This window comes from Modestobacter marinus (assembly GCF_011758655.1).
Classification (GTDB): domain Bacteria; phylum Actinomycetota; class Actinomycetes; order Mycobacteriales; family Geodermatophilaceae; genus Modestobacter; species Modestobacter marinus.
The window spans coordinates 2,789,717-2,903,319 of record NZ_JAAMPA010000001.1 but is presented as its reverse complement, the minus strand read 5'-3'; the positions used below and the strand labels follow the sequence as shown (position 1 = coordinate 2,903,319).

At 73.2% G+C, this 113,603-nt stretch carries 105 protein-coding genes (2 of these 105 running past the window's edge); 51 read left to right on the top strand and 54 right to left on the bottom strand.

The features are described 5' to 3' along the window. Together FB380_RS13710 and FB380_RS13705 are read right to left on the bottom strand one after the other, a co-directional pair. Positions 1-460 (bottom strand): IS3 family transposase gene (locus FB380_RS13710; RefSeq protein WP_249523877.1). Its coding sequence is split into 2 segments (ribosomal slippage): positions 1-173 and positions 176-460, totalling 1,176 coding nucleotides; it reaches 718 nt to the left of the window's first position; the frame shifts between segments, so codons are not numbered across the junction. 421 nt (positions 461-881) lie between these two features. Then, entirely contained in the window at positions 882-1,511 is a 630-nt protein-coding gene (locus FB380_RS13705) for a DUF4352 domain-containing protein (protein ID WP_166755510.1), read from the bottom strand. 290 nt (positions 1,512-1,801) lie between these two features. On the opposite strand from FB380_RS13705, the gene FB380_RS13700 reads away from it, so the two are divergent. Further along, the gene (locus tag FB380_RS13700) at positions 1,802-2,677 is read left to right on the top strand and encodes a phosphorothioated DNA-binding restriction endonuclease (protein WP_341800206.1); all 876 of its coding nucleotides are present in this window, start codon (positions 1,802-1,804) and stop codon (positions 2,675-2,677) included. Between the two features lie 240 nt (positions 2,678-2,917). Here FB380_RS13700 and FB380_RS13695 read toward each other — a convergent pair whose 3' ends face one another. The 3 genes from FB380_RS13695 to FB380_RS13685 form a co-directional block, all read right to left on the bottom strand. Then, positions 2,918-3,196, bottom strand: a complete 279-nt coding sequence (locus tag FB380_RS13695) for a hypothetical protein (RefSeq protein ID WP_166755508.1) — start codon at positions 3,194-3,196, stop codon at positions 2,918-2,920. Between the two features lie 104 nt (positions 3,197-3,300). Next, on the bottom strand, positions 3,301-3,561 hold the full coding sequence (locus FB380_RS13690) for a type II toxin-antitoxin system CcdA family antitoxin (RefSeq protein ID WP_166755507.1): 261 nt from the start codon (positions 3,559-3,561) through the stop codon (positions 3,301-3,303). A gap of 106 nt (positions 3,562-3,667) precedes the next feature. Further along, positions 3,668-6,283, bottom strand: coding sequence for an MGH1-like glycoside hydrolase domain-containing protein (locus FB380_RS13685; RefSeq protein WP_208382849.1), 2,616 nt, complete (start codon positions 6,281-6,283; stop codon positions 3,668-3,670). 560 nt (positions 6,284-6,843) lie between these two features. On the opposite strand from FB380_RS13685, the gene FB380_RS26005 reads away from it, so the two are divergent. After that, positions 6,844-8,451, top strand: coding sequence for a histidine kinase (locus tag FB380_RS26005; RefSeq protein ID WP_166755505.1), 1,608 nt, complete (start codon positions 6,844-6,846; stop codon positions 8,449-8,451). A gap of 12 nt (positions 8,452-8,463) precedes the next feature. On the opposite strand, the gene FB380_RS13675 is transcribed toward FB380_RS26005, so the two are convergent. Beyond that, the gene (locus tag FB380_RS13675) at positions 8,464-9,138 is read right to left on the bottom strand and encodes a response regulator transcription factor (RefSeq protein ID WP_208382848.1); all 675 of its coding nucleotides are present in this window, start codon (positions 9,136-9,138) and stop codon (positions 8,464-8,466) included. A gap of 184 nt (positions 9,139-9,322) precedes the next feature. Between FB380_RS13675 and FB380_RS13670 the strand changes: the two genes are divergently transcribed. Further along, positions 9,323-9,670, top strand: coding sequence for a superinfection immunity protein (locus FB380_RS13670; RefSeq protein ID WP_166756310.1), 348 nt, complete (start codon positions 9,323-9,325; stop codon positions 9,668-9,670). A 51-nt stretch (positions 9,671-9,721) separates the two neighbouring features. Here FB380_RS13670 and FB380_RS13665 read toward each other — a convergent pair whose 3' ends face one another. From FB380_RS13665 to FB380_RS13650, 4 genes are all read right to left on the bottom strand, one after another. Beyond that, positions 9,722-11,551 (bottom strand): putative bifunctional diguanylate cyclase/phosphodiesterase, encoded by a 1,830-nt coding sequence (locus FB380_RS13665; protein WP_166755504.1) that lies wholly within the window; start codon positions 11,549-11,551, stop codon positions 9,722-9,724. Beyond that, positions 11,544-13,310, bottom strand: a complete 1,767-nt coding sequence (locus FB380_RS13660; RefSeq protein ID WP_166755503.1) for a putative bifunctional diguanylate cyclase/phosphodiesterase — start codon at positions 13,308-13,310, stop codon at positions 11,544-11,546. The genes FB380_RS13665 and FB380_RS13660 overlap by 8 nt, the downstream gene beginning before the upstream one ends. 241 nt (positions 13,311-13,551) lie before the next feature. After that, positions 13,552-13,752, bottom strand: coding sequence for a ribbon-helix-helix domain-containing protein (locus FB380_RS13655; RefSeq protein ID WP_243850169.1), 201 nt, complete (start codon positions 13,750-13,752; stop codon positions 13,552-13,554). A gap of 94 nt (positions 13,753-13,846) precedes the next feature. Beyond that, entirely contained in the window at positions 13,847-13,993 is a 147-nt protein-coding gene (locus tag FB380_RS13650; RefSeq protein WP_166755501.1) for a hypothetical protein, read from the bottom strand. 264 nt (positions 13,994-14,257) lie between these two features. On the opposite strand from FB380_RS13650, the gene FB380_RS13645 reads away from it, so the two are divergent. The 6 genes from FB380_RS13645 (at position 14,258) to FB380_RS13620 (ending at position 19,267) form a co-directional block, all read left to right on the top strand. Next, on the top strand, positions 14,258-15,361 hold the full coding sequence (locus FB380_RS13645; RefSeq protein WP_166755500.1) for a serine/threonine-protein kinase: 1,104 nt from the start codon (positions 14,258-14,260) through the stop codon (positions 15,359-15,361). Positions 15,362-15,376: 15 nt separating this feature from the next. Next, positions 15,377-15,514, top strand: a complete 138-nt coding sequence (locus FB380_RS13640) for a hypothetical protein (protein WP_166755499.1) — start codon at positions 15,377-15,379, stop codon at positions 15,512-15,514. Position 15,515: 1 nt separating this feature from the next. Beyond that, entirely contained in the window at positions 15,516-16,700 is a 1,185-nt protein-coding gene (locus tag FB380_RS13635) for a TRAFAC clade GTPase domain-containing protein (protein ID WP_166755498.1), read from the top strand. Then, positions 16,697-18,382 (top strand): GAP1-N2 domain-containing protein, encoded by a 1,686-nt coding sequence (locus FB380_RS13630; protein ID WP_166755497.1) that lies wholly within the window; start codon positions 16,697-16,699, stop codon positions 18,380-18,382. Before FB380_RS13635 ends, FB380_RS13630 begins: the two co-directional genes overlap by 4 nt. A gap of 307 nt (positions 18,383-18,689) precedes the next feature. Next, positions 18,690-18,893: a ribbon-helix-helix protein, CopG family gene (locus FB380_RS13625; protein WP_188959666.1), complete on the top strand. Its 204-nt coding sequence runs from the start codon at positions 18,690-18,692 to the stop codon at positions 18,891-18,893. After that, complete coding sequence (locus FB380_RS13620) at positions 18,890-19,267, top strand: type II toxin-antitoxin system death-on-curing family toxin (RefSeq protein ID WP_166755496.1); 378 nt, start codon at positions 18,890-18,892, stop codon at positions 19,265-19,267. Before FB380_RS13625 ends, FB380_RS13620 begins: the two co-directional genes overlap by 4 nt. 73 nt (positions 19,268-19,340) lie before the next feature. On the opposite strand, the gene FB380_RS13615 is transcribed toward FB380_RS13620, so the two are convergent. Then, a complete protein-coding gene (locus FB380_RS13615) occupies positions 19,341-20,366 on the bottom strand; it encodes an aldo/keto reductase (RefSeq protein ID WP_166755495.1) in 1,026 nt (341 codons plus the stop codon). Positions 20,367-20,671: 305 nt separating this feature from the next. Between FB380_RS13615 and FB380_RS13610 the strand changes: the two genes are divergently transcribed. After that, positions 20,672-21,766: a DUF5925 domain-containing protein gene (locus FB380_RS13610; protein ID WP_229682248.1), complete on the top strand. Its 1,095-nt coding sequence runs from the start codon at positions 20,672-20,674 to the stop codon at positions 21,764-21,766. An 87-nt stretch (positions 21,767-21,853) separates the two neighbouring features. Here FB380_RS13610 and FB380_RS13605 read toward each other — a convergent pair whose 3' ends face one another. The 5 genes from FB380_RS13605 to FB380_RS13585 form a co-directional block, all read right to left on the bottom strand. Then, positions 21,854-22,294, bottom strand: coding sequence for a hypothetical protein (locus tag FB380_RS13605; RefSeq protein ID WP_166755494.1), 441 nt, complete (start codon positions 22,292-22,294; stop codon positions 21,854-21,856). Positions 22,295-22,555: 261 nt separating this feature from the next. Continuing rightward, complete coding sequence (locus tag FB380_RS26000) at positions 22,556-24,196, bottom strand: NERD domain-containing protein (protein ID WP_166755493.1); 1,641 nt, start codon at positions 24,194-24,196, stop codon at positions 22,556-22,558. Between the two features lie 13 nt (positions 24,197-24,209). After that, positions 24,210-25,505, bottom strand: a complete 1,296-nt coding sequence (locus FB380_RS13595) for an exonuclease domain-containing protein (RefSeq protein ID WP_166755492.1) — start codon at positions 25,503-25,505, stop codon at positions 24,210-24,212. Continuing rightward, positions 25,502-26,041: a hypothetical protein gene (locus FB380_RS13590; protein WP_166755491.1), complete on the bottom strand. Its 540-nt coding sequence runs from the start codon at positions 26,039-26,041 to the stop codon at positions 25,502-25,504. Before FB380_RS13590 ends, FB380_RS13595 begins: the two co-directional genes overlap by 4 nt. A gap of 247 nt (positions 26,042-26,288) precedes the next feature. Beyond that, positions 26,289-27,419, bottom strand: coding sequence for a thermonuclease family protein (locus FB380_RS13585; RefSeq protein WP_166755490.1), 1,131 nt, complete (start codon positions 27,417-27,419; stop codon positions 26,289-26,291). 228 nt (positions 27,420-27,647) lie between these two features. Between FB380_RS13585 and FB380_RS13580 the strand changes: the two genes are divergently transcribed. The 4 genes from FB380_RS13580 (at position 27,648) to FB380_RS13565 (ending at position 35,066) form a co-directional block, all read left to right on the top strand. After that, positions 27,648-28,118, top strand: a complete 471-nt coding sequence (locus FB380_RS13580; protein WP_166755489.1) for a hypothetical protein — start codon at positions 27,648-27,650, stop codon at positions 28,116-28,118. Continuing rightward, positions 28,115-28,900 (top strand): hypothetical protein, encoded by a 786-nt coding sequence (locus FB380_RS13575; RefSeq protein WP_166755488.1) that lies wholly within the window; start codon positions 28,115-28,117, stop codon positions 28,898-28,900. The genes FB380_RS13580 and FB380_RS13575 overlap by 4 nt, the downstream gene beginning before the upstream one ends. 28 nt (positions 28,901-28,928) lie before the next feature. Then, positions 28,929-29,093, top strand: a complete 165-nt coding sequence (locus FB380_RS13570) for a hypothetical protein (RefSeq protein ID WP_166755487.1) — start codon at positions 28,929-28,931, stop codon at positions 29,091-29,093. A gap of 141 nt (positions 29,094-29,234) precedes the next feature. After that, the gene (locus FB380_RS13565) at positions 29,235-35,066 is read left to right on the top strand and encodes a DUF4011 domain-containing protein (protein ID WP_166755486.1); all 5,832 of its coding nucleotides are present in this window, start codon (positions 29,235-29,237) and stop codon (positions 35,064-35,066) included. A 48-nt stretch (positions 35,067-35,114) separates the two neighbouring features. Here FB380_RS13565 and FB380_RS25495 read toward each other — a convergent pair whose 3' ends face one another. Both FB380_RS25495 and FB380_RS13560 read right to left on the bottom strand, forming a co-directional pair. Continuing rightward, on the bottom strand, positions 35,115-35,243 hold the full coding sequence (locus FB380_RS25495) for a hypothetical protein (protein ID WP_268237770.1): 129 nt from the start codon (positions 35,241-35,243) through the stop codon (positions 35,115-35,117). A 349-nt stretch (positions 35,244-35,592) separates the two neighbouring features. Continuing rightward, positions 35,593-35,904, bottom strand: a complete 312-nt coding sequence (locus FB380_RS13560) for a DUF2510 domain-containing protein (protein ID WP_166755485.1) — start codon at positions 35,902-35,904, stop codon at positions 35,593-35,595. Between FB380_RS13560 and FB380_RS13555 the strand changes: the two genes are divergently transcribed. Both FB380_RS13555 and FB380_RS13550 read left to right on the top strand, forming a co-directional pair. After that, complete coding sequence (locus tag FB380_RS13555; protein WP_166755484.1) at positions 35,891-36,100, top strand: hypothetical protein; 210 nt, start codon at positions 35,891-35,893, stop codon at positions 36,098-36,100. The two genes, FB380_RS13560 and FB380_RS13555, sit on opposite strands and share 14 nt — an antisense overlap. Positions 36,101-36,136: 36 nt before the next feature. Next, entirely contained in the window at positions 36,137-39,223 is a 3,087-nt protein-coding gene (locus FB380_RS13550) for a DEAD/DEAH box helicase (protein ID WP_166755483.1), read from the top strand. Positions 39,224-39,278: 55 nt separating this feature from the next. Here the strand turns inward: FB380_RS13550 and FB380_RS13545 are convergent, their stop codons facing one another. The 8 genes from FB380_RS13545 to FB380_RS13505 all read right to left on the bottom strand — a co-directional run bounded on the left by FB380_RS13545 (position 39,279) and on the right by FB380_RS13505 (position 48,925). Next, positions 39,279-40,769 (bottom strand): class I SAM-dependent DNA methyltransferase, encoded by a 1,491-nt coding sequence (locus tag FB380_RS13545; protein ID WP_166755482.1) that lies wholly within the window; start codon positions 40,767-40,769, stop codon positions 39,279-39,281. Between the two features lie 117 nt (positions 40,770-40,886). Next, positions 40,887-41,333: a PIN domain-containing protein gene (locus tag FB380_RS13540; RefSeq protein WP_166755481.1), complete on the bottom strand. Its 447-nt coding sequence runs from the start codon at positions 41,331-41,333 to the stop codon at positions 40,887-40,889. Then, entirely contained in the window at positions 41,330-42,241 is a 912-nt protein-coding gene (locus FB380_RS13535) for a hypothetical protein (protein ID WP_166755480.1), read from the bottom strand. The genes FB380_RS13540 and FB380_RS13535 overlap by 4 nt, the downstream gene beginning before the upstream one ends. 769 nt (positions 42,242-43,010) lie before the next feature. Beyond that, the gene (locus tag FB380_RS26235; RefSeq protein ID WP_424991932.1) at positions 43,011-43,187 is read right to left on the bottom strand and encodes a winged helix-turn-helix domain-containing protein; all 177 of its coding nucleotides are present in this window, start codon (positions 43,185-43,187) and stop codon (positions 43,011-43,013) included. A 20-nt stretch (positions 43,188-43,207) separates the two neighbouring features. After that, positions 43,208-44,500 carry a restriction endonuclease subunit S gene (locus FB380_RS13525; RefSeq protein ID WP_166755479.1) on the bottom strand — a complete coding sequence of 431 codons (1,293 nt, stop codon included), beginning with the start codon at positions 44,498-44,500 and terminating at the stop codon, positions 43,208-43,210. Beyond that, a complete protein-coding gene (locus tag FB380_RS13515; RefSeq protein WP_188959668.1) occupies positions 44,497-47,268 on the bottom strand; it encodes a type I restriction endonuclease subunit R in 2,772 nt (923 codons plus the stop codon). Before FB380_RS13515 ends, FB380_RS13525 begins: the two co-directional genes overlap by 4 nt. Before the next feature lie 73 nt (positions 47,269-47,341). Further along, positions 47,342-48,433 (bottom strand): endonuclease NucS domain-containing protein, encoded by a 1,092-nt coding sequence (locus FB380_RS13510; protein ID WP_166755478.1) that lies wholly within the window; start codon positions 48,431-48,433, stop codon positions 47,342-47,344. A gap of 57 nt (positions 48,434-48,490) precedes the next feature. Continuing rightward, positions 48,491-48,925, bottom strand: a complete 435-nt coding sequence (locus FB380_RS13505) for a DUF898 family protein (protein ID WP_229682249.1) — start codon at positions 48,923-48,925, stop codon at positions 48,491-48,493. 193 nt (positions 48,926-49,118) lie between these two features. Here FB380_RS13505 and FB380_RS13500 point away from each other — a divergent pair, with 193 nt between their 5' ends. Beyond that, positions 49,119-49,283 carry a hypothetical protein gene (locus FB380_RS13500; protein ID WP_166755477.1) on the top strand — a complete coding sequence of 55 codons (165 nt, stop codon included), beginning with the start codon at positions 49,119-49,121 and terminating at the stop codon, positions 49,281-49,283. Positions 49,284-49,295: 12 nt separating this feature from the next. Here FB380_RS13500 and FB380_RS13495 read toward each other — a convergent pair whose 3' ends face one another. Further along, the gene (locus FB380_RS13495) at positions 49,296-49,967 is read right to left on the bottom strand and encodes a TetR/AcrR family transcriptional regulator C-terminal domain-containing protein (protein WP_166755476.1); all 672 of its coding nucleotides are present in this window, start codon (positions 49,965-49,967) and stop codon (positions 49,296-49,298) included. 63 nt (positions 49,968-50,030) lie between these two features. On the opposite strand from FB380_RS13495, the gene FB380_RS13490 reads away from it, so the two are divergent. From FB380_RS13490 to FB380_RS13480, 3 genes are read left to right on the top strand one after another with little or no spacing between them, the layout of a single operon-like run. Continuing rightward, positions 50,031-51,050 (top strand): SDR family NAD(P)-dependent oxidoreductase, encoded by a 1,020-nt coding sequence (locus FB380_RS13490; protein WP_166755475.1) that lies wholly within the window; start codon positions 50,031-50,033, stop codon positions 51,048-51,050. A 2-nt stretch (positions 51,051-51,052) separates the two neighbouring features. Next, the gene (locus FB380_RS13485; protein WP_166755474.1) at positions 51,053-51,988 is read left to right on the top strand and encodes an alpha/beta hydrolase; all 936 of its coding nucleotides are present in this window, start codon (positions 51,053-51,055) and stop codon (positions 51,986-51,988) included. After that, complete coding sequence (locus tag FB380_RS13480; protein ID WP_208382845.1) at positions 51,988-52,896, top strand: alpha/beta hydrolase; 909 nt, start codon at positions 51,988-51,990, stop codon at positions 52,894-52,896. The genes FB380_RS13485 and FB380_RS13480 overlap by 1 nt, the downstream gene beginning before the upstream one ends. Here FB380_RS13480 and FB380_RS13475 read toward each other — a convergent pair. The 4 genes from FB380_RS13475 to FB380_RS13460 form a co-directional block, all read right to left on the bottom strand. Beyond that, positions 52,893-53,453: a GIY-YIG nuclease family protein gene (locus FB380_RS13475; RefSeq protein ID WP_166755473.1), complete on the bottom strand. Its 561-nt coding sequence runs from the start codon at positions 53,451-53,453 to the stop codon at positions 52,893-52,895. The two genes, FB380_RS13480 and FB380_RS13475, sit on opposite strands and share 4 nt — an antisense overlap. A gap of 71 nt (positions 53,454-53,524) precedes the next feature. Continuing rightward, positions 53,525-53,755: a ribbon-helix-helix domain-containing protein gene (locus FB380_RS13470; protein ID WP_166755472.1), complete on the bottom strand. Its 231-nt coding sequence runs from the start codon at positions 53,753-53,755 to the stop codon at positions 53,525-53,527. Positions 53,756-53,807: 52 nt separating this feature from the next. Continuing rightward, entirely contained in the window at positions 53,808-54,536 is a 729-nt protein-coding gene (locus FB380_RS13465) for an IclR family transcriptional regulator (RefSeq protein WP_166755471.1), read from the bottom strand. Beyond that, positions 54,536-55,960, bottom strand: a complete 1,425-nt coding sequence (locus FB380_RS13460) for an APC family permease (RefSeq protein WP_208382843.1) — start codon at positions 55,958-55,960, stop codon at positions 54,536-54,538. The genes FB380_RS13465 and FB380_RS13460 overlap by 1 nt, the downstream gene beginning before the upstream one ends. Before the next feature lie 227 nt (positions 55,961-56,187). Here FB380_RS13460 and FB380_RS13455 point away from each other — a divergent pair, with 227 nt between their 5' ends. From FB380_RS13455 to FB380_RS13445, 3 genes are read left to right on the top strand one after another with little or no spacing between them, the layout of a single operon-like run. Beyond that, positions 56,188-57,660, top strand: a complete 1,473-nt coding sequence (locus FB380_RS13455) for an APC family permease (protein ID WP_208382842.1) — start codon at positions 56,188-56,190, stop codon at positions 57,658-57,660. Between the two features lie 39 nt (positions 57,661-57,699). Beyond that, positions 57,700-59,613, top strand: coding sequence for a primary-amine oxidase (locus FB380_RS13450; RefSeq protein WP_166755470.1), 1,914 nt, complete (start codon positions 57,700-57,702; stop codon positions 59,611-59,613). Then, positions 59,610-59,996: a hypothetical protein gene (locus FB380_RS13445; RefSeq protein ID WP_166755469.1), complete on the top strand. Its 387-nt coding sequence runs from the start codon at positions 59,610-59,612 to the stop codon at positions 59,994-59,996. The genes FB380_RS13450 and FB380_RS13445 overlap by 4 nt, the downstream gene beginning before the upstream one ends. Before the next feature lie 71 nt (positions 59,997-60,067). Here FB380_RS13445 and FB380_RS13440 read toward each other — a convergent pair whose 3' ends face one another. Then, positions 60,068-61,825, bottom strand: a complete 1,758-nt coding sequence (locus FB380_RS13440) for a putative bifunctional diguanylate cyclase/phosphodiesterase (protein ID WP_229682269.1) — start codon at positions 61,823-61,825, stop codon at positions 60,068-60,070. A gap of 235 nt (positions 61,826-62,060) precedes the next feature. Between FB380_RS13440 and FB380_RS13435 the strand changes: the two genes are divergently transcribed. Together FB380_RS13435 and FB380_RS13430 are read left to right on the top strand one after the other, a co-directional pair. Beyond that, on the top strand, positions 62,061-63,308 hold the full coding sequence (locus tag FB380_RS13435) for an MFS transporter (RefSeq protein WP_166755467.1): 1,248 nt from the start codon (positions 62,061-62,063) through the stop codon (positions 63,306-63,308). 123 nt (positions 63,309-63,431) lie between these two features. After that, positions 63,432-64,382: an intradiol ring-cleavage dioxygenase gene (locus FB380_RS13430; RefSeq protein WP_166755466.1), complete on the top strand. Its 951-nt coding sequence runs from the start codon at positions 63,432-63,434 to the stop codon at positions 64,380-64,382. Between the two features lie 72 nt (positions 64,383-64,454). Here FB380_RS13430 and FB380_RS13425 read toward each other — a convergent pair whose 3' ends face one another. Further along, positions 64,455-64,862 carry a hypothetical protein gene (locus FB380_RS13425; protein WP_166755465.1) on the bottom strand — a complete coding sequence of 136 codons (408 nt, stop codon included), beginning with the start codon at positions 64,860-64,862 and terminating at the stop codon, positions 64,455-64,457. 182 nt (positions 64,863-65,044) lie between these two features. On the opposite strand from FB380_RS13425, the gene FB380_RS13420 reads away from it, so the two are divergent. Further along, on the top strand, positions 65,045-65,818 hold the full coding sequence (locus tag FB380_RS13420) for a thioesterase family protein (protein WP_166755464.1): 774 nt from the start codon (positions 65,045-65,047) through the stop codon (positions 65,816-65,818). Between the two features lie 57 nt (positions 65,819-65,875). Here the strand turns inward: FB380_RS13420 and FB380_RS13415 are convergent, their stop codons facing one another. Next, on the bottom strand, positions 65,876-66,409 hold the full coding sequence (locus FB380_RS13415; protein WP_166755463.1) for an NUDIX hydrolase family protein: 534 nt from the start codon (positions 66,407-66,409) through the stop codon (positions 65,876-65,878). Between the two features lie 190 nt (positions 66,410-66,599). Between FB380_RS13415 and FB380_RS13410 the strand changes: the two genes are divergently transcribed. Then, complete coding sequence (locus FB380_RS13410; RefSeq protein ID WP_166755462.1) at positions 66,600-67,811, top strand: oxidoreductase; 1,212 nt, start codon at positions 66,600-66,602, stop codon at positions 67,809-67,811. 90 nt (positions 67,812-67,901) lie between these two features. Further along, entirely contained in the window at positions 67,902-68,096 is a 195-nt protein-coding gene (locus FB380_RS13405) for a hypothetical protein (RefSeq protein ID WP_166755461.1), read from the top strand. 6 nt (positions 68,097-68,102) lie between these two features. Here the strand turns inward: FB380_RS13405 and FB380_RS13400 are convergent, their stop codons facing one another. From FB380_RS13400 to FB380_RS13390, 3 genes are all read right to left on the bottom strand, one after another. After that, positions 68,103-68,732: a TetR/AcrR family transcriptional regulator gene (locus FB380_RS13400; RefSeq protein ID WP_208382840.1), complete on the bottom strand. Its 630-nt coding sequence runs from the start codon at positions 68,730-68,732 to the stop codon at positions 68,103-68,105. Beyond that, on the bottom strand, positions 68,729-69,616 hold the full coding sequence (locus tag FB380_RS13395; protein ID WP_166755459.1) for an NmrA family NAD(P)-binding protein: 888 nt from the start codon (positions 69,614-69,616) through the stop codon (positions 68,729-68,731). Before FB380_RS13395 ends, FB380_RS13400 begins: the two co-directional genes overlap by 4 nt. Before the next feature lie 70 nt (positions 69,617-69,686). Next, the gene (locus FB380_RS13390) at positions 69,687-70,700 is read right to left on the bottom strand and encodes an LLM class flavin-dependent oxidoreductase (RefSeq protein ID WP_166755458.1); all 1,014 of its coding nucleotides are present in this window, start codon (positions 70,698-70,700) and stop codon (positions 69,687-69,689) included. Between the two features lie 223 nt (positions 70,701-70,923). On the opposite strand from FB380_RS13390, the gene FB380_RS13385 reads away from it, so the two are divergent. Further along, entirely contained in the window at positions 70,924-72,630 is a 1,707-nt protein-coding gene (locus tag FB380_RS13385) for a hypothetical protein (RefSeq protein WP_166755457.1), read from the top strand. A 137-nt stretch (positions 72,631-72,767) separates the two neighbouring features. Here the strand turns inward: FB380_RS13385 and FB380_RS13380 are convergent, their stop codons facing one another. Further along, complete coding sequence (locus tag FB380_RS13380; protein WP_229682270.1) at positions 72,768-74,255, bottom strand: DUF4407 domain-containing protein; 1,488 nt, start codon at positions 74,253-74,255, stop codon at positions 72,768-72,770. A 281-nt stretch (positions 74,256-74,536) separates the two neighbouring features. Between FB380_RS13380 and FB380_RS13375 the strand changes: the two genes are divergently transcribed. From FB380_RS13375 to FB380_RS13335, 9 genes are all read left to right on the top strand, one after another. Next, positions 74,537-75,508: an ABC transporter substrate-binding protein gene (locus tag FB380_RS13375; RefSeq protein ID WP_166755455.1), complete on the top strand. Its 972-nt coding sequence runs from the start codon at positions 74,537-74,539 to the stop codon at positions 75,506-75,508. 65 nt (positions 75,509-75,573) lie between these two features. Further along, positions 75,574-76,449, top strand: coding sequence for an ABC transporter permease (locus FB380_RS13370; protein ID WP_188959669.1), 876 nt, complete (start codon positions 75,574-75,576; stop codon positions 76,447-76,449). Between the two features lie 9 nt (positions 76,450-76,458). Further along, positions 76,459-77,244 carry an ABC transporter ATP-binding protein gene (locus FB380_RS13365; RefSeq protein ID WP_166755454.1) on the top strand — a complete coding sequence of 262 codons (786 nt, stop codon included), beginning with the start codon at positions 76,459-76,461 and terminating at the stop codon, positions 77,242-77,244. A 131-nt stretch (positions 77,245-77,375) separates the two neighbouring features. After that, entirely contained in the window at positions 77,376-78,137 is a 762-nt protein-coding gene (locus FB380_RS13360) for an Hpt domain-containing response regulator (RefSeq protein WP_166755453.1), read from the top strand. 97 nt (positions 78,138-78,234) lie between these two features. Then, the gene (locus FB380_RS13355) at positions 78,235-79,836 is read left to right on the top strand and encodes a protein kinase domain-containing protein (RefSeq protein ID WP_166755452.1); all 1,602 of its coding nucleotides are present in this window, start codon (positions 78,235-78,237) and stop codon (positions 79,834-79,836) included. Positions 79,837-79,944: 108 nt separating this feature from the next. Then, the gene (locus tag FB380_RS13350) at positions 79,945-81,477 is read left to right on the top strand and encodes a protein kinase domain-containing protein (protein WP_166755451.1); all 1,533 of its coding nucleotides are present in this window, start codon (positions 79,945-79,947) and stop codon (positions 81,475-81,477) included. Positions 81,478-81,518: 41 nt separating this feature from the next. Further along, positions 81,519-82,412: an SDR family oxidoreductase gene (locus tag FB380_RS13345; RefSeq protein ID WP_166755450.1), complete on the top strand. Its 894-nt coding sequence runs from the start codon at positions 81,519-81,521 to the stop codon at positions 82,410-82,412. Continuing rightward, on the top strand, positions 82,409-84,286 hold the full coding sequence (locus tag FB380_RS13340; protein ID WP_229682250.1) for a glycoside hydrolase family 15 protein: 1,878 nt from the start codon (positions 82,409-82,411) through the stop codon (positions 84,284-84,286). The genes FB380_RS13345 and FB380_RS13340 overlap by 4 nt, the downstream gene beginning before the upstream one ends. Before the next feature lie 149 nt (positions 84,287-84,435). Next, entirely contained in the window at positions 84,436-85,059 is a 624-nt protein-coding gene (locus tag FB380_RS13335; RefSeq protein WP_166755449.1) for a hypothetical protein, read from the top strand. 5 nt (positions 85,060-85,064) lie between these two features. Here the strand turns inward: FB380_RS13335 and FB380_RS13330 are convergent, their stop codons facing one another. Further along, positions 85,065-85,688: a class I SAM-dependent methyltransferase gene (locus tag FB380_RS13330; RefSeq protein ID WP_166755448.1), complete on the bottom strand. Its 624-nt coding sequence runs from the start codon at positions 85,686-85,688 to the stop codon at positions 85,065-85,067. 66 nt (positions 85,689-85,754) lie between these two features. Here FB380_RS13330 and FB380_RS13325 point away from each other — a divergent pair, with 66 nt between their 5' ends. Both FB380_RS13325 and FB380_RS13320 read left to right on the top strand, forming a co-directional pair. Continuing rightward, complete coding sequence (locus FB380_RS13325) at positions 85,755-86,345, top strand: helix-turn-helix domain-containing protein (RefSeq protein ID WP_166755447.1); 591 nt, start codon at positions 85,755-85,757, stop codon at positions 86,343-86,345. Between the two features lie 91 nt (positions 86,346-86,436). Next, entirely contained in the window at positions 86,437-87,294 is an 858-nt protein-coding gene (locus FB380_RS13320) for a formate/nitrite transporter family protein (RefSeq protein ID WP_166755446.1), read from the top strand. An 82-nt stretch (positions 87,295-87,376) separates the two neighbouring features. On the opposite strand, the gene FB380_RS13315 is transcribed toward FB380_RS13320, so the two are convergent. Both FB380_RS13315 and FB380_RS13310 read right to left on the bottom strand, forming a co-directional pair. Further along, positions 87,377-90,025 carry an ExeM/NucH family extracellular endonuclease gene (locus tag FB380_RS13315; protein ID WP_229682251.1) on the bottom strand — a complete coding sequence of 883 codons (2,649 nt, stop codon included), beginning with the start codon at positions 90,023-90,025 and terminating at the stop codon, positions 87,377-87,379. Between the two features lie 235 nt (positions 90,026-90,260). Further along, positions 90,261-90,494: a hypothetical protein gene (locus tag FB380_RS13310; RefSeq protein ID WP_166755444.1), complete on the bottom strand. Its 234-nt coding sequence runs from the start codon at positions 90,492-90,494 to the stop codon at positions 90,261-90,263. A gap of 89 nt (positions 90,495-90,583) precedes the next feature. Here FB380_RS13310 and FB380_RS13305 point away from each other — a divergent pair, with 89 nt between their 5' ends. The 4 genes from FB380_RS13305 (at position 90,584) to FB380_RS13290 (ending at position 93,603) form a co-directional block, all read left to right on the top strand. Continuing rightward, positions 90,584-91,624 carry a glutathione S-transferase family protein gene (locus FB380_RS13305; protein ID WP_166755443.1) on the top strand — a complete coding sequence of 347 codons (1,041 nt, stop codon included), beginning with the start codon at positions 90,584-90,586 and terminating at the stop codon, positions 91,622-91,624. An 82-nt stretch (positions 91,625-91,706) separates the two neighbouring features. Further along, a complete protein-coding gene (locus FB380_RS13300) occupies positions 91,707-92,027 on the top strand; it encodes an EthD family reductase (RefSeq protein WP_188959670.1) in 321 nt (106 codons plus the stop codon). Positions 92,028-92,037: 10 nt separating this feature from the next. Beyond that, complete coding sequence (locus FB380_RS13295; RefSeq protein WP_166755442.1) at positions 92,038-92,802, top strand: hypothetical protein; 765 nt, start codon at positions 92,038-92,040, stop codon at positions 92,800-92,802. Between the two features lie 177 nt (positions 92,803-92,979). Continuing rightward, entirely contained in the window at positions 92,980-93,603 is a 624-nt protein-coding gene (locus FB380_RS13290) for a hypothetical protein (RefSeq protein WP_166755441.1), read from the top strand. Here FB380_RS13290 and FB380_RS13285 read toward each other — a convergent pair. Genes FB380_RS13285 through FB380_RS13275 form a run of 3 tightly spaced genes read right to left on the bottom strand, consistent with a single transcriptional unit; the run spans position 93,600 to position 96,462 of the window. Then, positions 93,600-94,253 carry a GNAT family N-acetyltransferase gene (locus tag FB380_RS13285; protein WP_229682252.1) on the bottom strand — a complete coding sequence of 218 codons (654 nt, stop codon included), beginning with the start codon at positions 94,251-94,253 and terminating at the stop codon, positions 93,600-93,602. The two genes, FB380_RS13290 and FB380_RS13285, sit on opposite strands and share 4 nt — an antisense overlap. Beyond that, the gene (locus FB380_RS13280) at positions 94,250-95,311 is read right to left on the bottom strand and encodes an acyl-CoA dehydrogenase family protein (protein WP_166755440.1); all 1,062 of its coding nucleotides are present in this window, start codon (positions 95,309-95,311) and stop codon (positions 94,250-94,252) included. Before FB380_RS13280 ends, FB380_RS13285 begins: the two co-directional genes overlap by 4 nt. Then, the gene (locus FB380_RS13275) at positions 95,308-96,462 is read right to left on the bottom strand and encodes an acyl-CoA dehydrogenase family protein (RefSeq protein ID WP_166755439.1); all 1,155 of its coding nucleotides are present in this window, start codon (positions 96,460-96,462) and stop codon (positions 95,308-95,310) included. The genes FB380_RS13280 and FB380_RS13275 overlap by 4 nt, the downstream gene beginning before the upstream one ends. 118 nt (positions 96,463-96,580) lie before the next feature. On the opposite strand from FB380_RS13275, the gene FB380_RS13270 reads away from it, so the two are divergent. Continuing rightward, complete coding sequence (locus FB380_RS13270) at positions 96,581-97,006, top strand: DUF1810 domain-containing protein (protein ID WP_341800174.1); 426 nt, start codon at positions 96,581-96,583, stop codon at positions 97,004-97,006. Between the two features lie 38 nt (positions 97,007-97,044). Then, positions 97,045-97,617 (top strand): mycothiol transferase, encoded by a 573-nt coding sequence (locus FB380_RS13265; RefSeq protein ID WP_166755437.1) that lies wholly within the window; start codon positions 97,045-97,047, stop codon positions 97,615-97,617. A gap of 43 nt (positions 97,618-97,660) precedes the next feature. On the opposite strand, the gene FB380_RS13260 is transcribed toward FB380_RS13265, so the two are convergent. Then, positions 97,661-98,395 (bottom strand): alanyl-tRNA editing protein, encoded by a 735-nt coding sequence (locus tag FB380_RS13260; protein WP_166755436.1) that lies wholly within the window; start codon positions 98,393-98,395, stop codon positions 97,661-97,663. Between the two features lie 154 nt (positions 98,396-98,549). On the opposite strand from FB380_RS13260, the gene FB380_RS13255 reads away from it, so the two are divergent. Then, positions 98,550-100,895, top strand: a complete 2,346-nt coding sequence (locus tag FB380_RS13255; protein WP_208382838.1) for a HelD family protein — start codon at positions 98,550-98,552, stop codon at positions 100,893-100,895. 15 nt (positions 100,896-100,910) lie between these two features. Here FB380_RS13255 and FB380_RS13250 read toward each other — a convergent pair whose 3' ends face one another. From FB380_RS13250 to FB380_RS13230, 5 genes are all read right to left on the bottom strand, one after another. Further along, complete coding sequence (locus FB380_RS13250; RefSeq protein ID WP_166755435.1) at positions 100,911-101,897, bottom strand: Acg family FMN-binding oxidoreductase; 987 nt, start codon at positions 101,895-101,897, stop codon at positions 100,911-100,913. 80 nt (positions 101,898-101,977) lie between these two features. Then, the gene (locus tag FB380_RS13245) at positions 101,978-104,269 is read right to left on the bottom strand and encodes a SpoIIE family protein phosphatase (RefSeq protein ID WP_166755434.1); all 2,292 of its coding nucleotides are present in this window, start codon (positions 104,267-104,269) and stop codon (positions 101,978-101,980) included. Further along, entirely contained in the window at positions 104,266-105,057 is a 792-nt protein-coding gene (locus FB380_RS13240) for an alpha/beta fold hydrolase (RefSeq protein ID WP_166755433.1), read from the bottom strand. The genes FB380_RS13245 and FB380_RS13240 overlap by 4 nt, the downstream gene beginning before the upstream one ends. 52 nt (positions 105,058-105,109) lie before the next feature. Further along, complete coding sequence (locus FB380_RS13235) at positions 105,110-106,369, bottom strand: cytochrome P450 (protein ID WP_243850162.1); 1,260 nt, start codon at positions 106,367-106,369, stop codon at positions 105,110-105,112. A gap of 385 nt (positions 106,370-106,754) precedes the next feature. Beyond that, positions 106,755-107,390 carry a hypothetical protein gene (locus FB380_RS13230; protein WP_166755432.1) on the bottom strand — a complete coding sequence of 212 codons (636 nt, stop codon included), beginning with the start codon at positions 107,388-107,390 and terminating at the stop codon, positions 106,755-106,757. Between the two features lie 170 nt (positions 107,391-107,560). Between FB380_RS13230 and FB380_RS13225 the strand changes: the two genes are divergently transcribed. Together FB380_RS13225 and FB380_RS13220 are read left to right on the top strand one after the other, a co-directional pair. Further along, positions 107,561-108,397: a DUF1206 domain-containing protein gene (locus tag FB380_RS13225; RefSeq protein WP_166755431.1), complete on the top strand. Its 837-nt coding sequence runs from the start codon at positions 107,561-107,563 to the stop codon at positions 108,395-108,397. A 27-nt stretch (positions 108,398-108,424) separates the two neighbouring features. Further along, on the top strand, positions 108,425-109,288 hold the full coding sequence (locus tag FB380_RS13220) for a DUF1206 domain-containing protein (protein ID WP_166755430.1): 864 nt from the start codon (positions 108,425-108,427) through the stop codon (positions 109,286-109,288). A gap of 51 nt (positions 109,289-109,339) precedes the next feature. Here the strand turns inward: FB380_RS13220 and FB380_RS13215 are convergent, their stop codons facing one another. The 3 genes from FB380_RS13215 to FB380_RS13205 form a co-directional block, all read right to left on the bottom strand. Then, positions 109,340-109,744: a GNAT family N-acetyltransferase gene (locus FB380_RS13215; RefSeq protein ID WP_166755429.1), complete on the bottom strand. Its 405-nt coding sequence runs from the start codon at positions 109,742-109,744 to the stop codon at positions 109,340-109,342. Between the two features lie 13 nt (positions 109,745-109,757). Then, the gene (locus FB380_RS13210; RefSeq protein ID WP_166755428.1) at positions 109,758-110,105 is read right to left on the bottom strand and encodes an STAS domain-containing protein; all 348 of its coding nucleotides are present in this window, start codon (positions 110,103-110,105) and stop codon (positions 109,758-109,760) included. Between the two features lie 191 nt (positions 110,106-110,296). Continuing rightward, the gene (locus tag FB380_RS13205) at positions 110,297-111,418 is read right to left on the bottom strand and encodes a 5-methyltetrahydropteroyltriglutamate--homocysteine S-methyltransferase (RefSeq protein ID WP_166755427.1); all 1,122 of its coding nucleotides are present in this window, start codon (positions 111,416-111,418) and stop codon (positions 110,297-110,299) included. Positions 111,419-111,517: 99 nt separating this feature from the next. Here FB380_RS13205 and FB380_RS13200 point away from each other — a divergent pair, with 99 nt between their 5' ends. Then, positions 111,518-111,841, top strand: a complete 324-nt coding sequence (locus tag FB380_RS13200) for a hypothetical protein (RefSeq protein ID WP_166755426.1) — start codon at positions 111,518-111,520, stop codon at positions 111,839-111,841. Positions 111,842-112,061: 220 nt separating this feature from the next. Continuing rightward, positions 112,062-112,442: a hypothetical protein gene (locus FB380_RS13195; protein WP_166755425.1), complete on the top strand. Its 381-nt coding sequence runs from the start codon at positions 112,062-112,064 to the stop codon at positions 112,440-112,442. Between the two features lie 76 nt (positions 112,443-112,518). On the opposite strand, the gene FB380_RS13190 is transcribed toward FB380_RS13195, so the two are convergent. After that, on the bottom strand, positions 112,519-113,603 hold the 3' end of the coding sequence (locus FB380_RS13190) for a sacsin N-terminal ATP-binding-like domain-containing protein (RefSeq protein WP_166755424.1). It continues 1,864 nt past the right edge of the window; the window shows 1,085 of its 2,949 coding nt (coding positions 1,865-2,949); the start codon falls outside the window, past its right edge — the gene reads right to left on this strand; it ends in the stop codon at positions 112,519-112,521.

Genomic DNA, 113,603 nt, shown 5'->3' with positions numbered 1-113,603 from the left:
CGGTGGGCGTCGAACAGCGCATTGGCCCGGTGCGCCTGGGTGAGGTCGCTGGTGGTGACCGGGTCGGCCAGCCACCGGTAGTAGGGCTGGCGGGCGATCTTGAGAACCCGGCACGTCACCGTCACGGCGATCCCGTCGACGGCGAGCTCACGGACGAGCGGGTAGATCATTTTCCCGGCAGATTCGCCTGCGACAGGTAGGCCGCCGCGCGGCGCAGGACCTCGTTCTCCTGCTCGAGCAACCGGATCCGCTTGCGGGCCTCGCGCAGGTCCGCGTTCTCCGCCGCCGTGGTCCCGGGCTTGACGCCGTCTTCGACGTCAGCGGCCTTCATCCAGTTCGTCAGACAGGACTCGCTGATCCCGAAGTCGGCAGCGATCTGCTTCAGGTGCTGGCCCGGCTCACGGTTGCGGGCGACGTTCACGACGTCGTCGCGGAACTCCTTGGGGTAGGGCTTGGGCACGGTGAACATCCTTCCAGCGGCACCTCTCGGCACCACAGATCAGATGTCACCTACTCGTGCAGCAGTCCCCGCCGTGGGCGAAGTTGGCCGTGGTCGCAGGTTCGTGGCTCAGGGCGACGACCAGCCCTCCCACACGGGGGAAGCGATCCCGGATCCGTTCCTCTCGGGCCGCGCGCCGGTGTGCATACGTCCGCAGCAGTGAGCCGCCTGGAGTGCCGCGATCGATGGCGTCGTAGTCCACCGCATCAGTCCACCGAGATTCCAGGCAACGCGCTTCCCCCTGAAGGGTGCCGCCGAACCTCCACTGCCGTCGTTGCCTTGGTCGGCCCCTGGGTGGGCGGCATCTCGCAGCCCTCACCGGACAGGGAACAGGCGCAGGGCCCCTCACCGAGCGCGGTGAGAGGCCCTGTCGGCTGTCAGTTCACTGCAGGTCGACGGTGACCCCACCGGAGAACGCCGAGTCGTGCAGTTCGATCGCGGTCGGCACGGTGCCGGCGGGCACGTCGAAGATGACCTTGCTGTTCAGGCTGTTGCCCGGGTTGATCTCCTCGTACAGGGACCCGGAGTCCTCCAGGTAGATCGCGGCCTCGCTGTCCGCCGAGAACTCCTGGCCCTCCGCGTTGAAGAGCTTGGCGTTGTCACCGAAGAAGCTCTGCGCCTCGTCCCCGATGTTCGAGATGGTCACGTCGACCACGCAGAACTGCCCCTGGGCCGTCGTGCCGAGGTACTCGTTCCCGATCTCCGTGGCAGAGCAGTCGACACCGTTGACGACGAAGTTGAACTTGCCGTCAGCAGCCGGCTCACCGATGCCCGGGTTGCTCGGCTCCTCCTCCGCGACCGGCTCGGCCACGGGAGCCACGACATCCGGAGCGGCGTCCGTGCCACTGGCCGTCGCCTCGTTGTCCGTGTCACCGCCGCCCATGTTCGCGGCAACACCGAAGACCACGATCACGGCCAGGATGATGAACCACGCGCGCTTGTACAGCGGCTTCTTGGCCTTGGCCTGCGGCGGCTGCTCGGGCCGCTCCTCGAGCGTGGGCGGATGCGTCATGTCGGTCTCCCCGTTTCGGTTCAGAACGTTCTGTTCCGAAACTAGGCGGCCAAGAACCCGGAACCGGGGACCACAGTCGACCAACCGCGGTCACACTCCCTGTCAGGTGACGCCCGCCGATGTCACCACAGGCACATGCGCCACCTCCGTCGCCTGGAGCACGAGATGCGAGACACCTGCATCGGGTCTGCCTCACCTCGCTGAGGTGAGCGCTGATGCCGTGCGACAGTCCCTCTGTGCCACGGCTGAGCGACGAGGACGAGCTTTCAACCGCGACAGGCGCACGGGACGTGCTCGCCGTCTTCTCCTCACTGCGCCAGCACCAGCAGAACGGCCAGCGCTCGCCGCACAAGCCGTTGCTCGCGTTGCTGGCGCTCGGTCGGCTGGCCGCCAACGGCCGGAGCGACGTCCCCTGGTCGGTGGCGGAGGTCGAGCTGGCCGACCTGATCGCCGAGTTCGGGCCGGCGTCGAGGACCGGGCGTGCGCAGAGCGCGGCGTATCCCTTCACCCGGTTGCGCGCCGACGGCATCTGGACCCTGGACCGGGACGTCGTGATGGACAACGTCAGCCCGCTCCGGGCAGGCGTGACCGGCAGATTCGAGCAGGCACTCGAAGCCAGGCTGCGCAGTGAACCTGCGTTGATCGAAACAGTCGCCCGCGTTCTCGTCGACAGCCACTTCCCGTCCACGGTCGCCGGAGACGTCCTCTCCGCCGTCGGCTTCGATCCGGAGGCGGCCGCTGTCGGCGAGCACCCCGGTGCGTCCCGGAGCCGTCGGCGCAGCTCCGCCTGGCGGACCGCCGTACTGGAGGCATGGGACAGGCAGTGCGCCTTCTGCGGGTTCGACGGACAGGCTGGTGGGATGACGATCGGCCTGGATGCCGCGCACGTGCGGTGGTTCGCGCTCGACGGTCCGGACGAGCTGAACAACGGCCTGGCCCTGTGCACGCTGCACCACAAGCTGTTCGACCGCGGGGTCCTCGGCCTGGACGACGACGCAGCGGTCGTCGTCTCCCAGCGCTTCTCGGCCAGGACGGCAACCGGCCGGGCGGTCTACGAGCTGCACGGACTCCGGCTGCGGCCCCGGCCGGGCACTCCGTTGCCCGCCGCGCCGCACATGGTCTGGCACCGAGAGCAGGTGTTCCAGGGAGCTCCCCTGGCCAGCTGAGCACTGGCGACGCCAGCTCAGGACCGTGTCAGGACGCCCTTGAGGGGCCCAAGTCGCGACTCCAGCCCCTCAGGGGGTCGGGACCAGCGGAGGTCGGCGGGGAGGCGGGGTGAGCAGTGGGCGACCAGCGGCGTCCAGCCGGACCTACGAGGTCCGCCTCACCGAGCGCATCACCACGGCCCACCCGGTCGGTTCCCGGCCTCAGGCGACGAGCAGCTGATCAGCCGGTCCGACGACGGCTCAGACCGGGACGACGGTGACCCGACGCTCGGCGTGCTGGACGAGTGCGCCGATGTCACCCGGATCGCTGGTCAGGACGATCGGTTCAGGGCGACCGGCGGCGTGGGCAGCGACGATCGCATCGGTCGCGCTGATCGTGGCGGCGCGCCCGGTCGCGGTGCGGAGCCGGGCCGCCGACCGTGCCGTCACCTCGTCCGCCGGACGGACCAGGCAGGCGCGGAGCAGGCGGTTGACGTGGAAGTCTCGCCGATGGTCCCCGGTCAGAGCTTCGGTCAACACGGGTGCTGGGACCTCTGCCGGCCACAGCCCGCGATCCCGGAGCGCGATGAGTCGGGCGCGCTGCCCGGCGAGGCCGCTCAGACCACCGGCATCGAGGACGAGGGTCACGCCGACCGGACCGAGCTGGATCCGGCGTCCCGCGGTGCGACCTCGTCAACCCACGCCCGGGCCGCGGCCATCTCCTCCTCCGGAACCGGGCCGTGGGCCTGCTGCAGGTCCGCCAGGTAGGCATCGAGCGCAGCGATCTTGGCCCGCCGGTCCAGCTCCTCGGCCAGCGCAGCCGTCGTGAGCGCCGAGACGTTCAGGTCAGCAGCGCGCGCCCGGCCCAGCAGTTCATCCGGGACGGTGATGTTGACGCGAGCCATGCGCACAAGATACGCACGATCGGGCTGTTTGCCGGTCGTCGTCCACAGCTCCGTCGGGCGCGCAGCCCCTCAGGGGCCGAAGTCGCGACTTCGGCCCCTGAGGGGGTCAGGACCAGCGGGGGTCGGCGGGGAGGCGGGGGTTGAGCAGGTGGGCGACCAACGCCGTCCAGCCGGTCTGGTGGGTGGCACCCAGGCCCTCGCCGGTGTCGCCGTCGAAGAACTCGCTGAAGCTCGGGTGGTCCCGCCACAGCGGTGAGTCGCTGGCCTCGATGCGCTTGCCGTCGGCCGGCCGCTTCCCGTCGACCGGGCGGAACAGCCCGGTCAGCGAGTTGTCGATCAGGTCGGCGGCCTCCACCAGCGTGCGGCGGTTGCCCGAACCGGTCGGGATCTCGATGGTGAACGAGTCGCCGTAGTGCCGGCCCAGCGTCCGCAGCTTGTCCGCCAGCAGCACGTTCACCGGGAACCACACCGGCCCGCGCCAGTTGGAGTTGCCGCCGAACAGCCTGGTGCGCGACTCCCCCGGCTCGTACTCGATCGACACGTCCCGCCCGCCGACGTTGGCGAACACCTGCCCGGTCGACTTCGACAGCGACCGGATGCCGAACGGCGAGAGGAACTCCTCGCTGTCGAACATCCGCTGCAGGATGCGCTGCAGCCGCTCCTTGCCGACCAGCGACAGGATCATCTTCCGGCCCTCGGGCGTCGACCGGCTGCGCAGCGGGCCCATCAGCTCCGGACGGCGCTTCTGCAACCACCGCACCCGCGCCGCGACGTCCGGCAGCTGGCTGACCCACTGCGGGATCTCCGTGGCCGCCAGGATCGGCAGCAGCCCGACCATCGAGCGCACCCGCAGCGGCTCCGACGTCCCGTCCGGGGCGACCAGGACGTCGTAGAAGAACCCGTCGTCCTCGTGCCAGAGCTTCACCTCGTGCGAGCCGAAGGCGTTCATCGCCTGCGAGATCGCCAGGAAGTGCTCGAAGAACTTGGTCGCGACGCCGTCCCACGCCTGGTCGTGCCGGGACAGCTCCAGGGCGATCTTCAGCATCTGCTGGCAGTAGAACGCCATCCAGCTGGTCGCATCCGACTGCTCCAGCCGGTAGCCCGGGGGCAGCGGCGCGGACCGGTCGAACAGCGCGATGTTGTCCATCCCGAGGAAGCCGCCCTCGAACACGTTCGAGCCGTCGGCGTCCTTGCGGTTGACCCACCAGCTGAAGTTCAGCAGCAGCTTGGTGAACACCCGGATGAGGAACTCGCGGTCCCGGCCGCCGTCGAGGCGGTAGACGTGCCAGGCCGCCCAGGCGTGCACCGGCGGGTTGACGTCGCCGAACGCCCACTCGTAGGCGGGCAGCTGGCCGTTCGGGTGCATCGCCCACTCGCGGCACATGAGCAGCAGCTGTTCCTTGGCGAACGCCGGGTCGACGTGCGCCAGCGGCAGGCAGTGGAAGGCGGTGTCCCACGCGGCGAACCACGGGTACTCCCACTCGTCGGGCATGGAGATGACGTCGGCCAGCGCGAGGTGCCGCCAGCTGGTGTTCCGACCACCCCGCCGCTTGCGTTCCTCCGGTGCCGGTTCGTCGGGGCTGCCGTCGAGCCACTGGGCGACGTCGTAGCGGTACAGCTGCTTGGTCCACAGCAGGCCGGCGTAGGCGCGGCGGGCGACGTGCCGGTCGTCGGCGGGCAGGCTGGGGTGGATGACGTCGGCGTAGAACTCGTCCGCGTCGGCCTTGCGGGCGTCCAGGACGGCGTCGAACTGGTCGCCGAAGGTCTCCTCGTCCGGGTCGTGCTGGCTCAGCCGCAGCTTGACGGTGACGGTCTCCCCCGGCTCGACGGCGTCCCAGCGGTACCAGAACGCGGCCTTGGTACCGGTGTCGGCGGGGTTGACCGCCGCACGGTCACCGTGGACGACGCGGCGGTTGATGCCGTCCTTCGGGTACCGGCTGGCGTTGCGCTCGGCACCGAACAGGCCGACGGCGTTGGTCTCGTTGTCGCAGCAGAGCACCTCGGGGGCGCCCTCCGCGGCGAGGACGTACCGGCCGAGGTAGCCGTGTTCGGCCTCGACCGCCTCCAGCCCGTTGACCGCCAGCGTCGGGGCGAGCATCTGGCTGAGCACGCCCTGACGCTTGTCGCCGCCCCACGACCAGGTGTTGCGGAACCACACCTGCGGCAGCAGGTGCAGCGGCGCGGCCTCGGGCCCGTGGTTGGTGGCGGTGACGACGATGCAGACGTCGTCCGGGGCGTCCTTGGCGTAGGTGACCTGGACGTCGAAGAACCGGTCGCCGTCCAGGACGCCGGTGTCGGCGAGCTCGTACTCCCGCTCGTCGCGGCTGCGGCGGGCGTTCTCCTCACGCAGCTCGGCGTAGGGGAACTCCGCCTGCGGGTAGCGGTAGAGCCACTGCATCCAGGAGTGCGTGGGCGTGCCGTCGACGGCCCACCAGTACTCCTTGGCGTCCTCGCCGTGGTTGCCCTCGGCGTTGGTCAGCCCGAACAGCCGCTCCTTGAGGACCGGGTCCTTGCCGTTCCACATCGCCACGGAGAAGTTGAGGAACCCGTAGCGGTCGCAGAGACCACCGAGGCCGTCCTCGCCCCAGCGGTAGGCGCGGGCGACGGCGTGGTCGAACGGGAAGGACGCCCAGGCGTCGGAGTCGGCGGAGTAGTCCTCGCGGACCGTCCCCCACTGCCGGCCGGCGAGGTAGGGGCCCCACATCCGCCAGGGGGCGGACATGTCCGCGGACTCGGCCAGCCGGGCGTGCTCGGCGCTGCGGGGTCGGTCAGTGTCTCGGGGAGCGGGCGCCGGGTCCGGGTCTCGGAGCGGGGCGCCGGGATCAGCGGCAGACACGACCTCCACAGTGCCACGACGAGGTTGCGCGCAAGTGAAGTGCGCGGGTCTCCGAGACCAGGCTCACCGCCGGACGTACCGCCCGTCGCTCCCGTCCCCGCCGTCGCCGGTCCGGCGGAGGACCACGGGAACTGCACGAGGGCAGGTGTCGTGGTCGCGCAGTCGTCGTCCCCCGGACCGAAACGGCGTCCAGCACGCTCCTGCGGCAGTGCACCGGGGGCGACCTGCCGGTCGCGGACTGCCCACCTCGGCTTGGCGTCGCGCGCCTCGGCCGCCACCCTGTGCAGATGGCGGGGGCCCGGGACCGGACGCGCGGTGACGCCGGTCCGGTCCCCCAGGAGCGCGATGTCCGCTGGGCAGTGCTGGGCTGGACCGGTCTCGTCGCATCCACTGCGGCGTCGGCGCCGTCGACCTGGCGCGACTGGCCGACGACGACTACGCTGACCGTGCTCGTCGCCGTCGCGCTGACCGCCACCGGGCAGTTCCTCCTGGGGCGCTCCCGGGCCCGCCGAACGGGCGCCCCGCTGGTCGCGGTCGGTGTGGTCTGGCCGACCAGCGTGTGGGGGGTGGTCGACCACGGCGCCGGGCCGTTCCTCAGCTGGACGCTCAGCGGGGCCGCCTGGGCGTTGCTGGGGATCGCGATGCTCAGCTATCCCTCGGACCTGCCGTGGACCAGAGGGGTGCGCATCTACGTCGCCGTCCTGGTGACCGTCCTCGTCCCGGTCAACGTGGCCCAGGCGCTGGTCTCCCAGCCCGAGTGGAACGGATTCGCCGCCGGGGCCTGGTGGCCGGCCCTGCTGCCCTCGCGCAGCTGGCACGTCACGACGATCGTCATCTACTCGACGGGTTGCCTCGCGCTCGCCGCCGGCGCGATCAGTCTCTTCGTCCAGCGGATGCGGGCCGCTTCCGGGATCGACCGGGCGGCGCTGCTGCCCGCCTTGCTCGGGGTGAGCACCGGGGCGGTCATCGGCGCTGTGACGACCAGCGGGCAGGTCCTGGTGGCATCGGAGCAGGCGTGGGCGGCCATGGTGGCCACACAGAGCATTGCGCTGCTCGCACTGCCGATCAGCGTGGCGCTGACCGCGGTGCGCACCCGGCTGGCCGACGTCGAGATGACGAAGACGGTGGGTCAACTGGTCCGGCCGGCGACGCCGGATGCGGTGGAGCGCGCGGTCCGCACCCTGCTGCACGACCCGTCGGCGACGGTGCAGTTCTGGTCGCCGGAACGGTCCGGCTACATCGACGGGGACGGCCAGCCCGCCGTCTCGGGAGCCGATCGGCACCGGATGACCGTGGAGGTGCACGCCGCGTCCGGTGACCGACTGGCCCAAGTGGTGCTGGACCCACGGCTCGGACACCACGCGAGTCTCGTGGACTGGACGGTGACCTCGATCGGGCTGGCCCTGGAGAACGCCTGGTTGCAGGCCCAGCTCCGGGCCCAGCTGGGCGAGGTCCGAGCGTCACGCACCCGCATCCTCGACGCGCAGCTGAGCGAGCGACGGCGGCTCGGCCGCAACCTGCACGACGGGGCCCAGCAGAAGCTGCTCGCCCTGTCGATGCGGCTGGAGGCGGCGCGCACACGTACCTCGGACGAGACGACGCAGCGAGAGCTGACCGAGATCAAGGACCAGCTGCGCACAGCGCTGGCCGACATCCGGGATCTGGCCCGCGGTCTGCATCCTGCCGTGCTCACCCAGGCCGGGCTGGGCGCGGCGGTCGCCGAGATGGTGGGGCGCAGGTCGGTGCCTGTGCTGGTCGACCTGCCCGCCCAACGCCTGGACGAGCTGGTGGAGTCGGCCGCCTACTTCGTCATATCCGAAGCGATCGCCAATGCGGACAAGCACGCGGGCGCCGGGACCGTGTCGATCCGGGGCCGGCTGCTGGACGGCGACTTCGTCCTGCGCATCAGTGACGACGGCCACGGCGGCGCGGACGCCGACGGCGCCGGCCTGCGGGGACTGGCCGACCGGGTGAGCGCGCTCGGCGGGAGCTTCGTCGTCGTCAGCCCGCCGGACGGGGGCACGCGGGTCGACGTGCGGATCCCCGCACCGTGACGACGTCCTCCTTCATGGCTCCGTTGCCGCCACCGAGTGGCCGCGCAACCAGGTCAGCACTGCGCGGACCCGGCGGTTGTCACCACCCTCCGCGGAGATGCCGAGCTTGTCGAAGATGCTCGCCGTGTGCGCCTCGATGGTCCGCTCGCTGAGGTGCAGGGTGCCGGCGATGCTCCGGTTGGACCGGCCTTCGGCCATGGACCTGAGGACGTCGCGCTCACGGGCACTGAGCCGATCCAGCTCACCGGTGCCGCGCTGCTGGGAGATGAGGTCCGCGACCACGTCCTGGTCGAGCACCAGACCACCGGTGGTCAGCCGGGTCAGGGCGTCGAGCAGGGTGCCGAGGTCGTCGACCTTGTCCTTCGACAGCAGTCCGCGGCCGCGGGTGCCGCCGGCGAGCAGGCGGGTGGCGTAGGACGGCTGCACGTGGGCGGAGAGCAACAGCACCGGTAGGTCGGGCCACACGAGGTGCAGCTGCTCGGCGGCGACGAGTCCTTCGTCGGTGTGGGTGGGCGGCATCCAGACGTCGATGATGACGACGTCGGGTCGATCCGGCATGGCGTGCAGTTCGGCGAGCAGCTCGACGCCGTCCGCCGCGAGGACGACGACATCGTGACCCGCGCTCTGCAGCAGCACGGCGAGGCCCTGCCGGAAGAAGGGGCTGTCGTCCGCGATGGCCACCCGCACCGACGCATCCTCGTGGACCTCGGGGCAGGCGCACCACCGTGGCAGCACGGGTCGACACCGCGAGTGTTCCGCAGTAACGGCACGGGGTGGCCCGGATCTGATCCGACGCCGGTTCGGCGACCGTTGGTGGACCGGATCCCGGGTCACTGGGCAGCGGGGACGGCATCCGTCACGGGGGGACATCATGGGCGACTCAGATGGCAGTGGGGGCGGCGGCTTCGTCGTCCTGATGATCGTGCTCGTGGTGCTCGCGCTCTACTTCACTCCCACGATCATCGCCTTCGCCCGGGGCATCGCTGATCGCGGCACGGTGCTGGTCCTCAACCTGTTCCTCGGTTGGACGTTCGTCGGATGGGTCGTCTCACTGGCGATGGCGGCTCGGAGTCGACCGGAGCCGGTCGTCCTGATGGCCCAGCCGATGATCAGCCCCGCGGGGCCACAGCCGGGCTGGTACCGCGATCCCTCGGACCCGTCGGCCGAACGCTGGTGGGACGGGGCGGGGTGGGGCGACACCCGACGCGCGGTCTCCTGATCTCACCCGGCCGGAAGAGCCCGCGCTGAGCAGCGGCGATCTGCCCGGTCCTCAGCCGGCGACGGCGAACGCGCCGTCCACCGACCGCGCGTCCAGCCACACCGCCAGGTCGGTCACCGACATCGGCCGGCCGTACAGCCAGCCCTGCGCGAGCAGGACGCCGAGCCGGCGGAGCTCGGCGTCCTGCTCGACGGTCTCGACACCCTCGGCGACCAGCCCCAGACCGAGGTTGTCGGCCAGCGCGACGATGCTGGCCAGCAGCTGCGCGCGGCGCGGCGAGGTGGTGATCGACGCGATGAAGGACGTGTCGAGCTTGAGGTGCTGGACGGGCAGCACGTCGATCCGGCTCAGCGACGAGTAACCGGTGCCGAAGTCGTCGGCGGCGACGACGGCGCCCAGCCCTCTCAGCGCCTCGAGGTTCTGCCGGACGGCGCCGGCGTCGGACTCCAGCTGGGTCTCGGTGACCTCGACGACGACCTGGTCGGCCGACCAGCCGAACTCGGCGAGCAGCGCGGCGAAGCGCTGCGGGTAGTCCGCGGCAGCCAGCTCCCGCACCGACACGTTCACGCCGAGCAGCAGGTGCACACCGGTCGCCTCCCGCAGCCCGGTGAGCTGCCCGAGCGCGGTCCGCAGCGCCTGCTCACCGAGCGCGGTGAGCAGGCCGTGCTGCTCGGCGAGGGCGATGAACTCGTCCGGCGGGACGGCGCCACGCTCGGGGTGGTCCCACCGGGCCAGCGCCTCCACGCCGATCACCCGGTTGCCGCTGAGCTCGACCACCGGCTGGAACGCCACGCCGAGCTGCCCGGCAGCGAGGGCTCCGGCGAGGTCGGTGGACAGCTGGTCGCGGGCGGCGCCGTCGAGGGCGCACCGGTTGCGGCCGCCGTCCTTGGCGACGTAGAGGGCGGCGTCGGCCCGGCGCATCAGCTGGGCCCGGGTCTCACCCGGGACGTGCTGGGCGACGCCGCCGGAGACCCCGATGTCCGGGTGCAGCGCGGTCAGCCGTTGCACCTCGGCCAGGGCGGCCGGGCCGGTGAGGCCGGGGAGCAGCAGCGCGAACTCGTCGCCACCGTGCCGGGCGAGCACCGCCCCGGGAGGGAGCTGGGCGCTCCAGGCCTCGGTGACCCGCAGCAGCACCCGGTCGCCGGCCTCGTGCCCGTCGGTGTCGTTGACCTGCTTGAAGTGGTCGAGGTCCAGCAGCGCTGCGGACAGCGGTTCGCCGCGGCGGTCGGCGGCGGCGAGCAGCTCGTGCAGCGCGTCGTCCAGACCACGCCGGTTCGCCAGCCCGGTGAGCGGGTCGCAGCTGGCGCTCGACGCCCGCCAGACGAGGTCGCGGGTCACCGTGCCCAGCGCGACCACCACCGTGACCAGCGCCAGCACGGTGGGCGCCGGCACGTCCGGGCGCAGCAGGAGCACGGCACTGATGCCGAGCACTGCGCCACCCAGGTGGGCGAGCGCCGGCCCGTGGCGGAAGAAGAAGAACGCGTCGATCGCGACGAAGGCGATGATCGACGCGATGGCCAGCGCGGTGAGCGGGTCGGGGGCCAGCGCTGCGGCGGCCCCGATCAGGCCGGTCGCCGCGGCGACCGGGACGTGGAAGACGGCGCGCGGCCAGCGTGGGCCCCAGCGGCCGATCACGACTGCGCCGAGCAGGGCGCTGCTCGCGATCGTCGCGATGACCCAGCTACGGCCGGAGTGCGGCGTCGCCCCCAGCAGGGCGAGCAGGCCGGCGGCGCCACCGAAGGCGTAGAAGACGGCCAGGGTGCGGGCCGTCGTCCGCGGCGTCGCCACCTCGGGCGCGCCCGACCGGAGCTGCCGCAGCGCGCCACCTCCCCGTCGTCCCGATCGGGCACCTGCTGCGGACCGGGCGGCCGGCTCAGCCACGGGAGGCAGCTTCCTGCGGCAGGGCGGCCGCACCGGGCCGGAGGCCGGCGAGCAGCTCGGGCAGCGGCACGGCCCGCCCGTACAGCCAGCCCTGGGCGAAGGAGCAGCCGACGCCGCGCACTGCGGCCTCCTGCTCTGCGGTCTCCACGCCCTCGGCGACGACGTCGAGGCCGAGGCCCCGGCACATGGCGACCAGGCTGGTGAGCATCTGCGCCCGCCGCGGCGAGGTGCTCAGGGTGGCGACGAACGACCGGTCGAGCTTGAGGACGTCGGCCGGCAGGGTGTCCAGCCGGCTCAGCGAGGAGTAGCCGGTGCCGAAGTCGTCGATCGACACCTTGAGCCCGGCGGCGCGCAGCTCGTGCAGCGCGGCGACGGCGGTCGGCGACTGGCCCTCGATCAGGTTCTCGGTCACCTCGAGCACCAGGTGCCCGGCGGGGAACCCGGTCTCGGCGAGGACGGCGTGCACCCGCTGCGCGTAGTCGGGGTCGCTCAGCTCGCGCCCGGAGACGTTGACGCCCAGCGTCACCTGCTCGCCGGCCGGGGTCCGGACGCCGGCCAGCTGCCGACAGGCGGTGCGCAGCACGTGGGCGCCGAGGGTGGCGATCAGGCCGGAGTGCTCGGCGACGGCGACGAACTCCGCCGGCGGCAGCGGTCCGCGCTCCGGGTGGGTCCAGCGGGACAGCGCCTCCACGCCGACGGTCGCACCGTCGGCGAGGGCGACGATCAGCTGGTAGTGCACCTCGACGTCCCCGGCGGCCAGCGCGGCCTCGAGGTCGCGCGCCAGCTCGGAGCCGGGCCCGCCCTCGAGCTCGGCCCGGCCGCGGCCCGCGGCCTTGGCGTCGTAGAGGGCACGGTCGGCGCGGCGCATCAGGTCGGCGGCGCTCTGGTCGCGATGGTGCTCGGCGAGGCCGACCGACAGCCCGATCTCCGGGTGCAGGGCGGCGATCCGCCGCACCAGCTCCAGCGCGTCCGGGCCCGTCGTCCCCGGCAGGAGGAGCGCGAACTCGTCGCCGCCGTGCCGGCTCAGGACGGCGCCGGTCGGCAGCTCGCGGCGCCAGACGTCGGCGATCCGGCACAGCACCAGGTCCCCGGCCTCGTGACCGGCGGTGTCGTTGATCTGCTTGAAGTGGTCGAGGTCGAGCAGGGCCGCCGTCAGCCGCTCGCCGGTGCGGCCCGCGTTGGCCAGCAGCTCCTGCAGGCCGTCGTCGAAGCCACGCCGGTTGGCCAGCCCGGTGAGCGGGTCGCGGCTGGCGCTGGACGCCCGGATCACCAGGCCACGGACGACGGTGCCCAGCGCGACGATGATCGCGTCGAGCCCCAGCGCGATGGACACCGGGACGTCACCCTGCGCCATCAGCGCGGCGGTCACCGCGGTGATGCCGAAGGCCAGGTGCAGCCAGGCCAGCCGCAGGCTGAAGAAGAAGCAGGCGTCGACGGCGACGAACGACAGCACCGCGGCCGCCGCGACCGCGGTGGCCGGGTCGGGGCTGATCAGCACGACGCAGGCGACCAGCGCGGAGGCCGAGGCGACCGGCAGGTGGAAGACCCGGCGCGGCCAGTACGGTCCCCAGCGGAACGCGGCGGTGCCGCAGACCAGGACGAGGAGCACCATGCCAAAGATCTGCCAGCGTCCCTCCGCCCGGGCGCCCGGCCCGAAGACGGCGAACAGCCCGGCGATCGCGGCGGCGATGTAGAAGGTGGCCAGGACGCGCGCCATCATCCGGGGTGTCGCCACCGCAGGAGCCGTCGACCAGGTCACCCCTCAGACGTCGGGTGAGCGGCGCCCGTGGTTGACGGGTTCACCGAGACTGACCCGTTCCACTCCCCCGCTCGGGTGACCGCCCTCCCGCGAGCAGCCGGGCGTCTCTACTGGCTCAGCGCCCGACCCCTTCAGACGCGGCGACACCAACCAGCGCCCGCTCACCGTTCTCATCGCCAGGCGAAGCTGAGCACCTGAGCTTCCTGCCGTGCCCTCGCGAACTCGCGATGCTCGACCTGCCTCACACCGTGCCCAGCCGGTCGAGGACGTCGCCCCACTTCTCGATCATGCGGCCCGAGCTCTGCTGGACGCGGGCAGCGTGGCCGCTCCGCTCGTACCGCTCGAGCACGGCGCGCCGGACGACCTCCTGGCGCGAGGTGCCCTCCGCCTCCGCGAGCGCGGTGAGTGCGCGCTCGAGTTCGTCGTCGGTTTGCAGGGTCATGGCCATCGTTCGACGGTATCGACGCGATACCTCCGACGGCGAGCGAGAGCTCGACGCCCGGGTGACGGTCGCCGTCCGGCCGTGAGCTGACCGGTCAGGCGGTCAGCTGATCCGGGCCCTCCGCGCAGGACAGGCAGAGCCAGTCGGGATCATCATCCGGGTCGAGCACGCAGCCCCGGAGGATGACCTTGCCTTCGGCGCCCAGCTCCATGGTGGCGACGTCCGGGAGCCCGTAGACCACCGGGAGCGCACCCAGTTCGCCGCACTGCGGGCACCGACGTCGGCGCGCGCGTCGTCCCGGTCGTGCGTCCGCCATGTGCCCAGCTCCCCGTTGATCGACTCGATTCGACGACTCTGCGTGACCGGGCAGCTCGCCATCAAGCCAGTCCCCCGAACGGGTCGACGACGGGCTCCGCGCAGGCAGACCGGCGCTCATGGTGCGGGCACAGGTCCGGCCTCTACCGTGGGCTCGCAGTCGATCCGGCGACGGGAGGGGCACGGCACCATGTCAGATGCCTCGTCCCCGACCGAGGGGCTGGACGACGGGCTCGGTCACCGCCGGGTGCACCCGCTGGAGTCGAGCGACCCACTGCAGATCGGCCCCTACCGGCTGCTGTGCCGGCTGCCGCGCGGCGGTCAGGGCGCCGACGTCTTCGTCGGCCGCAAGGACCCGGACGCCCCGCTGGTGGTGATCAAGAGCCTGCCGCCCGACGCCGGGGAGCTGGTCCGGCGGCGGTTCGCCCGCGAGGTCGAGAACGCCGCCCGCATCCGCAGTCCCCGGGTGGCCGAGATCGTCGACCGGGACCTCGACGCAGCCAGCCCCTACTACGTGCAGGAGTACGTGGCCGGCACCCCGCTGGACGAGTTCCTCGCCTCCCGGGAGGGCGGGCTCAACGCCGAGGAGCTGCGCCGGATCGCCATCGGGCTGCTGCGGGCGCTGCGGGACGCGCACGCGGCCTCGGTGGTGCACCGCGACGTGAAGCCGGCCAACATCATCATCACCGAGCGGGACGTCGTCCTCGTCGACTTCGGCATCAGCCGCTACCTCGGCTCCGAGGGGCCCGCCGGCACGGTCACCACCACGCTGGCCGGTCTCGGCTCGAAGCTGTTCGCCAGCCCCGAGCAGCTGCAGGGGCTGCCGCTGACCCAGGCCAGCGACGTCTTCAGCTGGGGCATGGTGGTCGCCTACGCGGCCGCGGCCCGGCACCCGGTCGACCCGGACGACGAGCTGCGCCCCGCCGACTACTGGCTCGAGCTGCAGCACGGCCGGGTGGACCTCGCCGCCGTCCCGCCCAACCTGCTGGACCCGGTGTCGCACGCCCTGCGGGTCGCGCCGGAGCGCCGGCCGTCGATCGCGGAGCTGGCCCGCGAGGTCGAGCAGCAGACCCGCTGGCTGGAGCAGCCCTCGGAGATCCCCGCCCCCCGGTCGGCGCTGCAGGACCTGCGGTCGGTCGTCGCCGTCCGGGAGGCGGTCCGGTACCAGCTCTCCCGGCTGGAGCGGGCGATCGCCGACACCCCCACCGGCTTCGCGGCCGCGATCGGGGTCGCCGTCCTGCTCGGGCTGGTGACCGCGATGGTCCTCGTCGGCCTCACCTACGTCATCGTCTGACCCCGAGGAGGCGTCGTGTCCGGTCTGTACCAGCGGGCGAGGGCCCAGCAGGCGCTGGAGGCCCGCCGTCACCGCTATCTGCAGCGGCAGCGGGTGCTGCTGCTGGTGTTCGCGGTCACGACGGTGCTCGGCTACCTCGCGCTGGTGGGCTGAGGTGGCGAAGAAGGACCTCGTCTGCCCCCGCTGCCTGGAGTCGTTCCCGGTGCCGCTGGTGCGCAGTCCCCGCGGCGGGCTCGAGCCGATGCCGGTGCAGCGGCGCTCGGCGTGGCAGCGGTTCAGCGAGGGACGGTGGGGTGGCCAGCCGGCGCCCGGCCCGTCGTCCCCGGCGCGGGCGGCGGCCTCCGACGCGGTCGACGCGGTGCCGGTCTGCCCGAACGGCCACCGCCTGCCGCCGGACTACGCCGCGCGGCCGACCGTCGTCGTCGGCGTCGTGGGGCTCACCGGCGCCTCGAAGAGCACCTTCCTGACGGTGCTGATCGACGCGCTGCACGCGGGGGCGCTCGCGCCGCTGGGCATCTCGGTCGAGCTCGACGAGTACAGCGCCGACCGGTTCGAGCGGCTCTACCACCAGCCGCTGCTGGTCGAGCACCGGCAGCTGCCGGTGACCGTGCCGCTGTCGGTGCAGGGCGAGTCACCGGAACCGCTGACCCTGGTGCTCCGGAGAACGGCGCAGGGCGGGCCGGAGCGGGCGATGAACGTCGTCCTGTTCGACGCCTCCGGGGAGCAGCTGTACCGGAAGGAGGACCTGGGCCGGTTCAGCAAGTTCCTGTACGAGGCCAGCGCGGTGCTCGTCGTCCTCTCCCCCGGCATGTTCCCCGGGCTGCAGGCGGTGGCCGACCCCGGCGAGGGCGCGCTGGGCATGGCGCGGCCCACCCAGATGCTGGTCAACCTGGCCGACCTGCTGCGTTCGGCGCGCGGGCTGCGCCCGGACGGCTACCTGCAGGGCGTCTCCACCGGCGTGATCCTCAGCAAGGCCGACAAGCTGCTCGCCCGACCGGACTTCCCGGCCGACACGCTGCGCAACCCGGAGATCAGCCTCGGCGGACTGCCGCGACTCTTCGAGGACGTGCGGGACAACAGCGCCCGCCTGGTCGACTTCCTGGAGGCCAACGGCGGCAGCAACCTGCTGACCACGTTGCTGACCCGGCTGCCGGACCCGACCGTGCACGCCGTCTCGGCGACCGGGTCGGAAGCGCGCGAGGGCGCGTACCCCTCGATCAGCCCGGTGGGCTGCCTGGAACCGCTGCTGGTGCTGCTGGCCCGGCACGGCCTGCTGCCCAGCGAGGGCCTGGACGACGACGCAGCTCCCCGCGCCGCCGGTGATCGGCTGGGCCGATGACCACCTGCCCGCAGCTGGTCTACACGTCGGCGAGCCGGACCCTGGAGGGGCCGGGCTTCGGCGTCGTCCAGCTCTCGCCGGACTGGCCCGCGGAGGTGGGCGACAGCCGCGCGACGCTCGGCCCGCTGATCGGGCTCGGCGCCGGGGAGTCGTTCGGTCTGCTGCACGCCGCCGGCGGACGGATCGCCTACCGCAAGGTGCCGGCCGGGACCGACGCGTTCGGCCGGCCGGGCAACTACCTGGTGCACCTGCTCTGGGACGGCGACAGCCGGGTCACGCCGCGGGACGTGCTGGCCTTCCGGAGCAACGGCGGGTTCCTCGACGCCCTGTCCGCGGACGCCGAGCCATCGCGGGAACTGCCGGCGCTGGAGGTGCCGTCGGCCCGCCGGTCGCCGCTGGCCCTGACCGCCGAGGACGTCGACGCCCTGGTGCCTTCGGTGGCGGCCGTGCTCGCGGCGGTGTCCAACGGCGCAGGAGTGGTCGGGCTGCCGGCGCGGACGCCGTCGGGGCGCGACGTCGCCGACGCGGTCTTCTCGGTGCTGCCGCGGGCGCTGGCTTCGGCGGTCGCCCTGCACGTCGGGACGGCGTCCGCCTCGGGCGACGCGTCGCCCGTGCGCGTGCACGTGGACGCGGGCCCAGACGTGCCCGCCGACGTCGTGCCCGACGGTCAGGACACCGCGCGGGCGCGGGCGCTGCTGGAGGCGGCGGCGAAGAAGGAGCTGTGTTCGGACCAGGTGCGCAAGCTGGAGACGCTGGACCGGTGGCTGTTCGCCGACACCTGGACCGGGATGGACCCGGCGGCGCTGACCCCCACCCAGCTGGTCGGGGTGCTGGAGTCGGAGAAGGCCGGGTGGTGGCTGACCAACCCGGACGCCGTGGACGTCGCCTGTGCGGCGGCCGGCTCGTCGCCGCAGGTCGATGCGTCGCTGCGGGCGGCGCTGGAACGGCACCCGGACGCCTGGGACCGGCTGCGCGACCGGGAACTGGACGCCGCGCTGGCGGCGGTGTTCGGCGGTGCAGGGAAGCAGGAGGTGCCGTCCGGATTCACCGAGCTGTCCGCGGCCGAGCTGGTCGAGGCGTTCGCCGCGGAGCTGGCGCGCGGCCGCCGGCTGACCGAGCTGGGCGGGGCCGCGGCCACGCTGGTCGAGGAGTCATTGACGCTGGCCCGGCCGGTGGCGCTGCTGGACCTGACCGACGACCTCGCCGGGCTGGCCCGGCTGGCCACGGGCCGGCCAGTGGTGCGGGAGGCGCTGGTGCGGGAGTGGGCGGGAGTCGACGAGTGGCCGGCGAACGGCGCATCGCTGCTCGGGCACCTGCTGCTGGAGGACCCCGACTGGTTCCTCACCCTGGCCAGCCACACCCCGCCGGCCGTGCTGCGGTCGGCGCTGCCCTGGGCGGCGGAGCGCCTCGAGGCGTCCATGGTCGAGCGGCTGGCGGTGACCGTGGCTGCCAGCGACCTGGCGGGGCAGGGTTGGGCGCTGCGGGACGTGCTGTTCCGCTCCGGGCTGGCCGAGGAGGAGATCGCCGCGATGGTGGCGCGGAACTTCCTGGCACTGGCCGGGGACGACGGCTGGCCGGGCCAGATCGCTCGGCTCGCTGTCGACGCCCTCGGCGCGGCTGCCGCCGGAGAGGCGTCCGAGGCGCACCGGAAGACCGGTATCTGGCCTCGGCGCCGCCGGTAGACCTCGCGTCCGACGTCCGACGTCCGACGTCCGACGTCCGGCTCCGGCGTCCGGCCCCGCAGCCGGCCGGCGCCGGTTGGCGACACCTGGTCGGCGCACGCTAGTGCTCTGGCTGCACTGGTGCACCAGAGCACTAGCGTTGCGGGAAGGTTGTCGCCGTCATACCTGCCGACGGACCGCGAGTGCTGTCCGTCGCCGATCGGTGGCCCTGCGGGGAGCCTTCGTCTCACCCCGCGGGCGATCCGCCGGAGCGACTCTGGCCGAACGTGACGGCCGCAGTGATACCACCCGCGGTATCTTCTTGCGCATGGCCATGACCCTCCGTCTCGATGACCACGAGACCGACGCGCTACGGCGCCGAGCCGAGCTCGAGGGCCGGTCGATGCAGGAGGTGGCCCGACAGGCCGTGCGCGACTACATCGAGCGCACCAGCAAGCGCGAACTGCTCGACCGGGTGCTCGACACGGAACTGCCCCGCTACGCCGAGGCCCTCGAGCGCCTCGGCCAGTGATCTACCTCGATCTCGACGACCTGCTGCACGTGGCTGCGCGCACCTTGGGCGAGGTGCAGGTGTGCGATGCCGGGCTGCTGGAGTCCGCGCTGGCCCGGCCTCGCTCGACGGCGTTCGGCGAGGAGGCCTATCCATCGATCCACGCCAAGGCGGCGGCGCTGCTGCACTCACTGGCTCGCAACCACGCCCTCATCGACGGCAACGAGCGCCTCGCGCTGGCCGGGACGATCGCCTTCTACGGGTTGAACGGCGTGCGCCTGGCCCTCTCGAACGACGAGGCGTACGAGTTGGTGATGGCGATCGCAGCAGGCGACATCGATGACGTCGAGTCCATCACGGGTCGCCTGTCCTCGAAGACCGCGCCTTGGGCCTGAGGCTGCTGCCACCTCGGCCGACCAGGTCGCCCCTGCTCCGCCGGCCGACCCGTGACCGGCCGGCGGGAGCAGTTCAGCGGCGGCGCAGCCCGGCGTCGGCGATCGACGGCGGGGTGTAGCCGGCGTCGGCGGCGCTGATCGTGGTGCCTGGCGGGACGATCGCGTCGACGGCGTCGAGCACCTCGTCGGAGAGGACGACGTCGGCCGCAGGCAGCTGGCTGGTGAGCTGGTCCATGGTGCGCGGGCCGATGATCGCCGAGGTGACGCCGGGGTGGCGGATCGTGAAGGCGATCGCCAGCTCGACCAGGCTCATGCCGTTGTCCTCGGCGAGCTGGGCCAGCGCGTCGGCGGCGTCCAGCTTGCGCTGGTTGGCCGGGTCGGACAGGTCGTAGCGGGCGCCCATCCGGCCGGCCCGGCTGCTCTCCGGGGCGTCCTGGCCCTTGCGCCACTTGCCCGACAGCCAGCCGCCGGCCAGCGGGCTCCAGACGAGGGTGCCCATGCCGTACTGCTGGCAGACCGGCAGCACCTCGGTCTCGATGCCGCGCACGAGCATCGAGTAGGGCGGCTGCTCGGTGACGAACCGGCCGCTGTGCCGCTTCTCGGCGGCCCATTGGGCCTGGACGATCTGGGACGGCGGGAAGGTCGAGGACCCGAAGTAGCGGATCTTGCCGGCCCGCTGAAGGTCGGTGAGGGCGTCGAGGGTCTCCTCGACGTCGGTGTCCGGCGACGGGCGGTGGATCTGGTACAGGTCGATCCAGTCGGTCTGCAGCCGGCGCAGGCTGTGCTCGACCTCCTGCACGAGCCAGCGGCGGCTGTTCCCCTGTTGGTTCGGGTCCTCGCCCATGGGGCCGTGCGCCTTGGTCGCGAGGACGACGTCGTCCCGCCGTCCACCGGCCAGCGCCTTGCCGACGATCTCCTCGGACTCCCCCGCGGAGTAGACGTCCGCGGTGTCGACGAAGTTGATCCCCGCGTCGAGGGCGGCGTGGATGATCCGGACGGATTCCTCGTGGTCGGTGTTGCCCCAGGCGCCGAACATCATCGCGCCGAGACACAGTGGGCTGACCTTGACGCCGGTACGGCCGAGCGTGCGCATCTCCATGGACGGTGGTTGCCCTCTTCAACCGGAAGGGCAAACGGCACGGACGAAGACCGGGCAGGGGCAGCTACACCACCCGCACCCGTCGGCCGGCTGCACGTCGACGTCGGCGGTGACGCCGAGCCGGTCGGCGTAGAGGGCCTTGGTCCGGTGGGTGTCGGCGACGGGGACCGGCACGAGCTCGAGCTCCATGTCCACGGCGACCACCCCGCCAGCTCGGGCGGCGCCCACCGGGAAACCGGTCGAGAACGTCGGATCCGTCCCGTACCGTCCGCCGGGCTCGACACCCGACGACCCTGGAGGACGACGTGCTGCCCGACCCTCTCGGCGCGCTGCAGGGCGCCGTCACACCCGGCGTCGCCCTGCAGGACGTCGAGGACATCAGCGACGCCGTGCTGCTGCAGGCGCAGTGGAGCGGCGCCATGCCCGTGCACCGTGCGGTCGAGGTACCGGGCACCGTGGATGACCCGGCCGGCCTGCTGCCGCCGGACGCCTGCGTGCGGCTGGACCAGCGGGCGGACAACTGGCGCGCGGTCCTGGCCGACGTCGCGGGCGCGATCGTGCACCTGCGGGTGCGGTGGGGCATCACCCGCGTCTCCCTCGTCGGTGCGGAGCGGGCGCCGGTCGAGGCGCTGGTCGACCAGCTCGCGGCCGCAGCGCGGGCGGTGGTCGCGCTGCCTGACGGGACGGTGCGGATGCGCTTCTGGTCCAGCGGTCTCCAGGAGCCGAAGAGCTCGGCGCGCACGGTCACCTCGCCGTCCTGGGACGAGGTGGTGCCGAACTACGCCCGCGCCACCGGCGTCGCGGTGACCACGCTGACGTCGATGACCGGACTGGCGGACCGCAGCGGCCGGCTGGTCCTGTGGCACGGCGCGCCGGGCACGGGCAAGACGACGGCGGTGCGAGCGCTGAGCCGGGCGTGGGCGCCGTGGTGCGACACCCACTACGTCACCGACCCGGAGCAGCTGTTCAGCAACTCGCAGTACCTGCTCGAGGTGGCCGGCGGCGACGAGGACGACGACGAGTCCACCGGGAAGTGGCGGCTGATCGTGGCCGAGGACTGCGACGAGTGCCTGCGCACGGATGCGGCGCAGCGGGCGGGTGCCTCCCTGGGCCGGCTGCTCAACCTCTGCGACGGCATCCTCGGCCACGGGCTGCGCGTGGTGGTGCTGCTGACCACCAACGAGGACCTCGGCGGCCTGCACCCGGCGATCACCCGGCCCGGCCGGTGCCTGAGCGCGGTGGAGTTCACGCCGCTCAGCCCGCCGGAGGCACAGGCGTGGCTCGGCCCGGACAGCCCCGCGCCGAGCGGACAGGTGACCCTCGCCGAGCTGTTCGCCATCCGGGAGGAGCGGGCCCTGCCCGCCGGCCGCACGCTGCGCGAGGTCGGCGGTTACCTCTGACCGCGCACCGGCCGGCGGTTCCGCGCAACCGTGGTGGTGGCCGACCGCCGGTGGGCAGCTGATCGCAGCACCCGACGAGCCATCGCCTCAGGGTCGGGCGATCCGGCCCCGGTCGTCGACGCCGCAGAGCGACCAGAAGTGGCTGCGCCGCGCCCCCTGCTGCCCCTCTCCGGGGACCCGGCTCAGCGCACGGTCGAGGCGTGACCACGACGCCGGGTCAGCCAGCAACCGCGGTAGGTCCTCGACGCCCAGGACACCGTGGTCGACCAGGATCCGCCCGTAGCGGAGCGCGGCGTCCGCCTTGGTCACGCCGCCGCGCGTCGACGTCCGCTGCCGGTTCCGCGCGGCGGTCTCCAGTGCCTGCTCGTCCGGGAAGCGGGTGAGCAGCCGCGGGAGCGGGTGGGTGTCTGCGCTCGTCGGGGTGTCCGCGAGCAGCGGGCCGGTCGCGCCAGGGATGAGCACGAGGTGCACCAGCGGGACGACGACCCGGTCGTGGTCCGCCCCCACGCTCCACACGGCATCGAGCACGCAGGCGGACAAGCTGGTCCACCGCTCGAGCCGCGGCTGTACCGGCGCGCGCTCTGTGTCGGACCTCCGCCTGACCTGGTCAGCCTCGACGTCGTCGTCGAACAGTGACGGTGGCGCAGCTTCCATTCGCTCATCCCTCCGGACAGGGCACCGCTGGCCGACTCCAGCGAGACAGAGTGCTCGCCGTCGTCATGGCAATGGCAATGCAGGTTCGTGCGTTCCTCGATCACCTGGGACGAACTGGTCGCAGGAGCGCGGTCCTCACGACGTACCCACGGTGAGCCGCCGCGCGACCGCTTCCCCGCCGACCCGCCGGATGACCGCCAGGTCGCCACAGACGACGAGCAGGTCACGCGCCCGGGAGAGCCCGACGTAGAGCATCTCCCGCGCCCGCTCCGCGCTCCGGAAGCCGTTCACCGCGAGGACGACGGCCGGCCGCTCCAGCCCCTTGAAGCCGAGTACGTGCCCGTAGAAGAGGTCGTCGTCGTCCCAGTAGGTCGCCCAGTACGCGTCCTGCCCGGCGGCTTGCCGCTCGACCTGGACCGGGTGCCGGCTGTACGTGGTCAGCAGCGCCAGCGACTCCGGCGGCCAACCCTCCTCGAGCAGCGCGTCCGCTGCGTCGTCGGCGACGTCGACCGCGTCCTCCGCCGCGCACGGGAGGAACCGCACCGGGACGCCGCTGCCGCCGCGGATCCGCATCTGCGCCGGCGCGAGGCTGCTGAAGGTGCCGGCGATCTGCTTGGTGTTGCGCAGGTTCTCCGGCAGCTCGATCGGCACCAGTGGCACCGTTGGCCGGCCCTGACGGGCGAACACCCGCTGCCCCTCGTCGGAGAACACGTACAGGCAGCCGTCGTCCGGACGCCGCAGCGCCGCGAGGACGGCGGGCCACCACGACTCGGCGAAGTCCTGCGCCTCGTCGATCACGATGGCGTCGAACCGCTCCCCCGCCGGCAGCCCCTCGGCCAGTGACGCCATCGTCTCGGGCAGCTGCTGCTCCCAGTACGAGCTGTCGTCGTCCGAGCCGGGGGCCACGCCCCAGCTGGTCCCGAGATTGTGGAAGGTGCCCGCGTACACCGGCCGCTGCCGCGCCGGGAGGGTCAGCGCGCGCCGCCGCAGGTACTCGGCGAGGCCGCGGGAGTAGCACATCAACGCGACCCGCTGGCCGTCCGCGGTGAGTCGCCGGGCCTTCTCGATCGCCAGCCAGGTCTTGCCCGAGCCGGCGCCGCCGCGGATCTCCACCCTGGGGTTGCCGCTGAGGTAGTCGAGCACCTTCGCCTGCGCGTGGGTGAGCAGGTCGCAGGCGGCCTCCCGCTCGGCCAGGTCGGCGACCAGGTCGGCCTGCGGGATCGCCGTCCCGGCCAGGCAGTCGACCAGCAGCTCGACGTCGTGCTGCGTCGGCGCGTCGTGCTCCTCCTCGGTGCGGCGCAACGCCGAGGAGATCCGGCCGGCCGCGTGACTGGTCTCCGTGCTGTCGATGACCAGCCAGCGCGGCGCGTCCGGAGCCGCGAAGTCGGCGGGCAGCACGGTCGTCGGCAGCGCGACGAAGTGGTTCGACCGTGGGTTGCCCCGGGACCACCGCGGGTGCCGGTACAGGAAGTCGCGCAACGCGTACTTGCACTTCAACGCCTGCTCGACCGGGTGGATCGCCTTGCTCCTCCCGCCGGTCTGCCACCACTGGCCCTCGCGCAGCGAGACGCTGCCGCCCTTCACCTCGATCACCGCGACGCCGACGCCCGGCCACGCGACGACGACGTCGGCCTCCCGGTCCCCGGACCGGTCGGTGAAGCGCAGGTTGCAGAACAGGACGGCGTCGTCGGGCAACTGGTCGCGCAGCGCCTGGACGAACGACTGCTCGGCGGGTGACTCGAAGGCCGGCTCCACCGGGTACACGCGCGCGGTCACGCAGGCATCCTGCTCACCGGGTGCCCGTCAGGGACAGCGACTCCCAGAAGACCGCCTCCCCGATCACCCGCACCCCCAGGCTGCGGGCCTTCCGGGCCTTGCCCGACTGGGAGTCTGGGTCGGCGCACACCAGCAGGCTGGTCTTGCCCGACACCGAGGACATCGGCTGCAGGCCGGCGTCCCGGGCGGCCTGCTCGAGGTCGTCGCGGCTGCGGGACATCTCGCCGGTGAACACGATCTTGTCACCCGGGGCGAACAGTCCGGGCCGTCGAGGCAGGGAGACCTTCGCGCCGGAGCGGACCATGGTCAGCGCGACGTCGACGTCCCGGCTCTCCATGCCCAGCAGCTCGGCGACGCGACGCAGGTCGGTCAGCTCGGCGTCGGTGACGACGTCGTCGGCCAGCGCCGTGGTGGCCAGCGCCTCCAGGTAGAGGCGGTGCGCGGCCCGTACGTGGTCCGGCCCGCAGCCGAGTTCGGCGGCGAGGGAGAACAGCTGGTCGGCCTCGGTGATGCTCACCAGCCGGTCCTCCAGCGCCTCGTCCAGCACGGTCAGGTAGGGCGCCATGCTCGGCGGTGCACCGTCCAGCGCGGGCAGGGCCGCGACGAGTCCACCGAGGTAGCCGTCCCGCCGGCGGGACAGTGCGGTGGCCGCGTCCCGGGGCACCGAGGGGCAGGGGTCGCACGGCGTGCAGGGCCCAGGCTCGACGGCCCGGGCGACGAGGTCGGCCCAGACGGCGTCGAGCGGTTCGAATCCCTCGTAGCCGCCGTCGGCGGCGAAGCGGACGGTCAGGCCGGCGCCGACCAGCGGTTCGGCGCCGAGGTCGGAGGCGAGCATCCGGACCAGCAGCTCGGCGGTCGCGCGGGCGTCATTCAGCGCAGCGTGTGCCTCCAGCGGTATGGACATGTAGTCGCACAGCGCCTGCAGGGAGCGGGTGCCCGCGCCGAAGAACAGCGGCGCCAGGCGCATGGTGCACAGCGACGGCGACAGCCCGATCGGCAGGCCGGCGCGACCGAACTCACGGCCCAGGAACCGCAGGTCGAACAGGGCGTTGTGCGCCACGACGAGCCGGCCGGCCAACAGGTGGCTGAGGTAGCCGGCGATGTCGGCGAAGGCCGGGGCGTCGGCGACGTCGCGGGCGGAGATGCCGTGCACCGAGGTGGGTCCGACGTCGCGGCCGGGGTTGACCAGGGTGCAGAACTCGCCCTCCACCTCACCGCGGTCGTCGAGCAGGACGACGCCGACCTCGACCACCCGGTCGACGCCGGGGCGCAGGCCGGTGGTCTCGAGGTCCAGGACGGCGACGCTCACGCTGCCTCCTCCTGCGTCGTCCCCGGCGCGGCCGGCCAACCGGGTGGGTGCTCGCGGGCGGCCTCCCCGCCGGAGGACAGCAGGAACGGCCGGGTGAGCCGCTGGCTCTCCACCTCGTCCCACGCGGTCAGCAGGTCGGAGACCCAGCGAGCCAGGGTGAGCGCCCGCGAGGCCAGCGGGTCGCCGGCGGTCTCGGGAGTCGCCGCGTCAGGGACGGCAGGCCACCGCGGACGGACGAGGCCACGGCGGCCCGACGGAAGGGACGCCAGGTGCCCGGCGAAGACCCAGTCCAGGTCGGCGATCTCCTGGCGGATCGCCGACGCCAGCGCCGCAGGATCGGCTCCGGCGCCGAACCGCGCAGAAGCTGACTCGGTGGTCACCAGGAGGCGTCCGCGCACCAGCCCGTCGATCCGCTCGTCGTCCGCCGGGAGGACCCAGGCGCCCGCCATCGTCGACTCGAGGCCGTCACCGACGCTCACCTGCCAGATGGCCACCCGCTCGTCGGTCGGCTGATCGACCACGATGATCCCGCTCATGCGTCCCCCGCTCTCGGTGCAACGAGGCGGACCATGGCACGGCGGACCGACGAGAGCCGGCGTCAGCGGAACGATTTCGTCCCATGCGGCCCACTCGCCCCAGGCGCCGCTCTCGGTGCGCCCGGCAGCGGGAACTGCTCGACCGGGTGCTCGACACCGGCTGCCCGCTACGCAGAGGCCGCCGAGCGCCTCAGCCGGTGACCCACCTCGGTCGCTGCGACCTGCGCACCACGATGTCGGGCAGGCGTCAGGAGCCTGGGCACGGCATCGGCGTCCAGCTCTTGCCGCCGGGCGCGTAGCTCCGGCAGCCGGTGTAGCCACTGGGGCCGGAGCTACCGGACGTCTGCGATGGAGCTGCCGTCCTCGGGGCACTCGACGAGGTCCGGGACGACGAGCCGGACGACTGCGAACGGGCTCGGGCCGCCGCCGCAGCAGCGTCCTCGGCCGACTTCCGCGCGGCCTCCTGCTCAGCGGCCTGCCGCGCAGCCTCCTCGGCGGCCTGGCGCGCCGCTTCCTCCGCGGCCTGGCGCGCCGCCTCCTCCGCGGCTCGCCGGGCCTCCTCCTCCTGCCGCTGCTGCTCGGCCGTCCGGGCCGAGTCGTTGGCAGTGACGGCGGCGTTCAGGTCAAGGCGGACGTCCTGCACCCGGCGCTGCAGCACGGTCAGCTCGCTGCCGGTCAGCGGCAGCAGCGGGAAGATTCGCGAGTCCCCATCCAGCAGTACACCGAGCGCCCGCGCCGCGGTCAGCGCAGCGACCAGCTCACCGGAGTGGGAATCGAAAGCGGTCAACTCGGCCGGGGCGACGGGCTGCTCGGCGACCGTGTCGGCCGCCGTCTGCTCGAGGGCGGCCACCTGCGCCGGCACGGTACACGCCACGTCGGAGGCGTGGAGGCCGCGGCCGGCCCCACGCGCGGCGTCCTGAGCCTGCCGCACGGGCGGATAGAACCGCTTGTTCGGCTCGACCACCAGCGCCACGCCGAAGCCCTCTCGGGCGATGTCGGCGTTCACCAGATCATCGCCGAGGAAGACCGCGGCGAGTTCACGGTCGTACCGGTCGTACTTCTCCTCGTCGTGCTCGAGCCGCACCTCGATCCCGATGGGGAGGCGGCTCTTGAGGTACTGGGTCGCCTCCGGGGCGAGGCACTCGACCGGCTTGGCGGGGTCGACCGACTCCGGGGTGTCCACGTTGAGCAGTCGCACCCGACGGGTCTCGCCGTCGTACCGCACATCGATGGTGTCGCCGTCCACCACTTTGGTCACCGTCGCGGTGACGGGTCCGCTCACTGCCTCGTGGACGACTCCCGCCCCGACCACCAGTGCTGCGGCGGCCACCGTCGCAGCGATCTTGTGGGCACCTACGACAGCGAACAGGCTCTGCATGCTTCCTCCGACGACCGGCCAACAGGTGCTATCCGGCGGTCACGCTAGGGAGTCAGGCCTTGACCGGAGGCTGGCCACGACGAGGCCACCCTCGGACGAGGTACCGGCCGCGCGCGGTGTCCCTCGATCCGGTGAGAGGCGGTGCCGCAGGCCCAATTGCCGTCGGTGACCCGTGGTCGTCTCAGTCACAGGAGCGGGACTCACCCGCATCCGGTCAGGAGAAGACCCGTGGACCAGGCGACGGAGCTGTTGTGGCGGGTTGCGCTGCGGCGTCCGTGGACCAAGCGACCGTTCAAGACCGACGTCAGGGCGATGGCCGCAGCGCTCGCCCCGGGTGACGCCGTCGACGGGGTGTTCCGGGCCAAGTGGACGGAGACGTCCGCCGGCGCACTGGCGATCACGTCCGGTGCCCTGCTCATCGGAGCGGCGCACCCTGGCCAGCCCTTCACCGACCTGCTGCGCCAAGCCAGACCAGGACACCGCCACGGCCCGCACGCCCTGGCCATTCCCCGCAGCGACATACGCAGAGTCGAGCCGATCTCGGGAGGCATCGCCGTGCACACCGATGCCCAGGTCATCGACCTGCTGGTGGCGGGCGACCCGAAGCTGCGCACAGCGCTCTTCCGGCTGTCCCCTCGATCTGCTGACAACGACAGCCCGCGGAACCGGACCCGGCTGCTGCCGCACGAGGCGCTGTGAACACCCGGCACCCGCACGGACGGAACCGGATCGAACGCCGGAACTGGTCGGTACCGGCCGGGGCGCTGCAGAACGCAGGTGACGCGTGGCGGCGCCTCCCGCCGTGGAGCCGGTGGCTGCTGGCGGTGGGTGTCTTCGTGGGACTGCAGGCGCTCGCTGCACCCACTGGGGTGCTGTTCGCCGTCCTGCTGCTGACCCTGTTGGGGCTCACGGGCGAAGCGGCCATCGAGCGCCGCCGGCTCTCTCTCACCGGGCCGGAGACCGAGCTGGCCGAGGCCGATTGGATCGAGGCGCGGGTGGCCGGTGCAGCCTGCCGCGCGTGGGAGGAGACGCTGCGGGAACCGTCCTGGTCCTCCTCGGCGTTGGACGCCACGCGCGCAGCGTTCGACGGCGACCGTGAGGTCGACGCCGTCATCGACCTGGCGCTCCGCATCCACGATGCCCGCAGCCAACTCGGGGCGATGCCGACCGGGCCGGCCCGAGTGATCTGGCAGCAGCAGTGGACGGCGCTGGACGCAGCGGCCGAGCGGCTGGGCGAGCGCGCCGACGCGCTGATTCGGCACCGCGAGCAGGCCGCGCAGCTGTCCCGAGAGCTGGCCGAGCTCGAGCGGTCGGCGCTGGTCGTCGACGACCTGACCATCGCCACGTCGGTGGGGTCCGAGCGTGCCGGGCTCAGCCCGGTCGCCGACGACATCGCCAGCACGCGGGCAGCGGTGCGGGAGCTCATCGAGATGATGACCCACACTCGGGCGCCGCTGGCCACGCCCGTCGACACCCCGTGACCGCAGACCCTGGAGTAGAGACGTACCGATGATCTGGTTCCTGCTCGGAGTACTGCTCGTCTCCGCCATCGCGGGCGGACTGGTCGCCTGGCGTGCCCGCGAGAGCTACATCGCCCTGGCGGTCGGCGGGAGCCTGCTCATGCTGGCCGTGACAGCGCTGTTCATCCTGTTCGTGCTGACCGTCCTGCAGTAGCGCGGCGCCGGCCGTGGCGTGACCACGCCGTGGCCGTCACCGCCGCAGTGAGGCGTAGCGATTTCATCCGCTGCCGCCCCAGCTGCCACAACCGTCACGACTTGGCCGGGAGTCGTCCGTGCCGGCCGGTAGACAGGGCGCATGACCGACCCCGCGGACCTCCAGCCGGCGACGACCGACGCGGCGGCGCAGGGCGCTCGGGTCACCGTCGAGGTCACCGCCGTACCCGTGCTCAGCTACGCACTGGCGCACAACGGCATCGCCGTCGTCTCCCAGATGGTGCTCACCGGGCACGACGAGCCGGTGCGGCACGCGAGCGTTCACGTGGGCATCCGGGACGCCGCGGGCCCGATCGGCGAGGCCGTCGAGCTGTTCGCCGACGTCGACCCGGGGCACACCACGGTGCTCACCGACGTGGGGCTGCGGCTGGACCCGGCGGCGATGCTGCAGGTCGAGGAGCGCCGTCCCGGCTGGCTGTCGGTCTCGGTCGAGAAGGACGGCGAGGTACTCGGCTCGGCGCGCGTGCCGGTGCAGGTCCTGGCCGCGGCGCAGTGGCTGGCCACGCCCCTGGAGCTGGCGATGGAGATGCTCGCCGCCCACGTTCTCCCCAACCACCCGTCGATCACCACACTGGTCGCCGAGGCCGCCGAGGTACTGCGCACCCAGACCGGCAGCCCGTCGATCCAGGGCTACCAGTCCGGCGCCGAGCGGGTGGACGCCGTCGCCGCCGCGATCTGCGCCGCCGTCCAGGCCCGCGACGTCCGCTACAGCGAGCCCCCGGCCAGCTGGGCGGACGTCGGGCAGAAGGTGCGCACGCCCGGTGAGGTGCTCGACGAGCGGGTCGGCACCTGCCTGGACCTGGTCGTCGTCCTGGCTGCCGCGCTGGAGCAGGCCGGCATCCGGCCGCTGCTGTGGCTGGTCGAGGGGCACGCCTTCCTCGGCTACTGGCGCGAGGAGCTGTCGGCGCAGAGCTCGGCGACCACCGACGTCGCCAGCCTGGTGAACCTGGTCGACCTGGGGCTGATCCGGCTGGTGGAGACCACGATGCTCACCACCCGGACCGAGCCGGCCGGCTTCGACGAGCTGCACCGCCCGCCCTACGCCGCCTGGCTCACCGGCGAGCTGGACCGGGTCATCGGGGTCGTCGACGTCTACCGCGCCCGGCGCGACGGCGTCCTCCCGCTGCCGGCCCGCACCCGGGACGCCGACGGCACCGTGCAGGTGGTCGAGTACCGGCCGGCGGTGCACAGCACCCCCGCCCGCCCGGCCGACACCGGGACGGCGGCTCCGACCGATGCTCGTGAGGCAGCCCCGCCGCGGATCGCCCAGTGGAAGAACGCGCTGCTGGACCTCAGCCTGCGCAACCGGCTGATCAACTACACGCCGCGCGCCGGGATCGCGCTGACCGTGCCCGATGCGCAGCTCGGCGCGCTGGAGGACCTGGTCAACGGCGGGACGGCGCTGACCCTGTTGCCCAGCGACCAGCTGGCCGCCGTCCAGCGCGAGCGCGGACTGCGGTCGGCCCGGGAGCTGCCGCAGGAACAGCTGGCCGAGCTGCTGCTGGACCGCCGGGGCCTGTACGTCGACGTCCCGGAGAGCTCGTACCTGACCCGGATGCGGGCGCTGGCCTACAAGGCGAAGACGGTGCTGGAGGAGACCGGCGCCAACAACCTGTACCTGGCGCTGGGCAGCCTCGCCTGGGAGCTCGATGGTCGCCCGCTGCGCTCACCGCTGATCCTGGTGCCCGTCGTGCTGAAGGCCCACTCCCGGTCGGGGGCCTACCGGCTGACCGTGGACGAGTCCGGCACCAGCACCCCGAACTACTGCCTGCTGGAGAAGCTGCGCCAGCTGCACGGGTTGAGCGTGCCCGGCCTGCAGGAGCCGACCGAGGACGGCGCCGGGATCGACCTGGACGCCGCGCTCCAGGCGATGCGCCTCGCGCTGGTGGAGCAGGGGCTGCCGTACCGGGTGGAGCCGACCGCCGACCTGGCGATCCTGGCGTTCGCGAAGTTCCGGCTGTGGAAGGACCTGGACGAGCACTGGGCGACGCTGAGCGAGAACCCGCTGGTCGCGCACCTGGTGCACTCCCCCACCGACCCGTTCGAGGATCCGGTCGCCGAGGACGGCTCGGTCGACCTCGACGAGCTCGCGGCCGGCGTGCCGGTGCCGGCGGACGCCTCGCAGCTGACCGCGGTCGCCGAGGCCGCTGCCGGCCGGACGTTCGTGTTGGAGGGCCCGCCCGGGACGGGCAAGTCGCAGACCATCACCAACCTGCTGGCCCGAGCGGTCGCCGACGGCAAGCGGGTGCTGTTCGTCGCCGAGAAGCGCGCCGCGCTGGACGTCGTCGCCCGGCGGCTGGACGCCGTCGGGATGGGCCCGTTCGCCCTCGACCTGCACGACAAGGGCAGCCGACCGGCCGTGGTGCGGGCCCAGATCCGCACGGCACTGGAGCACGCGGTGCAGGTCGACGAGCAGGGGCTGGCCGCCGACGGCGAGGACCTCCGCTCGGCCCGGCGTGCGCTGGCCCGGTACGCCACCCGGCTGCACGAGCCGAACGCCGCCGGCCTGTCGCTGTACAGCGCGCACACCGGTGCGCTGAGCGTCGGCGACTCCGTGCCGCCGCTGCCGGTCTCGCCGGCCGCGGTCGGTGGGCTGACGGCCGACGACGTCGCTGCGGTGCGGCGCGCGCTGGCCGGGCTCCCGGACGTCGCCGACCTGGCCCGGCCGCGGCCTGGGCACCCGTGGGGCTTCGTGGACGTCGCCGACGTGGACGTGCCGGCCGCCGCGACCGCCGCTGCTGCCGTCGATGCCGCCGTCGCCGAGTTGCTGGGGTCGGCGCGGCTGGCGCCGGTGCTGGCCGCGGTGCGCACGCCAGGCGACCTGGCCGGGCTGGCCCGGGTGCTGGACGGCCCGCCGGTGGACCTGGCGGTGCTGGACGAGACCCGGTCGGCACGCTGGCGCACCGACACGGCCGCACTGTCCGCCGACGTCGCCGCCTTCTGCGCGGCACCGGGCTTGGACGGAGCGACGGCGGCCGCGCTGGACCTGCCGCTGGCGGAGATCGCCGCCGCCGGGGAGACCGCCGCGCAGTCGGGCTTCTTCGGTCGCAAGAAGCGGCTGATTGCCGTCCGTGACTCCCTGGCTCCGGTGCTGACCGGTGAGGTGGCACCGAAGGCAGTACCGGCGCTGGCGTCGGCCCTGCTCACCGCGCAGACGGCGGCGCGGACACTGGCCGCCCGCGCCGCGGCGATCCCCGGGCTGCAGGTGCCCAGCGACTGGAACCCGCTGACCGATCCCGGCCTGGTCGACCGGGAGGTCGACTGGCTCCGGCTGGCCGGCGCGGTGGTCGAGGGACACGACGGCTTCCCCGGAGCGCTGCGCGCACTGCTGGCCCAAGGACCGGCAACCAACCCGTCCGCTGCAGCGGCGGTCGGCCGCGCGCAGGAGGCGGTGCAGCAGCTGCTGACCGTCTGCCGGTCGACACCCGAGCAGCTCGCGGGGTGGGCGGGCGCCGACGGGTTGTTCGCCCAGTGGCAGGCGACCCGCGCCGAGCGGGCGGTCACGGCTCCCGGGGTGCCGTCGCTGCGCCGGTGGCTGGACCTGGTCGCCGCCGTCGAGCCGCTGCGCTCGGCCGGATTGGGTGAGGCCCGGTCGGCGCTGCTGATCGGCGCGGTGCCGGCCGACGACGCCGTCCGCTCCTTCGAGCTCGGGCTGGCCGGCGCCGCGATGACCGAGCGGGAGGAGGCCACCGGGCTGGCCGTCTTCGACGCGCCGGTGCACGAGCGGGCGATCTCCCGGTTCTCGGCGGCGTCCCGGGCGGTGCGCCGGCACCTGACCGCGGCCCTGCCCGCGTCGGTCGTCTCGGCGCGGTCCTTCGACGTCACCGCCCGCGGTGGTCGGGTCGGGGCGCTGCAGCGGGAGCTGAACCGGCAGCGTGGCGGGCTCGGCGTGCGCGGGCTGATCGCCGAGTACGGCGAGTTGGTCACCGCCGTCATGCCGTGCGTGCTGGTCAGCCCCGACTCGGTGGCCCGCTTCTTCCCGGCCCGGGCCGGCCTGTTCGACCTGGTGGTGTTTGACGAGGCCTCGCAGATCCGGGTCGCCGACGCGGTCGGTGCGCTGGGCCGGGCGAACGCCGCGGTCGTCGTCGGGGACAGCAAGCAGATGCCGCCGACGTCCTTCGCCGAGCCGACGACCGACGACGACGCGCTGCCCGAGGACCTGGCCACCGCGGTGGAGGACGAGGAGTCGATCCTCTCCGAATGCGTGCAGGCGCGGGTGCCGCGGCAGTGGCTGTCCTGGCACTACCGCAGCCAGGACGAGTCGCTGATCGCCTTCAGCAACGGCCAGTACTACGAGAACCGGCTGTCCTCGTTCCCGGCACCGGTGCACGGGCCGGCCTCCTCGGCCCCGGACGGCCGCGGCGTCTCGCTGGTGCGGGTGGCCGGCACGTTCCACCGCTCCGGGGCGGGCAAGCTGCTGCGCACCAACCCGGTCGAGGCGGAGGCGATCGTGGCGGAGATCCGCCGCCGCTTCGCGCTCTCCCCCGACGAGCCGCCCTCGATCGGCGCGGTGACGTTCAACGCCCAGCAGCGGGCGCTGATCGACGCACTGCTGAGGGACGCCGGTGACGAGCGGCTGGTCGAGGCGCTGGACCGCACCGACGGCGAGGGCCTGTTCGTCAAGAACCTGGAGAACGTGCAAGGCGACGAGCGGGATGTCGTGTTGTTCTCCACCGCGTTCAGCGCCAATGACCGGGGTCAGCTGCCGCTGAACTTCGGGCCGCTGAACAAGGTGGGCGGTGAGCGGCGGCTGAACGTGGCGATCACCCGCGCCCGGCGACAGGTGGTGGTGTTCTCCTCCTTCGACCCGGCCGACCTGCGGGCAGAGCAGACCTCGTCGGTGGGGATCAAGCACCTGCGCGCGTACCTGGACCTGGCGGCCCACGGCACGGATGCGCTGCCGCGGGACGCGCGGTTCGCCTGGCTGCCCGACCGGCACCGGGACGACGTCGCCGCCGCGCTGCGTGGGCGGGGACTGATCGTGCGCACCGACGTCGGGTTGTCGGAGTTCAAGGTGGACCTGGCCGTGTCGCTGGCCGCCGCGCCCGACGTGCCGGTGCTGGCGGTGCTGCTCGACGGCCCGGCATGGGCGCGGCGGCGGACGGTCGGCGACCGGGACGGGCTGCCGGTGGAGGTGCTCGGCGGCATGCTGCGCTGGCCGGCGGTGGAGCGGGTGTGGCTCCCGGCCTGGCTGGCCGACCGGGAGACGGTGGTGGAGCGGCTGGTCACCGCCGCCCAGACCCCGGTCGCTCCCCCGCCCGAGCATCTCCCTGTCCAGACGGTAGAGCCGGAGCCGGAGCGGGAGCCGGGGCCGGCGCAGCCGGAGCCGGCGGCTCCGCCGGTGGCGGTCGAGTCACCGGTGACGATGCTGGACGGCGAGTGGCCGTTCCTGCCGTGGACGCCGGAGCCGGCGGGTGAGCGCAGCCTGCTGGACCAGCTGGGGAACCGGCGGGTAGCCGAGCGGGTGGGGCGGGTGCTGCAGGGCGGCGCCGAGGCTGAGGGGCCGATCCACCTCGATCGGCTGGCCCGGCTCACGGCCGGCGCGTTCGGGCTAGGCCGGGTGGCGCAGGCGCGCAAGGACGCGCTGGCGGCGCTGGTTCCCGCGTCGCTTCGGGTCGGTGCCTTTGTGTGGCCCGCTGGGCTGGACCGGTCGTCCTGGACCGGCTTCCGCCGGGATCCGGAGGGGACCCGGCCGATGGAGCAGGTGGCGCCGGAGGAAATCGGCAACGCGATGATCGCGCTGTGCCGGGCGAGTGCCGGGATGACCAAGGAGGAGCTGTTCGCGCAGACGCTGGAGACCTTCGGCTACCGCCGCCGGACTGCGGCGCAAGTCGCCGTCCTGGAGTCGGCCTTGGGCGCTGCCACGTCGGCCGGCCGACTGACGGCCACGGCGTCCGGCCTGCTCATCGCCTGAAAGCGCGCCGGTCCCGCCAACCCCGAGGAGGGCGGGACCGCGCCGCCACTACTTCTTCTTCTTGGCCTTCTTCGCCGTTGCCTTGGCCTTCGCCTTGGTGGCCTCGGCCTTGAACTTCGGTGACCTTGTCGGCCCTAATGTCGGACTTCTTGCTGACTTCGTGACGGTCTTGGCCATGGGAAAGTCCTCGTCTCTCGGCGGCTGAGACAAGTCGAGAGCCTGGCGACGGCGACTGAAGGTCCCGATCTCTCTTCGTCGACCGCCCTCGACGACGACGCCGCCGCCGGCTGAGATCAGCGTGCAAGCTAAGTGCACTGGTCGACTATCAGGTCGCAATGTCCCGCCCACGGGTTCGGTAAGCGATGGGGGGTCCGGGCGGGACGCCTCCGTCAAGAGAACCGTGTGGGTCGCAGCATCACCGATGGCTTCTGGGGGGCGCACCGTCGCTGCGCGGCCGGGAAGTTGCCCGGCCGCGCAGCGGGAGACAAGTGCGATGACCGCTATTGGCGCCCCCGCCTCGGTGCACTCAGTCGAGCGGCTTCGTCATCGACGTCCATTGGGTGCCATCGAACCAACGGAGCACCAGGGGATCCTTCGGGTCGTTGTAGAAGCCGGCTGGGGGTGCGGCAGCGGGCGCTGGCGCGGTCGCCCGCATGTCGCGGACCTCCTCACGGACGTTCGAGTGGTCAGCAGCGTCGATCTGCTTACGCTGGTTCTCGAGCATCATGGCGTTCTGGGCCACCTGTGCGCGGGCGGCGTTGCGCGTCTGCTTTGTGTACTTGGCAACCCTCTCGTCCTTGCTGCGGTAATTGACGATGCCGCCGGTGGTCAGCGACATGGACTTCCGGATCAGGCCCACTGGTGTCTCCTATGGCTCGGTTGCTCCGCTACGTATCGGCAACGACAAGCGCGATCTAAAGCTCGCTTCGGGCTGCAGCGCGCATCCGACCGGAGCAGAGCAGGCGATCCGCCCGGAGCACCTGGTGCAGAGCCTGAGTCAGAGCACCGATACCGCCGCGACCAGGCGCGGCTGACCGGCACCCTCGGTGCGACGTGGTTACGTGCACCTCATGGGGGACGTGCGCGCCGGAATCTATGAGCAGTTGGTGACGAAAGAGTTGGCCGGTCAGCTCTCAGGAGTTGATGAATCACTCGTCCAACTGGCAGCGCTGGACCCAGCTGACGCTCACGGAGCGCTCACCCGGCACGTCGCCGGCGTCGTCAGCCGTGCACTGCGAATTGCCGGCGGCGCCGACCAACCCGGCGTCACGCGGCAAGTTGAACTGGCCAACAGCATCCTCGGCGCCATCGCCACGCTGTCCCCCAGCGCAGTCACTGACGACCATGCCGCCGAGCCAGGCCGATTGATGCTCGCGGTGGCACCCCAGCCGTTGAGGCCGGGGCCGGCAGCCTTCCCGAAGCGCCCCGAGATTCCCTTGTCCACGAGCGCACTGCTCGTCAACGGCCGCGGCCAGCCACGCATCGGCTACGAGGTCGAGCGGGAGCTGGCGTCGGCGGACAGCGTCGACCTGCTCTGCGCGTTCATCACCTGGCACGGCGTCCGCGTGTTGGAGCAGGCTCTGCAGGACCTTCATGAGCGCGGCGTGCGACTGCGGGTCATCACCACCACCTACCTGGGCGCCACCGAACCGCGCGCCGTCGAACGCCTCATCGCCGCCGGTGCCGACGTACGGGTCTCGTACGAGACCCGAACGACGCGGCTGCACGCCAAGGCCTGGCTGTTCCACCGCCAATCCGGCTTCTCCACCGGCTACGTCGGGTCATCCAACCTGTCCCGGGCGGCACTCGTCGACGGGTTGGAGTGGAACGTCCGACTGTCGTCGGTCGAGCAGGCCCACCTGCTGCAGACCTTCGCCGAGACGTTCAACTCCTACTGGCACGACCCGGCTTTTGAGCCCTACGACGCCGAGCGCTTCATCACCGCCATTGCGATCGAGCGGGGTGGGCGCACCGACTCCCCTACGGAGATCACCTCCCTCGACGTCCGACCGTTCGGCTACCAGCAGGAGATTCTCGACGAGCTGGACGCTGAGCGGCTGGTGCACAACCGCTGGCAGAACCTGGTGGTGATGGCGACCGGCACCGGCAAGACGGTGGTGTCCGCGCTGGACTACCGGCGACTGCGCGCTCAGGGGCACGCCGAGACGGTGCTCTTCGTCGCCCACCGCAAGGAAATTCTGACCCAGAGCCGGTCGACGTTCCGCCAGGTGCTACGCCGCGGCGACTTCGGTGAACTGCTCGTTGACGGTGCCAAGCCCGAGCACTGGCAGCACGTCTTCGCCTCCGTCCAGTCGCTGGCCCAGCTGGACCTCGACGAGGTGCGACCGGACCTGTTCGACCTGGTCGTGGTCGACGAGTTCCACCACGCCGAGGCAGCGACCTACCGCCGGCTGCTGGACCACCTGCGACCGAAGGTGCTGGTCGGGCTTACTGCGACGCCGGAGCGGGCGGACGGCCGGGACGTGATCGCCCGCTTCGGCGGCCGGGCGGCGGCGGAGCTGCGGCTATGGGAGGCGCTGGAGCAGGGGCTACTCGCGCCGTTCCAGTACTTCGGCAAGCACGACGACGTCCCGCTAGACACGGTGCGGTGGCGGCGGGGATCGGGCTACGACACCGCTGAGCTGACCAACCTCTACACCGGCAGCGATGCGCGGGTGCGGCTGATCCTGCAAGCCGTGGTCGACACCATCGCCGAGCCGACCCGCATGCGGGCGCTGGGGTTCTGCGTGAGCATCGACCACGCCGTCTTCATGGCTGCGCGGTTCGCCGCCGCTGGAATCCCGAGCCGCGCGGTCACCTCCCGGGACAGCGCCGACGCCCGGGCTGCGGCGCTCACCGCGCTACGGGACGGCGAGGTGAACGTGCTCTTCACCGTCGACCTGTTCAACGAGGGCTTCGACCTGCCGGAGATCGACACGGTGCTCTTCCTCCGCCCGACGGAGAGCGCCACCGTGTTCCTGCAGCAGCTGGGCCGCGGCCTGCGGCTGGCCGAGGGCAAGCCGTGTCTCACGGTGCTGGACTTCATAGGCAGCCAGCACCGGAGCTTTCGCTTCGACCTGCGCTTCCGGGCGCTGACCGGCACCTCGCGCCGTGGTCTGGAGCGGGAGATCGACCTCGGCTTTCCAACACTGCCAGCCGGCTGCTCGATCCAGCTGGACCGGGTCGCGCAGCAGGTGGTGCTGGACAACGTCCGCCAGTCGCTGCGGCTGCCCTGGCCGCAGCTGGCCAGTGAGCTGGCCAGCGCTCCGGACGCCGACCTGCCCACCTTCCTGGCCGAGACTGGTCTGGACGTCGAAGACCTCTACCGCGGGAGCAACCGGAGCTGGCTCGACCTGCAGCGCGCAGCCGGCGTGGCCACTGCCGAACCCGGGCCGAACGACGCCCAGCTACGCGGGGCGTTCGCTCGGATGCTGCACATGGATGACATCGAGCGCCTCAACCGGTTGGACGAGCTGTTGACGCGCGGGACCACCGGCAGCGGCGATCGAGACCAACGACTGGCCGCGATGCTGCACTTCACGCTCTGGGGATCCCGGTCAGCGTTCTCGACGGTTGAGGAGTCGCTGGCCCGACTGCTCGCCGACCGGGCTCGCGCTGACGAACTGGCGCAGTTGGTCGGTGTGCTGCGGGAGCGGATTCACCGGGTGGCTCCCGCGCTGGACGCCGGACCGCTCCCGCTGCACGTGCACGCGCGGTACAGCCGAGAGGAGGCGTTGGCGGCGTTCGGGATGATTGATCTGGCCGGCACCTTCGGGTCAGGCGTGCGCTGGGTGCCGGACGAGCGGGCTGACCTGTTCTTCGTGACGTTGGCCAAGACCGAGGGGCACTTCTCCCCCACCACGATGTACGCCGATTCGGCCATCACCCCGACGCTGTTCCAGTGGGAGTCGCAGAACACGACGACCGACGCGTCACCGGTTGGGCAGCGGTACGTGCACCACCGTGAGCGCGGCAGCTCGGTGCACTTGTTCGTGCGAGAGATCAAGACGGCCGACGGCTCCCTCGGAGTCCCGCCGTACCTCTACGCCGGACCGATGACCTACCAATCGCACACCGGCAACCGACCGATGCGCGTCCTCTGGCGACTCGACCACGCGCTACCCGGCGAGGTCTTCCACGCAGCCAAGGTGGCGTGACCGATCAGGAGGGGCTCCCACGGGAGTCCGCATGGGAGTCCTCTCCTGACGCCCCCTACTCCCGGACGTTCACCGCTTCTGATGCGTTCTCCAGGGCGAGTGCGACGGCCTCGAACTCGGCCAGTGCGGCAGTGAGGTCGTCCACGATCTCCCGGGCGATGACCTCCGGAGCCGGCAGGTTGTCCAGGTCGTCGAGCGAGGCGTCCTTGAGCCAGGTGATGTCCAGGTTTGCCTTGTCCCGGGCGACCAGCTCCTCGTAGCTGAACGACCGGAACCGCTCGCTCTCCACCCGCTCGCCTCGGTGCCCCGCGCGATAGCTGTCGACGAAGTCGTCGAGGTGTTGCCGGCGGAGCGGGTTCTGCTTGAGGGTGAAGTGCTGGTTGGTTCGCAGGTCGTAGACCCACAGCCGCTCGGTCCAGGGGTGGTCGGCGGCCGGCCGCTTGTCGAAGAACAGCACGTTCGCCTTGACGCCTTGGGCGTAGAAGATGCCGGTCGGTAGCCGAAGCAGGGTGTGGAGGTCGTAGTCGCGCAGCAGCTTGCGCCGGATCGTCTCGCCGGCGCCGCCCTCGAAGAGCACGTTGTCGGGCAGGACGACGGCGGCGCGCCCGTTCATGGCCATGATGGTGGCGATGTGCTGCAGGAAGTTGAGCTGCTTGTTCGATGTGGTGACGACGAAGTCCTGCCGCTCGATCTCTCGGTCTTCGCGGGCCTCCCGGCCGTCCGCGCCGACCATGGTGAGCGAGGACTTGCGCCCGAACGGCGGGTTGGACAGGACGACGGAGTAGCGCGCTCCGGGGTCGGCGAGCAGGGCGTCTTTGACCTCGATGAGGCTCTCCCCCACCGAGCGCCCGATGCCGTGCAGCAGCAGGTTCATGGCGGCCAGCCGGGCGGTGCCGTCGACCAACTCGACACCGTGCGCGAAGTCGTCGCGGAGGTGTTCCCGTTCCTCTGGCGTCAAGTCTTCGGCGTGCTGGGCAGCGTGCTCGTGAGCCACGAGGAGGAAGCCCCCGGTGCCGGCGGCCGGGTCGATGACCCGGTCGCGGGCGGTGGGCTGGAGGCAGTCGACCATCGCCTGGATCAGCGGTCGCGGGGTGAAGTACTGGCCGGCACCGGACTTGATGTCTTCCGCGCCCCTGGCCAGCAGCGACTCGTAGGCGTCGCCCTTGATGTCGGTGCCCGACGCCGACCAGTTCTCCTTGTCGATCAGGTCGACGACGAGGCGCTTGAGCTTCGCGGGGTCCTGGATCCGGTTCTGCGCCTTGCGGAAGACGACGCCGAGCACGCCAGGCTGGCGAGCGAGGTCCTGCAGTATGCGCCGGTAGACGTCTTCGAGCTCGTCACCGTCGGCATCCAGCAGCCGCTGCCAGGAGCAGTTCGCCGGCACGATCCTCTCCGGCTTGAGGGGTCGGTTCTCCCGCTCGTGCGCCATTTTGAGGAAGAGCAGGTAGGTGAGCTGCTCGGTGTACTCGATGGTCGAGACACCGTCGTCTCGCAGGACGTTGCAGTAGCTCCACAGCTTGTCGACCAACCGCCGTGCTTCGGTCACCGGCCACCCTCGTCGCTCGTCACGCAGAAGACGTTACGTCGCGTCCAGTAGCCAGGGCTTACTCGGCCGAGCGTGTCGCCCTCCTCAAGCGACTCGCTCGACACGACATCCGTGCGGTCACGCTGGGAGATCGGGGTGGACGAGTTGCAGCGGATGGTCGGCGGCGATCTTGCCGAAGTCGGACAGGTTGCCCGTAGCCACAGGAAGGACTGGATCCACGGCGAGCGCTGAAGCAGCCACCCACAGGTCGTTGGCGCCACCCTGCTGCAGGTGACCGCGGTACTTGACGTGCAGCGGCGCCCACGTCTCCGCCAGAGACCCCGAGTAGGGCAAGACAACGAAGTTCGACCGGATGCTTGTGGCCCACTGCTCGCGGCGCGGCTCACCCCACCGCTTGACGTGCGCGAAGGCCAGGAGTTCGCCGACGTTGACGAACGACAGCACCAGCAGGCGGCCTCGCAGCAGCGCCTTCCAGGGTCGGGCTCTCTCCGGGTCGGTCAGCAACCAGCTCGCCACGTCAGTGTCCACCAGAACGGGTCCGGCAGGAACGTCGCCCAGCTTCATCCGTTGAGCTCGGCCAGCGCCTCGGCGATATCGCGGCGCTCCTGCTCCGTGGCGTCGAACAGCGACTTGTCGAGCCCGGCCGGCGCGACGCCCTGCGCGCTCGCCAGCTCATCGATCGACTGCGGCGCCCAGAAAGCGTCAGCATCGACGGGCAGCGACAGGGGTGTGCTGACGGCCCTCAGCTCAACGCGCCTGGCTGTCTCGGTCACCGGGTCGTACGTCACCTCGCCCGCGAACTCTGCTTGACCACGGAGAGCCTCATGCACGTCGTCGTCGAGCTCTGGGGGGAATGTGACGGTCACCGTCTCGTTCGCCGAGGTCTGCAGCCGCGCGGTGTGGCGGTCGAAGTCAGCTTCGCGGAGCGACCCGACGAGGACGTCGGACTGCTGTGCGATCGTCGGTTGACCGGCCAAGCGACGGAAGTACCCACGTGCTGCCGAGTCGAGCCGGAGCACCTGATCGTTCCGACGGCTGGAGATGACCAGCTCGTCGAATCTCTCACCGATGCCCAGGCCGTCGCCCAGGTCGGCGAGCGCCCGGGCGATCCCAGCATCGACCTGCTCGGATGACTGCCCGGCTGATGCCACGAGACGGTCGAACGCCGCACCAGCAAGATCGTCCAGTTCAAGGTCGAGAGCACCGCTGTCATCCGGCGCCAGCACCGGAAGGGACAGGACAGCCACCACGCTGCCTGGCTCCACCTGCTGAAACACCAACCGGGAGGCGGCCTCGACGGCTGACCGATGCCGACCGGTGCCGGTGCGGCGCGGCTGACGCAGGGCGGCGTACGACGCGGCGGCGACCGCCGACTCCATCCCGAGAAGCAGGCGGGCGACGTCGCTTGCCCGGATCGAGCCGAGCTCAGCTCCATCTCCGCGCAGCGTCACGCGGATCTCCTCACCGGCCATGCGGCAAATCTGCCACAGGCCAGAGACAATTAGCACTCGAAGCAGCGACACCCTGATCACCGTCTCGTCACAAGGATTCGGAGAAGTCCTCGTCCAGCCGGTGCAGGGTCACCGTCGTCTCCGCCTGAACGCCGACACCATGCCGGAGCATCAGCTAGCCACGCGCCGTCGATCAACTCGATCCGTGCGTTGACCCGGTCCGCCTCGGCGCGGGCGCCGGCCGAAAGCTGCCGGTGGTGCTGAAGACGCCGCGGTCACCCTGTGCACCCATCAGCGCACGAGACCCTGGATGGCCGGGCGCTGCACCGACTGGTCAGGTGCGTAGCGCTTCGCCTTGAGGAGATGCGGTCGAGCCCCAGCGGATCTCGGCTGATGATGCCGTCGATGCCAGCGTCACCAGTAGGCCTGAATGCTCGACCGTGCCGGACCGGCCGTAGCCCATCTGCTCCAGCAGCCGGACGCCAAGCCGCTCGATCTGTCGGCGACAGCGCAAGCGCTCGCTTCAAAAAGTCTCCTTCGACCACTGCCCGGTTCCCGGTCACGGCTTGGGCGAGGAGGTCGTGCGGCGAGGCCGATTCTGCATCCGGCTCCGAGCTCAGCGGCGTCTCTCCCGCGGAGTCCGGGACGTTGCTCCGCGAGCGGAAGTCGCGGTATGACTCGAACTGCATGAGCACCCCAATGTCGACTCGCTCCGGGTGCCCCGCCAGCACGTCGCGTCCCGCGACCGTGTTGGTCACCTGCCCGCACGCCGACCGGTCGAAAGGCCAGCCTAGGAAAAGTGCCTCATTGACCAGCCGACACGAATGTCCATCCAGCCCTGCCGACTGCTGGGCAGCAATGCAGTCCACTCTTCGTCAGTCAACTCAAAGCGATCGCTCATCGCAGCGATAAGGTCGCGCCCCCCGATGTGCTCCCCGTCCCGGACGGCTTCGAGTAGCGGCCGCATTGGCGACTGTACGTCGGGGATCATGCGTTCGCCTCGGCCAGCTCCTCGGCCCGGTTCAGGTCGCTCGACCGCCCGGTCAACCGACCCGAGAAAGCCGCGTCGAGCAGTGCGCGTCTGAGGCCGACACCTCGCCGCGTCGCCGCGAGCAATCCTGAGGAAAGCCGCTGCCGACTCGCCTTCAGTTCCTCCAGTTCGCGGACGATACGGGCCTGCTCATCCATCGAAGGGATCGGCACGCTAAGCCGGACGTACTCCGATGCCTTTATGTTTCGAATGTTTGTCGAAGCCGTCTGCATCGTCTGGGTTCCCCCACGCAAGTGCAACGACTGCAAGTAAACATGCAGGTACTCAGGAAGCACTCGATCGACGTTCGGTCGCATGAGCTGCATAAAGTTGGAACAAATGGCCGAGCCGTCCAACTCGCCCACGAGACCAACTCGACCCACCGGCGTGTTTGGCCCTCCGCCCGACTTCTCAAGCAAGAGGTCACCTGCCCGAAGCTCACGCCTATCCAGCTGCCGCTTTGAGATGGAACGCAGAACGGCGGTCGATGGATCAAGACTCCCGTTCCGACTCATCTCGGTCACCCGAAGGACACGCACGTCACACTCGTCCTCCCCGGGCGCAGACCCCCAGACACCGCCTACAGACAAGTCAAGAAGGTCTATAAGGGGGGCCATGCAGCGCTCAGTACTCGAGAAGAGCAGCCGCGTCACAGCGCTCAACCACAACCGATCGGCTCGCCGAGCAGCCAGCTCCAAACCGTCGCTAGCCGCGTCAAGGCTAAAGAGGTGGTCGTCCAGCAGCTCTACGATGCGCCGCTGCTCCTTCAATGGTGGAATGCCAACCGTCAAGGTTTCGAGCTTCTTGCGGGCGATGCGCTTGCGCGTCGTTCCAGACTGATGCTCCACCACCTTCCCATGAAAGCTTGGGGCGTTGATTGCCCACATGACGAACTGTGGGTCAAATTCGTCGCGACCGATCCTGAGCACAGTCACGTCGACCGCGGTGACCGCGTCATACGGCAGATCTGGGTATATGCACGCCCGGCCAATGGGATCCGGCATCCGGGCGATCATGATGTCGCCGAAAGCGAGAAGGGTTCCCCGAACGGCGGCCACCTGGTCCGTGCGCATCCATCGATTTGACCGATCACGGAAAACCCCGACGCCCACATCGGCAAGCTGCGTCAGCCGCACGTCGCCCGCGGGATCTTGATCTTTGGATTCAACCCAGTCTCCGTCGCGGATGAATCCGCCGGCCGCTACTTCAGATAGCGACATCGCTCGCCAGCCAACGGGCAACTCGGTCACGCGGTGAGCTCGCGGTTGAGGTCAGCGAGGTAGACCGCTGCGCGATCGCCGAGGTCGCGAAGCAATCCGTCCACTCCTCCGTGCTCGGTGAAGGGCACGTTGTCCAGGTCGTCCTCCGTGATCCCGGCCGACGCGGCGATCACGTCGGCCATCCGGTCCAGCCACCAGCGCTGCCGCGCGGTGAACTCGGCGCCGGACTGCTCCTGTTGGGTTAGCCACGCCTCGTAGCGCTCGGCCACCTTCGCGGCAAACGGCTCCAGCCGATCGTCCGCACCCAGGGTGAAGCGTACGAGCGACACCAGGTCGGTCACCGTGTGCCGGTCGGAGTGGCTCACCAGGTCGAGCTCGACCGCCTCGTAGGCGCGCCAGATCAAATCCGGCGTCCAGTTGTACGGCGGCCGCTTGATCCGCTCGGCCAGCTCCCGCAGCTCGGCGAACGTGACCTGCTGGTCCGCGCGCCGTGAGTACAGCAGCTCCAGGGCGGTGATTTCGCTGCGATGGTCGTCGAGGTACTGCCGCCACGAGGTCACCACCGACCTCGCCCGCTCGGTGTCGACGACACCGCCCGCGTCGAGCAGCACGTCAACGCTCACCTCGTCGATCAGCTGATCGTGCCGGCGGCGCAGCTCCTTGATCCGCTCCCGCAGCAGCGGCCGGGCGGCCAGCTCTCGCACTGCGTCGTCCAGCAGCCCCTGCACCGCGGCCTCCGGGTCGCTCGGCCGGGCCGCGACCGCCTTGGCCTGCTCGTCGGGGTCGACCGCGGCGACCAGCGCCTGCACCACCGAGCGCATCGACCCGCCGGCCAGTTCGTCGAGCTCGCCCCGCTCGGCCGGTGTCAGGTCCAGCTCCAACTTGGCCAGTCGCGAAGCCAGGCTCGACGTCTCGTCCTCGGTCAGCGTGAGCGCAGCCGCCTTGTCCAGCAGCCGTTCCAGCGATACCGAGCGCTTGCGCTCCAGCGGCGTCGCGTCGACGTGGTCGTGCTCGGTCACCCCGACCGCGTCCACGAGCACGAATCGGTGCTTGCTCGTCGCGTCCGGCGTCACGAGCTGGAAATCGGTCGGTGAGATGGTGCGCGAGCCGCGCCCCTTCATCTGCTCGAAGTAGGCGGCCGACCGCACGTCACGCAGGAAGAACACGCACTCAAGCGGCCGGACGTCGGTGCCGGTGGCGATCATGTCGACGGTGACGGCCACCCGCAGCGTCGGCGACGTCCGGAACTTCTTCAGGTCGCCCTTCGGGTCGCGACCGTTGTAGGTGATCTTCGCGGCGAAGTCGTTACCCGCGCCGAACACCTCGCGGATCGTCGTTACGACCTCTTCGGCGTGGTTGTCGTCCTTGCAGAAGATCAGCGTCTTCGGCACCGTCGACCGGCCCGGGAAGATCTCGGTGAACAACCGGTCGCGGAAAGTCTCCAGGACCAGCCGGATCTGGCTCTTCGACGTCACTGCTCGGTCGAGTTGGGGGGACGTGTAGGCGACGTCGTCGTCCAGCGCCTCGTACCGCTGCACCCGGGTGCGCCGGTCGACCTTCGGCACGATCGTGCCCGCCTCGATGGTCGAACCGCTCTCGGAGATCTGCGTGCGGATCCGGTAGACGTCGAAGTCGACGTTGACGTTGTCGGCGACCGACTGGGCGTAGGTGTACTCCGACACGAGGTTCTGCTGGAAGAACCCGAACGTCTGCTTCACCGGTGTGGCGGTGAGCCCGACGATGTGCGCGTCGAAGTACTCCAGCACCCGACGCCACACCCCGTAGATCGACCGGTGCGCCTCGTCCACGATGACCAGGTCGAACGACTCGGGTGGCAGCTCGGGGTTGTAGACGACGTCGACCGGGGCGTCCGGGGTGAAGCCGTCCAGCCCGGGATCGTCCTGGTCGGGAACAGCCTCTCCGCGCAGCGCCGCGTAGACGCGCTGGATCGTGGAGATGACCACCGAGGACGACGACACCATGCCCGCCCCGGTGAGCATGTCGACGTTGTACATCTCGGTGAGCCGGCGCCCGTCGTCCGGCGTTGCGTAGTTCTGGAACTCGGCGAGGGTCTGGGTGCCCAGGTTGTTGCGGTCGACCAGGAAGAGGATGCGGCGGAAGCCGCCGTGCTTGAGCAGCCGGTAGCAGCTCGTCACGGCGGTGTAGGTCTTCCCTGCGCCGGTGGCCATCTGCACCAGCGACCGGCTGTAGCGCTGCTCGGCCAGCGAACGCTCGATGCCCTGGACCGCGGTGATCTGCGCGGGCCGCAGCCCTTCGATGATCAGGTCGGGCATGGTGCGCACCCGGCCGCGCCAGGTGGCGGTGGCCGCGTCGTCCTCCGCGTTGCGCACGGTGCGGGCGAGTGTCTCCGGCCGCGGGAATGAGAAGAGCGCCCGCGCCCGCGGCACCGGGTCGTACCCGTTGGTGATGTGCAACTCCGAGCCGGACGCCTCGAAGACGAACGGCAGCCGGTCATCCAGCGTCAGGGCCTTGAGCCGCACTGCGGCCGGCAGGCCAGCTGCGTAGCGAGCCGACTGCCACTCGACGCCGGAGAGCGTCGTCCCCTCCGGCTTTGCCTCGATGACGCCGATCACCCGCTGGTCGACGTAGAGCACGTAGTCGGCCCGGCCGTGGCCCGGCGCCATGATGACCTCGCGGACTGCAACGCCCTGGCCGGCGAACAGGTTGAGCTCCGTTCGGCTCTGCACCGACCAGCCTGCAGCGGTGAGCTGCCGGTCGATGAGCACGCGCGCTCGTTGCTCAGCGGTCAGCTGCGGCTCTTCCCCCGTGTCAGTCATCGCCGCGTGACACTAAGTGCTCCCCCGTTCCGAGACCAGCAACGCCGCCCCATCGGAAGGGCGCTACAGCGAATCAGTCGGTCAGTGCGAAGGCCTCGACGAGCTGCTCCAGGGTGAAGCGGTTGCGCAGTTTGCACGCGCTGTTCTGGTTGGCGAACATGCCTTTCACCCAGACTGCGTCATCCCGCGAGCGGGTTGCCGTCCACTCGACGGGGACGACGAACTCGCGGTGGTCCTCACCGCTGGGCAACGGCTGGTGCTGGTAGCCAGCCGCCAGCTGCTGGTCCGACAGCAGTAGCTGTTCGCCATCCACGGTCACCACCGCGGCCTCGAACGGCTGAGCCTCTCCGGTAACCGTGCCGACGCCGACATAGCCGCCGGCTCCCCCAGGGATGTAGGCGAACACCCGACCGCCGACGGGGAGCTTGCGCAGCGTCCGGGAGAACCACTCGCCGCCGCCTGCGGAGACGAAGCCGTACCGGCGGGCGTCCTCCCAGTTTCGGTTGCCGCTCTCCTCGCCGAAGCTGACGTACCAGTCCTGCTCGTTCCAGGGCTCCTTCGATCCGCCCGCGCCGCCACCGCCCTTACGCGCGGGCGTCCTGGTCTCATCGATCAACCAGGTCCGCGCCAGATAGGCACGCTCGCCGTCACCGAAGTACCGGAAGAAGACGACGTTGATCGGCACGTCGAAGTCCGCCAGGTAGGCAATGATCCGCTCGGTCGCCGGGTCGACGTCACCGGCTACGACCGTGAGTCGATGTGCCCCGTTGATCTCGTCGGGGGTGACACCGCCGAAGACCGTTGCCCACTCTTGCTCGAACACCGCGCCCGGCCGGTAGGCCGCGAAGATGTCCAGCACCTGCTCGTGCGTGAGCGTCCGTACCCACGAGCCGTAGTCGAGGAGCTGGGCGACGACCTCACGCGGCGTCCGGTCGCGCTTGAGCTCGAGGACGTGCAGGGCACCCTCGTCGTCGACCGCGAGCAGGTCGATGAACTTCCCGAAGTCCGTGGGCACCTGCCGGCCGATGAGCAGCAGCGGGGTGCCGAGGATGCGTGGATCCACCTCGATCATGGCTTCCAGCTGGGCTTCGAGCGGTACACCGCTCGCCGTCAGCTTGACCGGCTTGTCGCCGTCGACCCGCCAGAGCCCTACTTCGAGTGGCACGTGCTACGTCCTCCAGCTCGGTGCAGTCGTGACGATCGCCGATTCCCGACGGGGCGGTCAGTACCCGCCCGGCAGCGTCGGGTTGCTCCCCCACCCACCGAGCGGCAGACCCGCGGCCACCGGGCCCGAGGTGAGCGGCAGCGGGGGTCGGGTCGGGTCGAACGCGGTGTGCTCCCACTTCCAGCTCGTGATCCGCGGGCCGACCCAGAACAGGTAGATGCCCAGGGTAATGACGCTGAGCAGCAGCCATTTGATCCAGTTGCCGAAGAGGCCGATCGCCGAACCGGTGAACACCAGCGGGTAGCCGTCGATGTACGAGTGCTTCGCCCGCCACCGTTCACGCAGCACCAGCGCGAACGGGTAACAGATGCCCAATGTCAGCACGGTGATGAGAAAGGCGAGGATCGCCGTCCCCACGTAGGTTGCCGCCCCACCGTCGAACGTGAACCGCCCTGATCGCGCCATGTCCTGCCCCCCGTTGCTCGTGCTCAACGAGCGGCACGGTACTGGCGACCGAGCACTCTGCTCGGAAGGTTTGACGTTTCTCTCGCGTGGGTCGCACTGATGGCGAGGATTCCGGCCCCCCGGCCGCACGGCGGGCCCTCTGCGCGCCGCCAGCCGCGGCAAGTCGACTGCGGCGTTCCAGAATCACTCTGGCGAGGCCGCATTCGACGAGGCCGCCGCCTTGGACATCGGGCAGGACCGGGACGACGACTTGGTCACCAACCCGCGCACCCCGAACGACGTGATCGTGGTGGTCGCTGGCGCCGCCAACGCCGACATCTCCACCGTCGTCCAGACGCTCGGCTTCCCGACCAGCACGATCGACACCGCCGTCGTCCGTCGCTGACGGACAGCCTGGCTACTGCGGCAGCCGGCGGGCCATGCCGTCGAGGAGCAGGTCGACGCCCGCGTGCAGCTGCGCCTCGTCGAAGGTGAGCGGCGGGGCGTCGGCGATGCGGCGCAGCAGCGGCAGCTCGGCGTCCCGGTCCTCGAGCGCACGGTGCAGCTCCGCCGGCTGGGGGTGCCCCGACGGCCGCCGGGCCAGCAACCGCTCCCGCGCGGTCGCCCCGGCCAGGGTGGCGAGCGTGGCAAGGAACCGAGCCGCTGCCTCCTGGTCGAAGCCCGCCGCAAGCATGATCCGCAGCGTGTGCTCGACCGGTTCCAGCAGCGCGACGTCGGTCGAGGTCAGCCGCACGTAGACCCCGAACCCCTCCGAGGCGAGCACCGCGTCGTACATCGAGACGGCGAGCAGGCGGCAGGCGTCGGGCCAGTCCGCGCCCGGTGGGATGACGACCGGGGCCAGCCGCGCGGCGAACGCGTCCAGCGCGACCAGCTCCCGCAGGGTGTTCAGGTCGCTGACGTGGTGGTGCACCGCCGCCCGGTCCACCCCGAGCCGGTCGGCGACCGCCTTGACCGTCACCTTCTCCGGCTCCAGCGTGCGCGCCGCCGCCACGATCCGGGCCGCGGTCAGACCGGCCCGGTTGCCGCGACCACGGCGGGCCGGGAGGGGCTTCGGTTCGGGCGCGGCCATGCCTTACCGTACGTGCGGACCGTTCGAAATCACTACCGTGAATAGCGGCGAAGGGAACCGGACATGACCAGCACAGGTCGGCCACTCACCGCGAACAGCACCGTCGGCGCCTGGCTGGACCACCCGGCCGGCGGCGAGCTGATCCGCGGCCTGCTGCAGCAGGCCGGCGTCGGCGCCGAAGCCCTCGCGCCGGTGCGCGACCTGCCGCTCCAGCAGCTGGTGTCGATGAGCCAGGGCCAGATGCCCCAGTCGGTGATCGACGACCTCGTGCTGCAGGTCAACGGCGGCGTCCTCCCCACCGAGTCCGACGAGCCCGGGGGCTGGGTCGAGCGGATCACCCCGGGCCGGTTCGCCGGCAAGACGGTGATCGTCACCGGTGCCGCCTCCGGCATCGGCCGGGCGACCGCGGCGCGCATCGCCGGTGAGGGCGGCCGGGTGATCGCCGTCGACATCAACGCCGACCGGCTTCAGGAATTGGTCGACTCGCTGCCCGATGCAAAGGTCGTGCCGGTCGTCGGCGACATCACCCAGCAGGCCGACATCGACGCGATCGTCGCCGCGGCGGGCGACCGCATCGACGGCCTGGCCAACGTGGCCGGCATCAACGACGACTTCTCCCCGCTGCACGAGACCACCGACGCGATGTGGGACCGCGTCATCGGCATCAACCTCACCGGCGGGTTCAAGCTCTCCCGCGCGGTGCTGCCGGCGATGCTGGCCCGGGAGTCCGGCGCCATCGTCAACGTCACCTCCGAGGCCGGCCTGCGCGGCAACGCCTCGGGCAACGCCTACACCGTCTCCAAGCACGGGGTGATCGGGCTGACCCGCAGCGCGGCGTTCATGTACGGCCCGCAGGGCATCCGGGTCAACGCCGTCGCCCCGGGCGGCGTGGCCACCGGCATCCCGATGGCGGCGCACCCCTCGGAGGCGGGCTCGGCCCGGCTGGGGCCGTTCCAGCGGCAGATCCCGTCGATCGCCACCCCGGAGAAGCTGGCCGCGTCGATCACGTTCCTGCTCAGCGACGACTCGGTCAACATCAACGGTGCCGTCCTGCCCTCCGACGGCGGCTGGTCGGTGCAGTAACCGTGGACATCGAGCAGGTCGACCCCGCGCTGCGGCAGGTGACGCAGAAGCTCCCCGTCCCGGACGCGTCCAAGAAGTTGGTCCGCACCGCCATCCGGCTGGCCACCCGGGTCATGCCGGTGCGCACGACCGACGGCGTCACCGTCTCCACCGTGAAGACCGACGCCCGGCCGGTCCGGGTCTACCGCCCCGACACCTGGCTGGACGACGGCGGTCTGCTGTGGATCCACGGGGGCGGCCTGCTCTTCGGCGACGCCCGCCAGGACGAGGCGCTGTGCGCGGCGACGGCCCGCGAGCTGGGCATCACCGTCGTGTCGGCGAACTACCGGTTCGCCCCGGAGCACCCCTTCCCCGCCGCGCACGACGACGTCCGCGCCGCCTGGCGGTGGATGCAGGAGCACGCCGCCGAGCTGGGCGTCGCCCCCGCCCGGGTCGTCGTGGGCGGGGAGAGCGCCGGCGGTGGGCTCGCCGCGTCCCTGGTCCAGCGGCTGCGCGACGAGGACGGCGTCCAGCCGCTGGGGCAGTGGCTGTTCGCGCCGATGATCGACGACCGCACCGCCGCCGACACCTCGCTCGACGCGATCGACCACTGGGTGTGGAACAACCGCAGCAACCGGCTCGGCTGGAGCGGCTACCTGGGCGGCCCGCCCGGCGGCCTCGACGTGTCGCCGTACGCGGCGGCCGCCCGGCAGCCGGACCTCGCCGGGCTGCCGCCGGCGTACCTCGCCGTCGGTGACATCGAGCTGTTCCTCGCCGAGGACCGCGTCTACGCCGAGCGCCTCGAGGCCGCCGGGGTGCCGACCACCCTCGACGTCGTCCCCGGCGCCCCGCACGGCTTCGAGAACTGGGCCCGGGACAGCGAACCGGCCACCGCGCTCCTGGCCCGGGCCCGCGCGTGGCTGGCCGCCACCCTCGGCGCCCGGGACGAGGTCGGCTGATGAACCGCCCGGGGACGGCGGTCCGCCGCGCGCTGGCCGACGGCCTCGCGCGGCTCGTGCAGAAGGCGCCGGGAGCGGCGCGCATCGATCCGGACATCGCCTTCGCCGAGATCCCGGGGAGGACGCAGGAGCTCACCATCCCGACCCGGCACGGCGAGCTCCGCGCCACCGCGTACCTGCCGGACGGCGGATCGGCCGGGCACGGGGTGTACGTGAACCTGCACGGCGGCGGGTTCGTGCTGCGCCACCCCGAGCAGGACGACCCGCTGTGCCGGTACCTGGCCGCGGAGGCCGGCGTCACCGTGCTCAACGTCGACTACGTCCCGGCGCCGCAGTCGCGCTTTCCTGGCCCGGTCGAACAGGCCTACGACCTCACCGTCTGGGCCGCCTCCCCGGAGCGTCCGTGGCACGGGAGCCGGCTGGCCGTCGGCGGGCAGTCCGCCGGCGGGGCGCTGGCCGCCGGCGCGGCCCGGCTGGCGCTGGAGCAGGGCGCCGACCACATCGCCCTTCAGGTGCTGCTCTACCCGCCGCTGGACCTGACGGTGCCCGCCAGGAGCAAGGCCGCCGAGGGCAAGGAGACCTTCCTGGTCCGGATGGGGCCGGTCTTCGACACGGTGTACTGCCCTGACGTGGCGCGGCGTGCCGACCGGCTGATCTCCCCCGCAGCGGCCACCGACACCGCCGACCTCACCGGCATCGCACCCGCGGTCGTGGTCACCGCGGAGAAGGACATCCTGCGGGAGGAGGGCGTGCGCTACGCCGAGCGGCTGGCCGGTGCCGGTGCGCTCGTCGAACACCTCGACCTCCCCGGCGTCGGGCACGGCTTCAACATCCTGAACGCACCCCGGGACGTCGTCCTCGCCGCCTACGAGGGCATTGCCCGGCACACCACGCGCGCGCTCTCCTAACGCAGAGCCGGTCCGGCCTCGCCGCGCGCTGCCTCCCGCCAGCGCTGCCGGGCATCCCGGACGAACGGGTACAGCGGGTGGGCGGCGTTGTCGGCCTGGTTGAGCGGCGGCTCCAGCTCGGCGATCACCTGCGCCTCCACCGTCCACGGCTGCGGGTGCTCCGCCCAGGTCAGCGCGAGCGCCTCCCCCATCCACGCCGAGAGCCGCAGTTCGTCGGCGTTGACCAGCACCGGCCGCGTCGTCCACCGGCTGCGCCAGCCCTGCTGCTCGCTGAGCAGCGCGGCCAGCGACCGCCGGAGCGTCGACGAGCCGGTCGTCCCGCGGATGTGGTCGCCCACCACCCGGCTGCGCAGCGTCGCCCGCGACGTCGCCCCGTTCGGCGCGATACCCACGTACAGCAGCTGCAGGTCAGCCGCCGGGTGCCGCGGCCCGGAGATCCCCGGCAGCGCACCGAACCGACCCCACCACGCGTAGAGCCCCGGCGCCGCCGGCACCTGGTCCGAAGCCCGGTCCAGGGTCAACGGCTCCGAGCAAAGGGCCGCGGCGAGGTCGTCCATGTCGCCAGTCAACGGCACGAGCTCAACTGGCCTCGCCGCCGCGAGCCAGCTTCAGATCGACCAGCCGCAATTCACCGCGGCGCATCGACCACGCCATCCGCTGCGGTGGACTCCCAGGCCGCCTGATCGCCAGCGCGCTCCCACTCGTCCCAAGCCGCGGCGTAGCCGCGGTCGAGGTCGGCCTGACGGAGGAGGCGGACCGCGTGCTGGATGACCGCCGAGCGCCCGCGCAGACCGGAGGTACGGGCGTACTCGTCGATGAGCGCGACGTCGTCGTCGGGCAGGTCGACCGTCAGCTCCACACTCGAATGCTGCCGCCGATAGCGAGCCGGAAGCAAGGAGTGCCCTCGCCGCTCACGCCAGCAGCCCGGCCAGAACGGGCGTGCACGCGCGGACGCGGGCCGGCAGCTCCCGCACGTCCGCCCGCGCGCTCACCACCACCCCGGCGACCAGCTCGCCCGCCGACCGGACCGGGGCCACCACACACCCGACCCCGTCGTGCAGCTCGCCGGTCTGCGCCGCCCAACCCACCGCGCGGACCTCGGCCAGGCAGGCGTCCAGCTGGTCGGGCCGGGTCACCGTCGCGGGAGTGAACCGGGTCAGCCGCGAGGGCGGCAGGAGGTCGCGCCACTCCGGCTGCTCGGCCAGCAGCAGCCGGCCCGCCGCCGTGGCGTGCAGGTGCCGCTCCACCAGCGCCGGGTCGTGCAACGGCAGGTCCTGGTCCATGTTGGCCAGCCGCAGCGTCGTCGCCGTGTACAGCACCAGGTGCACCCCGGCCCGTACCTCGCGCCGGAGCTCCGCCAGCACCTCGCGGGCCGCCGTCGGCACCCGCACCGGCGCGATCGCCCCGGCCAGTCCGGCCACCTTCCGGCCCAGCGCGAACCCGCGCAGGTCCGGCAGCCGCACCAGGTACTCCTCCCCCACCAGCAGGTTCAGCAGCCGGTAGGCCGTGGCCGGCGGCAGCTCCAGCGCCGACGCCACCTCCTTCGCCGTCACCCCCGCCCCCAGCCGCGCCACGCACTCCAGCACCGCCAGGGCGCTCTGCACCGCCTTCGGCTGGCGGCCGCTCAACCCCTCGGCCATCAGGCCGCCAGCGACCCGGGCAGCACGCTGGCCACCGTCGGCTCGTCGTACACCCCCACCCGGCTCAGCCGCCGCGGCCGCCGGAACCGCAGCCACAGCGCCCACCCCACCCCGGGCAGCAGCGACCCCAGGTAGACCACCGACATCGTCCGGCCGCCCTGCCACGACTCCCCACCCAGCGCCACCAGCAGCACGAGCAGCCACAACCCCGCCGCGCCCAGCCCGACGGCCACCGGCCAGACGGTCAGTTCACCGATCCGGCGCAGGAACGCCGGTGCCGCCACGCACACCAGCACATACGCCAGCACGTAGCCGAACGCCGACACGGTGATCGTGCCGGTGAGCACCGACCGCCCGCCCGCCCCGGCCATCAGCGCGACGAACGGCACCGCGACCACGAGCGGCAGGCTCAGCAGCAGCGCCACGAACGGCGTCCCCAGTCGGGAGTGGGTCCGGCCGAGAGAAGCCGGCAGCACCCCCTCCCGGCCCATCGAGAACAGCACCCGGGCCAGCGCGTTCACCGACCCGGTCACGCAGGCGAAGAACGACGCCGCGATCCCGGCGTCCAGCAGCCGCACCAGCCCGCCGATGTCCGCCGCCAGCGACGACACCGGCACCGGCCCGGTCAGCACCTCCAGCGGCGCCCGGCGCAGCAGCACCACCTGCGCCACCGCCCCGATCAGTAACAGCGCCCCGGCCACCGCCGGCGTCCACAGCACCGCCCGCGGCACCGCCAGCAGCGGCCGCTGCGCCTCCACCCCCAGCACCCCGGCGCTCTCGAACCCCATGAACGCCGTCACCCCGAGGACGACGCCGATCGCGATCCCGCCCCAGCGGACCTCACCGTCCACCAGTGGCGCCGCCGTCCCGGGGTCGCCGTCCAGTCGCAGCAGCAGCACGGCCAGCACCACCAGGGCGACCGCGATCGACACCACCTCCAGGGCCAGCGCCAGCCGCGCCGACAGCTGGATCCCGCGCACCGTGCACCACCCGGCCAGCCCGCCCACCAGCAGCACGAGCAGGGCGACCGCCGACGAGGGCAGCCCCAGCAGGGCGGCCAGGTACAGCCCGCACCCCACCAGCGCCGACATCGCCACCGCCGCGTAACCGATCGCCAGCGACCACCCGCCCACCACCGCCGGCAGCGGCCCCAGGCCCTGCGCGGTGTAGGTGTACAGCCCGCCGACCGCGGCCAGTCGCTGCGCGAACAGCGACACGCACCAGCCGACCAGCAGCACCAGCACCGTGGCGGCGGCCAGCACCGGCAGGGTGGCCCGGCCTGCGTCCACCAGCACGATCGCCGGCACCGTCACCATCGCCGCCGAGGGCGCGAGCGCCGAGACCGACTGGGCCAGCACCTCGGGGAACGACAGCCGCCGCCGGTGCAGCCCGGCGACGGGTGAGACGTGGGCGAGTCGGGTCACGCGGGCGCCTCCAGGTCAGGACGCCGGAGCGTAGGCAGCCGCCCGTTGCGCCTGTGTTACCGGCGGGATCCACGCTGGGGTCGCCGAACGAGAAGGCCACCGGCGAGCTTTCTCACTCGCGCCGTCGGAGAACGTCAGCAACGAGGAACGCCACGGCAACCGGCCGCGGCCAGGGTCTGCGGGCAACGCGACGCCACCGGGGCGCCGCCGGACCCGGGAGCCCAGCCTTGGCCATCTCCGACCCGCCCGCCACCGGTGCGCCGACGTCGTCGACCGGCAGCAAGCCCAGCGCCGTCACGACCCGCAGCCTCACCGGCTCGCTCGGCGTCGGCGCGATCATCTTCATGGTCGTCGCCGCCGCCGCGCCGCTCACCGTCATCGCCGGGGCCGTGCCGATCGGCGTCCTCGTCGGCAACGGCGCCGGCTACCCGGCGAGCTTCGTCGTCAGCGCGGTGATCCTGCTGTTCTTCGCCGTCGGGTTCGTCGCGATGACCCCGCACGTGCCGCAGGCCGGCGCCTTCTACTCCTACATCTCCCGCGGCCTGGGCCGCCCGCTCGGCCTGGGCGGGGCGATGCTCGCGCTGCTCACCTACGTCACCATCCAGGGCGCGGTGCTCGGCTACGTCGGGCAGGCGATCGCCGACCTGCTCGGCCGCTACGGCCTCACGTCCCCCCCGTGGTGGGTGTGGACGCTCGCCGTCGTCGCCGGGATCGGGGTCCTCGGCTACCGCCACATCGACCTGTCCAGCAAGGTGCTCGGGCTACTGCTCGTCGCCGAGGTCGCGATCGTCGTCGTCCTGGACGTCGCGGTCGTCGGGCAGGGCGGCCCGGAGGGGTACTCCACCGGCGTCTTCAGCCTGTCCACGGTGACCAGCGGCTCGCCCGCGCTCGGCCTGATGTTCGCCATCGCCGGGTTCATCGGCTTCGAGGCGACCGCCGTCTTCCGCGACGAGGCCCGCGAGCCCGAGCGCACCATCCCCCGCGCCACCTACCTGGCGCTGGCGATCATCGGCGTCTTCTACGCCGTCTCCAGCTGGGCGATCGTCACCGCCTGGGGCGACGGCGCGGTGGTCGAGCGGGCCGCCGCCGACCCGGGCTCGATGGTCGTGGAGACGACGGAGGTCTACCTCGGCACCCTGGCGGCCGACGTCCTCAACGTCCTGCTCGTCACCAGCCTGTTCGCCTGCGCGCTGAGCTTCCACAACGTGCTGAGCCGCTACTACTTCAACCTCGGCAACACCGGAGTGCTGCCCGACCGGCTGGGCAGCGCGCACGCCACGCACGCCTCCCCCGCCACCGCCTCGCTGACCCAGACGGTGATCAGCGCGGCACTCATGGTGGTGTGCGCGCTGGCCGGGCTCGACCCGGTGCTGGAGGTCTTCACCTGGCTGTCCGGGATCGCCACCGTGGGCATCGTGGCCCTGATGCTGCTCACCTGCGCGGCGGTGCTCGTCTTCTTCCGCCGCACCCGGGTCGACACCCGCCCCTGGCAGACGCTGATCGCGCCGGGCCTGGGGTTCCTCGGGCTGGCCGCCGTCCTCGTCGTCCTGGTGCAGAACCTGCCGCTGCTGATGGGCGAGTCGACGACGTTGGGCGTCGGTGCCGGCGTGCTGCTGCTGGCCACCCTCGCCGCCGGCGCGGTCATCGCCCGGGCCCGCCCGCACGCCGCCGCGCTCACCGACACCGACCTCTCCTCCTGACCCTCCCCCACACCCGGCCTCCACGAAGGAGCACCACCCATGACGATGACCGCCCCCGTCAGCACCGCCACCCACCCGCTCTCCCGGCTGTCCGCGGCGGAGTTCACCGCGATCCGCGGCATCGTGGCCGACGCCGGCCTGGTCGGTGAGCGGACGAAGTTCGTCTACGTGGGCCTCGACGAGCCGCACAAGGACGTCGTCCTCGCCTGGCAGCCCGGCGACCCGATCGAGCGCCGGGCCCGGGTGCTGCTGCTCGACCGCGCCACCGGCAACGGCGCCGACCTCACCGTCTCGATCACCGCCGGGCTGGTGGAGAGCAACACGCCCATCGACGCCCTCGTCGACGGGCAGGTACCGATCCTGGACGACGAGTTCAAGGCGATCGAGCCGATCCTCGCCGCCGACGAGCGCTGGGTCACCGCGATGGCCAAGCGCGGCCTGGACGTCGCGAACGTGCGCAGCGTGCCGCTCTCGGCGGGCTCCTACTTCCCCGACGAGTACGGCCACCGCATCGTCCGGGTGCTCGGCTTCCACCAGGCCGACCCCACCGACCTGCCCTGGGCGCACCCGGTGGACGGTGTCGTCGCGTTCGTCGACGTCACCCGCGGCGTGGCCATCGACGTCCAGGACCACTTCGACCTCCCCGTGCCGGCCGAGCGCGCCGAGCTCACCCCCGACGTCGTCCGCGACCTGAAGCCGATCGAGATCACCCAGCCCGAGGGCCGCAGCTTCACCGTCGACGACGACGTGATCCGGTGGGCCGGCTGGGAGGTGCGCGTCGGGTTCGACGCCCGCGAGGGGCTGACCCTCAACCAGCTCTCCATCGACGGCCGGTCGGTCGTGCACCGCGCCTCGATCAGCGAGATGGTCGTGCCCTACGCCGACCCCTCCCCGGTGCGGTTCTGGCAGAACTACTTCGACACCGGCGAGTACCTCTTCGCCCGGTACACCAACTCACTCGAGCTCGGCTGCGACTGCCTCGGCGAGATCCTCTACTTCGACGCCACGCTCGCCGACGAGACCGGCAACCCGCGGGTGATCAAGAACGCCATCTGCCTGCACGAGGAGGACTACGGCGTCGGGTGGAAGCACACCGACATCTTCAACGGGATGCTCGAGACCCGGCGCTCGCGGCGGCTGGTGATCAGCTTCTTCACCACGATCGGCAACTACGACTACGGCTTCTACTGGTACCTCCACACCGACGGCACGATCGCGCTGGAGTCCAAGGCCACCGGAATCGTGTTCACCTCCGCCTACCGCGGCGAGGAGCACCCGTTCGCCACCGAGATCGCCCCCGGCCTGGGGGCGCCGTTCCACCAGCACCTGTTCTCCGCGCGGCTGGACATGGCCGTCGACGGGGTGGCCAACACGGTGCACGAGGTGGACGCCGTCCGGCTGCCGATCAGCGAGACCAACCCCTACGGCAACGCGTTCACCCGGAAGCTCACCCCGCTGACCACCGAGAAGGCCGCCGCCCGGACGACGGACGCCACCGTCGGCCGGACCTGGCACGTCGTGAACCCGTCGGTGCACAACCGCCTGGGCCAGCCGGTCGGGTACGCGCTGCACCCGGAGAACGGGCCCACGCTGCTGGCCGACGACTCCTCCTCGGTTGCCTCCCGCGCCGCCTTCTCCACCAAGAGCCTGTGGGTGACCGCCTACGACCCGGCCGAGCGGTACGCGGCCGGCGACTTCGTCAACCAGCACCCCGGGGACGGCGGCCTGCCGTCGTTCGTCGCCGACGACGCCCCGGTGGAGGACACCGACGTCGTCCTCTGGCACACCTTCGGGCTCACCCACTTCCCGCGCCCGGAGGACTGGCCGGTCATGCCCACCGACTATGCCGGCTTCACCCTCAAGCCGGTGGGCTTCTTCGACCGGAACCCCGCGCTGGGGGTGCCGGCGTCGACCTCGTCGCACTGCGCGACCGGCGCGGGGCACTGCTCATGACGACGGCCGTCGTCGCCGCCCGGCCGGGGGCGCTCGCCCTCGGCCGGGTGGCCGCCGGCCTGGCGGTCGCGTCGGCGGCGGTGCACCTGCTGCTGGCCGACGGCTCGCTCGGCTCGGTGGCGATGGTGCTGATGGCGGCGGCCTGCCTGCCGTGTGCCTGGCACCTGTGGCGGCACCCGACCGGATCGGTCTGGCGGCTCACCGCACTGGTGGACGCCGCGATGCTCGTCCTGCACGCGCAGCTGCTCGGCGGTTCGCCGTCCCGGCACGCGATGCACGGCATGCACGCCGAGGCCGGGTCGGGTGCGCTGATGTGGCTGGGCCTGGGGCTGGTCACCGCCCAGCTGGGGTTGGCCGGCGCGGCCGCCCTCCGCCGTCCCTGATCCTGGGCACTGCTGTGCGCTCGGCGTCGGTTCCGTCGACCCGGACCGACGCCGAGCGCACAACGGTCAGGTCAGGCGGCGGCGGGGGCCTTCGCCAGCGACGCCATCAGGGCCTCGACCGGCTGGGGGCGGCCGAAGAGCCAGCCCTGGGCCAGCGGGCAGCCCAGCTCGGTCAGCACCCGCGCCTGCTCCTCGGTCTCCACGCCCTCCGCGACGAGCGTCAGCTCCAGTGCGTGGGCCAGCGCCACCGCGCTGCCCAGCAGCCGGGCCCGCCGGGTGGAGGTGGTGATCGTGGAGACGAACGAGTTGTCCAGCTTCAGGTGGTCGGCGGGCAGCGTGTCCAGCCGGGCGAGTGCGGAGTAGCCGGTGCCGAAGTCGTCGATCGCGACCTGCAGGCCGTGCGCGCGCAGCACGTGCAGCGCGCCGATCGACCGGGCGGACTCCGCCTCGACCAGGCTCTCGGTCACCTCGATGACGGTCCGCCCGGCCGGCCAGCCGGTGCGTGCCAGGGTCGCCAGCACGGTGTCCGGGAAGTCGGGGTCGTCGAGCTCCAGGCCCGACACGTTGAGGGTCAGGAACAGGTCCCGCCCGGTCGCCTCGCACAGCGCGCGGGCCGACCAGCACGCCGTCTCCACGACGAACGAGCCCAGCGCGCCGATGAGCCCCTCGCGCTCGGCCACCGGCACGAACTCCGCCGGCGACACCTGACCGCGCTCGGGATGCGTCCAGCGCACCAGCGCCTCGACGCCGACGACCTCCCGGTCGGCCAGGGTGACGATCGGCTGCAGGTGCACGGCGAGCCCGCCGGCACCCGGGTCGACGAGCGCCGCCCCGAGGTCGCGGGCCAGCGGGCTCTGCCCGCCGGCGTCCAGCTCGCCCCGCCCGCGGCCGCGTGACTTGACCCGGTACAGCGCTGCGTCCGCCCGCCGCATCAGGCCGGCGGGCGAGTCGCCGGCCTCGAGCGCGGCCACGCCCACCGAGGTGCCCACCCGGGGCAGCGCCGCCCGCAGCCGCTCGACGGCGGCCAGCGCGGGCTCGCCGTCCAGGCCGGGCATCAGCAGGGCGAACTCGTCGCCGCCGTGCCGGGCGAGCACCGCGCCGGCCGGCAGCAGCGGCGTCCAGGTGCCGGCCACCGTGCGCAGCAGCTCGTCCCCGGCGGCGTGCCCCCGGGTGTCGTTCACCGCCTTGAAGTGGTCCAGGTCGAACAGCGCCGCCGACAGCGGCTCGCCGCTGCGCACGGCCGTGCGCACCGCGGCGTCCAGCAGCTCGTCGAAGCCCCGCCGGTTCACCAGGCCGGTCAGCGCGTCCTCGCCGGCGCTGGCGGCCCGGCTGGCCAGCACGCCGATCGCCCCCGCCGAGCCGACGACCAGCACCCCGAGGACGGCGGCCGGTCCGGCCGCCACGTCGCCGCGCACCACGACCACCAGCGTGCCGATGGCCAGCACCTCGCCGACGAAGCCGACGGCCCACGCCAGCGGGAAGAACAGGAAGGCGTCCATCGAGGCGAACGCCATCAGCGCCAGCACGGCCACCCCGCCGCTGGCGGTGGGCGCGGACCCGGCGAAGACGCCGACGCCGACGACGCCGACCGCGAGCAGCACCTGGTAGAAGATCCGCGGCACCCGGCTGCCCCACCGCATGATGGCCAGCCCGGCGAGCATGGTGAACGGCCCGAGTGCGATGACCGCGGGGGCGAACTGGTCGAGCCCGTCCGGGGTGGCCAGCACCAGCGCCACGGCCGCCAGCCCGCCGAGGGCCGTGAGCAGGCCGGCGGTGCGGGCGACCACGCGAGGGGTCGCCACCTCGGGAGCCATCCCGCTGATCCGCATGCGCACTTCATCGAGCGTAACCGGGGCGAACTCAACGGTTCCGGCACCGACGAGTCCTCGGACCACCACCTCGGGGTGAGAGGCGACCGTAAGACATCCGCCACCGCGCTCCCTCCAACGGGCGGACCACCCGGCCGCCGGCACCACGGTCGGTTATCGTCGTGCGGTTCCGGAAACACGTGTGTAACTACCTGCTTGCTGAGCAAGGCGGCACGCCCTACCGCCAGCAGAGGTCATGTTCCACACCCGTTCCGCCAGCACCGAGCTCATCCGGCACGCCGGCTTCTCCTACTTCCCCCTCGCCTTCATCGCGCGGCTCCCCTTCGCGATGATGACCGTCGGCGTCCTCACCCTCGTCGTCGCCGAGCGCGGCTCGGTGACCCTCGGTGGGCTCAACTCCGCCGCCGCCGGCCTCGGCACCGCCCTCGTCGGGCCGCTGCTCGGCGCGGCCGCCGACCGGCTCGGGCAGCGCCGGGTGCTCGTCCCGGTGGGGCTGGTCAACGCCACCCTGCTCGGCGTCTTCCCGTTCGTCGTCGCCGGCGCCACCCCGGCCCTCGGCCTGCTCGCGCTGTCGGTGCTGATCGGCGCCTCGGCGCCGCAGATCGCCCCGATGTCGCGCACCCGCCTGGTGGCGATCATCAAGCGTTCGATCCGGCGGGACCAGCGGGAGCGGGTGCTCAACTCGACGATGGCCTACGAGTCCGCGGCCGACGAGATGGTCTTCATCGTCGGCCCGTTTCTGGTCGGCCTGCTCGCCACCGCCATCGCCCCGTGGGTCGCCATCGCCGGGGCCTCGGCGCTGACCTTCGTCTTCGTCACCCGGTTCGCCCTGCACCCCACCGGCCGGCTGCACCTCGGCACCCCGGACGCCCCCCGGCTGCAGGCACCCGCCCGGGAGCTGGCCCGCTTCCCGCTGCTCACCGTGATCGCCGGCACGCTCGGCATCGGCTTCTTCTTCGGCGCCACCCTCACCTCGCTCACCGGGTTCCTCGCCGCGGACGGCGACGGCGACCGGGCCGGGCTGCTCTACGGCGTCATGGGCATCGGGTCGGCGGCCCTCGCCCTGGGGACGGCGGCGTTCCCGGCGCGGTTCGGCCTGCGCGCCCGCTGGCTGGTGTTCGGGTCGCTGATGCTCGCCGCCGCGATCGCCTACGCCTCCGCCCGGTCGGAGCCGGCGCTGATCGTCGCGCTCGCCGTCCTCGGCTGTGGCATCGGCCCCACGCTGGTCACCCAGTACAGCCTGGCCGCCACGTTGAGCCCGACCGGCCGCTCGGCGACCACCATGACCATGCTCGGGTCCGCGGTGGTCGTCGGTCAGGCGGTCTCCTCCGCGGTCACCGGCGTCGTCGTCGACCGGCTGGGCGCGGACACCGCCCTCGCGCTCCCCGCCGTGTGCGCCGCCTTCATCGTCGCCGCCGGGCTCGCCCACACCGCCGCTGCGCCCCGCGCCGCCGACCGCGAGCCGGAGCTGGTCCCCGCCTGACGCCGGGGCTCCCGAGAACGGCGCGCCGCCGGACGCACAGCGGCGCCACAGTCGGCCCACGTCCCGCGCACCGGAGAACGACCGAGGGTGCCCGGTACCGGAAGCCGAACGTCAGGAGCCAGCGTGCCCGCGCACCCCCAGCCCAGCCAGAGCCCCAGCTACGAGGGCCGCCCGCTGCCCCGCCCCGAGGACGAGGTCGTCGACCAGGGCCTGGGCTTCGACCTGGGCACCCTGGTCACCCGCCGGCGGATGCTCGCGTTCCTGGGCCTCGGCGCGGCCGGCGCCGGACTCGCCGCCTGCGGCGGGACGAGCAGCACCTCCAGCGCAGCGGCGACGTCGTCCTCGGCGAGCGGGACGGCGGCCGGCGCCCTGACCGAGATCCCCGACGAGACGGCCGGCCCCTACCCCGGCGACGGGTCCAACGGGCCCGACGTGCTGGAGCAGAGCGGCATCGTCCGCAGCGACATCCGGTCCAGCTTCGGCGAGGCCAGAGGCACCGCAGAGGGCGTACCGATGACCCTGCGACTGACCGTCCGCGACCTGGCCAACGGCGGGGTGCCCTTCGCGGGGGTCGCCGTCTACGTGTGGCACTGCGACCGGGACGGCAACTACTCGATGTACTCCGACGGCGTCACCGACCAGAACTACCTGCGCGGCGTGCAGGTCACCGACGCCGCCGGCACGGTCACCTTCACCAGCATCGTCCCGGCCTGCTACTCCGGGCGGTGGCCGCATGTCCACTTCGAGGTCTACCCCGACCAGGACAGCATCACCGACGCGACGACCACGATCGCCACCTCCCAGGTCGCGCTGCCGAAGGACGTCTGCGACGCGGTCTACGCCACCAGCGGCTACGAGAGCTCGGTGCGCAACCTCGCCGACGTGACCCTCACCAACGACAACGTGTTCGGCGACGACGGCGGCGCCAGCCAGCTGGCCACCGTGAGCGGGGACGTGTCCAGCGGCTACACCGTCTTCCTCCCGGTCGGGGTGGACACCACGACGACGCCCAGCGCCGGAGCTGCACCGGCCGGCGGTGGCCGAGGCGGGGCTCCCGCCGGCCCGCCCGGCTGATCGGACCGTCTCCGGGGGTCGGAGTCGCGAGCCCCGGCTCCCGGGGATCAGCGCCGGGCAGCGCGCGTGGGGTCAGGCGTGCCGGACGATCGGCCGAACCGGCTCCCGCGGCGGCGCGGAACGCAGCACCGTCCGGCGGTTCTGCTGGACGACGACCAGCGTGCCACCGCGGCCCACCCCGCAGAGCGCCTCGAACACCACCGCGTCGAGCAGCGCGACCTCCGTGCGCCCGTGCACCCCGGTGTCCGCCACCACCTCGGCGACCTGGGCCTCCAGCGCGGTCCGGATCTGCGCCCGCTCGACGTCGTCGACCCGCGGCCCCACCACGGCGCAGGCGAGCACCGAACCGTCCTGCCGCACCGCGTCCCGCAGCGCCCGCGTCAGCTCGGTGGAGCTGGCCGCCGTGCCGTCCAGCGGCACGAGCAGTCGAGCCCGGGCCCGGCGGGACGGTCGGCTGCCGACCACCTCTGCTGACGTCATGCCGGCATCCTGGGCACCGGCTGTGCGACGCCGGAAGGGCTCGACACGTAACCGAGACCGTTCCGTATCAACGATAACGATGTCACGGACAGTCCGTGACTGGTCACTCACGCTGCGCACCGTCCACGACTGGGCGACCACCACCCAGACGGATCCCCGGCACCCCCGGCCAGACTGCGGGCATGGACCTCGAGGCCTTCTACCTGCCGCTCGGTGACCACCACTTCTCCCCCACCCGGGCCACCGAGAGCCCCTGGGAGACCAGCGCCCAGCACGGCGGTCCGCCGTCCGCGCTGCTGGCGCACCTGGCGACCGCCGCCGCGGGCGAGCACATGCGGGCAGCGCGGGTCAGCGTCGACTTCTTCGGCGCCATCCCCCGCCGCGAGCTGACCGTCGAGGTCTCCCCCGTCCGCCCGGGCCGGCGGATCGACCTCACGGAGGCCGCGATGACCGTCGAGGGACGCACCGTCGCCGTCGCCCGGGTCTGGTCGATCGCCACCGGCCCGACGCCGCCGGTGGTCACCGAGCTGACCCCGCCGCCCGCCGTCCCCGACGAGTCGGTGCAGCTGCTCCCCGACCTCACCGACTGGGGCTTCGGTCAGGCCCTGGACTGGCGCTACACCGCCGGCTCACCGGAGAAGACCGGCGCCGCCGACGTCTGGACCCGGGTCCTGGTCCCGCTGATCGCCGGGCAGGAGCTCACCGGCGTGGATCGCACGCTGGTCGCCGCCGACGCCGCCAACGGCATCTCCGCCGAGCTGCCGATCAGCAGCTGGCTGTCCATCCCGCCGGGCATGACCACCCACCTGACCCGCGAGCCGGACGGCGAGTGGGTGCACCTGGCCGCCCGCAGCTCGATCGCCGCCGACGGCATCGGGCTGTGCCTGGGCACGCTGTCCGACGCCGCCGGCGAGATCGGCCAGGTCTCCCAGCCACTGCTCGTCCGCGAGCGCTGAACTGAGGAGAGACCGCCGCCTTGTTCTCACTTCCTGGTCGAAGTGAGAACAAGGGGCTCAGACGCCGAGGTGCGCCAACGCCTGCAGCAGCAGGTGGCTCTGCCCGTTGGCCAGCTCGGCCAGCAGCGCCGGCTCCCGGGCCTCCTGCGGGGTGAACCAGGTCAGCTCCAGCGCGTCCTGCTGCGGCGCGCAGTCGCCCTCCACCGGGACGACGTAGGCCAGCGACACCGCGTGCTGCCGCGGGTCGTGGAACGGCGTCACGCCCGGCGTCGGGAAGTACTCGGCGATGGTGAACGGCTGCGGCGCGGGCGGCACCCGGGGCAGCGCCAGCGGGCCGAGGTCCTTCTCCAGGTGCCGGAGCAGCGCCGACCGCACCCGCTCGTGGTACAGCACCCGGCCCGACACCAGCGCCCGCTTGACCAGCCCGTCGCTGCCGGCCCGCAGGAGCAGCCCGACCGCGGTCACCACGCCCTGGTCGTCGACCCGCACCGGCACCGCGTCGATGTAGAGGATGGGCAGCCGCTCGCGGGCGGCGTCCATCTCCTCACCGGAGAGCCAGCCAGCGTCGTTCCTCGTCGTCGCCTCGGTCATGGTCACTGTCTAACCGATGCGGGTCGGGGACCATCGCAGCGGGCCGTCCGGAACGCCCCGGACGCATTCCGCACGCGGGGCCGGCCGGCGTCGTGCGGAGAAGTTGACCGCATCCCCCGGTCGCCGTAACGGGGGCGGAGCGAGCGGCGGGTGTGCTCAGGGCACCTGCCGCTCCCCGAGAGGACAGCCCGTGCCCGACCTCTTCTCCCCCTTCACCCTCAAGGACGTCACGCTGCGCAACCGCATCGCGATGTCGCCGATGACCATGTACGGCTCGGTCGACGGGCGGATGGACGACTACCACGTCATGTACCTCGGGGCTCGCGCCGCCGGCGGCTTCGGGCTGGTCTTCCCCGAGCAGGTCGCCATCACCCCCGACGGCCGCACCACCACCTCCTGCGCCGGCATCTGGGACGACGACCAGATCGCCGGCCACGCCCGGGTCACCGCGATGATCAAGCGGTTCGGTGCCGTCCCGGGCATCCAGCTCGGGCACACCGGCCGCAAGGGCAGCGAGGTCCCGCCGCACCAGGAGACCAACGCCCAGGGCAGCTGGAAGGCCCTCCCGCCGGACCACCCGGACGGCTGGCAGACCGTCGGCCCCTCCGCCATCCCGGCCGGCGGCGATCACTCCTTCCCCGTGCACGAGCTCACCGTCGGCGAGATCAAGGCCCTGCACCGCAGCTACGCCGACGCCGCCCGCCGCGCCGCCGACGCCGGCTACGAGTGGCTGGAGCTGCACTTCGCCCACGGCTACCTCGCCGCCAGCTTCTTCTCCCCGCTCGCCAACCAGCGCACCGACGCCTACGGCGGCAGCAACCGCAACCGGGCCCGCTTCCTGCTCGAGGCCCTGGACGCCGTCCGCGAGGTGTGGCCCGAGCACCTGCCGCTGACCATGCGGCTGGGCTCGGACGACTTCCACCCCGCCGGCACCCAGTTCGAGGACTCCCTCGAGGCGATCGGCTGGATGGCCGACCACGGCCTGGACCTCGCCGACCTGTCCATGGGCGGCAACACCGACGAGATGGTCGACCCCCACTTCTTCAACGAGCCCGCCGGCTTCGTCTCCCGCGCCGCCCGCGTCCGCCGCGAGGTGGGCATCCCGGTGGCCACCAGCTGGAACCTCGGCGTCCCGCAGACCGCCGACGCCGTCATCAGCCAGGAGCTGATCGACGTCGCGATGATCGGCCGGCCCGCGCTGTCCAACCCGCACTGGCCGGTCTGGGCCGCCCGGGAACTCGGCCACGCCGCACCCTTCGACCTGCTGCCGGCGGACTGGCGCTGGTGGCTGGCCAACTTCCGCGGCCACGCCCCGAGCATCGGCCTGCCACCGGTGGCCGCCGGGGTCCGGGCGGCCGCCGCCACCCTGCCCGCCGACGCCGACCTCTCGCTGACCGCCTGACCCGCCGTCCGGACCCCGTCGTCGCCGGCGGGGTCCGGACGGGGTCGCGGCCGGTCACCATCCCGGTCCGGACTGCCGATGACCGGGGACATGAGCAGCACCCAGAGCGACGCGCTCGACCGGTGGCTCGCCGACCTGACCGGCGGGGAGACCTCGATGCGCCGGCTGCGCCGGCGGCTGACCGCGGAGGGCACCCTCGGCGCCGAGCCGTGCCCCACCTGCGAGCACCCGGCCACCGACGACCTCGCGCACACCGGTCACCGGGTTCCCGACCCCGCCGGGTGAGCGGGTTCACCGCCCCCGGCTGACCACCTCCTCGAACTGCGCCGGCGTCAGCGGCGCCCCGGGCAGCTCGCCGTCGGCCGGGCGCAGGCCGTCCAGCGCGATCGTCAGCACCCGCCGCCACAGCCCGGGGACGACGTCCCGCGACCGGGCGGTGACCTCGCCGACCATGACCGGGATCAGCGCGACGTCCAGGGCGGTGACCTCGGGCCGCACCTGGCCGCGCTCCTTCGCCCGGTCCAGCAGTGCGCCGACCACCGGGGCGATCCGCGACGTCGCCGCCCCGGCCCGCGAGCGGGCCTGCGGCCCCAGCATGAACTCCTGCAGGCCCCGGTCGGCGGCCTGCATCTCGACCACCTGCGCCAGGAACCGGCGCAGGCCCTCCCCCGGGTCCTCGGCCGCGAGCGCCTCGTCGGCGAGCCGGCCGACGAGGGCGAGCTGGTCCTCGAACAGCGCCAGCATCAGGTCCTCGCGGGTCGGGAACCGCCGGTAGACCGTGCCGACGCCGACGTCGGCGGCCCGGGCCACCTCGTTGTGCGTGACGGCCCGGCCGGTCTCGGCGAACAGCTGCCGCGCCGCGGCGAGGACCCGCTCGCGGTTGCGCGCGGCGTCCCGGCGCAGCGGCGTCGACCCGGTCACCGCGCGGCCAGGACCTCCCGTGCCGTCGTCCATGCCCGCGGACCGTAGCGGTCGTTGTCCAGCGGCCCGAGCTGCGCGTCCCCGCTGAACATGCTGTGCAGGTACTGCATCCCCTGCCACGCCGGGAACGGCTCGTCGCCGTCCCGGGACACCGCGCGCCCCACCTTCGCCAGCCCGGCGACCAGGCCGGGCGTGCCGGCCCAGGTCGGCCGGAACCGGCGCCCGGTCAGCTCGGTCATGGTGGTGGCCAGCTGCCGTGCGGTGACGACGTCACCGGCGATCTCCAGGTACCGCGGGGCGGCCTCGTCCAGGGCGGCGTCGGCGGTGAACGCCGCGGTGTCGTCCTTGCTGGTGAAGTCCAGCTGCTGGTCGGCGTCGCCCCAGTAGAGGACTCGACTCTGACCGAACAGCACGATCGGGGCCTGGCCGGTGAGCATGTCGGCGAAGGCCCCGTTGAGCACCGAGGTCGCCCGGATCGGCGCCCGGTCCAGCACCCGGGCGAAGTCGCGGCGGATCTCGAAGTTCCGGTTGGACCCCGGCGCCACCCGCCGGTAGTCGGCGGAGAAGTCCGAGGGGACGAACCGCGGGACGCCGGCCGCCACGGCGGCGTCCAGCAGCCGGGTCTGCACCCCGAGCATGACGTCACGCACCCCGTTGAGGGTGGAGACGACGACGTCGGCACCCTCGCTGGCCCGCTGCAGCGCGGCCGGGTCGGCGTGGTCGGCCTCGACGACGGTGGCGCCGAGCCCCGCCAGCCGTGCCGCCTTCCCCGGGCCGGCACCGGGGCGGGTCAGCGCCCGGACGTCGGCTCCCCTCGCCACCAGCGCCCGGGTCGTGCGGGCACCGAGGTCGCCACTGGCACCGGCGAGCAGGACTGTGGTCATGCGGGGCTCCTCACCCAAAGAAGCGGATCAGGTTGTCCGCTTCGAGGACGACGGTAGCCCAGCCGGCTCGTCAGGCGGTGGGTGACCAGCCCAGCGCCGGGCCGAGGTGCTGCGCCATGTCGGTGAGGATCTGCACGTGGTCGGCGTGCTCGAAGCTGAACGGCAGCGCGAAGACCACCTCGGTCACCTCCCGGAACCCGGCGTGGGCGTACAGCTGCTCGGCGATCTGCTCCGACGTCCCGATCAGGTCGGGGGCGAACATCAGCCTCCCCGGGCCCTGCGGGGTCGCCGTCCGCGGCAGCCGCGCGGCGACGTAGGCGGCGTACCTCTCCCGCTGCTCCGGCGTCGCCGAGTCCGTCGGGATGACCACCAGCCCCTGCGACACCCGCCCGGCCGGGTTGGCTGCCCGGAACGCCTGCACCTGCCGCGCCTGCTCGGTGGCGAAGTCCTCCGAGGACTCCGCCTTCACCACCGACGAGGTGAGGAAGTTCAGCCCGTTCTCCCCGGCCCAGGTCGCCGACCTCAGCGACGCCCCGCCGTACCAGAGCCGCGAGCGCAGTCCCGGCGAGTGCGGCTGCACCCGGTCCGACCACTCCTCCACCACGCCCTCCCGGCCGGCGAAGGACGACGCCGGGGCGCCCTCGACGAAGCGCAGCAGCCGCGCCACCCGCTCGTAGGAGAAGTCCTCGGCGTCGGCGGTGTCCGGGTAGAGCGCGGCCCGGACGTCGTCCCAGTGCATCGGCGGGCCCACCGAGACCCCGGGGTTGAGCCGCCCACCGCTGAGCACGTCGACGGTGGCCAGGTCCTCGGCCAGCCGGAGCGGGTTCTCCCACGCCAGCGGGATCACCGCCGTCCCCAGCTCGATCCGGGACGTGCGCTGGGTGGCCGCCGCGAGCACCGCGACCGGGGAGGAGATGCCGTACTGGAGGTGCCGGTCGCGCAGCCAGGCGCTGTCCAGGCCCAGCTGCTCCCCCAGCTCGATGACCCGCAGCGTCGACTCGTGCCCGCCCCGCGGATCGGCCTCGTCGAACAGGCCGATGGTCAGGAAACCCAGCTTCTGCAGCGGCACCCCAGGCGATGGCATGCCGCGATCAGACCAGACCGGGATTAGACCCGGGTCGCCGGCAGCGCGGCGGCCACCGGCGGGGTGCCGGACCGGACCGCCAGCCCCGGGACGACTGCGGTGAGCCCGTCCTGCAGCCGCCGCCCGGGGCTGCCGCTCACTCGCCAGTGCGCCTGACCGGTGGTTCACTGCCCCCGATCCGATCGGCAACGACGCCGACGGGCCACGGTGGGGGGACCGCTGGATGACTGTGCTGTACCGGGCCATGTGGACCGACGCCCGCCATGATGCCCAGTCCGGCGCGATCGCCTCCTTCATCGCATGGTGCAGGGAGAAGACCGGTGGCCTGATGGATCTGAGTCTGGGAGGTTCGTCCCAGCGCAGCACCGCGCCGAGGTCGACGGACGTCCACTCCCCTGACGATGTCCAGTACGAGGGAACGATGGAGCGAGCGGGCGACGACACTGCCGGCTTCGCTCGAGCCGAGCTGGTCGAGGCCCACCCGGACGGCGCCCGCTGGCAGACCACGCTGCGCACCTGGCGGGCCGACCACGGGTCCGAGCAGAGCTGGGTCTGGGTCGACGTCGATGCCGTTGGTCCGGCCGGAATCACGGATGTGACGATCGCCGCTCCTCGGCTGGTCCGGGACCTGCTGATCGACGGGGTGAACCCCCGATCCGGACCTGTCGAACTGGCGCCCTTCCCCGTGTACTTCAGCGGCGAGTCGGGCGGGGAACGCCTCGCCGAGACCCTCACCGACCTGGATCGACAGATCCCCACCGTGGTCTTCGCCGACGCCCCCGCTGTGACCGACGACCTGCTCAGCGGGCGACGTTTCACCTTCGCTGACGTCGTCCAGACGACGGCGAGCGCCCTGGCCGGCGCCGTCCAGGTCTACGTCATCGACGCGGATGCCAGCGTCGCCTTCTGCGAGGCGGTCGGTCGGGATCACGGCATCGCCGATGGCGCCTGCCGGGTGTACCAACCCGTCCTCGATCCGGCGGTGCAGACTCCCTGGCGCCATCCCGTCGTCCTGCCCACCCGCTACCTCAACGCCCGAGGCACTGCCGCGAAAGCCGTAGTGCGGTCACTGGGCCCGGCCCTCGCCAGCCGGCGACCGCCGGCCAGCTTCGTCGTGGCGAAGGCGCTGCTGGACGAGCAGCGGCGAACCGGTCGCGGGGACGCCGAGTGGGTGGCCGCTCTCGAAGCCGACAACGCACTGCTCCATCAAGAGATGCAGGAGGCCAAACAGTCTCTGAACGACCTCGAAGACGGGTACCTCGGCGCCGTGGCCGACCTCGAATCCGAGGCACAGCGCAACGCGGGACTCGTCACTCAGCTCGACGTCGCCCTGCGAGAGAACGAATGGCTCAAGGAAGAAGTCGCCGCCGCGGGGGACGATGGCTCCCGGATGTATCGGGAGGTCGCATACCGCGCGCTTCCGGAGATCGCGGGAAGCTGCAGCGAAGCGGTGACCCTCGCCCGCCAACACCTGTCCGACCGGCTGCTAGTGCCTGAGGATGCGTGCCGCGACCTCGAAGACCTTGACGCAGCAGTGGAGGGAGTCCCCTGGGGGCAGAAGGCCTGGGACGGCTTCTTGGCACTGCATGCATACGCCGAACACCTGGCTACCGCTGAGCAGACGGTTGACTTCTGGAACTGGTGCAAGACGTCGCGCCACCCGCGGGCGTGGCCTGCGAGCATTAAGAAGCTGGCGATGACCGAGTCGGAAACCGTGCGTCAGACGCCCAAATTAGCGGATCAGCGGCTACTACCGGTGGACACCCGGGTCAGCTCCGAGGGTCGTATGCACATGTGGGCCCATCTGAAGATCGCGACCGGTGGCGGCATGCTGATCCCGCGCATCTACTTCTATGTGGACCGCGACAGTGCCCTGGTCCATGTCGGCTTCTTCGGACCACACAAGTACATGTCCAACACCAAGACCTGAGGCAGTGGCTCCTCCGAGTCACCTCGGCCGTGCTCGCTGGCATGTCACCGTCACGCCGACAAGACGACCGAGGGGTGCGACCCAGGACTGTGGTCCTGGGTCGCACCCCTCGATCGTCCCCTGCTTCAGAACATGGGTCAGCGGTCCTCGGTCACCGGCTGCAGCAGCTCGGCGGCCGGCCGGGGCGCCGGGACGGTCGACGTCCCGTACAGGCTGACGCCCGACGGCGCGGCCATCATCGCCTCGAGCTCGCCGGTGTCCAGCGTCGGCTCGACCGGCTCCAGGGCCGGCTCGAAGACCGCCGGCTCGGGGGTGCCGCGGCCGGGCGTCAGCCGCCGCAGCAGGCCGCGCAGCGAGCGGGCCTCCTTGCGCCGGGCCTTGCGCTCGGCGGCGCGGGCGGCCTCCTCGCGGGCGGCGAGGTCGCGGTCCAGGATCTCCCGCGCGATCCGGTCGGTCTCGGCCGCCACGATCAGGTCGGCCCGCGCCTGCTGCGCCCGCTGGCGGCCGTCGCGCCGGATCTCCTCCGCCTCGACCTCCTCGTCGTCGCGCACCTTCACGAGCCGGTCGTAGGCGGTCGGCGGGGCGAGGTTGAGCAGCGCCTTCATCAGCACCGGGAGGATCTCCACGCTCAGGAACAGCAGGAACAGCATCACGTGGGCCACCCCCGCCATCGGGCGCTCCTCCGACAGCCGGTCGATCGCCTCCAGCCGGGCCAGGATGCCGTCGCTCTGGCCGTTCTCCGCGTCGAACGCGGCCTGCTCGGCCCGGCGCGCGTCGCTCAGCCGGGCCAGCTCGGCCTGGTCGGTCACCAGCGCGGCCTTGGCCAGCGCCACGCTGCGGGCCGCGGCACCGACGGCGTCGGACTCGGCCGTGGTGCGGGTCTGCTGCAGCGCCGCCTCGGCGGCGTCCAGCTCGGCCTTGGCGGCGTCCCGCACCGCCGCCTGCTGCCCGGCCGCCGCCGCCGCGGCGAAGTAGGCGTCGCCCTGGCCCCGGGCGCCGGACCCGCAGGTGCCGTCGAGCTCGCACTGCGCCTTGGCCTGCAGCTCGTCGTACCGGCCCGACGCCGCGTCGTACGCGGCCTTCTTGCTGTCCCGCTCCGCCTGCGCCGCGCCCACCCGCGGGTCGGCGTTGGGATCGGTCGCGCCGCCGCTGGCCACGACGGCCTGGTCCTCGGCGATCGACCGGGTGAGCACCGGGATCTGCGCGTACCGGGCGTCGGCGTCCAGCTCGTCGGTGAACTGCTCGGCGGCCTCGGCCTGCAGCGTCACGATCGTGGCGTCGACCTCCTTGCTGAACACCTGCAGCGTCAGCGGCGTGGAGATGACCGTGCCGAGGACGACGGCCAGCGCCAGCCGCGGCACGGCCAGCCCGAGGTTGCGCCACCAGGACGAGTCGTGGCCCATCCCGACCAGCAGCATCCGGTCCAGGTTGAGGATCACCAGCCCCCAGCCGAGACCGATCAGGACGGCGACCGACCACCAGGCGCCCAGCGCCATGTGAACGGCGAACGCCATCGACAGCGCGGCCAGCGCACCGGTGCTGAGCAGCACGCCACCGAGGGCGACGTACTTGGACCGGGCGCCGGGGGCGACCCGCAGCAGATCGAGCCGGGCGCCGGCCAGCACGGCCAATCGATCACCGGCAGAACGGGGGCGGGACCTCATCCGGGGATTCCTCTCGCAGAACGACCAGAGGAGGTATCGGTCGCCTGCGACCGACCCGGTACCGGTCAGCGACTGTGACACATCTCCGATCACCGGGACACCGCTTAACGGCGCCGTCACGTCGCCGACACCGCTGCCGCACACGCGGGAGGTGAGGTCTCCCCCGAGGACGCACCGCGCGCTCCTCGCCCGCCCGCCGCCCCGCGTCCGGCGGCCGGCCACGCCCGTCCCCGAGGAGACCCATGAGCCCCCAGCTCGTCCGGCGCGCCGTCGCCGGCACCGTCGCAGCCACCACCGTCCTGGCGCTGGCTGCCTGCTCGTCCGACTCCGCCGAGGCCAGCGGCAGCGACGACGGGGGCACCCAGACCGTCACGATCGGCACGCTGCGCGGTCAGCCGCACTTCTACGCGCCGTTCCTCTACGAGGAGTACGCCCCCGAGGGGGTGGAGTTCGAGGTCGTCGTCCTGGACACCGCGCCGTCGCTGACCGATGCGGTCATCTCCGGCGACGTCGACTTCGCGATCACCGGCGTCGTCGCGACCATCGCCTCCGTCGCCCAGGGCCGCGACATCACCCTGGTCGCCTCCGCGGCCGACGGCGGCTTCGGGTTCATCGGCGGCGAGGGCGTCGAGACCGTCGCCGACCTGGCGGGGAAGACCGTCGGCTACATCCAGGGCAGCGCCCCGGAGATCGCGATGCGGCTGATCCTGGAGGAGAACGGCATCGACCCGAGCAGCGTGGACCTGATCGCCGTCCCGCCGCCGGAGATGGCCTCGGCGCTGGGCAGCGGCTCGATCGACGCCTTCTTCGGCACCGAGATCGCCGTCTCCCTCGCCACCGCGGCCGGCGCCACCGAGCTCACCGACCCCTACGCGACCCCGATCGGGCGGGTGAACCTCGGCCTGACCACCACGGGCGCGCTGGTCGAGGAGGACCCGGAGCTGGTGCAGCAGGTCGTCGACACCCACGCGGAGACCACCGAGTACATGGCCGACAACGTCGACGAGTGGCTGCCGGAGATGGTCGCGGAGTTCGGTGGCGACCAGGGCGTGTTCGAGTCGGCGCTGGACAACTTCTGGCTGCGCGCCGACCTCAGCGAGGAGTACCAGACCCAGGTCGAGGCCCTGGCCGACGCGATGGTCTCCCTCGGGGTCATCGACACCGCCCCCACCGCCGCCGACCTCGTCGACACCTCCTTCGCCCCGTCCGCCTGAGCCCCTGGGGCGCCGGCGCACCACGCGCCGGCGCCCCTCCCGCCCTGCGGGAGGAGAGGACCCCCATGACCACCACCGACGTCGCCACCGTCCCGGTCGCCGCCGCCGCCCCCACGGTGCCCGGCACCCGGCCGCGGCGAGGCCGTGGCCGGCTGCGCACCGTGCTGCTCGGCCTGCCCGTCCCGCTGCTGTTCCTGCTGCTGTGGCACCTCGGCCGGGCGCAGGAGTGGGAGCTGCCGCTGGGCATCCGGATGGGCTTCCTCCCCTACCCCGCCGACGTCGCCGCGGGGCTGGCCAACTACGTCGCCGGCACCCGGGACGACGCCTTCAGCAGCCTGCTCTGGGAGGACCTCCCGGCCAGCGCGCTACGGGTCGTCTCCGGATTCGCCTTGGCCACCCTGATCGCCGTCCCGCTCGGCGTGCTGATGGGCCGGTTCCGCACGGCGAACTCGCTGTTCGACCCGATGATCAACCTGTTCCGGCCGATCCCGGCCACCGCCTGGGTGCCGCTGGTCGCGCTGCTCATCGGCTACGGCGACCAGGCCTCGATCTTCCTGATCACCCTGTCCGCCTTCTTCCCGATCGTGCTGGGCACCATCAGCGGCGCGCGGCAGGTGCCCGAACGGCTGCTGGAGGCCGCCCGGATGCTGGGCACCTCCGGCGTCGGCACGCTGCTGCGGGTGGTGCTGCCCGCCGCGGCACCGGCGATCGTCAACGGCATGCGGGTCGGCCTCGGCCTGGCCTGGGTGATCCTCGTGCTCAGCGAGACCACCGGCGTCCCGACCGGGCTGGGCTCGACCATCTTCCTGGCCCGCGACGTGGTGCAGACCGACCAGATCGTCGTCGGGATGATCTGCATCGCCGTCGCCGGCTTCCTCTCCGACCGGTTGCTGACGCTCTTCTTCCGCGTCCTGTTCCGCGACCGCCCGCTGATCAAGTAGGAGCCGACCATGGAGCACCTCACCGCCGGCCGCACCGCCGATGTGCGGATCAGCGGCCTCAGCAAGGTCTACGCCGGCGGGGTCGCCGCCATGGCCGACGTCGACCTGACCATCGCCTCCGGCGAGTTCGTCGCCGTCGTGGGCGCCAGCGGCTGCGGCAAGAGCACGCTGCTGCGCATCCTGGCCGGCTTCGAACGGCCCAGCGCCGGCGTCGTCGAGGTGGGCGGGACGCCGGTCACCGGCCCCGGCCCCGACCGCGGCGTCGTCTTCCAGGACTACGGCCTGTTCCCCTGGCTGTCGGTGCGGGAGAACGTCGCCTACGGCCCGTCCCGCAAGAAGCTGCCCAAGGCCGAGGTCGCCGCGGTCACCGACCGGTTCATCGCCGCCGTCGGGCTGACCCGGTTCGCCGCGAAGTACCCCGCCCAGCTGTCCGGCGGCATGCAGCAGCGGGTGGCGATCGCCCGGGTGCTGGCCAACGACCCGTCGCTGCTGCTGATGGACGAGCCGTTCGGCGCGCTGGACGCGCTCACCCGGGCCGACCTGCAGGCCGAGCTCAAGCGCATCCACGTCGACACCCGGACGACGGTCGTCTTCGTGACCCACTCGATCGAGGAGGCGGTCTACCTCGCCGACCGGGTCGTGGTGATGACCGGCGGTGCCTCGCACGGCGTGCCCGGCTCCATCCGCCGGATCGTGCCGGTCGACCTCGCCGACCGCGACGTCACCAGCCCGGCCTTCAACGCGGTGAAGCGCGAGATCGCCGACCTGGTGCACGCGGCACCCGCCCCGGTCTGAGGCCAAGGGGGCCGGGGTCGACCAGCCCCCTTGGGGTGAACTCCCCCGCCCCGGCTGCTGCTCCTGCCACCGGGGGCCGATCTCACCCGCACGAGCAGTGCGCCCGCACTGCCTCGAGTCGGACAGAGCGGATGACCCAGGTGGCCAAGGTGCTGGTGGTGGAGGACGAGGACGTCACTCGTCTGATGCTGGAGTCACGTCTGCACCTGGCCGGTCACCGCGTCCGCGGCGCCGGCTCGATGGAGGAGGCGCACGCCGTCCTCGAGCACGTGTTCACCCCCGACGTCGTCATCACCGACATGTTCATGCCCGGCGGCAGCGGGCTGTCCCTCGCCTCGTCGCTGCGCCGCGACCCGCTGTGGGCCGACCTCCCGCTGATCTTCCTCAGCGGCCGGGCCCTGCCCGGCGACGTGGCCGCCGGTGCGGCGCTGAACGCCGCCTACCTCGCCAAGCCGGTCTCGATGACCGCCCTGACCGCGGCGATCGACACCGCCCTGGAGGACACCGCCGCCGCGCGCGACGGGGTCGTCCGGGACCAGGTCGGGGACCTGTGGGACCTCGACGACGAGGACGAGCGCCGGCTGCACGCCGAGCTGCTGGGCACCTTCGTCGGCTGGGCCCCCGACGGTCTGGTCGCCATCGAGGAGGCGCTGCACGCCGGGGACGCCGTCGCCGTCGAGGAGACCGCCCACAAGCTGCGGGGCAGCGCGGCCACCCTCGGCGCCGGACCGCTGGCCGAGCTCTGCAGCACCCTGGAGGAGGCGGCCCGCGCCGGGCAGCCCCCCACCCCGGGCCCGGTGATCGGCGCGCTGCGCCGCGAACTGGAGGTCACCTGCCGGGTCTTCACCGAGCTCGCCGCCGAGCTGGCCGCACCCCTGACCCCGGCCGCCTGAGGGGCCCGGGGTCGCCACCGGGGGCCCGGCTTGGTGGGATGGGGCGTCCGGACGGCCCGGACGACGCACCAGGGACGACGCACCAGCGAGGAGCTCCATGCACCCGGACGGTCAGCTCCTGGGCGGGCGCTACGAGCTCACCTCGCTGATCGCCACCGGCGGCATGGGGCAGGTCTGGCAGGCCCGCGACACTGTGCTCGACCGGGACGTCGCGGTGAAGGTGCTGCGCAGCGAGTTCACCGGCGACCCCACGTTCCTGGCCCGCTTCCGGGCCGAGGCGCAGCTCGCCGCGCGCCTGGTGCACCCGAACATCGCCACCCTGTTCGACTACGGCGAGGTGCCGCCCGCCGGCCCGCGCGACGAGCACCTCGCCTACCTGGTGCTGGAGCTGGTGCGCGGTGAGTCGCTGTCGACGCTGCTGCGCCGGGAGGGCCGGCTGAGCCCCGAGCGCACCCTGGACGTGCTGCGGCAGAGCGCCGCCGGGCTGGCCGCCGCGCACGCCACCGGCGTCGTCCACCGCGACGTCAAGCCCGGCAACGTGCTGATCGGCAGCGACGGCACCGTCAAGATCACCGACTTCGGGGTCGCCGTGACCGGCTCGAGCGTGCCGCTCACCCAGACCGGCACGGTCATCGGCACCCCGCACTACCTCTCCCCCGAGCAGGCCCAGGGCGAGCGGGCCACCGCGGCCAGCGACGTCTACGCGCTCGGCATCGTCGGCTACGAGTGCCTGGCCGGCCACCACGCCTTCGACGCGGAGAGCTCGGTGCAGGTCGCGCTGATGCAGATCCGGGACACCGCCGCGCCCCTGCCGGACGACGTCCCGGCGCCGGTGCGCGGGCTCATCGCGGCCGCCATGGTCAAGGACCCGGCCCAGCGCTTCCCGGACGGTGCCGCCTTCGGCGCCGCCGTCGACGACGTCCGCGCCGGGCGCGCCGCCCCGTCGGCCGACCGGACGACGCTGCTCCCCGTGGCCGGTACCGCCGCGGCCTCGCCGAGCACGCGGGTGATGCCGGCGGTCGGCGGGCCCGCGACGGCCCCCGGGGCGGCCGCCGCCGGTGCCGGAGTGGGCGGCATCGGCGCCGGTGCCGCCGGGCCCGGTCCGGAACGGGAGCGGGAGGGCCGCCGCCGCCGGCTGCTGCTGCCGCTGCTCGGGGTGCTCCTCGCGGCCGCGCTCGCCGTCGCCGGGTTCCAGCTCCTCGGCGACGACGGGACGGCCACCCCCACCACGACGCCGACGACGAGCGCCGAGCAGACCGCCCCGACCTCGAGCACCCCTGAGGAGAGCACTCCCGACCCGGTCCTGGTCGAGGTGGACGCCGCCGACTACCTCGGCCGGCGGATCGGCGACGTCGAGGCCGACCTGGTCGGCCTCGGCCTGGTGGTGGACGCCGTCTCGCGGCAGACGGCCGACGCCGACGAGGGCGCGGTCCTCGCCGTCACCCCGGCCGGCGAGCTGGCCGAGGGCACCGTCGTCACCGTCACCTACGCCACCGCCCCGCCCGCACCGACCCCCACCGCCACCCCGACCGACGACGACGGCGACGAGGACGAGGACGAGCCCGACGAGAGCGGCGGGAACGGGACCGAGGGCGGCGGGAACGGCGACCAGGGCAACCAGGGCAACGGGAACGGCGGCGAGGGTGGCGGTGAGGGCGAGGGCGACGACGTCGACGGCCAGGGCCGCGGCGACGGCTGAGCCGGCACAGCACCCCGGTACCGAGGTCCATCGCACCCCGTTGCGCAGCGCTGGAACTCCCGCCCCACGAGCCCCACACCACCGCGACCGGACGTGGAGGATGTGCCGGTGCACCCGACCGGTCAGCTCCTCGGGGGGCGCTACGAGCTGTCGACGCTGATCGCCTCCGGCGGCATGGGCCAGGTGTGGCGGGCCCGCGACACCGTGCTCGGCCGGGACGTCGCGGTGAAGGTGCTGCGCAGCGAGTACACCGCCAACGCCACCTTCCTGGCCCGCTTCCGGGCCGAGGCGCAGCACTCCGCGGGCCTGGTGCACCCGCACATCGCCACGCTCTTCGACTACGGCGAGGTGCTGCCCGACGTCAGCACCCGCGGTGAGCACCTGGCCTACCTGGTGATGGAGCTGGTCCGCGGTGAGTCGCTGGCCGCGCTGCTCCGCCGCGAGGGGCGGTTGTCACCGGAGCGCACCCTGCAGGTGCTCCGGCAGTGCGCCGCCGGGCTGGCCGCCGCGCACGCCGCCGACGTCGTCCACCGGGACGTGAAGCCGGGCAACGTGCTGCTCGCCGACGACGGCGGGGCCAAGCTCACCGACTTCGGGGTCGCGGTGTCGGCCACCAGCGTGCCGCTGACCGTCACCGGCGAGGTCGTCGGCACCGCCCACTACCTCTCCCCCGAGCAGGCCACCGGCGCCCGCGCCACCCCGGCCAGCGACGTCTACGCCCTGGGCCTGGTCGGCTACGAGTGCCTGTCCGGGCGGCGCGGCTTCGACGGCGGGGACGCGGTGGAGGTGGCGCTCCGGCGGATCCGGGAGGTCCCGCCGCCGCTGCCCGACGACGTCCCGGCACCCGTGCGCCGGCTGATCGAGGGCGCCATCGCCAAGGACCCCGCCGAGCGGTTCGCCGACGGTGCGGCCTTCCGCGCGGCCATCGACGACGTGCTCGCCGGCCGGCCCGTCGGCGGCCCGGACGACGGGCCGCGGACGGCGGTCATGCCCGCCCTCCGGACGGCGGAGCGCCCGGCCGTGCGCACCCCGACGCCGCTGCCGCCCTTCCCGGCGACCCAGGCCTACACGCTCGCCCCGGACGAGGACGAGCCCGAGGAGGAGCGCCGTCCCCGCTGGCCGTTCCTGGTCGCCACGCTGCTCGCCTTCCTGGTCGCCATGGGGAGCACCTTCGGCCTGCTCCAGCTCGCCACCGGCGGCGAGGACCAGCCGGCCGCCACCCGGCCGACCCCCGCCGCCACCGAGCCGGCGCCCCCGAGCACCCCGGTGGTGCAGCTGGTCTCGCTGTCGACGGTCGACTACGTGGGCCGGCCGGTCGCGGAAGTGCAGGCCGAGCTGGTCGAGCGCGGTCTGGTCGCGACGCTGCGGCCGCTGCAGACCGGCGACGTCGCCGACGGCTCGGTGATCGCGCTGGACCCGGTCGGTCAGGTGCTGCCCGGTGCCGCGGTGACCATCACCCACGCGGTCGCCCCGCCACCGCCACCGCCGCCCGCCCCCGAGCCGGCGCCGGCTCCCGCACCCGCCCCGACGCCGACGGCCGAGCCCGCCCCGGCCGAGGACGCCCAGCTGGACGAGAAGGCGATCGAGGAGGCCGTCGAACGCTGGCGGGAGCGCCGGCGCGACCGCCGCGGCGACGACTGACCGGTGTGTGACGGCCGATCGGATCGGGCACGCCCGATGCCATGGCCGACCAGTTCACCTTCACCGACCCGACCACCCAGTACCGCACCGACGGGTTCCCCGAGCAGTCCCAGGACGCACCCGGCCTGACCACGGAGCTGCAGCCCGGCGCCGACCACGGTGAGCAGAGCTACCGCGGAACCGGACGGCTCACCGGGCGCAAGGCCCTGGTCACCGGCGCCGACTCCGGCATCGGCCGCGCCGCCGCGATCGCCTTCGCGCGGGAGGGCGCCGACGTCGTCCTCAACTACCTGCCCAGCGAGCAGTCCGACGCCGAGCAGGTGGCCGCACTCGTCGAGGAGGCCGGTCGCAAGGCCGTGCTCGCCCCCTCGGACATCTCCGAGGAGACCGCCGCCCGGGCGCTGGTGCGCACCGCCGTCGACGAGCTCGGCGGGCTGGACCTCATCGCCAACGTCGCCGGCAAGCAGACCTACGTCGACGACCTCGCCGACCTCACCAGCGACCAGTTCGACGCGACGTTCAAGACCAACGTCTACGCGCTGTACTGGATCGTCCAGGAGGCGCTGCCGCACCTGCCCGCCGGCGCCTCGATCATCAACACCAGCTCCATCCAGGCCTACCAGCCCTCCCCTGGCCTGGTCGACTACGCGACCACCAAGGCCGCGATCAACACGATGAGCAAGGCGCTGGCCCAGCAGCTGGCCCCCAAGGGCATCCGGGTCAACGTCGTGGCGCCGGGACCGTTCTGGACGCCGCTGCAGGCCTCCGGCGGCCAGCCCACCGAGGCGCTCCCGGAGTTCGGTCAGGAGACCCCGATCGGCCGCGCCGGCCAGCCGGCCGAGCTCGCCCCGGCCTACGTCTTCCTCGCCTCCCCGGAGTCCGGCTACGTCTCCGGCGAGACCCTCAACGTCAACGGTGGGATGCCGACCCCGTGACGTCGGTGCACCAGCCGCACGACACCCGGCGCCGTCCCGCCCTGCACTGGGGTGCGGACGGCGCCGGCGCCGGCCCGGTCGACGAACGGGACGCCGACGGCTACGCCGACCTGCGTTCCTACGCCGCGATCGGGGACGGCCGCACGATCGCGCTCATCGCCCGCGACGGCCGGGTCGACTGGCTCCCGCTGCCGGAGATGGACGGCGTCCCGGTGTTCGGCGCGCTGCTGGACGCCGAGCAGGGCGGGTGCATCGAGCTGTGCCCGGTCGAGGAGTTCACCGTGGACCGCGCGTACGTGGCGGACACCAACGTGCTCACCACGACCTTCACCACCGCCTCGGGCAGCGTGCGGGTCACCGACTCGCTCAACAGCGGCACCGCCGGCCGGTTGCCGTGGTCGGAGCTGGCCCGCCGGATCGAGGGGGTCGACGGGCACGTCGAGCTGCGGGCAGCGGTCCGTCCGGGCACCTGCCTGAACACCGCCTCGCCGTGGGTGCACCAGACCGCGCGCGGCGCGGTGCTCCGGGTCGACGACCTGACCCTCGCCGTCCGCACGCTGGGCGCCCGCTCGGTCGAGGACGGCGACCGGCGGATCGAGGTCCGGTACGCCACCTCCCCGGGCTCCCGGCACCTGCTGGGCCTGGTCGGCACCGAGGGGGAACCGCTGTTCCTGCCACCGGCCGAGGTGATCGACGCAGGGGTCGACCGCACCATCGACAACTGGTCGGCGTGGATGCGGACCTTCGACTGGGACGGCCCCTGGGACACCGCCGTCCGCCGGAGTGCGCTCACCCTCAAGCTGCTGCTCCACGCTGCGAGCGGGTCGATGGTGGCGGCCGCCACCACCTCGCTGCCGGAGGGCCTGGGCGCGGAGAAGATGGGCGCAGAGAAGAACTGGGACTACCGCTACGCGTGGGTGCGCGACTCCGCCTACGCGCTGACCGCGCTGTTCCGGTTCGGCCTGCGCGAGGAGACGCACGGCGCGATCAGCTGGCTGCTGTCGACGATCCGCCGGCACGGCCCCGAGCCGCAGGTCGTCTACACCCTGGACGGTGGGCTCGTGCCGACGGCGGAGTCCCGCGACGTCCCGGGCTGGCGCGGTGCCACCCCGGTGGTCAGCGGCAACGACGCCGCGGGTCAGCTGCAGCTGGGGGTCTTCGGTGACCTGTTCGCCATCGTCGCGCTGTACGTGGAGCACGGGAACGTGCTGGACGCGCACACCGGCCGGCTGCTGGCCGGCATCGCCGACCTGGCCTGCGACCGGTGGCGGAGCAAGGACTCCGGCATGTGGGAGCTGCCCGAGCACCGGCACTACACGACCTCGAAGCTGGGCTGCTGGATGGCGCTGACCAAGGCGGTCGAGCTGGCCGAGAGCGGGCAGGTGCCCGGCGACGACGCCCGCTGGCGCAGCGAGGCCGAGCACATCCGCGCGTGGGTCGAGGAGAACTGCTGGTCGGAGGAGCGCGGCGCCTACGTCTGGTACTCGGGCACCGACCAGCTGGACGCCTCGATCGTGCTGCACGCGATCAGCGGCTTCGACCGGGGCGAGCGGATGAGCCGCACGCTGGACGCGCTGCGCGCCGAGCTGGGCGCCGGCCCGCACCTGTACCGCTTCACCGGTGCCGCGAAGGAGGAGGGCGTCTTCCTGGCCTGCTCGTTCTGGCTGGTCTCCGCGCTGACCCTGTGCGGCCGGGTGGACGAGGCGCGCGACCTGATGGAGGAGCTGATGAGCACCCCGAACGACGTCGGGCTGCTGACCGAGATGCTCGACCCGGCGACCGGTGACCTGCTCGGCAACCTGCCCCAGGCGCTGTCCCACCTGGCCCTGGTCAACGCCGCGATCACCGTCTCCGAGGCGTCGGCCGCCGACTGAGCAGCGCCCCGTGCGCGGCGGGGCGCGGAGCGTGCGCACGCGCCGTACGACGCCGAGCGCGGTGCGCGAACCCCTCGACAGGTGCGCCGCACGAGGACCCTCGACCTCGCGGCGGGGCCGCCCGGGCGCCGCCAGGGAGGAGCACGGAGATGCGCGCCAGGACCACCACGGTGCGCGGCGACCCGAGGGCCGTCGACGAGGGCATCGAGTACGTCCGCGACGCCGTGTGGCCGATGCTGCGCGGGATGAGCGGCTGCGTGGGCATGTCGATGCTCGCCGATCGGGGTTCCGGCCGCTGCATCGTCACCGCCGCCTGGGCCACCCACGAGGCGATGCGGGCCAGCGCGGTGGCCGTCGGTGAGCTCCGCGACCGGGCCGTCGACGTGATGCGGGCCGAGCAGATGGAGGTCGCCGAGTGGGACATCGCCGTCCTGCACCGGGAGCACCCGACCACTGACGGCGCCTGCACCCGGGTCGTCTGGACCCAGAGCGACCCGGCGGAGCTCGAGAGGATGGTCGACGCCTTCCGGCTGAGCCTGCTGCCGCGGATGACCGACCTGACCGGCTTCTGCAGCGTCAGCCTGCTGGTCGACCGGGAGACCGGCCGCGCGGCGACGGCGATCACCTATGCCGGCCGGGAGGACCTGGTGCGGTCGCGGGACATCGGCTCGGCGATGCGCGCGGACTTCGCCGCCGCGATGGGCCTGCGGGTCACCGAGGTCGCCGAGTTCGAGCTGGCCGTGGCGCACCTGCGCGTGCCGGAGATGGCCTGACCGGCTCAGCCCGCCCGGCGGCGCAGCGCGAGCACGATGTCGGTGAGGACGCCGGTCTCCCCGTTCGGGCCGGTGGCCTCCCGCTCCGGTGCGCCCAGCCGCTCGGTCGTCCACTCCGCCGGGTCGAGGTCCAGCTCGGCCAGCGCCTGCTCCGGGGTCGGGAACACCAGGTCCGGCGGCGCCCACGACCAGGACGGCGCCGACCCGTGCTCGACCAGCAGCAGACCGCCCGGCGCGACGGCCCCGGCGGCGCGCCGCAGCACCCGGGTCCGCGGGAACTCGACCGGCGACTGCAGGAAGCAGGCGGAGACCAGGTCGAAGCGGCCGTCGGGGAAGCTCTGCGCCAGGTCGTGCACCTGCAGGTCGAGCGCGACGCCGGCCTCCGCCGCGTGCGTGGCCGCCCGGGCGAGGGCGGTCGCCGAGAGGTCGACGCCGGTCACCGTCCAGCCGTGGGCGGCCAGCCAGACCGAGTCGGCGCCCTCGGCGCAGCCCAGGTCCAGCGCCGTCCCCGGGGTCAGCGGGCCGACGACGTCGACCAGGGCGACGTTGGGGCGTCCGCTCCACACGCGCTCGCGCGCGGCGTAGAACGACTCCCAGAACTCCTCGGCGGGCAGGTCCGTGTCCCTCATGCTGCGAGGGTGACCGCAGCACCGATCGGTTGACAAACATGCTTGCCACTCCGGCAAACTGACGGCATGAGCGACGACGTCGACGCCGTGGTCCAGGCGGTCGGTCCCCGGCTGCGCGCCCTCCGTCAGCAGAAGGACACCACGCTGACCCAGCTGTCGGAGACCACCGGCATCTCGGTCAGCACGCTGTCCCGGCTGGAGTCCGGGCAGCGCCGGGCGACGCTGGAGCTGCTGCTGCCGCTGACCCGCGCCCTCCAGGTGCCGCTGGACCAGCTGCTCGACGAGCCGCCGTCCGAGGACCCCCGCGTGCAGCCCCGGCCGGTGCAGCGCAACGGCATGACCATGCTGCCGCTCACCCGGCGCCCCGGCGGGCTGCAGGCCTACAAGATGATCATGCCGCCGGGCTGGCCGGGCGGTCCGGTCGAGCTCAAGACGCACGAGGGCTACGAGTGGGTCTACGTGCTCAACGGCCGGTTCGTGCTCTTCCTCGGCGACCAGCGGCTGGAGCTCACCCCGGGCGAGGTCGTCGAGTTCGACACCCACGTGCCGCACGCCCTGACCAACCCCGGGCCGGCCCCGCTGGAGCTGCTGGCGCTGTTCGGCCCGCAGGGCGAGCGGATGCACGTGCGCGCCCGGCCCCGGGGCAGCGGCGACTGACTCACCGAGCGGGACCGCGCGGTCTTCGGGAGGCTGGTCCCCTCCGGGCCTGAGACCACGGGCCGCCCCGTCCATCCCCAGGAGGTACGCCTTGCCCGCTCGCGCACCCAAGGAGATCGCCCAGGTCGCGGCCGCGACCGGGGCCAAGAAGACCCAACGCACCTGGGACAAGGTGCTGGTCAGCGCCTTCCTCGCCGGTGCCTACATCGCCTTCGGCGGGCTCGTCGCCATCGTCGTCTCCTCCGGCCTGGACCCGGAGACGTGGGGGACGCTGCCGACGCTGTTCACCGGCGCGACCTTCACCCTCGGCCTGGTCCTCGTGCTCGTCGCCGGCTCCGACCTCGCCACCGGCAACATGGCGCTGGTCCCGCTCGGGGCGATGCGCGGCAAGATCGGCGTCGGCGACGTCGCCAAGAACCTGTCCCTGGTGCTGATCGGCAACCTGGCCGGCGCCCTCTTCGTCGCCTTCTTCCTGGCCGTGCAGACCGGGGTGATCGGGGACTCCGCCGCCACCGGCACCGGCGGGCTCACCTACGAGCGGCTGGCCTCGATCGCCGAGGGCAAGGCGCTGGGCGAGACGGCCTGGCAGACCTTCCTCCGCGCGGTCGGCTGCAACTGGCTGGTCTGCCTCGCGGTCTGGATGTCCCTGGCGGCCACGACGGTCTCCGGCAAGATCCTGGCGATCTTCTTCCCGATCATGGCCTTCGTCGCGATGGGCTTCGACCACGTCATCGCCAACATGTTCTTCCTGCCGGCGGCGATCTTCGCCGGCGTCCCGGACCTCGGCTGGGACGACGCAGCGCTCAACTGGCTGCTGGCCGGGGCGGGCAACCTGGTCGGCGCGGTGGTCTTCGTGTCGACGTCCTACTGGTACCTGTTCCTCAAGGACCAGCCGGAGGACGAGGAGGAACGGACCGAGAAGCCCGTCGAGCCGGCAGAACGCGGCTGACCCCCTCCGCACACGACGACGGCGGCGCCCCACCTCGGTGGGACGCCGCCGTCGTGCCGTTCAGGGGCCGGTCACCCCTGGGTCAGGACTCCGCGCCGTCCTGCTGCTGGGAGCCCTTGCCGCGCCCCTGGTCGAGGACGTCGGTGCCCGGGCCGCCGATCAGCGTGTCGCTGCCGTTCTCGCCGCGGAGGACGTCGTCCCCGGCACCGCCCAGCAGCACGTCGTCGCCGTTGCCACCGGAGATCGTGTCGTCGCCGTCGCCGCCGCAGATCACGTCCTCGCCGTTGCCACCGGTGATCGTGTCGTCGCCACCCAGGCCCATGATCACGTCACGCTTGTTCGTGCCGCGCAGCACGTCGTCGCCGTCGGTGCCCACGATGGTCGGCTCCAGGCCCTGGCACAGCAGCGGCTCCGGCTCCTCCTGCTGCAGGTCGATGCCCAGCAGCAGCGGGTCGTGGTCGCTGGAGCGGTACGGGTCGGCCGCGTACAGCTCCGGGCCCCCGGAGTACTGGTAGGCGAAGGACTCCACCGAGTTGATGTTCCAGTGCACCAGGTCGGTGACCTTGGCGGTCAGCTCGTCGGTGGCCAGCGCGTGGTCCAGCGAACCGGACAGCGCGTCGAACACGTAGCTGTACCGGCCCTCGTCGAACTGCTCGCCGAGGTCGGTGTAGCCCGCGGTGCGCAGGACCTCGATCGGGTCCTCCTGGGTGTAGGCGTTGAAGTCGCCCATCAGGATCACGTCGGGGTCGCCGGTGGACGCCTCCAGCTGCTCGGCGAAGGCCGCCAGCGACTGCGCCTGCCGGACCCGGTCACCGTTGAAGTTGCCCTGCCCGTCGGTCTCGGCGTTGTCCCCGGTGCCGGTGCCGCCCTTGGACTTGAAGTGGTTGGCGACGACGGTGAAGTCGTCGCCCTCGGCGGTGAACGTCTGGGCGATCGGCTCGCGGGCGTTGGACCAGACCGACTCGTCGACCAGACCGACCGACGGGCCGACCGGGGTGACGGCGGCGGGCTGGTAGATGATCGCGTTGCGGATGACGTCGCGGTCGACGGCGTACAGCTCCTCCGGGAACGGCACGAACGCCCACTTCTCCGAGCCGGCGGCGGCGTTCAGCCGGCGCACCAGGTCGGCCAGCGCGGTGTCGGCGTTGCCCGGGGTGAGCCCGGTGGAGTCGGTGTCCTCGATCTCCATCAACGTCACCACGTCGGCGTCCAGGGCGTTGATCGCCGGCACGATCTTGCCGGCCTGCTGGTCGAGCTCGGCCTGGTCGTCGGCTCCGCGACCGACCCCACCGAAGGTGAGGAAGTAGTTGAGCACGTTGAACGCGCCCAGCTGGACGTCCCCACCGACCTCGCCCGGCGCGGCCGGACGGGTGTTCTGCGGGGCGAAGACGCCGTCCGCGGTGCCGTCGGCCGGCTGCAGCCGCCAGGCGTCGAACCCGTAGCCGAGCACCAGCGGCTCGGTGAAGGCCAGCTCGTCGCCGACCCGCACCGGGGTCTCCGGCGACAGGTACGGGGCCGTGGTCACGCTGACCCGGCTGCTGAGCGCGTCGTCCAGGGTGATGCTGCGCAGCGCGTTCTCGGCCGCGATCGCCTCCGCGCCGGCGCCGGGCCGGGCCAGCTCGGTGGGCTGCACCAGCAGGCCGCCCTCGGACAGGGTCAGCTCGCCGTAGCTGGTGAGGTCGTAGACCTCGCTGACGGTGAGGGTGTCGACCGGCTCGACGAGCATGCCCTCGAGGCGCTCACGGGCGGCGTCGTCGGCGGGCAGGTCCAGCGGGGTCGCCGCCGGGAGGTCCGCTGCGGTGCCGTCGGCGCAGACGCCGACGTCCGCCCCGGCGCTGACCTGGGTCTGCTCGAAGTACTCCTGGGCCGCACCGGTCACCGCGACGGTGTCGCCCAGGTCGACCTCGACGGAGGAGAAGACGAAGACGCCGTCGGAGGTGGCGGCGTCGCCGTCACCCTCGGGGTCCTGCAGGTAGAAGCCCGACAGCCCGGGGACGTCGCCGACGACGACGCCCTGCACGGTGACGGTGGAACCGTCCAGCGGGGTGGTCGCACCGGAGCCCTGGACCTCGCCGATCTCGTTGGTCACCGGGGTGTCGCAGACCTCGCCTTCGGCCGGCGGCGGGTCCACCGGAGGCGGAGCCGCGTTCAGCGCGCCCCTCGTGGCGGTCGCCGGACCCGACCAGACGAGCGCGTCGGTGGCGGCGTCGTAGCTGCGGGACAGCGACTGCCCGACCGGCTCGCTGCCGCTCTCACTGACACCGATGTCGGTGCTCGTCGTGCCGCTGGCCGCACCGTTCGTCGCCGTGAACGTGCCCTCGTAGGAGAGGAACTCCAGCACCTCGGTCCCGCGGACCAGCGCGAGCCCGTCGGGAGCGCCGTTCTGGATGCCGTTGCTCGGACCGGCCACCGCGACCACCACCGGCGCGTCCGCCGGGGCGGTCACGTCCGGGAGCGCGACGGTGCCGTAGCCGGCGCCTCCGCTGCCGTTGTAGAACACGATGCTCAGGCCGGCCGAGCTGGTGCCGGCGGGGAGCTGCACCTCGACGAACTCGTCGACGTCACCGCCGGCGTTGTCGTAGTGCAGCTCGGAGATGAACGGCGTGGTGGGCGGAGCAGCGACCGCGACGGCCGGGACGGCGATGGCCGCCAGGACGGCGGCGGACGTCGCTGCAACGCCCAGGGTCGCGCGCCGCACGGCGGTGCGGGCGGTGCCGGTGGGGAGGGGCACGGAGGTTCCTCTCGGAGGGGCGAGCGGGTCGGCGAGCGCGCACAGCCTGGGCCCGGACTGCGAACGACTCGCTGACGGTAAGTGACGAAAGGATGACACGCCGATGTGACTCATCACACGTTCAGGTGACAGCCAGGAGTGTGGCAGGGTCTGGCGCCGCCCCGGCCCGGCCGCCCTCAGCGCCCCGGTCTCCGGGTGGGCGACAGCCGTCCGGCTCGGTCGCCGGGCCGCCCGCTCAGTCGGTGGCGGGGTCCTGGCCGGCGTCGCTCTCCTGCTGCTGGCGGAACCGCAGGGACTCCACCAGCACGTAGCCGAAGACGACGGTCCACGCGAAGCTCAGGAAGGCCTCGCCCCACTCGCCGTCGACCAGCCGCAGCGCGATCGCGACGAGGTTGTAGGCCACGGCCACGCCCGCCAGCAGCTGCACTCCCCGGTTGCCGAACCAGGGCGGGCGGAAGGGGGCGGCCATGCTCAGAGGCTAGCCCCGCCCGCGCGGCGGGCGGCGCGCCCGACGCGCCAGATCCTGCGGCCGGGCCGCCGGTCGGCGACGCTTGAGGGGTGAGCACCAAGAACAGCGGCAGTGGCTACGTCGAACCGGGCCAGGACTACCAGCGGGACCAGAACTACATCACCGACCGGATCACCGCCGACGGCGACGGCCGGTGGCCGGTGGAGGCCGGCCGGTACCGGCTGGTCATCGCCCGGGCCTGCCCGTGGGCGAACCGCGCGGCGATCGTCCGGCGCCTGCTGGGCCTGGAGCAGGCCATCTCCATGGGCATCTGCGGACCCACGCACGACGAGCGCAGCTGGACCTTCGACCTCGACCCCGACGGCCGCGACCCGGTGCTGGGGTACGAGCGGCTGCAGGAGGCGTTCTTCGCCCGCGACCCGGAGTACCCGCGCGGCATCACGGTGCCGGCGATGGTCGACGTCCCGACCGGCGCCGTCGTGACCAACGACTTCAAGCAGATGACGCTGGACTTCTCCACCGAGTGGACGGCGTTCCACCGCGACGGCGCCCCCGACCTCTACCCGGAGCACCTGCGGGCGGAGATGGACGAGGTGATCGAGCGGGTCTTCACCGAGGTCAACAACGGCGTCTACCGCTGCGGCTTCGCCGGCTCCCAGCGTGCCTACGACAGCGCCTACGAGCGGCTCTGGACGGCGATGGACTGGCTGGAGGAGCGGCTGTCGACCCGCCGGTTCCTGATGGGCGAGACGATCACCGAGGCCGACGTGCGGCTGTTCACCACGCTGGCCCGGTTCGACGCCGTCTACCACGGCCACTTCAAGGCCAACCGCAACAAGCTCACCGAGCTGCCGGCGCTGTGGGGCTACGCCCGCGACCTGTTCCAGACCCCGGGCTTCGGTGACACCACCGACTTCCCGCAGATCAAGGAGCACTACTACGTGGTGCACGCCGACATCAACCCGACCCAGATCATCCCGATGGGCCCGGACACGTCGGTCTGGCTCACCCCGCACGGCCGCGAGGAGCTCGGCGGGCGCCCGTTCGGCGACGGCACCCCGCCCGGGCCGCCGATCGAGGCCGAGGTCATCCCGCCCGAGCACGGCCCCGGCGGCATCGGCCACCGCTGAGCGCGCCGCAGCCCGGGAGCCCTGGTTGGCTGACCACGGTGTCCCGGGCAGCGGAGCCCGCGGACCGAGGAGAGGTGGCGCAGTGGTGCACAGACTGATCGTCCAGTACGGCCAGCCGGCCGACCCCACGGAGTTCGACGCGCACTACCGGGACGTGCACGTGGGCCTGGCGCAGGCCATCCCCGGGCTGCTGCGGTTCACCACCGGCCACCCCCGGTCGATGGACCCCACCACACCCGGCCCGTACCTGATCGCCGAGCTGGACTTCGAGTCCGCCGACGCGATGGGCGCCGGCATGGGCTCCGAGGCCGGCCGCGCCGCCGGCGCCGACGTGGCCACCTTCGCCACCGGCGGGGCGTCCATGTCGAGCTTCGACCTGGACGACCTCAGCCCGGCCGGCTGACCTCCCCACCGTGCTCACCGGCCGGCCGGACCTCGCGCTCCCCAGCGCCGGGCCCGTCCTCCTGCCGTGGGGCACCGCGCTGGCCGCCGTCCTCGGCTACGCCCGGGGACGGCGGCCACTGCGGTACCGCTCCCCCAACGAGCGGGACGGCCGGTGGGTGCAGGTGCCGGCCTTCGGCTACGAGCGCTTCGACGCCCGCCCGGTGCCCGCCGGCCCGCTGGGCGACGAGGACGTGCTGGTGGCCGAGGGGCTGCACGGCCGGCTGGACCCCGACGCCTGGTCGGCGGTCCGCGGCGCCCTCGACGCGGCGCAGCCCGTGGCCGCCACCGTCGCCGGGCGCGCGGCCGGGCGTGCCTTCTGGGAGCTGCCGGACGACGAGTTCTCGGTGCTCGGGGAGCCGGGCACCGTCGGGGCCGCCCTGCGCGGTCTGGGCGAGCTGCCCGAACCGCAGCGGCGGCACGTGGCGGCCGCGCTGCACCACCGCCGTCCCGACCTGGTGCCGCTGCTGCACCGCGCCACCTGGCTGCAGACGGTGCCGCACCTGCGCGAGGGCGACAGCGGGACGGCGGCGGTCGTCCACCGCGAGCTCCGCGCCAACGAGGCCGCCTTCACCGCGCTCGAGCAGGCGGCGGCCGAGCTGCTCGAGGTGCCCCTGACCCGGCTGCGGCTGCACGACCTGCTGGTGTGGCTGAGCGGCACGCTGCGGCTGGCCACGGCGGTGGCGCTGGGCGAGGCGACCGCGGAGTGGCCGGGGTCGGTCAGCACGACCCGCTGACCGCGTCCCCGCACGATCAACTGCCGCAGAGCGTGCTGTTCGGCCAGCGGGCCGTGACGCAACGCCGCGCGCTGCGATCGGAGCCCGTCGGAGGCCGAGCCGCGGCCCCACCCGGCGAGCACAGTTCGCTGCACGGCGGCGTCGCCGGGGGCGGCGCCGGAGGCGAGGAGGCAGCCCATGTACGCACGGACGACCACCCTCCGCGGCAACCCGCGTGCGATCGACGACGCGATCGACTTCGTCCGGGACGAGTGGCTCCCGGCGACGACCGACCTCCCGGGCTGCACCGGGCTGTCGATGCTCGTCGGCCGCCGCACCGGTCGCTGCATCGTCACCAGCGGGTGGGCGGACGAGCAGTCGATGCTGGGCAGCGCCGAGGGCATGCGCCGCGACCGCGCCCGCCTCGGCCAGCTGCTCGGCGCGGTGCCGGTGGTGGCCCAGTGGGAGGTCGCCGTCCTGCACCGGGTGCAGCCCACCGGCGACGACGCCGTCTGCCGGCTCATCTGGAGCTCGCGGCCGAACCCCGGCGCGCTCGACGACGACGTCGCCACCTTCCGGATGGCCCTGCTGCCCCGGATCGAGGAGCTCACCGGCTTCTGCAGCGCCAACCTGATGATCGACCGGGTCTCCGGGGGCACCGTGCTGGCCGTCGCCTACGCCGACCGGGAGGCGATGCTGGCCGCCGGCCAGCGCGCCGACGCGCTGCGCATGGAGTACGCGCGGTCGATGGGCGGGCGGATCACCGAGGTCGCCGACCTGGACATCGCCGTCGCCCACCTCCGCATCCCCGAGACCGTCTAGTCCGCGGCGGCAGGAGCGCCGGTCGGACGGGCGAGGAAGACCGCGCCCGGCAGCGCCGGGACGGCGACCGGGGTGAAGCCGAGCCGGGCGTAGAAGCCGAGGGCGCGGGTGTTGGCCGGGTCCACGCCCAGGTGCACGCCGGCCGCCCCCGCCCCGGCGACCGCGGCGCAGAAGACCTCGATCAGCGCCCGGCCCCAGCCGGCGCCCTGCACCTCGGGCAGCAGGTCGATGTGCAGGTGCGCCGGGTACGCGGCGAGCTCGGGCACGAGCATCCGCTCCGGCCGGTGCAGCATCGACACCATCCGCTCCTCCGGCGTCTGCGGGGGGCCGGTCGGCGCCGGGTACCGGTCGGCCAGCCGCGGCAGCCACCGTGACCGCCAGGCCGGCACGAAGCCGGCCGTGTCCGCGGTGCCCAGCACGTACCCGACCACGCGCTCGCCGTCGTCCAGCACGAACGCCCGGTCCGGTTCCAGGTCGACGTACGGGCCGGCGAACAGGTCGGGCATCAGGTCGTCGGTGGACCACCGGCCCCGCGCGTCGCCCCCGGCGTCGGCGGTGCGCACGCAGACGTCGTAGACCGCCGCCCGGTCCGTGCGGCGGTAGGGGCGGATCAGGCCCCCGCGCGAGGGGGCACGGGGGCCGTCCCTCACACGACGCGGGTGAGCGCCGGCCAGAGGGCGTCGGGCCCGTCGGCGAGCAGCCCGGCGCCGAGCACCCGGGCCCACGCCGTCTCGGTGCCGGCCTCGTCGCGCCACGACCAGCAGCGCCGGGTGAGGTGGTGCAGCCGGTGCTCCTGGGTGAAGCCGATCGCGCCGTGCACCTGGTGCGCCAGCCGGGCGACCACCTCCACCGCCGCCCCGGCCCGCACCTTCGCCGCCGCGGCGGCCAGCACCGGCGACTCGTCGCGCTCGACCGCCTGCACCGCGGCGTCGACCAGCGCGGCCACCGCGGTCACCTCACCGGCCATCTCGGCCAGCTCCATCTGGATCGCCTGGAACCTCCCCAGCGGCCGGCCGAACTGCTGCCGCTCGCCGGCGTACTGGACGGTCCAGGCCAGCACCTGCTGCAGCGCCGCCGACAGCTGCACCGCCCGCGCCAGCGCGTACCGGGCCCGCAGCCGCTCGGCCTGCGCGTCGGTCAGCAGCGCCCCGGCCGACGTCACCCCCTGCAGCACCAGCGAGCCGCGCGGCTCCCCGGCCAGGTTCGCCGCGTGCGTGGTGTCCCGGCCGGCGACGTCGACCAGCGCCAGCACCGGCCCCACCGGGCTGCTCGCCAGGACGGCGAGGTGCCGGGCGACCCCGGCCCACGCGACGTCGGTGGCGGTGCCGGTGAGCGTCCAGCTGCCCGGGCCGTCGCCGTCGTCCCGCGGTTCGGCGGTGACCGCGCCGTCCACCGCGATCGACAGCGGCTCCTCCGGCGCGGGCAGGTCGAGGCCGGCGGCCAGGACGGCGGGGGCGGCCACCAGCAGCTGCTCGGCCACCGGCACCGCGGCGGCCCCGGCCGCCAGCGCCCCGACGATCGCCACCGCGTCGGCGAGCTCCCCGCCGGAACCACCGGCCTCCTCGGGCACCCCCACCCCGGTCAGCCCGGCCTCGGCCAGCGCCGACCACAGCCCGGCGTCCCAGGGCCGCTCGGCGGTGAGCACGAACGGCTCGTACCCGGTCAGGATGTCCCGGACGGTCTCGACGACCAGGTCCACGTCGCTCATCGGAGCCCCAGTCCTCGTGCCACGATCCCGCGCAGGATCTCGTTGGTGCCGCCGCGCAGCGTGTAGCCCGGCGCGTGCAGCTGCGCCTCGGCCAGCGCCCGCCCCAGCGCGTCGGGTGAGTCCAGCGACGCCGGGACGTCGACCACCCGGCGCACCTCGTCGATCACGTCGGCCTCGAACGTCGTCCCCACGTCCTTGACCAGGGCGGCCGGGATGTCGGGCAGCTCGCCGCGGTCCAGGGCGCCGGCGATCCGCAGCGACAGCTGCCGCAGCGCGAGCAGCCGGGCGGAGATCCGGCCGAGGGCGGCGAGCTGGGCAGGATCGGAGGCGCGCCGCGCGAACTCGGCGATCAGCGGGTAGGTCGACAGGAACCGCTCCGGCCCGGAGCGCTCGAAGGCCAGCTCGGCGGTCACCTGGTGCCAGCCCGCGCCCTCCTCCCCCAGCAGCATGTCGCCGGGGATCACGACGTCGCCGAAGACCACCTCGTTGAAGTGGTGGCCGCCGTCGAGGATCCGGATCGGGTTGACCGTGATCCCGGGCAGCGACAGGTCGACCAGCAGCTGGGAGAGCCCCGCGTGCCGGTTCGCCGGGTCGGCCGGTGAGGTGCGCACCAGGGTGATCGCGTAGTGCGAGGTGTGCGCGTTCGACGTCCAGACCTTGGCGCCGTTGACCACCCAGTCACCGTCGCCGTTGCGGGTGGCCCGGGTGCGGATCGAGGCGAGGTCCGAGCCGCTGTCCGGCTCGCTCATGCCGATCACGAAGTAGCACTCCCCCGCCGCGATCCGGGGCAGGATCTCGGCGCGCTGGGCCTCGGTGCCGTAGCGCAGCAGGTTCGGGCCGGACTGCCGGTCGGCGATCCAGTGCGCCGCCACCGGGGCGCCGGCGGCCAGCAGCTCCTCGGTCACCGCGTAGCGCTCCATCGCCGTCCGCTCGTGCCCGCCGTACTGCCTCGGCCAGGTCATGCCCAGCCAGCCGCGCTCGCCGAGCTTGCGGGAGAACGCCGGGTCGACCCCGGACAGCCAGGTGTCCACGTGCGTCGTGAAGCTCCCGGCGGCCAGCTCGGCGGCGAGGAACTCGCGCACCTCGGCCCGCACCTCCTCCGCGGCGGCCGAGCGCGGCGCGGGCGCCAGCGTCAACGAGTTGCTGCCCATGCAGTGCTCCCCACGTCGGTGTGGCGCCCGGTCGCGTGCTGGGCCTGGTGTCGGTTCTACCGGCTGCCGTGTGTCCCGGCCCGCTGGGGGGGGGGGGGGGGGGGGGCAGGGTGGCCGGGTGACCGATCCCTTCTCCCTCTCCCGGTTCGTCGACGCGCAGGACGCCGGCGGCACCCACGACCAGGCGCTGGCCGAGCTGCGCGCCGGGCGCAAGACCAGCCACTGGATGTGGTTCATGTTCCCGCAGCTCACCGGCCTCGGCAGCAGCGCGATGGCGCAGCGGTACGCGATCAGCGGGCTGGACGAGGCCCGCGCCTACCTGGCCCACCCGGTGCTCGGCCCCCGGCTGCACGCGTGCGCCCACGCGCTCACCGAGCTGGACACAGGAGACCCGGTCGCCGTCCTGGGGTCGATCGACGCGCAGAAGCTGCGCTCGTCGATGACCCTGTTCGCCCGGGCGGCGCCCGACGAGCCGCTGTTCGAGCAGGTGCTGGCCCAGTACTTCGCCGGCGCTCCGGACCCGGCGACGACGTCGCGGCTGTAGGACGACGATCCGTCGGCCCCCGGCCCTACGGTGCCGGCATGGACGACGACACCCCCTGGGAACCGCCCTTCGCCGGCACCGAGGCCGAGCACCTGCTCGGGGCGCTGGACCGGCTGCGGACCACCTTCCGCTGGAAGGCCGCCGACCTGGACGCCGCCGGGCTGCAGGCCCGGGTCGGCGTCTCCGCCCTCACCCTCGGCGGCCTGCTCAAGCACCTGGCGCTGGTGGAGGACGACGTCTCCACGGGGCGGCTGAGCGGCGCACCGATCGGTGAGCCGTGGGAGTCGGAGTGGGCCGGTGGCGACTGGGCTTTCACCTCCGCCGCGGACGACTCCCCCGAGCGGCTCTACGCACTGTGGGACGACGCCGTCGCCCGGTCCCGCGCCCGGTGGGACGCCGCCCTGGCCGCCGGCGGGATGGACCAGCGGGCCGACCTGACCGGCCCGGACGGCGAGCCCGCCGGGGTGCGCCGGCTGCTGTGCGACCTGGTCGAGGAGTACGGCCGGCACACCGGGCACGCCGACCTGCTGCGCGAGGCGGTGGACGGGCTGGTCGGCGAGGACCCGCCAGCCGGCTGGCACCCCCGGGTCGGCCGCCGCCCCGTCGGCTGACCCCCGGCCCACGTGCCACCGAAATGGCCATTTTGGTGGAACGTCAGACGATGCGGACGCGGAGGCGGCGGAAGCCGCGGCCCTTGTTCTCCATCTTCACGACCTCGACCCGGCCGACCATCGCCGTGGAGGCGACGTGGGTGCCGCCGTCGGCCTGGGTGTCCAGCCCGACGATGTCCACGATCCGCACCACCTCGAGGTCCGGAGGGAGCAGGTTGGTGGCGGTCCGGATGATGTCCGGGATCGCGAACGCCTCCTCGCGCGGCAGCTCCTTGACCTCGATCCGGCGGTCGGCGGCCAGCTCGGCGTTGACCGACGCGGCGACCCGGTCCTTGAAGTCTGCCGGCACCTCGGCCAGGTCGAAGTCCATCCGGGCGGTCAGCGGCTCCATGTTGCCGCCGGTGACCAGCGCCCCGAAGTCGCGGAAGACGACGCCGGTGAGCACGTGCAGCCCCGAGTGGGTGCGCATCAGCGCCGTCCGCCGCTCGTCGTCCAGGGCGCCGCGCACCGCCGTCCCCACCGGCGGCAGCGGGTCGCCCTCGACCGGGAGCAGGTACAGCTCGTCGCCGGCGCGGGTGCCGGCGATCCGGGTGCGCACCCCACCCCACAGCAGCACGCCCTCGTCCGGCGGCTGGCCGCCGCCGCCGGGGTAGAACGCGGAGCGGTCCAGCACGATCCCCTGCTCGGGGTCGGCGGACAGCACGGTGGCGTCCCACTCCCGCACGGTCGCGTCGGCGAGGTCGAGGCGGTGGGTGTGTCCGGCGTGCGCAGCGGCCATGCCGGCATCCTGCCCGCCACGGGCGGGGTGCGGACCAGTCCACCCGCAGTCCACTCGGCCGCAGGGTCGGGGATGACCACCGGAACACGTACGGTTGCCAGTCGCCGCAGCGCCCCGTCCGCGTCCCACCCCGTCCGTCCGAGGAGCAGCCCCGTTGTCGAGCCCGTCCCCGGACCGCACCCCCGACCCGGCCACCACCCCCGACCCGGCCATCGCCGCCGAGCAGGTCGCCGTCACCGACCTCTACCGCCGGCTGGACGCCGCCCGCGAGCTGGCCGTGACCCGCTTCCGTCAGGCGCTGGCCAGCCCGGTGATCAACCCGCAGTCCCTCGGTGAGCGGGAGGCCGCCGCGCGCTTCCACTCGCAGCGGATCACCGCGCTGGACGCCGCCGACCACGGGCTGGTGATCGGCCGGCTGGACCGCGAGGAGCAGCCGGCCCCGCTCTACATCGGCCGGGTCGGGCTGCCCGCCGACGACCCCGCGGGTGACCCGGCGCTGGTCGACTGGCGCGCCCCGGCGTCCCGGCCGTTCTACACCGCGACCCCGTTCCGCCCCGAGGGCGTGGTGCGCCGCCGGCACGTGCGCACCCGCAGCCGGGCGGTCACCGCGGTCAACGACGAGGTGCTCACCGTCCGCCCGGAGGACACCGACGGCCCGGCGCTGACCGGCGAGGCCGCGCTGATGGCGGCGCTCACCGCCCAGCGCACCGGCCGGATGGCCGACATCGTGGCCACCATCCAGGCCGAGCAGGACGCGATCATCCGCAGCGACGCCCGCGGGGTGCTGGTGGTGCAGGGCGGCCCGGGCACCGGGAAGACGGCGGTGGCCCTGCACCGGGCGGCCTACCTGCTCTACACCCACCGCGACCGGCTCGCCCGCAGCGGCCTGCTGGTCGTCGGGCCCACCCCCACCTTCCTGCGCTACATCGCCGACGTGCTCCCCGCGCTCGGCGAGACCGGGGTGCTGCTCGCCGGGCTCGGCCAGCTGCGCCCGGGGCTGGACGCCCGCGGCTCGGAGAGCCAGCAGGTGGCGGAGGTGAAGGGCCGGCTGGCGATGGTCGACGTGCTCAAGGCCGCCGTCCGCGACCGGGAGACGGTGCCCCGCGGCGTGCGCGAGCTGCGCATCGACGGGGTGCCGATCAAGCTGCGGTCGGTCGACCTCACCCGCTGCCGCACCACCGGCCGGCGCGCCTCCCGGCTGCACAACCTGGGCCGGCCGGCCTTCCGCCGCGCGCTGGTCGACCTGGTGGCCCAGCGCTACGCCGACCGGATCGGCGCCGACGTGCGCGGCGGCGGCAGCCTGCTGGACTCCCGGGACCTGGACGCGCTGCGCTCGGAGATCGCCGGGGAGACCGCCGTCCGGGCGCTGGTGGACGAGATGTGGCCGGTGCTCACCGCGGAACAGCTGCTCGGTGACCTGCTCGCCTCCCCCGAGCGCATCCAGCGGGCGACGAAGGGCTGGACGGAGGAGGACCGCGCCCTCCTCGCCCGCCCGGCGGGCACGCCGTGGACCCCGGCCGACGTGCCGCTGCTGGAGGAGGCCGACGAGCTGCTCGGCTACGACGACAGCGCCGACCGGGCCCGCGAGGCCCGGCGCCGCCGGCAGGCCCGGGACGAGGCGCAGGAGACCCTCGACCTGCTGTACGGCTCCCGGTCCACCGACCTGGACGACGACGAGGACGGCGAGGAGCTGACCGCCGGCGACCTGCTGGACGCCGAGATGCTCGCCGACCGGGAGGCCGAGGTGGACGTCCGGTCGGCCGCCGAGCGGGCCGCGACCGACCGCACCTGGACGTTCGGCCACGTGGTCGTCGACGAGGCGCAGGAGCTGTCGGCGATGACCTGGCGGCTGCTGGCCCGCAAGTGCCCCACCCGGTCGATGACCGTGGTCGGCGACCTGGCCCAGACCGGCAGCCTGGCCGGCGCGACCGACTGGGGTGCGGTGCTCACGCCGCACGTCCGCGTGCAGTGGCGGCTGGCCCAGCTGACGGTGAACTACCGGACCCCGGCGGAGGTCATGGCGGTGGCCGCCGACGTGCTGGCCGCCGGCGGGGCCGGGACCACCGCGCCCCGGTCGGTGCGCAGCACGGGGGTGCCGCCGGTCGCCGAGCGGGTGACCGAGGCGACGCTGCTGCCCCGGGTCGCCGAGGTGACCGCCGAGCTGGCCACCGCCGGCGGCACGGTCGCGGTCGTCGTGCCGCCCAGCCGGGTCGACGACGTCGTCGGCCGGCTGCGTGCCGGCTGGCCGTCCGTCTCCAGCGGCCCGGCCGCGGACTCCTCGGCCGGGCCGGTGGTGCTGGTGCCCGCCGACGCAAAGGGCCTGGAGTTCGACTCCGTGCTGCTGGTCGACCCGGCGGCGGTGCTGGCCGAGGGCGTGCGCGGGCACAGCGACCTGTACGTGGCGCTCACCCGCCCCACCCAGCGGCTGACCGTGCTGCACCCCGGCGAGCTGCCCGGCGAGCTGGACCGGCTCACCGAGGCCGGCGGCACCGGGGACTGACCGGGGTCCTCGGGGTCAGCCGACCCGGAGGACCTCGCCCACCGGCCGCCGGCCACTGGTCACCGGCGTGCCGGACGGCCGGCCCAGCCGCAGCATCATCTGCGGGTGACCGACCAGGCCCAGCCGGGCGGTCAGCCGGTTGCGCGCCCACCCCTGGTCCAGCGCCTGGGTCAGCGGGGAGGCGGCCAGGCCGGCGTCGGTGACCGTCAGCAGCAGCCGGCCCAGCGCCATGCCGGCCCGCACCCAGGCCGGCCGGTCGTCGGCGGCGGTGCCCAGCAGGACCACGGACGGGTGCTCGACCGGCGGCGGCGGGTCGTCGTCGGCCGGCGTCGGGAGCACGTCGGGCGCGGCCCCGCCGCCCGCGAAGTCGCGCACGACGTAGTTGGTGGCCCGGTCCCCCGTCGGGAGCGACGCGACCGGCACCCCGTCGGGTGCGTCCGGGTCGGTCCGGAGCCAGGCCTGCAGCTCCGCCAGGTACGCCGGGTCCCGCTGCTCCAGCTGCTCGCCCTGGTCGAGCAGGACGGCGACCGCCGTCTCCTCCTCCACCCGGCCGATCGGCTTGAGCCAGACGCCGTCCCGCCCGGCCTCGACCTGCAACTGGTCGAGCAGGCCGGCCGGCAACGGCTCGGCCAGGAACGGCGCCCGGTCGGTGTGCCGCGCGCCGATCGCCGCGGCCGCTCGGACGTCGGCGGCGCTGGGCTCGGCCCGCCCCAGCACCCGCACGGTCGCCAGGTGCTCCGGGTCGGCCGGGTCGGGCAGCACCTCGACCTCCGCGGTGCAGCCGGACGCCCGCAGCGCCACCACCGCGAACTGCACGGCCACCCCGCAGCTGAGCACCTGCTGGCGGCCAGTGGGGTCGATCGCGGGCAGGACCCGGGCGGTGTCGCGGCGTACCTCCAGCCGGTCGCCGGACGCGGTGAACGTCCACGGCTGGGTGTTGTGGATCGACGGTGCCCGCACCGCCTGCTCCACCACCTGGGTCCACTGCGCCTGGTCCAGCACGTCGATCTCCTGTCGCCCTCGGGTCCTCCGCCCAGCCTCCCCGCCGGAGCGGGGGCGGGGCAGGAGCCGAAGGTCCCGGGTCAGGCGTCGCGGGTGAGCGCCAGCAGTGCGATGTCGTCGGCGCGGTAGGTGCCGGCGAGCTCGGCCAGCAGCCGGTCGCAGAGCTCGTCGGCGCCCGCGCCGGCCCCGCGCTCGGCCGCCGCCCGCAGCCGGGCCAGCCCGGTGTCGATGTCGCTGGTCCGGCTCTCCACGAGCCCGTCGGTGAACAGCAGCAGCGTCGCGCCCGGCGGCACCAGGCCGCTCCACTCGACGGCCGGCGCCGGTGGCGCCCCGAGCATCCGGCTGGGCACCACCGGGAGGTACTCGGCGCGGCCGTCGACGATCAGCAGCGGCGGCGGGTGGCCGGCCGAGGCGACGTGCAGCAGCCCGGTGGGGAGGTCCAGGGTGGCGAAGAGCGCGGTGGCCATCCGCTGCAGCCCGAGCAGCGGCCAGCTGGCCTGCAGCCGGTCGATGACGGCGGACGGTGCGGGCCCCTCCACCAGCAGGGCCCGGTAGACGCTGCGCAGCTGGCCCATCGTCGCCGCCGCGGTGATGTCGTGGCCCACCACGTCGCCGACCGCGATCGCCACGTGCTCGCCGGGCAGCGTCGCGACGTCGTAGAAGTCCCCGCCGATCTCCACGCCCGAGGTGGCGGCCAGGTAGCGCACGGCCACGGTCATCCCCGGCACCGGTGGCGGGTGCGGCGGCAGCAGGGTCGCCTGCAGCGTGTGCGAGGTGCTGGACTCCAGCTCGTACCGCTGTGCCTTGGTGAGCACCAGCGAGACCTGGTTCGCCAGCTGCTCGACCAGTTCCACGTCCGCGACGGTGAACGGGCCGCGCCGCCGGTCGGCGCTCAGCGTGAAGGCACCCAGCGTCCGCCCCTCCGCGATCAGCGGGACGCTCACGATGCTGGCCAGCTCCAGCGCCTGCACCGCCGCCAGCTCCCGGGGCTCGCGGACCACGGAGGCCAGCCAGGCGTCGTCGGGTGCGGGGAACCACTGGGTGCACCCCTCGGCCAGTGCCCGGCGAGCGGGGTGGGGCAGCTCGCGCGCCGGCGGGGCCCACTCCAGCAGGGTGTCGACCAGGTGCTGGCGGGCCGGGTCGCCGTGCCGGGCGACCACCCGCCGGGCGCCGTGCACGGTGACCAGGTCGAGCAGGCAGACGTCGGCCAGCCGGGGCACGGCCAGCTCCGCCAGCCGGTCGATGGTCTCCCGGACCCCGGTCGCGGCGGCCATCTGCCGGGCGGCGTGCAGCAGGAAGGCCGAGCGCTCGGCCTGCCGGGTGGTCTCCTCCTGCAGCCGGGCCCGTTCCAGCGCCTGCCCGGCCTGGCGGCCCAGGGTCCACAGCAGGTCGCGGTCCCCGTCGGACAGCTCGCCGTCCCGCGGCTCGTCGAGGTCGATCAGGTCGTCGGCGGCCGAGTTCCCCAGCCCCAGCAGCAGCACGCCCAGCCGCCGGGTGTCGGCGGACACCGGGACGACGACGAGCGCGTGCAGGCCCGCCTCGCCCAGCGCGGTGGCCAGCTCGGGCCGCCGCTCGTGCAGCCGCTCGTCGGGGACGACCACCCGCAGCCCCTCGGCCAGCTCCAGGGCGATCCGCCCGTCGGCCGCCGTGACCAGCTGGTCCAGCAGGGCCGCCGGCAGCCCGTCACTGCAGGCCACGACCAGCTCCGGCTGCGACGCGGTGCCCGCAGCGCCCCCGCGCGGTCCGACCGGGCCGCCGGTGACCAGCAGCAGCGCGGCACCGCGGCTGCGCAGCGCCGTGCGCGCCTGCTGGACGACGACCGAGGCCACGTCGGCCGTCGACACCGCGCCGGCCAGCTGCACGACGACCTCCTGCAGCGTCCGCGACCGGGCCTCGGAGAGCTCGGCGGCGCGGTGGGCGGAGAGGATCTCCCGCTCGTACTGCCGCCGGGCCGTCGCCTCGAACAGCGTCGCGCGGACCAGCAGCGGGCCGCCCTCGGGGTCGCGCAGCTCGACCGCGTTCACCAGGCAGGGCAGCACCGTGCCGTCGTCCCGGACGACGTCCAGGGCGACCTCGCGGACCGCCCCCTGCATGCGCAGCAGCGGGGCCAGGTGGGTGTCGTGGAAGACCTGCCCGCCGACGCTGAGCAGGTCGCGCAGCCGGGTGCGCAGCACCCGCTCGGCCGGGCGGCCCAGCCAGCTGCAGAGGGTCTCGTTGACCTTGACGATCGTGCCGTCCGGGAGCGTGGACAGGTAGCCGCAGGGCGCGTGCTCGTACAGGTCGGCCGGGTCGTCCTCGAGGAGCTGGTCCAGCCGGGCCCGGTCCTCACCGCCACGACGCCGGTCGGACCCTGCCGTGTGGGACGCGGTCACGACCAGGCCCGGATGGCGGCCGTGGTCTCCTCCGGTGCGCTCAGGTGCGGGCAGTGGCCGGTCGCCGACAGCTTCGTGAAGGTCGAGCCGGGGACGTGCTCGTGCACGTACCGACCGGCCGTCTCCGGGGCGATCACGTCCTCCGAGCACTGCAGCACCAGGGTGGGCACGTCGACGCCGGGCAGGTCGGCCCGGTTGTCGGAGAGGAAGGACACCCGGGCGAACTGCCGGGCCACGTCGGGGTCGGTGCGGCAGAAGCTGTTGGTCAGCTCGGCGGCCAGCTCGGGCCGGTCGGAGTTGCCCATGATCACCGGAGCCATCGCGGCCGACCAGCCGAGGTGGTTGGCGTCCAGGGCGTCCAGCAGGTCCCGGATCTGGGCGCGGGAGAACCCGCCGACGTAGTCACCGTCGTCGACGTACCGGGCGCTGGGCCCGACCATCACCATCGCGCCGAACAGCTCCGGGGCCTGCGCGTGGGCCAGCACCCCGATCATGGCGCTGACCGAGTGCCCGACGAACACCGCGTCGGTCAACTCCAGGTCGCGCATGACCTCCACGACGTCGCCGGCGTACCCCCGCAGGCTGTTGTACTTCGCCGGGTCGTAGGCCGAGAGGTCGGAGTGGCCGAAGCCGACGTGGTCGAAGGTGACGACCTGGTGGTCGACCTCGAAGTCCGGCGTGAGGAACCGCCACATGTTCTGGTCACAGCCGTAGCCGTGCGCGAACACCATCGGCCGCCCACCGGGTCGGCCGCTCACACGGACGTCGTGCCGCGTGCGGACGCTCATGGCGACGAAAGTACGCGACCCGGCAGTGCCGTCACCAGCGTCCGCGCACCGCTCACCCGGGCCGGACCGCGGTCAGCACCACCCCGCTGGCCGGGCGCGCCGGGATGCGGCGCAGCGAGATCTCCAGGTCCTGCGGCGGCAGCGTGTACCCCAGCCGGGCCAGCCGGACGGCGAGCGCCGACAGCAGCGCGACGGTGATGTCCTCACCCGGGCAGCGGTGCCCCGTGCGCGGGTCGCCGGCCCCCTGCGGCACCAGCTCCCACGGGCCGATCCGCCGGACGGCGGCACCGGCTCCCTCGCCGTCCAGGAAGCGCTCGGGCCGGAAGGCGTAGGGCTCGGGGAACAGCTCGGGGTCGTGGTTCTGCCCGAACAGGTCCAGCAGCACCATGGCCCCCGCCGGCACCCGCTCGCCCTCCCACTCGACCTCCCGCGGCGACCGGCCGCCGATGAACGGGGCGAAGGGGTAGTACCGGCGCACCTCGTGGGCCATGGCCGTGGCGAACGCCGGCTCCCCGGTGCGCAGCCGCTCCCGCATGCCCGGCCAGTGGTGGAGGGCGTGGGCGGTGAAGCCGACGAACCAACTGACCGCGGCGGTCGGGCGGATGACGTTGAGCACCTCGACCGCGGCCACCCGCGGCTCCAGCAGCTCCCCGTCGGAGTCCCGGTGACCGGCGACGACGTCGAGCACCGAGCCCGTCGGCACCTCTCGCCGGCCGCTGCGCACCCCCTCGACGATCCCGGCCAGCCAGGCCTCACGCCGCTGCCGCACCCGGCGGGCCCGCCAGTGCCGGGGCGCACCGGTGGCGAAGCCGTCGACCATGGTGGTGAGGTCGCGGGCCAGCGCCGGGAGCTCCTCGTCGCCCACCGGCACGGCCGCCCAGTCGCAGACCCCCCGGGTGAGGACCTCGGCGGCGGCGTCCATCAGCACGACCTGCGGCTGCTGCGCCCAGCGCTGCGCGGCCTCGTCCCAGGCGGTGGTGACCCGGTCGACCAGGTCGCCGATGCCCTCGCCCATCAGCAGGTGCACGAACATCGCCTTGCGCACCCGGTGCGCCTCGCCGTCGAGGGTGTGCACGGCCCCGTGACCGAACAGCGTGCTGACCACCGGCTCGGGCAGTGCGCCGCTGCGGCGCACGTTGCGCTCGTCGTAGAGGAAGCGGGCGCCACCGGTGCCCATGACGCCCAGCGCGGGGCGCACCATCAGCCGGGTGCGCACGGCGTCCCGGCCGGCCGCGCGGCGCAGGTCGGGGAGCCAGGCGTACCCCCTGGCCAACATCGGGATCGACTGGTCCAGCCGGGGCATGCGGATCATGGCCCCTGACGTGCCCACCTCGGAACGGCGGAAACCGGCGGCCAGGTCACGCCCGGGGTGCGGGACCCTGCGGGCCGGCGCCCCGTTGCGCGCGGCCGCGGGTGCTGCTGGTCAGTGCCGGGTGGTGCCGCAGTCGGCGCAGCGCTTGCGGGCGCCGGTGTTCTTGCGGCGGCAGTTCTCGCACGTCCACAGCGTGCGTTCGATCGTGCGCATGTCCCGTTCCTCTCGCCAGGCCGGTGTGTCCGGCCTCCCCCTGCGGGTGGGTCAGGGGTCTCCAGCCCACCACCGGGCCGACGCTAGGTCGCGTCGGTGACGGTGAGGTGTCCGGCGCGGAACGACTGCGAGGCACACCGCACCGGCCGCCCCGGGAGGGACAGCGGGCTGCTCAGCTGCCGCAGCCGCCGGCACCGCACGCGCAGCCACCGCAGCCGGCCGCGGGGGCCGGAAGGGGCCGGCGGGCGATCCGGGCCATGCCGACGGCGCCGGCCAGGTTGGCCAGGCCCAGCACCCCGACCGTCCCGGCGGCCAGGACGCGCGCGGTGGCCAGCAGGGCGTCGACCCCGCCGAGCAGGGCCACCGCCACCGCAGCGGCCGCGACCAGCACGGCGCCACCGAGCGCCAGCGGACGCCGGTCGGTGGCGGCGACGGCCAGGGCAGGCAGCGCGACCACGGCAGCGACGACGAACAGCCAGCCGGTGGCCGCCGCCGACAGCAGCGCCACGCCCATGGCGAGGGCGCCGAGCCAGACGCCGCCCGCGCCGACCAGTGCGGCCGTGCGGTCGACGGCGCCGGTGCGGGCCCCGCGGAGCAGCCGCACGCCCTGCACGACGCCGAACAGGCCGATCGCGCCCAGCAGCACCCGCGGGCCCACCCCGGACCAGGTCAGGGCCAGGACCGCCAGGGCGAGCAGGACGACGCCCAGCACCACCATCCGCGGCCAGGTGGCCTGCGCCTGCTGCGGGGTGGGCGGGGTGATCGGGGAGCTCCCGGCCTGCCGGCCGGCGGTCACGGCGTTCGTCACCGGGCCAGTGTCCCTCACCGTCCGGGATCCGTCCCGCACGCACCTGGACGACGCAGCCGCTCCGCGGACCGGCAGGGCCGCTCCCCCGGCGGTGCACCCCGTGCTGTGCCACGCTGATCGCCGCTTCGACGCCGGTGATCGTCGAGCACACGGCATCAGGAGGAACGGTCATGGGCACCTCGGGAACGGCCGCCAGAGCCGACCAGGCGGGCAGCAGCGACACGCTGGAGCACCTGGCGCGGGTGGGGCTGGTCGCCTACGGCATCGTCCACCTGCTGCTGGCCTGGCTGTCCCTCCAACTGGCCTGGGGCGGCAGCGGTGACTCCGCCGACCAGTCGGGGGCGATGGCCACCCTGGCCGAGCAGCCGTTCGGGAAGCCGCTGCTGTGGGTGCTGGCCGCGGGCCTGATCGCGCTCGCCCTCTGGCAGCTGGCCGAGGTGCTGCGCCACCGCGCCGGGCTGCACGGCTCGGGCGACGCGCGCAAGGACGCGCTCGCCACGATCGCCAAGGCGATCGCCAAGACCGTCATCTACCTCGTCCTGGCCTACACCGCGATCCGGTTCGCCACCGGTGGTGGGCAGTCCGGCTCCGGGCAGGAGGAGCAGACGGTCGCCGGTGTCCTCGGCTGGCCCGGTGGCCGCTACCTGGTCGGCGCCGCGGCACTCGCGCTGCTCGGGGTGGGCGCCTACCTGGTGCACAAGGGCGTCACCAAGCGGTTCCTCAAGGAGATCGACACCGCGGACGCCTCGGCGACGCAGCGCCGGCTGATCGAGCGGCTGGGCCAGGTCGGCTACCCGGCGAAGGGGGTCGCCCTGGCGGTCGTCGGCGGCCTCCTGGGCTGGGCGGCGATCACCTTCGACGCGGACAAGGCCGGCGGGCTCGACGACGCGATGCACACCGTCCTGTCGGCGCCGTTCGGCCAGGCACTCCTGACGCTGGTCGCCCTGGGCATCGCCGCGTTCGGGGTCTTCTGCCTCTTCCGCGCCCGCTTCCCCGAGCGCACCTGACCGGCGCGGGCGGGCAACGCGACAGTGGTGGACGTCGTCCCGCAGCGGGTGCACGACGCGGTCGCCCGGGCCCGGGAGGTCACCGACCACCCCTTCCTGGAACACCTCGCCCGGATCGGGCTGGTCGCCTACGGCGTGCTGCACGTGCTCATCGGCTGGCTGGCCTCCCGGATCGCCTGGTTCGTGCAGCCGGGCACCGAGGACGCCGACCAGACCGGGGCGCTGCAGGCGGTCGCGGACTCCCCCGGCGGCCGGGTGCTGCTGTGGATCATCGGGCTGGGCCTATTCGCGCTCTCCGCCTGGCAGGCCGGTGAGGTGCTGCGCTGGTGGACCGGGCTGCTGCGCCCGGCGCACCGGCTGCGCACCGCCCTCGTCTGCACCAAGTGCGCGGCCAAGGCCGTCGTCTACGCGGTGCTGGGGGTGACCGCCCTGTTCTTCGCCGTCGGCGCGGGCTACCAGGCCGACGAGCGGTTCCAGGCGATGGCCGACGGCGCGCTGGAGATCCCCGGCGGGTCGGCGCTGGTCGTCGCCGTCGGGCTCGGGGTGGCCGCCGTCGGCCTGTACGTGCTGGTGCGCGGGGTGACCGGCGGGTTCATGCGGGACGTCGACCTCGACGCCGCCCCCGACCGCTGGGAACCGCTGATCGAGCGGCTCGGCTCGTTCGGCTACGTGGCGAAGGGGATCGCCTTCGCCGTCTCCGGGGGCCTGCTGGTGTACGCGGCGGCCACCCGCGACGTCTCCACGGCGACGGGGCTGGACGGCGCGATGAACGCGATCGGCGGGGTGCCGACCGGGCGGTGGCTGCTCACCGCGGTCGCCGTCGGGTTCGTGGCGTTCGGGGTGTACGCCCTGGCCCGGGCCCGCTACCCCGACCGCGACCCGACCACCTGACCGGGGCCGCCGACCACCGACCCGGGCGTCCCGGTGGTCGGCGCAGGCGCTTCAGCGGAGGGCGACGAGGCCGGCGCCGGTCGAGGTGAAGCCGCACTCGTCCAGGTAGAAGCCGCGCAGGTGCTCGTCGAAGTCGACGTGCAGCCACTCGCAGTCGCTCTGCCGCGCCCCGGCCACCGCCGCCTCGACCAACGCCCGGCCGATCCCCGTCCGGCGCCGGTCGGCCCGGACCAGCGTGTCCAACAGGAAGGCGTGCACCCCGCCGTCCCAGGCGACGTTCACGAAGCCGACCAGCTCGCCGTCCTGGACGGCGGTCACCCAACCCAGGCTGTGCCGCGCCACCTGCGCGCCCCAGGCGTCGTCGAGCAGCGGGTGCCCGAACCCCTCGGCGTGCAGCGCGTTCACGTCGGCGTCGGCGAAGGGGCCGCGCCAGGTGTACTCGGTCGCCGGGGTCAACCTGCGGCCGACGTCAGTCGACGACGGTGAAGACGTCCCACAGACCGGTGATCTGCAGCGGCCGGACGACGGCGCGTGTGGTGCCGCACCGCACCCGCAGCTCCCGGCCGGCGGCCAGTGCTGCCCGGTGGGCGGTCGCGAGGGCGGAGAGCCCGGCGGAGTCGAGGAAGGTGACCCCGCGCAGGTCGACCTCCACGGTCGTGGTGCCCGGGCGCTGCACGACCTCCAGCAGGCAACCGCGCAGCCCCGGCGCGGTGGCGGAGTCGACCTCACCGCTGACGGAGACGGTGCAGCCGGCCGACGAGGTGGCGGCGCGGACGTCGATGCGGGTCGGGTCGATGTCGACGTTGAGTGCGGTCATGCGGACCTCCGGCGTAGCTCGCGTGGCCAGTGGCATCGGCCACCAGCCTCGTGCGCCGAGCAGCGTGCACTCGGTCGCGGCTGGTGGTTGAACCGCAACTGTGACGCTAGGGAACAGGCCGGTTGGGCACAAGGGGCTGCGGCGCGCCGAGCGGCGCCACGCCGAGGAGAGCGGTCTCAGGCGTGGGCGTGTCAGCCCCAGACCTCCGCGGCGGTCTCCACGACCAGCGCGAGCTTGGCGACCTGCTCGTCGCGGGTCAGCGCGTTCCCCTCGACCGTCGAGGAGAAGCCGCACTGCGGGGAGAGCGCCAGCTGCTCCAGCGGCACGTGCCGCGCCGCCTCGTCGATCCGGCGCTTGAGGTCGTCCTTGCGCTCCAGCTCCGGCCGCTTGCTGGTGACCAGCCCCAGGACGACGCGCTTGCCCGGCGGCACGAACCGCAGCGGCTCGAAGCCACCCGAGCGCGCGTCGTCGTACTCCAGGAAGAAGCCGTCGACCTCGAGCCCGCCGAACAGCGCCTCGGCGACGAAGTCGTAGCCACCCTCGGCGACCCAGGAGGACCGGAAGTTGCCCCGGCACATGTGCGTGGTGACCGTGAGCCCCTCCGGCCGGCCGGCGAGGGCTGCGTTGATCTGCCGGATGTACCGCTCGTGCTGGTGCTCCGCGTCGCGTCCCTGCCCGGCGAGCTCGGCGCGCTGCGCCGGGTCGTTGAGGTAGGCGAGGCTGGTGTCGTCGAGCTGCAGGTAGCTGCACCCCTGGGCGGCGACCGCCTGCACCTGCTGGCGGTAGGCGGCCGACAGGGCGTCCCAGAACGCGTCCTCGTCGGGGTACACGGCCGGGTCGATCGCCGCGGCACCGCCCCGGTAGTGGACCATCGACGGCGAGGGGATGGTCAGCTTCGCCGTCTGGCCGGGCTGCACCTGCGACTGCAGGAAGGCCAGGTCCGGGCCGAAGATCGGCTCGTCGATCGACAGCGGCCCCTCGACCCGCAGGCCCGCCGGGGTGAAGTCGATCGTGCCGTCGGCGTTCCGGAAGTGGACCTCGATGTTCTGCTCGACCTTGCGGATCCCGTTGATCGCGTAGATGAAGTCCATGTGCCAGGAGGCGCGGCGGAACTCACCGTCGGTCGCGGTCGACAGGCCCACGTCGGCCTGCATCCGGACCACGTCGGCGATCGCGTCGTCCTCGATCCCGCGCAGCTCGGCGGCGTCGATCTCACCGGCGGCGTGGCGCGCCCGCGCATCGAGCAGGGACCGGGGGCGCAGGAGGCTGCCGACGTGGTCGGCACGGAACGGTGGGCCGGATCGGTCGGACATGCCCTCAGCATGCTCGCCCCACCCCGTCCCGGCCTCTCCGCGCGCACCCCTCGACCGGGCCGGACCGCACGGCCGGCGGGCAGGCGGATACTGGGGGGCATGTCGAAGCGGACCGTCGTCGCCGGGGTCGCCTGGCTCGCCCTCACCGTGCTGGCCTTCGGCACCGACGTCATCCTGGGCGCCGTCGTGCTGATCTTCGGCGCCGCGGCGGTCGTCGTCGTGCAGCTGTCCAGCACCTGGTCCGAGCACCCGGACTTCGAGACCCGCGAGCTGGCCCGCGCCCGGCGGCGCAAGGTCAAGTGGGAGAAGAACGCCCCCCGCCGGGAGAAGGACGCCGCCCGCTACGCCGCCCACCAGGAGCGGCAGGCGGCCAAGGCGCGCGCCGCCCAGGACCGGACCGCAGACGACCGCACGCGCTCCTGAGCCGAAAAGGGTTCGACGGCCGCGGCCGCCGTCCCTACCGTCCTCGACATGGGCGACACCTTCCTGCGGCTGCGGCTGCACACCTCCTGAGCTGATCCGCGGGCGCTGCCGGGCAGCCCCGCCGTCCGCCGGTCCGACGACCGGCCAGGACCGCTCCTCCCCCGTTCCGGCGTGCCCGCGCCGATGTCGCGGGCTGCCCGCCGCACCTCCTGGAGTCCTCATGTCACGACCCACCCCTGCCCTCGACGGCCTGGCCGACACGGCCCGCGGCCGGCTGCCCGACGACGCGCACGACGGCTTCGACCGGCTGGCGCACGCGGTCCTCGCCGCTCCCGGCGCCGGCCGGCAGGCCGCGCTCGGTGCGGTGCTGCGCGGCCTGCTGCCCGGCACCGCCGGGGTCCGCTGGCTGCACGCCGAGGGGCTGTCGCCGACCTCACGAGCCACGGACCTCACGGCTGCGCACTGGCTCTCCCTGCACGAGGCGTGGCTGACCCACCAGCGGGCACCGCACGCCGGTGGGCGGGCGACCGGGCACGGCCCGCGGCCGGACAGCCGGCACGGCCACGCCCCCGGCGCGCAGGCCATCCCGCGCTACTACTGAGCGCGGCGGCCCTGGTCCAGGGGGCGACCAGCCCGTCCTCCGCACCGCGGGTCCGCAGTGCGGAGGACGGGGCGGGTCAGCCGACGGCGTCCTCGGCGGCGAGCTCGGTCGCGCGGTCGGGATGCGCGAACGCCTCGGCCAGCGCCTGCCGCATCGGCCAGGCCCCGGCCCGCCAGGCCAGGGCCCGGCCGAGGGCGGCCGGGGTCCCGTCCACGGCGTCGACGTCCCCGCCGGGCCACCAGGCCACCTCGACCCCACCCGTGACGGTCAGCGCCGGGTGAACCGCGACCGACCCGGTCAGCTCGGCCAGCCCCAGCCGGGCGGCGGCCAGCCCGGCCCCGGGCACCTCTGCCCAGCGCACGGTGCGGGCGGGGCGGCTGGTCACCCGGGCGGCGACCTGCTCGCTGGCCAGCGGCACGTCCAGCAGGTCGGCTACCGCGACCGGCCGCCCGCCGGCGGGTACCACGGCCAGTGACACCAGTGGCTGTAACCACGGTGCGTCGAGCACGACCGCCTCGGCGCTGACCCGGTCCGGCGCCGTCCGGACCCGCGCCGGCGGGTCGACGTCCACCCCGTCCAGCGCCTCGGCGAGCTGGGCGTAGACCGTGCGCAACACCGCCGGGGCGACCGTGCGGGAGGCGTCGCCGAGCCGGTCGAGGAGGTCGATCGCGCCGTCGACGTCGGCCAGCACGTCGGCCACCGTGGCCGGCACCCCGAGCAGGTCGCGCACGGCAGCGGGGAGGTCGCCGACCGGTTCGTACAGTCCCTGTAACTCGACGGCGCCGGGGGTGCGGAGCCGGTCCGGTCGCATCCCGGCCAGGACCGGCGAGGTGCGCAACCACCAGCGCAGGTAGCCGGTGACGACGGTGCCGCCGAGGTCGAGGTCGGCCCGGGCAGCCGGCGGCAGGGCGGCGAGCAGCGGGAGCGCCCGGTCCCAGTCGCGCACCAGTTCCAGGTCCCGCACCGCGGTGAGCGCGGGCCACTCCGGCGGCGGCGCATCGGCCGGCAGCCGGTCCAGGACGGCGTCCACCCACTCCTCGACCCGGTCGACGTCCAGGTCGTCGGGGTCCTCGGCGGTCAGCAGCGCGAAGGTGTCCAGCACGCCGACCGCGCGCAGGGCGTCGACGTCCTGGTCGCGGGCGAACTCCGGGTCCAGCGCGC

Bases quoted from the DNA above. Each gene is read 5' to 3' on its own strand.
- FB380_RS13475 (WP_166755473.1), bottom strand. From the start codon at position 53,453: ATGGACGACCTCGCCGCGGCCCTTTGCTCGGAGCCGTTGACCCTGGAC.
- FB380_RS13365 (WP_166755454.1), top strand. From the start codon at position 76,459: ATGGAGCACCTCACCGCCGGCCGCACCGCCGATGTGCGGATCAGCGGC.
- FB380_RS13375 (WP_166755455.1), top strand. From the start codon at position 74,537: ATGAGCCCCCAGCTCGTCCGGCGCGCCGTCGCCGGCACCGTCGCAGCC.
- FB380_RS13420 (WP_166755464.1), top strand. From the start codon at position 65,045: ATGGACCTCGAGGCCTTCTACCTGCCGCTCGGTGACCACCACTTCTCC.
- FB380_RS13615 (WP_166755495.1), bottom strand. From the start codon at position 20,366: ATGGAGATGCGCACGCTCGGCCGTACCGGCGTCAAGGTCAGCCCACTG.
- FB380_RS13275 (WP_166755439.1), bottom strand. From the start codon at position 96,462: ATGGGCAGCAACTCGTTGACGCTGGCGCCCGCGCCGCGCTCGGCCGCC.
- FB380_RS13690 (WP_166755507.1), bottom strand. From the start codon at position 3,561: ATGGCTCGCGTCAACATCACCGTCCCGGATGAACTGCTGGGCCGGGCG.
- FB380_RS13465 (WP_166755471.1), bottom strand. From the start codon at position 54,536: ATGGCCGAGGGGTTGAGCGGCCGCCAGCCGAAGGCGGTGCAGAGCGCC.
- FB380_RS13585 (WP_166755490.1), bottom strand. From the start codon at position 27,419: ATGCAGAGCCTGTTCGCTGTCGTAGGTGCCCACAAGATCGCTGCGACG.
- FB380_RS13535 (WP_166755480.1), bottom strand. From the start codon at position 42,241: ATGGCCGGTGAGGAGATCCGCGTGACGCTGCGCGGAGATGGAGCTGAG.
- FB380_RS13560 (WP_166755485.1), bottom strand. From the start codon at position 35,904: ATGTCGCTGACCACCGGCGGCATCGTCAATTACCGCAGCAAGGACGAG.
- FB380_RS13390 (WP_166755458.1), bottom strand. From the start codon at position 70,700: ATGCCATCGCCTGGGGTGCCGCTGCAGAAGCTGGGTTTCCTGACCATC.
- FB380_RS13405 (WP_166755461.1), top strand. From the start codon at position 67,902: ATGAGCAGCACCCAGAGCGACGCGCTCGACCGGTGGCTCGCCGACCTG.
- FB380_RS13515 (WP_188959668.1), bottom strand. From the start codon at position 47,268: ATGACTGACACGGGGGAAGAGCCGCAGCTGACCGCTGAGCAACGAGCG.
- FB380_RS13565 (WP_166755486.1), top strand. From the start codon at position 29,235: ATGACCGACCCCGCGGACCTCCAGCCGGCGACGACCGACGCGGCGGCG.
- FB380_RS13240 (WP_166755433.1), bottom strand. From the start codon at position 105,057: ATGAGCGTCCGCACGCGGCACGACGTCCGTGTGAGCGGCCGACCCGGT.
- FB380_RS13225 (WP_166755431.1), top strand. From the start codon at position 107,561: ATGGGCACCTCGGGAACGGCCGCCAGAGCCGACCAGGCGGGCAGCAGC.
- FB380_RS13705 (WP_166755510.1), bottom strand. From the start codon at position 1,511: ATGACGCATCCGCCCACGCTCGAGGAGCGGCCCGAGCAGCCGCCGCAG.
- FB380_RS13335 (WP_166755449.1), top strand. From the start codon at position 84,436: ATGCGCGCCAGGACCACCACGGTGCGCGGCGACCCGAGGGCCGTCGAC.
- FB380_RS13490 (WP_166755475.1), top strand. From the start codon at position 50,031: ATGACCAGCACAGGTCGGCCACTCACCGCGAACAGCACCGTCGGCGCC.
- FB380_RS13440 (WP_229682269.1), bottom strand. From the start codon at position 61,825: ATGCGGATCAGCGGGATGGCTCCCGAGGTGGCGACCCCTCGCGTGGTC.
- FB380_RS13280 (WP_166755440.1), bottom strand. From the start codon at position 95,311: ATGAGCGACGTGGACCTGGTCGTCGAGACCGTCCGGGACATCCTGACC.
- FB380_RS13360 (WP_166755453.1), top strand. From the start codon at position 77,376: ATGACCCAGGTGGCCAAGGTGCTGGTGGTGGAGGACGAGGACGTCACT.
- FB380_RS13370 (WP_188959669.1), top strand. From the start codon at position 75,574: ATGACCACCACCGACGTCGCCACCGTCCCGGTCGCCGCCGCCGCCCCC.
- FB380_RS13625 (WP_188959666.1), top strand. From the start codon at position 18,690: ATGGCCATGACCCTCCGTCTCGATGACCACGAGACCGACGCGCTACGG.
- FB380_RS13310 (WP_166755444.1), bottom strand. From the start codon at position 90,494: ATGGCCGCCCCCTTCCGCCCGCCCTGGTTCGGCAACCGGGGAGTGCAG.
- FB380_RS13415 (WP_166755463.1), bottom strand. From the start codon at position 66,409: ATGACCGAGGCGACGACGAGGAACGACGCTGGCTGGCTCTCCGGTGAG.
- FB380_RS13330 (WP_166755448.1), bottom strand. From the start codon at position 85,688: ATGAGGGACACGGACCTGCCCGCCGAGGAGTTCTGGGAGTCGTTCTAC.
- FB380_RS13550 (WP_166755483.1), top strand. From the start codon at position 36,137: ATGGGGGACGTGCGCGCCGGAATCTATGAGCAGTTGGTGACGAAAGAG.
- FB380_RS13385 (WP_166755457.1), top strand. From the start codon at position 70,924: ATGACTGTGCTGTACCGGGCCATGTGGACCGACGCCCGCCATGATGCC.
- FB380_RS13655 (WP_243850169.1), bottom strand. From the start codon at position 13,752: ATGACCCTGCAAACCGACGACGAACTCGAGCGCGCACTCACCGCGCTC.
- FB380_RS13205 (WP_166755427.1), bottom strand. From the start codon at position 111,418: ATGTCCGACCGATCCGGCCCACCGTTCCGTGCCGACCACGTCGGCAGC.
- FB380_RS13290 (WP_166755441.1), top strand. From the start codon at position 92,980: ATGTACGCACGGACGACCACCCTCCGCGGCAACCCGCGTGCGATCGAC.
- FB380_RS13210 (WP_166755428.1), bottom strand. From the start codon at position 110,105: ATGACCGCACTCAACGTCGACATCGACCCGACCCGCATCGACGTCCGC.
- FB380_RS26235 (WP_424991932.1), bottom strand. From the start codon at position 43,187: ATGCGGCCGCTACTCGAAGCCGTCCGGGACGGGGAGCACATCGGGGGG.
- FB380_RS13345 (WP_166755450.1), top strand. From the start codon at position 81,519: ATGGCCGACCAGTTCACCTTCACCGACCCGACCACCCAGTACCGCACC.
- FB380_RS13195 (WP_166755425.1), top strand. From the start codon at position 112,062: ATGTCACGACCCACCCCTGCCCTCGACGGCCTGGCCGACACGGCCCGC.
- FB380_RS13260 (WP_166755436.1), bottom strand. From the start codon at position 98,395: ATGGCCGCTGCGCACGCCGGACACACCCACCGCCTCGACCTCGCCGAC.
- FB380_RS13265 (WP_166755437.1), top strand. From the start codon at position 97,045: ATGGACGACGACACCCCCTGGGAACCGCCCTTCGCCGGCACCGAGGCC.
- FB380_RS13445 (WP_166755469.1), top strand. From the start codon at position 59,610: ATGACGACGGCCGTCGTCGCCGCCCGGCCGGGGGCGCTCGCCCTCGGC.
- FB380_RS13590 (WP_166755491.1), bottom strand. From the start codon at position 26,041: ATGAGCGGGATCATCGTGGTCGATCAGCCGACCGACGAGCGGGTGGCC.
- FB380_RS13355 (WP_166755452.1), top strand. From the start codon at position 78,235: ATGCACCCGGACGGTCAGCTCCTGGGCGGGCGCTACGAGCTCACCTCG.
- FB380_RS13435 (WP_166755467.1), top strand. From the start codon at position 62,061: ATGTTCCACACCCGTTCCGCCAGCACCGAGCTCATCCGGCACGCCGGC.
- FB380_RS13685 (WP_208382849.1), bottom strand. From the start codon at position 6,283: ATGTCCGCCCCCTGGCGGATGTGGGGCCCCTACCTCGCCGGCCGGCAG.
- FB380_RS13425 (WP_166755465.1), bottom strand. From the start codon at position 64,862: ATGACGTCAGCAGAGGTGGTCGGCAGCCGACCGTCCCGCCGGGCCCGG.
- FB380_RS25495 (WP_268237770.1), bottom strand. From the start codon at position 35,243: ATGGCCAAGACCGTCACGAAGTCAGCAAGAAGTCCGACATTAGGGCCG.
- FB380_RS13200 (WP_166755426.1), top strand. From the start codon at position 111,518: ATGTCGAAGCGGACCGTCGTCGCCGGGGTCGCCTGGCTCGCCCTCACC.
- FB380_RS13540 (WP_166755481.1), bottom strand. From the start codon at position 41,333: ATGAAGCTGGGCGACGTTCCTGCCGGACCCGTTCTGGTGGACACTGAC.
- FB380_RS13670 (WP_166756310.1), top strand. From the start codon at position 9,323: ATGGGCGACTCAGATGGCAGTGGGGGCGGCGGCTTCGTCGTCCTGATG.
- FB380_RS13325 (WP_166755447.1), top strand. From the start codon at position 85,755: ATGAGCGACGACGTCGACGCCGTGGTCCAGGCGGTCGGTCCCCGGCTG.
- FB380_RS13480 (WP_208382845.1), top strand. From the start codon at position 51,988: ATGAACCGCCCGGGGACGGCGGTCCGCCGCGCGCTGGCCGACGGCCTC.
- FB380_RS13395 (WP_166755459.1), bottom strand. From the start codon at position 69,616: ATGACCACAGTCCTGCTCGCCGGTGCCAGTGGCGACCTCGGTGCCCGC.
- FB380_RS13235 (WP_243850162.1), bottom strand. From the start codon at position 106,369: ATGATCCGCATGCCCCGGCTGGACCAGTCGATCCCGATGTTGGCCAGG.
- FB380_RS13495 (WP_166755476.1), bottom strand. From the start codon at position 49,967: ATGGCCGCGCCCGAACCGAAGCCCCTCCCGGCCCGCCGTGGTCGCGGC.
- FB380_RS13630 (WP_166755497.1), top strand. From the start codon at position 16,697: ATGACCACCTGCCCGCAGCTGGTCTACACGTCGGCGAGCCGGACCCTG.
- FB380_RS13450 (WP_166755470.1), top strand. From the start codon at position 57,700: ATGACGATGACCGCCCCCGTCAGCACCGCCACCCACCCGCTCTCCCGG.
- FB380_RS13645 (WP_166755500.1), top strand. From the start codon at position 14,258: ATGTCAGATGCCTCGTCCCCGACCGAGGGGCTGGACGACGGGCTCGGT.
- FB380_RS13570 (WP_166755487.1), top strand. From the start codon at position 28,929: ATGATCTGGTTCCTGCTCGGAGTACTGCTCGTCTCCGCCATCGCGGGC.